The sequence below is a fragment of the Arthrobacter antioxidans genome, from assembly GCF_023100725.1.
GTDB lineage: Bacteria > Actinomycetota > Actinomycetes > Actinomycetales > Micrococcaceae > Arthrobacter_D > Arthrobacter_D antioxidans.
Map to the genome: position 1 here is coordinate 621932 of NZ_CP095501.1, position 113273 is coordinate 735204.

Annotated in this window: 103 protein-coding genes, 2 pseudogenes and 1 riboswitch (2 of these 106 running past the window's edge); of the genes and pseudogenes, 40 read left to right on the forward strand and 65 right to left on the reverse strand. The window is 67.8% G+C overall.

Translation table 11 applies throughout. From position 1 onward, the window contains the following. A protein-coding gene (locus MWM45_RS02970; protein ID WP_247828061.1) for an LLM class flavin-dependent oxidoreductase crosses the window boundary here: on the forward strand, window positions 1-46 show its 3' portion. 944 nt of this gene lie to the left of the window's left edge; 46 of the gene's 990 nt are visible here — the last part of the coding sequence; its start codon lies beyond the left edge, outside the window; its stop codon occupies window positions 44-46. Window positions 47-256: 210 nt separating this feature from the next. After that, window positions 257-460: a cold-shock protein gene (locus MWM45_RS02975; protein WP_026533290.1), complete on the forward strand. Its 204-nt coding sequence runs from the start codon at window positions 257-259 to the stop codon at window positions 458-460. A gap of 213 nt (window positions 461-673) precedes the next feature. Here the strand turns inward: MWM45_RS02975 and MWM45_RS02980 are convergent, their stop codons facing one another. Then, complete coding sequence (locus MWM45_RS02980; protein WP_247829118.1) at window positions 674-4339, reverse strand: TM0106 family RecB-like putative nuclease; 3666 nt, start codon at window positions 4337-4339, stop codon at window positions 674-676. 283 nt (window positions 4340-4622) lie between these two features. On the opposite strand from MWM45_RS02980, the gene MWM45_RS02985 reads away from it, so the two are divergent. From MWM45_RS02985 to MWM45_RS02995, 3 genes are read left to right on the forward strand one after another with little or no spacing between them, the layout of a single operon-like run. Continuing rightward, window positions 4623-5081 carry a DUF3817 domain-containing protein gene (locus tag MWM45_RS02985; RefSeq protein ID WP_247828062.1) on the forward strand — a complete coding sequence of 153 codons (459 nt, stop codon included), beginning with the start codon at window positions 4623-4625 and terminating at the stop codon, window positions 5079-5081. Window positions 5082-5088: 7 nt separating this feature from the next. Next, entirely contained in the window at window positions 5089-5457 is a 369-nt protein-coding gene (locus MWM45_RS02990; RefSeq protein ID WP_247828063.1) for a 2-polyprenylphenol hydroxylase, read from the forward strand. Then, on the forward strand, window positions 5450-5782 hold the full coding sequence (locus tag MWM45_RS02995; RefSeq protein WP_247828064.1) for a DUF3253 domain-containing protein: 333 nt from the start codon (window positions 5450-5452) through the stop codon (window positions 5780-5782). The genes MWM45_RS02990 and MWM45_RS02995 overlap by 8 nt, the downstream gene beginning before the upstream one ends. A 28-nt stretch (window positions 5783-5810) precedes the next feature. Here the strand turns inward: MWM45_RS02995 and MWM45_RS03000 are convergent, their stop codons facing one another. Genes MWM45_RS03000 through MWM45_RS03015 form a run of 4 tightly spaced genes read right to left on the reverse strand, consistent with a single transcriptional unit; the run spans window position 5811 to window position 9989 of the window. Next, a complete protein-coding gene (locus MWM45_RS03000) occupies window positions 5811-6812 on the reverse strand; it encodes a glycoside hydrolase family 43 protein (RefSeq protein WP_247828065.1) in 1002 nt (333 codons plus the stop codon). Continuing rightward, window positions 6809-7699: a carbohydrate ABC transporter permease gene (locus MWM45_RS03005; protein WP_247828066.1), complete on the reverse strand. Its 891-nt coding sequence runs from the start codon at window positions 7697-7699 to the stop codon at window positions 6809-6811. The genes MWM45_RS03000 and MWM45_RS03005 overlap by 4 nt, the downstream gene beginning before the upstream one ends. Further along, window positions 7696-8670 carry a carbohydrate ABC transporter permease gene (locus MWM45_RS03010; protein WP_247828067.1) on the reverse strand — a complete coding sequence of 325 codons (975 nt, stop codon included), beginning with the start codon at window positions 8668-8670 and terminating at the stop codon, window positions 7696-7698. Before MWM45_RS03010 ends, MWM45_RS03005 begins: the two co-directional genes overlap by 4 nt. Window positions 8671-8675: 5 nt before the next feature. Continuing rightward, complete coding sequence (locus MWM45_RS03015; protein ID WP_247828068.1) at window positions 8676-9989, reverse strand: ABC transporter substrate-binding protein; 1314 nt, start codon at window positions 9987-9989, stop codon at window positions 8676-8678. A 170-nt stretch (window positions 9990-10159) separates the two neighbouring features. Between MWM45_RS03015 and MWM45_RS03020 the strand changes: the two genes are divergently transcribed. The 3 genes from MWM45_RS03020 to MWM45_RS03030 are packed head-to-tail and all read left to right on the forward strand — an operon-like array spanning window position 10160 to window position 13929. After that, a complete protein-coding gene (locus tag MWM45_RS03020) occupies window positions 10160-11191 on the forward strand; it encodes a LacI family DNA-binding transcriptional regulator (protein WP_247828069.1) in 1032 nt (343 codons plus the stop codon). A gap of 40 nt (window positions 11192-11231) precedes the next feature. Then, the gene (locus MWM45_RS03025; protein WP_247828070.1) at window positions 11232-13070 is read left to right on the forward strand and encodes a glycoside hydrolase family 2 protein; all 1839 of its coding nucleotides are present in this window, start codon (window positions 11232-11234) and stop codon (window positions 13068-13070) included. After that, window positions 13063-13929 (forward strand): phytanoyl-CoA dioxygenase family protein, encoded by an 867-nt coding sequence (locus MWM45_RS03030; protein WP_247828071.1) that lies wholly within the window; start codon window positions 13063-13065, stop codon window positions 13927-13929. The genes MWM45_RS03025 and MWM45_RS03030 overlap by 8 nt, the downstream gene beginning before the upstream one ends. A 91-nt stretch (window positions 13930-14020) precedes the next feature. On the opposite strand, the gene MWM45_RS03035 is transcribed toward MWM45_RS03030, so the two are convergent. Then, window positions 14021-15049, reverse strand: coding sequence for an isopenicillin N synthase family dioxygenase (locus MWM45_RS03035; protein WP_247828072.1), 1029 nt, complete (start codon window positions 15047-15049; stop codon window positions 14021-14023). A gap of 44 nt (window positions 15050-15093) precedes the next feature. Next, a complete protein-coding gene (locus MWM45_RS03040; RefSeq protein WP_247828073.1) occupies window positions 15094-15582 on the reverse strand; it encodes a YkvA family protein in 489 nt (162 codons plus the stop codon). 230 nt (window positions 15583-15812) lie between these two features. On the opposite strand from MWM45_RS03040, the gene MWM45_RS03045 reads away from it, so the two are divergent. Continuing rightward, window positions 15813-16133, forward strand: a complete 321-nt coding sequence (locus MWM45_RS03045; RefSeq protein ID WP_247828074.1) for a putative quinol monooxygenase — start codon at window positions 15813-15815, stop codon at window positions 16131-16133. A 104-nt stretch (window positions 16134-16237) separates the two neighbouring features. On the opposite strand, the gene MWM45_RS03050 is transcribed toward MWM45_RS03045, so the two are convergent. Beyond that, a complete protein-coding gene (locus MWM45_RS03050) occupies window positions 16238-16915 on the reverse strand; it encodes a GNAT family N-acetyltransferase (RefSeq protein WP_247828075.1) in 678 nt (225 codons plus the stop codon). A 103-nt stretch (window positions 16916-17018) separates the two neighbouring features. Beyond that, entirely contained in the window at window positions 17019-18824 is a 1806-nt protein-coding gene (locus MWM45_RS03055) for a bifunctional metallophosphatase/5'-nucleotidase (RefSeq protein ID WP_247828076.1), read from the reverse strand. 154 nt (window positions 18825-18978) lie between these two features. Here MWM45_RS03055 and MWM45_RS03060 point away from each other — a divergent pair, with 154 nt between their 5' ends. Further along, window positions 18979-19968 (forward strand): alpha/beta hydrolase, encoded by a 990-nt coding sequence (locus MWM45_RS03060; protein WP_247828077.1) that lies wholly within the window; start codon window positions 18979-18981, stop codon window positions 19966-19968. A gap of 118 nt (window positions 19969-20086) precedes the next feature. Continuing rightward, entirely contained in the window at window positions 20087-20395 is a 309-nt protein-coding gene (locus MWM45_RS03065; protein ID WP_082046225.1) for a lipopolysaccharide assembly protein LapA domain-containing protein, read from the forward strand. 204 nt (window positions 20396-20599) lie between these two features. On the opposite strand, the gene MWM45_RS03070 is transcribed toward MWM45_RS03065, so the two are convergent. The 4 genes from MWM45_RS03070 to MWM45_RS03085 form a co-directional block, all read right to left on the reverse strand. Next, entirely contained in the window at window positions 20600-21163 is a 564-nt protein-coding gene (locus tag MWM45_RS03070; protein ID WP_247828078.1) for a dihydrofolate reductase family protein, read from the reverse strand. A gap of 158 nt (window positions 21164-21321) precedes the next feature. Next, window positions 21322-22257 carry an alpha/beta fold hydrolase gene (locus MWM45_RS03075; RefSeq protein ID WP_247828079.1) on the reverse strand — a complete coding sequence of 312 codons (936 nt, stop codon included), beginning with the start codon at window positions 22255-22257 and terminating at the stop codon, window positions 21322-21324. Beyond that, window positions 22254-23105: an SDR family NAD(P)-dependent oxidoreductase gene (locus tag MWM45_RS03080; RefSeq protein ID WP_247828080.1), complete on the reverse strand. Its 852-nt coding sequence runs from the start codon at window positions 23103-23105 to the stop codon at window positions 22254-22256. The genes MWM45_RS03075 and MWM45_RS03080 overlap by 4 nt, the downstream gene beginning before the upstream one ends. Then, window positions 23102-24616: a flavin-containing monooxygenase gene (locus MWM45_RS03085; protein ID WP_247828081.1), complete on the reverse strand. Its 1515-nt coding sequence runs from the start codon at window positions 24614-24616 to the stop codon at window positions 23102-23104. Before MWM45_RS03085 ends, MWM45_RS03080 begins: the two co-directional genes overlap by 4 nt. 70 nt (window positions 24617-24686) lie before the next feature. Here MWM45_RS03085 and MWM45_RS03090 point away from each other — a divergent pair, with 70 nt between their 5' ends. Beyond that, window positions 24687-25769: an AraC family transcriptional regulator gene (locus tag MWM45_RS03090; protein WP_247828082.1), complete on the forward strand. Its 1083-nt coding sequence runs from the start codon at window positions 24687-24689 to the stop codon at window positions 25767-25769. After that, window positions 25747-26730, forward strand: coding sequence for a LacI family DNA-binding transcriptional regulator (locus tag MWM45_RS03095; RefSeq protein WP_247828083.1), 984 nt, complete (start codon window positions 25747-25749; stop codon window positions 26728-26730). The genes MWM45_RS03090 and MWM45_RS03095 overlap by 23 nt, the downstream gene beginning before the upstream one ends. Window positions 26731-26982: 252 nt before the next feature. Here MWM45_RS03095 and MWM45_RS03100 read toward each other — a convergent pair whose 3' ends face one another. Next, entirely contained in the window at window positions 26983-28872 is a 1890-nt protein-coding gene (locus MWM45_RS03100; RefSeq protein ID WP_247828084.1) for an adenylyl cyclase, read from the reverse strand. Window positions 28873-29099: 227 nt separating this feature from the next. Here MWM45_RS03100 and MWM45_RS03105 point away from each other — a divergent pair, with 227 nt between their 5' ends. Then, window positions 29100-29414, forward strand: coding sequence for a DUF6457 domain-containing protein (locus MWM45_RS03105; RefSeq protein WP_247828085.1), 315 nt, complete (start codon window positions 29100-29102; stop codon window positions 29412-29414). A gap of 4 nt (window positions 29415-29418) precedes the next feature. Here MWM45_RS03105 and MWM45_RS03110 read toward each other — a convergent pair whose 3' ends face one another. Beyond that, complete coding sequence (locus MWM45_RS03110) at window positions 29419-30720, reverse strand: MFS transporter (protein ID WP_247828086.1); 1302 nt, start codon at window positions 30718-30720, stop codon at window positions 29419-29421. 94 nt (window positions 30721-30814) lie between these two features. On the opposite strand from MWM45_RS03110, the gene MWM45_RS03115 reads away from it, so the two are divergent. After that, window positions 30815-31441 carry a hypothetical protein gene (locus MWM45_RS03115; protein WP_247828087.1) on the forward strand — a complete coding sequence of 209 codons (627 nt, stop codon included), beginning with the start codon at window positions 30815-30817 and terminating at the stop codon, window positions 31439-31441. Window positions 31442-31580: 139 nt separating this feature from the next. Here the strand turns inward: MWM45_RS03115 and MWM45_RS03120 are convergent, their stop codons facing one another. The 4 genes from MWM45_RS03120 to MWM45_RS03135 all read right to left on the reverse strand — a co-directional run bounded on the left by MWM45_RS03120 (window position 31581) and on the right by MWM45_RS03135 (window position 35467). After that, window positions 31581-31901: an SHOCT domain-containing protein gene (locus MWM45_RS03120; protein WP_043444406.1), complete on the reverse strand. Its 321-nt coding sequence runs from the start codon at window positions 31899-31901 to the stop codon at window positions 31581-31583. Window positions 31902-31913: 12 nt separating this feature from the next. Continuing rightward, complete coding sequence (locus MWM45_RS03125) at window positions 31914-32393, reverse strand: DUF6325 family protein (RefSeq protein WP_247828088.1); 480 nt, start codon at window positions 32391-32393, stop codon at window positions 31914-31916. A 67-nt stretch (window positions 32394-32460) separates the two neighbouring features. Further along, entirely contained in the window at window positions 32461-32847 is a 387-nt protein-coding gene (locus tag MWM45_RS03130) for an SHOCT domain-containing protein (protein ID WP_247828089.1), read from the reverse strand. Window positions 32848-33049: 202 nt separating this feature from the next. Then, on the reverse strand, window positions 33050-35467 hold the full coding sequence (locus MWM45_RS03135) for an FdhF/YdeP family oxidoreductase (protein WP_247828090.1): 2418 nt from the start codon (window positions 35465-35467) through the stop codon (window positions 33050-33052). Window positions 35468-35715: 248 nt separating this feature from the next. Between MWM45_RS03135 and MWM45_RS03140 the strand changes: the two genes are divergently transcribed. After that, entirely contained in the window at window positions 35716-36279 is a 564-nt protein-coding gene (locus tag MWM45_RS03140) for a MarR family winged helix-turn-helix transcriptional regulator (RefSeq protein WP_247828091.1), read from the forward strand. Between the two features lie 86 nt (window positions 36280-36365). Further along, window positions 36366-38279: an MFS transporter gene (locus tag MWM45_RS03145; RefSeq protein WP_247828092.1), complete on the forward strand. Its 1914-nt coding sequence runs from the start codon at window positions 36366-36368 to the stop codon at window positions 38277-38279. A 55-nt stretch (window positions 38280-38334) separates the two neighbouring features. Here the strand turns inward: MWM45_RS03145 and MWM45_RS03150 are convergent, their stop codons facing one another. Beyond that, on the reverse strand, window positions 38335-40671 hold the full coding sequence (locus tag MWM45_RS03150; RefSeq protein WP_247828093.1) for a glycosyl hydrolase family 95 catalytic domain-containing protein: 2337 nt from the start codon (window positions 40669-40671) through the stop codon (window positions 38335-38337). Window positions 40672-40822: 151 nt separating this feature from the next. Beyond that, the gene (locus MWM45_RS03155; RefSeq protein WP_247828094.1) at window positions 40823-43684 is read right to left on the reverse strand and encodes a glycoside hydrolase family 3 C-terminal domain-containing protein; all 2862 of its coding nucleotides are present in this window, start codon (window positions 43682-43684) and stop codon (window positions 40823-40825) included. A gap of 231 nt (window positions 43685-43915) precedes the next feature. On the opposite strand from MWM45_RS03155, the gene MWM45_RS03160 reads away from it, so the two are divergent. The 3 genes from MWM45_RS03160 to MWM45_RS03170 all read left to right on the forward strand — a co-directional run bounded on the left by MWM45_RS03160 (window position 43916) and on the right by MWM45_RS03170 (window position 47630). Then, the gene (locus tag MWM45_RS03160; protein WP_247828095.1) at window positions 43916-45610 is read left to right on the forward strand and encodes an extracellular solute-binding protein; all 1695 of its coding nucleotides are present in this window, start codon (window positions 43916-43918) and stop codon (window positions 45608-45610) included. Between the two features lie 140 nt (window positions 45611-45750). Next, window positions 45751-46680: an ABC transporter permease gene (locus MWM45_RS03165; RefSeq protein WP_247828096.1), complete on the forward strand. Its 930-nt coding sequence runs from the start codon at window positions 45751-45753 to the stop codon at window positions 46678-46680. Beyond that, window positions 46677-47630 carry a carbohydrate ABC transporter permease gene (locus MWM45_RS03170; protein ID WP_247828097.1) on the forward strand — a complete coding sequence of 318 codons (954 nt, stop codon included), beginning with the start codon at window positions 46677-46679 and terminating at the stop codon, window positions 47628-47630. Before MWM45_RS03165 ends, MWM45_RS03170 begins: the two co-directional genes overlap by 4 nt. 23 nt (window positions 47631-47653) lie before the next feature. Here MWM45_RS03170 and MWM45_RS03175 read toward each other — a convergent pair whose 3' ends face one another. Then, window positions 47654-48688: a LacI family DNA-binding transcriptional regulator gene (locus MWM45_RS03175; RefSeq protein WP_247828098.1), complete on the reverse strand. Its 1035-nt coding sequence runs from the start codon at window positions 48686-48688 to the stop codon at window positions 47654-47656. Between the two features lie 24 nt (window positions 48689-48712). Between MWM45_RS03175 and MWM45_RS03180 the strand changes: the two genes are divergently transcribed. The 3 genes from MWM45_RS03180 (at window position 48713) to tatA (ending at window position 53365) form a co-directional block, all read left to right on the forward strand. Continuing rightward, the gene (locus MWM45_RS03180; RefSeq protein ID WP_247828099.1) at window positions 48713-50794 is read left to right on the forward strand and encodes a beta-galactosidase; all 2082 of its coding nucleotides are present in this window, start codon (window positions 48713-48715) and stop codon (window positions 50792-50794) included. Continuing rightward, entirely contained in the window at window positions 50791-52965 is a 2175-nt protein-coding gene (gene yicI, locus MWM45_RS03185) for an alpha-xylosidase (RefSeq protein WP_247828100.1), read from the forward strand. The genes MWM45_RS03180 and yicI overlap by 4 nt, the downstream gene beginning before the upstream one ends. A gap of 97 nt (window positions 52966-53062) precedes the next feature. Continuing rightward, complete coding sequence (tatA, locus tag MWM45_RS03190; RefSeq protein WP_247828101.1) at window positions 53063-53365, forward strand: Sec-independent protein translocase subunit TatA; 303 nt, start codon at window positions 53063-53065, stop codon at window positions 53363-53365. 208 nt (window positions 53366-53573) lie between these two features. Here tatA and MWM45_RS03195 read toward each other — a convergent pair whose 3' ends face one another. Then, window positions 53574-54293 (reverse strand): VIT1/CCC1 transporter family protein, encoded by a 720-nt coding sequence (locus MWM45_RS03195; protein WP_247828102.1) that lies wholly within the window; start codon window positions 54291-54293, stop codon window positions 53574-53576. A gap of 77 nt (window positions 54294-54370) precedes the next feature. Between MWM45_RS03195 and MWM45_RS03200 the strand changes: the two genes are divergently transcribed. The 3 genes from MWM45_RS03200 (at window position 54371) to MWM45_RS03210 (ending at window position 57560) form a co-directional block, all read left to right on the forward strand. Further along, window positions 54371-55105, forward strand: a complete 735-nt coding sequence (locus MWM45_RS03200) for a glutamine amidotransferase (RefSeq protein WP_247828103.1) — start codon at window positions 54371-54373, stop codon at window positions 55103-55105. Between the two features lie 209 nt (window positions 55106-55314). Further along, window positions 55315-56496 (forward strand): NAD(P)/FAD-dependent oxidoreductase, encoded by a 1182-nt coding sequence (locus MWM45_RS03205; RefSeq protein ID WP_247828104.1) that lies wholly within the window; start codon window positions 55315-55317, stop codon window positions 56494-56496. Window positions 56497-56558: 62 nt separating this feature from the next. Further along, the gene (locus tag MWM45_RS03210) at window positions 56559-57560 is read left to right on the forward strand and encodes an acetamidase/formamidase family protein (RefSeq protein WP_247828105.1); all 1002 of its coding nucleotides are present in this window, start codon (window positions 56559-56561) and stop codon (window positions 57558-57560) included. A 184-nt stretch (window positions 57561-57744) separates the two neighbouring features. Here the strand turns inward: MWM45_RS03210 and MWM45_RS03215 are convergent, their stop codons facing one another. Continuing rightward, complete coding sequence (locus MWM45_RS03215; protein ID WP_247828106.1) at window positions 57745-58038, reverse strand: GNAT family N-acetyltransferase; 294 nt, start codon at window positions 58036-58038, stop codon at window positions 57745-57747. 117 nt (window positions 58039-58155) lie between these two features. Between MWM45_RS03215 and MWM45_RS03220 the strand changes: the two genes are divergently transcribed. Continuing rightward, window positions 58156-58914, forward strand: a complete 759-nt coding sequence (locus MWM45_RS03220) for an SDR family NAD(P)-dependent oxidoreductase (protein WP_247828107.1) — start codon at window positions 58156-58158, stop codon at window positions 58912-58914. An 11-nt stretch (window positions 58915-58925) separates the two neighbouring features. Here the strand turns inward: MWM45_RS03220 and MWM45_RS03225 are convergent, their stop codons facing one another. Together MWM45_RS03225 and MWM45_RS03230 are read right to left on the reverse strand one after the other, a co-directional pair. After that, on the reverse strand, window positions 58926-59144 hold the full coding sequence (locus MWM45_RS03225; protein WP_247828108.1) for a hypothetical protein: 219 nt from the start codon (window positions 59142-59144) through the stop codon (window positions 58926-58928). Further along, window positions 59141-59758 carry an ArsR/SmtB family transcription factor gene (locus tag MWM45_RS03230; RefSeq protein ID WP_247828109.1) on the reverse strand — a complete coding sequence of 206 codons (618 nt, stop codon included), beginning with the start codon at window positions 59756-59758 and terminating at the stop codon, window positions 59141-59143. The genes MWM45_RS03225 and MWM45_RS03230 overlap by 4 nt, the downstream gene beginning before the upstream one ends. 186 nt (window positions 59759-59944) lie before the next feature. Next, a riboswitch (SAM riboswitch) is annotated at window positions 59945-60058 on the forward strand. A gap of 36 nt (window positions 60059-60094) precedes the next feature. Between MWM45_RS03230 and MWM45_RS03235 the strand changes: the two genes are divergently transcribed. Together MWM45_RS03235 and MWM45_RS03240 are read left to right on the forward strand one after the other, a co-directional pair. Then, window positions 60095-61483 carry an LLM class flavin-dependent oxidoreductase gene (locus tag MWM45_RS03235; protein WP_247828110.1) on the forward strand — a complete coding sequence of 463 codons (1389 nt, stop codon included), beginning with the start codon at window positions 60095-60097 and terminating at the stop codon, window positions 61481-61483. 229 nt (window positions 61484-61712) lie between these two features. Then, entirely contained in the window at window positions 61713-62366 is a 654-nt protein-coding gene (locus MWM45_RS03240) for an SDR family oxidoreductase (RefSeq protein WP_247828111.1), read from the forward strand. 213 nt (window positions 62367-62579) lie between these two features. Here MWM45_RS03240 and MWM45_RS03245 read toward each other — a convergent pair whose 3' ends face one another. The 10 genes from MWM45_RS03245 to MWM45_RS03290 all read right to left on the reverse strand — a co-directional run bounded on the left by MWM45_RS03245 (window position 62580) and on the right by MWM45_RS03290 (window position 71802). Beyond that, window positions 62580-64130: an HNH endonuclease signature motif containing protein gene (locus MWM45_RS03245; RefSeq protein WP_247828112.1), complete on the reverse strand. Its 1551-nt coding sequence runs from the start codon at window positions 64128-64130 to the stop codon at window positions 62580-62582. A 163-nt stretch (window positions 64131-64293) separates the two neighbouring features. Then, window positions 64294-64497, reverse strand: coding sequence for a hypothetical protein (locus MWM45_RS03250; RefSeq protein WP_247828113.1), 204 nt, complete (start codon window positions 64495-64497; stop codon window positions 64294-64296). 60 nt (window positions 64498-64557) lie between these two features. Then, window positions 64558-65103 carry a heme-degrading domain-containing protein gene (locus tag MWM45_RS03255; RefSeq protein WP_247828114.1) on the reverse strand — a complete coding sequence of 182 codons (546 nt, stop codon included), beginning with the start codon at window positions 65101-65103 and terminating at the stop codon, window positions 64558-64560. 134 nt (window positions 65104-65237) lie between these two features. Beyond that, window positions 65238-66341 (reverse strand): M10 family metallopeptidase domain-containing protein, encoded by a 1104-nt coding sequence (locus MWM45_RS03260; protein WP_247828115.1) that lies wholly within the window; start codon window positions 66339-66341, stop codon window positions 65238-65240. A gap of 257 nt (window positions 66342-66598) precedes the next feature. After that, window positions 66599-66967 (reverse strand): hypothetical protein, encoded by a 369-nt coding sequence (locus MWM45_RS03265; protein ID WP_247828116.1) that lies wholly within the window; start codon window positions 66965-66967, stop codon window positions 66599-66601. A gap of 22 nt (window positions 66968-66989) precedes the next feature. Further along, a complete protein-coding gene (locus tag MWM45_RS03270) occupies window positions 66990-67712 on the reverse strand; it encodes an SDR family NAD(P)-dependent oxidoreductase (RefSeq protein WP_247828117.1) in 723 nt (240 codons plus the stop codon). Then, the gene (locus MWM45_RS03275) at window positions 67709-68473 is read right to left on the reverse strand and encodes an SDR family NAD(P)-dependent oxidoreductase (protein WP_247828118.1); all 765 of its coding nucleotides are present in this window, start codon (window positions 68471-68473) and stop codon (window positions 67709-67711) included. Before MWM45_RS03275 ends, MWM45_RS03270 begins: the two co-directional genes overlap by 4 nt. Beyond that, a complete protein-coding gene (locus MWM45_RS03280) occupies window positions 68460-69848 on the reverse strand; it encodes an MFS transporter (protein WP_247828119.1) in 1389 nt (462 codons plus the stop codon). Before MWM45_RS03280 ends, MWM45_RS03275 begins: the two co-directional genes overlap by 14 nt. Next, entirely contained in the window at window positions 69848-70735 is an 888-nt protein-coding gene (locus MWM45_RS03285) for a polysaccharide deacetylase family protein (protein WP_247828120.1), read from the reverse strand. Before MWM45_RS03285 ends, MWM45_RS03280 begins: the two co-directional genes overlap by 1 nt. Before the next feature lie 44 nt (window positions 70736-70779). Continuing rightward, on the reverse strand, window positions 70780-71802 hold the full coding sequence (locus MWM45_RS03290) for an asparaginase (RefSeq protein WP_247828121.1): 1023 nt from the start codon (window positions 71800-71802) through the stop codon (window positions 70780-70782). Between the two features lie 221 nt (window positions 71803-72023). Between MWM45_RS03290 and MWM45_RS03295 the strand changes: the two genes are divergently transcribed. Further along, the gene (locus MWM45_RS03295) at window positions 72024-73088 is read left to right on the forward strand and encodes a LacI family DNA-binding transcriptional regulator (RefSeq protein ID WP_247828122.1); all 1065 of its coding nucleotides are present in this window, start codon (window positions 72024-72026) and stop codon (window positions 73086-73088) included. 9 nt (window positions 73089-73097) lie between these two features. Here the strand turns inward: MWM45_RS03295 and MWM45_RS03300 are convergent, their stop codons facing one another. The 5 genes from MWM45_RS03300 to pxpA are packed head-to-tail and all read right to left on the reverse strand — an operon-like array spanning window position 73098 to window position 77323. After that, window positions 73098-74060 (reverse strand): 5-oxoprolinase subunit C family protein, encoded by a 963-nt coding sequence (locus MWM45_RS03300; protein ID WP_247828123.1) that lies wholly within the window; start codon window positions 74058-74060, stop codon window positions 73098-73100. Beyond that, window positions 74050-74952: a 5-oxoprolinase subunit B family protein gene (locus tag MWM45_RS03305; protein ID WP_247828124.1), complete on the reverse strand. Its 903-nt coding sequence runs from the start codon at window positions 74950-74952 to the stop codon at window positions 74050-74052. The genes MWM45_RS03300 and MWM45_RS03305 overlap by 11 nt, the downstream gene beginning before the upstream one ends. Then, entirely contained in the window at window positions 74949-76304 is a 1356-nt protein-coding gene (locus tag MWM45_RS03310; protein ID WP_247828125.1) for an acetyl-CoA carboxylase biotin carboxylase subunit, read from the reverse strand. The genes MWM45_RS03305 and MWM45_RS03310 overlap by 4 nt, the downstream gene beginning before the upstream one ends. Window positions 76305-76307: 3 nt before the next feature. Then, window positions 76308-76547: an acetyl-CoA carboxylase gene (locus MWM45_RS03315; protein WP_104168640.1), complete on the reverse strand. Its 240-nt coding sequence runs from the start codon at window positions 76545-76547 to the stop codon at window positions 76308-76310. A gap of 32 nt (window positions 76548-76579) precedes the next feature. After that, complete coding sequence (gene pxpA / locus MWM45_RS03320) at window positions 76580-77323, reverse strand: 5-oxoprolinase subunit PxpA (RefSeq protein ID WP_247828126.1); 744 nt, start codon at window positions 77321-77323, stop codon at window positions 76580-76582. Window positions 77324-77416: 93 nt separating this feature from the next. Here pxpA and MWM45_RS03325 point away from each other — a divergent pair, with 93 nt between their 5' ends. Beyond that, a complete protein-coding gene (locus tag MWM45_RS03325) occupies window positions 77417-78943 on the forward strand; it encodes a PucR family transcriptional regulator (protein ID WP_247828127.1) in 1527 nt (508 codons plus the stop codon). Window positions 78944-79058: 115 nt separating this feature from the next. Here MWM45_RS03325 and MWM45_RS03330 read toward each other — a convergent pair whose 3' ends face one another. After that, window positions 79059-79997 (reverse strand): pullulanase X25 domain-containing protein, encoded by a 939-nt coding sequence (locus tag MWM45_RS03330; protein WP_247828128.1) that lies wholly within the window; start codon window positions 79995-79997, stop codon window positions 79059-79061. 291 nt (window positions 79998-80288) lie between these two features. Between MWM45_RS03330 and MWM45_RS03335 the strand changes: the two genes are divergently transcribed. After that, the gene (locus MWM45_RS03335; RefSeq protein ID WP_247828129.1) at window positions 80289-80735 is read left to right on the forward strand and encodes a DoxX family protein; all 447 of its coding nucleotides are present in this window, start codon (window positions 80289-80291) and stop codon (window positions 80733-80735) included. Window positions 80736-80834: 99 nt separating this feature from the next. After that, a complete protein-coding gene (locus MWM45_RS03340) occupies window positions 80835-81704 on the forward strand; it encodes a Rieske (2Fe-2S) protein (protein WP_247828130.1) in 870 nt (289 codons plus the stop codon). A 248-nt stretch (window positions 81705-81952) separates the two neighbouring features. Here the strand turns inward: MWM45_RS03340 and MWM45_RS03345 are convergent, their stop codons facing one another. The 5 genes from MWM45_RS03345 to MWM45_RS03365 all read right to left on the reverse strand — a co-directional run bounded on the left by MWM45_RS03345 (window position 81953) and on the right by MWM45_RS03365 (window position 86262). Beyond that, window positions 81953-82294, reverse strand: coding sequence for a TfoX/Sxy family protein (locus MWM45_RS03345; protein ID WP_269076572.1), 342 nt, complete (start codon window positions 82292-82294; stop codon window positions 81953-81955). 424 nt (window positions 82295-82718) lie between these two features. After that, entirely contained in the window at window positions 82719-83555 is an 837-nt protein-coding gene (locus MWM45_RS03350; RefSeq protein ID WP_247828132.1) for a class I SAM-dependent methyltransferase, read from the reverse strand. A gap of 105 nt (window positions 83556-83660) precedes the next feature. Continuing rightward, window positions 83661-85442 (reverse strand): AfsR/SARP family transcriptional regulator, encoded by a 1782-nt coding sequence (locus tag MWM45_RS03355; RefSeq protein WP_247828133.1) that lies wholly within the window; start codon window positions 85440-85442, stop codon window positions 83661-83663. A 99-nt stretch (window positions 85443-85541) separates the two neighbouring features. Continuing rightward, entirely contained in the window at window positions 85542-85865 is a 324-nt protein-coding gene (locus MWM45_RS03360; protein ID WP_247828134.1) for an NIPSNAP family protein, read from the reverse strand. A gap of 175 nt (window positions 85866-86040) precedes the next feature. Further along, window positions 86041-86262 carry a hypothetical protein gene (locus MWM45_RS03365; protein WP_247828135.1) on the reverse strand — a complete coding sequence of 74 codons (222 nt, stop codon included), beginning with the start codon at window positions 86260-86262 and terminating at the stop codon, window positions 86041-86043. A 229-nt stretch (window positions 86263-86491) separates the two neighbouring features. On the opposite strand from MWM45_RS03365, the gene MWM45_RS03370 reads away from it, so the two are divergent. After that, window positions 86492-87931, forward strand: a complete 1440-nt coding sequence (locus MWM45_RS03370; protein ID WP_247828136.1) for a glycosyltransferase — start codon at window positions 86492-86494, stop codon at window positions 87929-87931. Window positions 87932-88199: 268 nt separating this feature from the next. Here MWM45_RS03370 and MWM45_RS03375 read toward each other — a convergent pair whose 3' ends face one another. After that, on the reverse strand, window positions 88200-88997 hold the full coding sequence (locus MWM45_RS03375) for a nitrilase-related carbon-nitrogen hydrolase (protein WP_247828137.1): 798 nt from the start codon (window positions 88995-88997) through the stop codon (window positions 88200-88202). Between the two features lie 134 nt (window positions 88998-89131). On the opposite strand from MWM45_RS03375, the gene MWM45_RS03380 reads away from it, so the two are divergent. The 4 genes from MWM45_RS03380 to MWM45_RS03395 all read left to right on the forward strand — a co-directional run bounded on the left by MWM45_RS03380 (window position 89132) and on the right by MWM45_RS03395 (window position 92554). Then, window positions 89132-89305: a hypothetical protein gene (locus MWM45_RS03380; protein ID WP_156135114.1), complete on the forward strand. Its 174-nt coding sequence runs from the start codon at window positions 89132-89134 to the stop codon at window positions 89303-89305. Beyond that, window positions 89302-90756, forward strand: a complete 1455-nt coding sequence (locus MWM45_RS03385; protein WP_247828138.1) for a purine-cytosine permease family protein — start codon at window positions 89302-89304, stop codon at window positions 90754-90756. The genes MWM45_RS03380 and MWM45_RS03385 overlap by 4 nt, the downstream gene beginning before the upstream one ends. Continuing rightward, entirely contained in the window at window positions 90753-91850 is a 1098-nt protein-coding gene (locus MWM45_RS03390) for an alcohol dehydrogenase catalytic domain-containing protein (protein ID WP_247828139.1), read from the forward strand. The genes MWM45_RS03385 and MWM45_RS03390 overlap by 4 nt, the downstream gene beginning before the upstream one ends. An 80-nt stretch (window positions 91851-91930) precedes the next feature. After that, window positions 91931-92554, forward strand: coding sequence for a TetR/AcrR family transcriptional regulator C-terminal domain-containing protein (locus tag MWM45_RS03395; RefSeq protein WP_247828140.1), 624 nt, complete (start codon window positions 91931-91933; stop codon window positions 92552-92554). Window positions 92555-93235: 681 nt separating this feature from the next. Here MWM45_RS03395 and MWM45_RS03400 read toward each other — a convergent pair. Both MWM45_RS03400 and MWM45_RS03405 read right to left on the reverse strand, forming a co-directional pair. Next, window positions 93236-93883 (reverse strand): annotated as a pseudogene (locus MWM45_RS03400) (recombinase zinc beta ribbon domain-containing protein); the annotation flags it as partial. A gap of 9 nt (window positions 93884-93892) precedes the next feature. After that, window positions 93893-94354: a recombinase family protein gene (locus MWM45_RS03405; RefSeq protein ID WP_247828141.1), complete on the reverse strand. Its 462-nt coding sequence runs from the start codon at window positions 94352-94354 to the stop codon at window positions 93893-93895. A gap of 863 nt (window positions 94355-95217) precedes the next feature. On the opposite strand from MWM45_RS03405, the gene MWM45_RS03410 reads away from it, so the two are divergent. Both MWM45_RS03410 and MWM45_RS03415 read left to right on the forward strand, forming a co-directional pair. Then, the gene (locus MWM45_RS03410) at window positions 95218-95985 is read left to right on the forward strand and encodes a hypothetical protein (RefSeq protein ID WP_247828142.1); all 768 of its coding nucleotides are present in this window, start codon (window positions 95218-95220) and stop codon (window positions 95983-95985) included. A gap of 122 nt (window positions 95986-96107) precedes the next feature. Beyond that, a complete protein-coding gene (locus tag MWM45_RS03415) occupies window positions 96108-96761 on the forward strand; it encodes a hypothetical protein (protein ID WP_247828143.1) in 654 nt (217 codons plus the stop codon). Window positions 96762-96871: 110 nt separating this feature from the next. On the opposite strand, the gene MWM45_RS03420 is transcribed toward MWM45_RS03415, so the two are convergent. The 15 genes and pseudogenes from MWM45_RS03420 to MWM45_RS03480 form a co-directional block, all read right to left on the reverse strand. Continuing rightward, window positions 96872-97120 (reverse strand): hypothetical protein, encoded by a 249-nt coding sequence (locus tag MWM45_RS03420; RefSeq protein WP_247828144.1) that lies wholly within the window; start codon window positions 97118-97120, stop codon window positions 96872-96874. A gap of 134 nt (window positions 97121-97254) precedes the next feature. Then, a pseudogene (locus MWM45_RS17720) lies at window positions 97255-97803 on the reverse strand (bifunctional DNA primase/polymerase); the annotation flags it as partial. A gap of 946 nt (window positions 97804-98749) precedes the next feature. After that, window positions 98750-99508 (reverse strand): hypothetical protein, encoded by a 759-nt coding sequence (locus MWM45_RS03425; protein WP_247828145.1) that lies wholly within the window; start codon window positions 99506-99508, stop codon window positions 98750-98752. A 505-nt stretch (window positions 99509-100013) separates the two neighbouring features. Then, on the reverse strand, window positions 100014-101429 hold the full coding sequence (locus MWM45_RS03430; protein WP_418909721.1) for a DUF6414 family protein: 1416 nt from the start codon (window positions 101427-101429) through the stop codon (window positions 100014-100016). After that, the gene (locus MWM45_RS03435; protein ID WP_247828149.1) at window positions 101426-102670 is read right to left on the reverse strand and encodes an ATP-binding protein; all 1245 of its coding nucleotides are present in this window, start codon (window positions 102668-102670) and stop codon (window positions 101426-101428) included. The genes MWM45_RS03430 and MWM45_RS03435 overlap by 4 nt, the downstream gene beginning before the upstream one ends. Before the next feature lie 242 nt (window positions 102671-102912). Continuing rightward, on the reverse strand, window positions 102913-103152 hold the full coding sequence (locus tag MWM45_RS17725) for a recombinase family protein (RefSeq protein ID WP_418909722.1): 240 nt from the start codon (window positions 103150-103152) through the stop codon (window positions 102913-102915). A gap of 408 nt (window positions 103153-103560) precedes the next feature. After that, complete coding sequence (locus MWM45_RS03440) at window positions 103561-104235, reverse strand: class I SAM-dependent methyltransferase (RefSeq protein WP_247828151.1); 675 nt, start codon at window positions 104233-104235, stop codon at window positions 103561-103563. Window positions 104236-104272: 37 nt separating this feature from the next. Continuing rightward, window positions 104273-105364 carry a class I SAM-dependent methyltransferase gene (locus MWM45_RS03445; RefSeq protein ID WP_247828152.1) on the reverse strand — a complete coding sequence of 364 codons (1092 nt, stop codon included), beginning with the start codon at window positions 105362-105364 and terminating at the stop codon, window positions 104273-104275. 151 nt (window positions 105365-105515) lie between these two features. Beyond that, window positions 105516-107144, reverse strand: coding sequence for a LuxR C-terminal-related transcriptional regulator (locus MWM45_RS03450; protein ID WP_247828156.1), 1629 nt, complete (start codon window positions 107142-107144; stop codon window positions 105516-105518). A gap of 94 nt (window positions 107145-107238) precedes the next feature. After that, window positions 107239-107595, reverse strand: a complete 357-nt coding sequence (locus tag MWM45_RS03455; RefSeq protein WP_247828160.1) for a hypothetical protein — start codon at window positions 107593-107595, stop codon at window positions 107239-107241. Between the two features lie 126 nt (window positions 107596-107721). Continuing rightward, window positions 107722-109272: an alpha/beta fold hydrolase gene (locus MWM45_RS03460; protein WP_247828162.1), complete on the reverse strand. Its 1551-nt coding sequence runs from the start codon at window positions 109270-109272 to the stop codon at window positions 107722-107724. 176 nt (window positions 109273-109448) lie between these two features. Further along, complete coding sequence (locus MWM45_RS03465) at window positions 109449-110714, reverse strand: Zn-dependent hydrolase (protein ID WP_247828163.1); 1266 nt, start codon at window positions 110712-110714, stop codon at window positions 109449-109451. After that, window positions 110714-111637, reverse strand: coding sequence for a choline/ethanolamine kinase family protein (locus MWM45_RS03470; protein ID WP_247828165.1), 924 nt, complete (start codon window positions 111635-111637; stop codon window positions 110714-110716). The genes MWM45_RS03465 and MWM45_RS03470 overlap by 1 nt, the downstream gene beginning before the upstream one ends. Further along, window positions 111637-112578, reverse strand: a complete 942-nt coding sequence (locus tag MWM45_RS03475; protein ID WP_247828166.1) for a hypothetical protein — start codon at window positions 112576-112578, stop codon at window positions 111637-111639. Before MWM45_RS03475 ends, MWM45_RS03470 begins: the two co-directional genes overlap by 1 nt. 19 nt (window positions 112579-112597) lie before the next feature. Then, window positions 112598-113273 carry the 3' portion of a GntR family transcriptional regulator gene (locus MWM45_RS03480; protein ID WP_247828167.1) on the reverse strand. 179 nt of this gene lie beyond the right edge of the window, so only the last 676 of its 855 coding nucleotides appear in the window; the start codon falls outside the window, past its right edge — the gene reads right to left on this strand; its stop codon occupies window positions 112598-112600.

Below are 113273 nucleotides of genomic sequence, written 5' to 3' on the forward strand. Positions count from 1 at the left end.
CTCCTTCGAACTGCTGGCCGATGCGATGCTCCCGGTCGCCGCGTAAGGGTAGCCGATCAAAGAACTTTGGCTTCCTGCTTGCCATTACCCTCCAACGTTTGGTTAAGTGGGTGTCGGTTGTAGTGTTGCGCATTTGTATTTCACGCGGTCCGACCCTCACGGGACGGATCGTGTCTCTGAAAAAGCGGACAAGCACGCCGCGACTGGGGCGCTCCGAAAGTCGGAGTGCGTCTGAATTTCAGAAGGATAAACAAAAATGGCAACAGGTACCGTGAAGTGGTTCAACGCTGAAAAGGGCTTTGGATTCATTGCTCCCGACGACGGAAGCGCAGACGTGTTCGCACACTTCTCCGCCATCAATGCGAGCGGCTACCGCTCGCTTGACGAGAACCAGAAGGTCAGCTTCGACACCGAGCAGGGCCCCAAGGGTCCTCAGGCGTCGAACATCCAGCCCCTCTAAGGCTCGGATCTTCCACTAGATCTTTTCGCGAGTAGCAGGTCGGACTTCGGTCCGGCCTGCTTCTTCGTTAACCGGGCCCTGTCTGCGGACCGACCGCGTGCTCATGCCGCCCGCATGCCGGCGCCGCCTCGACCGCCGCGCCGCGCCGCCCGCGCCGCCCGCGTCGTGCCGCGCCGCCCCGACCGCCGTCCTGGCGGGACGCAGGGGCTTCCCTCAGCCCTCCCCGTCGCAGAGACCGATGAACGCCCCGAGTTCCTCCAGTGCGGCCGGGGTGGAGGGCATGTGCTCGGTCAGCCGCGGGGACCTGACGACGACGGCGCGCCACTGCCCCCGCGAGACCGCGACGTTCACGCGGTTGCGATCGAGCAGGAACCCGATGCCGCGGGGTGCCTCCGCGGCGGAGGACGCCGTCATGGTGACGACCACGATCACGGCCTGCTGACCCTGGAACCGGTCCACCGTTCCCACCCGGACGTCCCCCAACCCGGCCGCCCGCAGGGCCTGCAGGGTGAGCTGCACCTGGGCGTTGTACGGGGCGACCACCAGGATGTCCTCCTGCGCGAGCGGGCGCGGGACGGCGCCCGGCTCCGGGGTCCAGGCCAGACCGAGGTGGCGCCGCACCTGGGTGACGACCTCCGCTGCCTCCTGGGCCGAGGCCGTCGCGTTGCCCTCGTGGTCGACGACGACGCATTCGATGCCTGGCCGCTCTCCCTCCAGGTGCCGCCCGCGCGCCGCCGTGGCCGTGGTCAGCCTGCCGTCGTACGCGAAGACCGACACCGCGTGGCACAGGTCCGGATGCATGCGCCAGGTGTCCGCGAGGAAGTAGCCGAACTGCCCGGGCAGCGTCGCGTGTCCGACGGACAGCCAGCCGAGGGCGGATGCGTCGACCGGCTCCGGGTGGGTGCCCTGGGTGACCTGGGGGAGCTGCTGCGGGTCACCCAGGAGCAGGAGCCTGCGTGCGGCGCGGGCCACGGCCATCGTGTTCGCGAGCGAGAACTGTCCCGCCTCGTCGATGACCAGCAGGTCGAGGGACCGCGGCGGCACCCTGCTCCCGGTCATCGTCCAGGCCGTCCCCCCGACCAGGCAGCCGCCGGCTCCGCCGATCAGGCGCGCGACGTCGTCGTCGGACCGTTGCGTCCAGGGGGTGTCCGGCGTCTCGGTGCGCTTGGCCACCTGGTCGGCGGGGACGCCGGCCTCGACGGCACGGCGCAGCAGGTTCTCGACGACGGCGTGCGACTGCGCGACGACGCCCACCTTCCATCCGCTGCGCACCAGGCGCGCGATGACGTCCGCCCCGACGTGGGTCTTGCCGGTGCCGGGCGGACCCTGCACGGCGAGATACGAGTCCTGGAGGAGGTGGAGGGCGGCGGTGATGGCCTCGGCATACCCGTCACCGTGCGGCGGTGCCGTGGGCAGTTCGGCGCCGCCGGCGAGGCGTGGGGGGAGGCGCCGGAGGAGGTCGAGCGCGGGATCAGCGGGCAGGTCGGGGAGCGACCGGCCCACGCGGTCCGCGAGGTCCATCAGGGCGTCCTGGATCGACCTCGTCATGAGCGGCTGGTCGGGGGCCAGCGCCAGGGGCAGCTCGGGACGCTCCGGTGCTCCTCGCCGTAGCTTCTCCCTGAGCACCACTGTCGCGACGCCGTCCGCGTCCTCGGACAGCTCCATCACCTCGACGCCGAACCAGCCGCCGCGCCCGGTGCCTCCGGTGTCGATGCTGTCCGCATCGGACGGGACGGGCGCGTCGTAGATCGCGAAGTAGGTGGAGCCCTCACGGATGTCGGCGCCCGCCGTCAGGGTCCCGGTCGCCTTGAGCAGCCGGACGGGGTTCGAGCGGGATGTCGGTTTCGCCCAGTCCTGCACCACCTCGAGCGTGCAGAAGACCAGCACGTCACGCGCGTCGTCCCAGGTGTGGGCGGGGGAGGCGAGCCGGTCGAAATGGGACCACCAGAACTGCTTCCGCTCCCGGCGGTGATATCCGACGGCGGCCGCGACGAGCGCGATGGCCTGCTGCTCCGTGTCCTTCCCCGGAGCGGCCGGCAGGTCGGCGAGGTACGCCAGCAGCCGGGCCTCCTCGGGAGCGGGTCCGTGGGCGGGGTGCTCCGCGGCGTCGGGCGCAGCGGAGGTGGCCGCAGGTGAGGTGGGTCCCGCGGCGTCGTGCGGGGAGGTGGACGACGTCTCGGGCGCGTGGAGGTGCGCACCGTCGGGCGTGTCGGCGCGGGCCGTCTCCGGTCCACGGGGGTGCGGCCCGGCCCCGTGCCGCAGCCCGAGCGAGAGCAGCCAGTCCCGGAGCCCGAGCGTCGAGAGGCAGTCGTAACGGTTGTAGTCGGTGATGCCGGCGAGGATCTCCGCCGCAGCGGCGCTGTCCCCGGCGTCGCGCGCGGCGCAGTAGGCGGCATAGGCGACGACCGACGCCCCGGCATCGGTCACGTCCCCGGAGCGTAGGGTGCCGCCCATGTAGAGGGGCTCGAGCTTCTTGAGGCTGTAGGAGCGCTCGGAGATGCGGAGGCTGTGGCGCACGGTGTCGTAGAGGTCCACGAGGACGCCTTCGCGGAGCAGCGTGTCCACGGCGTCCTCGCCGATCACGTGGACGAGGGACAGCCGCCGCAGGGCGCTCTTCTCGTAGGCCGCGTAGTGGTAGACGTGCAGGTCCGGGTACCGCACGCGGCGCTGCCGGACGTACTCGAGGAACCGGACGAACGCCGTGCGCTCCTCAGCACGGCTGTGGGCCCAGAAGGGACGGAAGGGAGGCTCGCCGTCGTCGTCCGTGGGTTGCTCGACGACGCCGAACAGGTATTCGATGCCCCAGCTGCCGTCGCCGGGATCCTGCCAGAGGGGATCGCCCTCGAAGTCGAAGAAGATGTCGCCGGGGCTCGGCGCGGGCAGGGCCCGCAGCGTGTGCCGGGGGAGGACACGGTAGGACAGCGTGCGCTCGGCGCCTCCGGCATCGCGGTAGGTGACGCCCCCGTCCACCGCGATTTCGCCCACCTGCAGGCGCGCCTGCTCCTGCAGCCGCGTCAGGGCGGTGTCCTCCGGGCGGTCGGGCAGCGCGGCGAGGTCGTCAATCGTGGAGATGCCCTCGCCGTGGAGCCGTGCCCGGCGGTCGGTGGTCATCCCGGCCACCAGCAGCAGGTCCCGTGATGCCAGCACCTGCTCGGCGCAGTAGTCGCACCGCCCGCACGCCGCGACTCCCGACGCGCCCCAGGCCACGGGGTCCGGCTGCCCCCGGTGGCCGTGCACGAGCTCGAGGAAGCGGGTGCGGCGCTCGCGGAACACGGGCAGCAGATCGGGCAGCCGATGGGTGCTGCGGCTGCGGTCACCGAGGACCAGCGTCACCCCGTCCGCCGTCGGGATGCCCGCCGCCTGCAGCTGGTCGCCGTACGCCGCGAGCTGCAGCAGGGCGCCGACCTTGGCGTGGCGGGCGAGCTTGGTGTCCCAGACGGCGTACGCGCCGTCGTCCTGCCGGACGAGGAAGTCCGAACGCCCGTGGAACACGCCGTCGAAGAACGCCGCCTGGAACACGACGGCCGCGCCGGAGCGCAGGGCGTGGAGCGACTCCTCGTGCTTGGCCGCCAGGGTGGCGCGGTCCATGGATGCGGCCGGTTCGACGTCGTACACGCCCGACACGTTGCCCGGTGACCACAGCCCGTGCTCGGCGACCAGCTCGTCGAGGACCCGGTGCTCGTGCACGTCCCCGAGGGCGGCGGCGCGCTGCAGCATCTCGTCCACGGGGAACTGTGCCCGTGGGGTCCGTCCCAGCTTCTCGTCGAGGATGCGCAGGAGCCGGTACGCGCACTCCGACGCCGTGACGAGGTCCGTCGCCGAGAACACGAGGTCGGGGGAGGTCGCGTCCGAGCCGCCATCGGCGTCGAGCAGGAACATGGGCCGCTGATCCTTTCGTCGTGGTGCCGGGAAGAGCAGCAGTCCATCACGGGCCGCCGACGATCCTGTGACCGTGGTCATGGGGCGTCCGGCCCGGCAGGCGGTGCCGGGAGCAGCCGACCGTGCAGCCGACAGTCGAGGATACCCGGCAGGGCCGCATGACGGCCTCTTCGAGGAACCCCGGCGCGCAGGGCCGCCGCCGGGGCGGGGAGCGCCGGGCACGCGGGCCCGCCGAGGGTCTGGGAGAATTGGAGGCACCGACCACCGACCGACCAGGAGCCCCATGAACCCCCGCACGCTTTTCCGCACCGTCGCCGTCGCGGAGGCGGTGACCTGGGCCTTCCTGCTGCTGGGCATGTTCCTCAAGTACGTCTCGCGGACCACCGAGGCGGTCGTTCCTCCGGCGGGTGCCGTGCACGGTTTCGTGTTCCTCTGCTTCGTGGCGACGACCGTCTTCATCTGGGTCAACCAGCGCTGGTCGGTGGTGACGGGGCTGCTGGGTCTCGCCTCGGCGGTCGTCCCGTTCGCGACCATCCCGTACGAGCGGTGGATCGAGCGCCGCGGACAGCTCGCCGGGTCCTGGCGTCTCGCCCCGGGAGCCGAGACGCCCCGCACCCCCGTGGAGCGGCTCCAGGCGTGGGTGCTGCGCAGTCCGCTCGTCGCGCTGCTGGTCGCCGTCGTCGGGATCTCCGTGGTCTTCAGCGTGCTGCTGATCGTCGGCCCTCCCGGATCCCCGAGCTGAGGCACGCATGAGCGACCTGCGGAACACCACGGACGACGAGCGGTTCTTCCTCCACAGCGGCCGCCGCTGGCGGAAGACCGATCCCTCGCTGCCGGACGATGTGAAGGCGCGCCTGATGTCCCACCTCGGACGCGGACGCTCGGGCGTGCGCAACAGTGCCAAGGGCGACGACGGCGCTGCCCTGCCTCGCGCGCGGCGCACCGTCCAGCTCGCGAAGGAAGGACTCGGCGAGCGGGGGACGCCCTGGTGGGAGCAGTCGGCGGCCGAACGCACCGCGCGGTGGACCGCCGCCCTGCAGGAGCTGGACCGCATGCACCCGAAGAAGCCCGGCGGCACCGCCGACCGTCCGGCGGAGGATGCACCCGGCGATGACTGACGGGGTCACGGACCCCGAGCTGCGGGCCGAGATCCTGAGGATCGCCGCGCAGCGGGGCGGCGGGAAGACGCTGTGCCCGTCCGAGGCCGCGCGCGGTATCGGCGGGGACCGGTGGCGCGACCTGATGCCCGCCGCGCGGCGCATCGCGTTCGACCTGGCCGGCGAGGGGCTCGTCCATGTCACCCAGCACGGCGAGCCGGTGGCCCCGGACGCGCGCGGCCCGATCCGCATCCGCTGGATCGACGGCGGGGCTGCGACAACGGACGATACCGGGGCCGCGACGACGGACGACGGCGCCTCGGGGGAAGCGCCGTCGTCCGGGTGATGCTCGTGCCCCGCAGTCGGGGTGGTGCTCAGCTGTCCGTCAGTGTCAGTCCGGTACCCGTCCATTCGACCGGTTCCGCGTGCATCGACCGGTAGGTCACCGCGGCGTCCCAGCTGTGGAACAGGAGGTAGGCCTGACCGTCGGGAGCGGTGGCCAGGTCCTGTCCGCCCGGGCCGATGTAGCGGTCGCCGCCGAAGGAGTCCGACGTGAGGAAGGGCTCCGGCGCCTTCTCCCACGGCCCCTCGAGCGCCGGGGCCGAGGCCTGGCCCACGTTGTAGGACCGTCCGCCGTAGTCGTTGCTGGAGTAGAGCAGCACGTACCCGCCGTCACGCGGCACGACGGTCGGGGCCTCGACGAGGTTGCCCTCCCAAGGGAGGTCCTGCTTGATGAGTTTCTGCGTCGGTCCGGCGAGTGACAGACCGTCCGCCGTGAGCGGCGCCGTCTGGATCCAGGTGTCCTTGTCGCAGCAGTTGCCGTCGTTCTTCCACACCAGGTTGAGGCCCTCGTCCGTCACGAAGGTGCTGGCGTCGATGGCCCCGCCCTCGTCCTCGGGGCAGACCAGCATCGCGTCCCCCGCGACCGTGAACGGCCCCGCAGGGTCCGTGGCCGTGGCCACGCCGATGCACTGCACCGTGGGGTCGAAATTGGTGCTGGTGAAGTAGAGGACGAACTGTCCTTCCGCCACCTCGGTCACCTCGGGCGCCCAGGTCTTGCCCGGGATGATCCACGAGGGGAGCTCCGGCAGCGCGTCGGCGTCGAGCTGTTCCCACTCGAGGAGGTCCGTGGACGTCGCCACCTGGACGTTCTTGCGGTTCCCCTCCGTCGCGTAGGCGTAATAGGTGTCACCGACCTGGAGGATGTCCGGATCGGCGAACTCCTCGTCCAGCACCCTGGTGGAGTTCTGCTCCGCTGCCGGGGGCTCGGTCTCCGATGCCTCCGACGGCTCCGACGGGGCACAGCCGGCGGTCGCCGCGGCAAGCGCGGCGACAGCCAGCAGGGCGAGCAGGCGGCCCGGGAGCGGACGACTCACCCCTTCACCCCGGATCGGGAGACGCCTTCGATGATGAAGCGCTGGAGGAAGACGAACAGGGCGAGCACCGGCACGCTGGCGATCACGGCGCCAGCCATCAGGAGGTCGTAGCGGACGGCGTTGGCCGACTGCAGCGTGGACAGGCCCGGCGGCAGGGTCTGCACCTCGGGCGTGAACAGCACGTAGACCGGCCACAGGAAGTCGTTCCAGTTACCGAGGAACGCCAGCAGCGCCAGGGTGGCCATGGCCGGCTTCGCGAGCGGCAGGATGATGCGCGTGAACATCTGGAAGCGGTTCGCGCCGTCGATCCGCGCAGCCTCCTCGAGGTCGTCCGGCAGGGAGATGAAGAACTGCCGCATGAAGAACACGCCGAACGCGGAGGCCGCCGTCGGCACGATGATCGCGACGAGCGAGTTCAGCCAGCCGAGGTCGCTGACGAGCAGGTAGTTCGGGATCACGAGGATCACCGGGGGGACCAGCAGCGTCGCGACGATGACCGCGAAGACGATCTTCTTGCCACGGAAGTTCATCCGGGCCAGCGGGTACGCGGCCAGGGAGGCCGTCACGACGACGAGCGCCGAGTGGATGATCGCAGCCACCATGCTGTTGAAGAACCACCGCAGCACCGGGGTGTTGGTCCCTGGGGCGAGGAGCGTCCGGTACGCCTCGAGGGAGAACGGGTTGGGGATCCACGACGGCGGGATGGACGTCGCATCGGGCCGCGTCTTGAACGAGGTGACGATCATGAAGATCACCGGGCTGATGAAGATCAGCGCCACCACCGCGAGGAGGACGATCTTCGCGAGGGTGCCGAGCCTGAGCTTGCGCGCCGGTTTCGCCGACGGGTCGCCGGTTCGGGTGGTGCGGGTTTCGACAGTCGAGCTCATCGGCCATCCTTCCGTTCACGGAACAGCCAGAAGACCAGGAGGCTCAGGGCTATGAGGAAGAGGGTCAGCACGTAGCTCATGGCGGCCGCGCTGCCCATCTGGAAGTTGCGGAGTCCCGTGTCCGCGATCTGGTAGATCGCCGTGCGGGTCTCCCTGCCCGGTCCGCCCTGCGTCATGAGGTAGGACTGGCCGAACATGTTCACGGACGCGATCAGCGTCGTGAGGGCCACGAAGGACAGGACCGGGCGGAGCCCGGGGATGGTGATGTTGACGAACTGCTGCCAGGCGCTGGCGCCGTCCATCCGGGCCGCCTCGTAGAGCTCCGAGGGGATGTCCTGGAGGCCGGCAAGGTAGATGACGGCGTTGAAACCGAGGGTCCACCACACGGTCACACCGACGAGGGCCACCCAGGCGGCCGGGGTCGAGGTGGTCCAGGCGATGTCGCTCGGCAGGCCGACCAGTCCCATGTAGTAGTTGACCAGGCCGATGTTGTTGTCGAGCAGGTAGCGCCACAGGACGCCGATGACCGCGACGCCCAGGACGTAGGGCGCGAAGTAGACGGCCCGGAAGAAGTTGCGGCCGGGGAACTTTTTGGCCATGAGCAGTGCCACCGCGAGCGGGATGGTGAGCAGGAGCGGCACGCTGAACAGGGTGAAGATGCCGGTGGCCTGCATCGCCCCCCAGAAGTTGGCGAACTGCCTGGAATCGGGTGTGAACAGCTCGACGTAGTTCTGGAGACCCACGAACGGCTTGAGCGGCCGCGTGTAGTCCCAGGTGTGCAGGCTGATCCAGGCACCGAAGACGATGGGCACCAGGACGAACGCGATGAACAGGACGAGATACGGGGCCAGGAACAGCCACGGCGTTGCGGCGGCCTGCTTGCGGATCCCGCGGGACGACGACGTCCCCGACGGGCGGGGTGCCCCCTTCCGTGAGGGGGCACCCCCTTCTTGCTGCTTCAGCGTGGTCATGGTTCTTACTCTCCGAACGACGCTTTGTTCTCTTCCATGAGGGTCGAGGCATTGTCCGCTGCCTCGGTCATGGCGTCCTCGGGTGATTCCTCGCCGAGGACCGCCTTGTTGACGCCGACCTCGAGGGTCTCCGTCTGGACCTGACCGATACCGGGGACCGGCGGCAGGAACCGCATGGAATCGATGTCCTCGGCGATGGCCTCCTGCGGCATGCCTTCGAGGGCACCCTCCGCGCGGACCGATTCACGGGCGGGGATCATGCCGGAGCCGGCCCACTCGGCCGAGTTCTCGCTCATCCAGGCGATGAACACCTTGGCGGCGTTGGCCTTGTCCGGATCGGGCTGTGCCTGGCGGGGCAGGAAGAAGTTGTGCGAGCTGGCCCAGACGGCCTTCTCGTCGAAGATCGTGGGGATCGGCGCCGAGGCGTAGGACATGCCTGACGCCTCGAGGTCGTTGAGCTGCCAGATGCCGTCCCAGGTGATCGACGTCTCGCCGTTCTTGAATGCGACGTACTGCGAGTCGATCGCGACGTTGGAGGGGCTGTACCCGTCCTCGACGATGCCGCGCTGCCAGTCGATGGCCTCGAGGCCCTCGGGGGAGGCGAAGTTGGCCTTGGAGGCCTCGGCGTCGTACGGCTCGTTGCCGTTCTGCCACTGGAGGGAGAGGTTCATCAGGTGGCTCGGCCAGAGCGACGGCATCCAGAACGGGGTGTCGTAGCCCGCAGCCTGCAGCTTCTTGAGCGCGTCCTCGAAGGACGCCGCATCGGTGGGGGCCTCGGTGATGCCGGCCTTCTCGAAGTGCTCCGTGTTGTAGTACATGGCCAGGGAGTGGACATCCAGGGGGATGCCGAACCGCTCGTCCTGGTAGACGCCGGCGTCCCAGACTTCCTGGGTGAAGTCGTCGCCCGTCAGTTCCAGCGTGTCCGTGAGGTCGTCGACCGGCACGATGACATTGCGTGCGGCCATCGAGGACAACTGGTCCAGGTGCATGGCGCCCACGTCGGGGCCTTCGCCTGCGGTGACGGCTGCCGGGAGGCGCTGGTAGAAGTCCGCCCACTGCATGGTGTTGGAGCTGACCTTGATGTTCTCGTGCTCGGCGTTGAACTCCTCGATCATGGTCTCCATGAACGGGCCGTCACCACCGGTGAAGCCGTTCCAGAAGGAGAGCTCGACCGCGGGACCGTCGTATTCGCCGGTGAATTCACTGGCGGCCTGCTCGCTGCCGGAACCGCCGCAGGCGGTCAGGCCGAGCAGTGCGACGGCGCCCAAGGCTGTTGCTGCCCGCAGGCGTCCGCGCAGGGATCGCTTCGGATGGTTCATGGTGTCCTCCTCGTTGAAAACGTTGCGCACTTCCAGGTGAGTGGCTCAGCGTGTGACCGAGCTTACAGCGCTGTAAAATTGGTGTCCAGCGATTTGTCGCACGGAGTTCCGGCCCGGCACGGCGCCCACTGGGCTCCGATTTAGACTGGGATCGACCCGAGGAGACCCAGATGAAGAAAGTCCGACTTGCGGATGTGGCCGACGTGGCCGGCGTGTCGATGAAGACGGTGTCGAACGTCGTCCACAACTACCCGCACGTCACGCCCGAGATGCGCCGGAAGGTGCAGCAGGCGATCGACGAACTGGGGTACAAGCCCAATCTGACGGCGCGACGCCTGGCGACGGGCAAGACCGGCATGATCGCCCTCGCGATCCCGGAGATCGACCACCCGTACTTCTCCGAACTCTCGCGGTACATCGCGGAGGAGGCCAGCCGCCTGGGCTACCGCGTCATCGTGGAGCAGACGCTGAGCAATCCGGAGGCGGAGCGGGCGGTGCTGGGCGACCGCGAGGCGGGCCTCGTGGACGGCGTCATCTTCCACCCCGTGCGGATGCAGTCCATCGAGGTCGCCCGGCTGCAGCGCGACGTCCCGGTGGTGCTCCTCGGGGAGTCGACCATGCCCGTCACCGCCGACCACGTCATGATCGACAACGTGGTGGCGGCGCAGGAGGGCGTGCGGCACCTCGTGGGCGAGGGGAGGCGCCGCATCGCGTTCCTCGGTGTGGTCTCGGGGGACACCACGGGATCCACGGACCAGCGGCTCCTCGGGTACCAGCAGGGCCTCGTCGACGCGAAGATGCCCCTCGACCCGGGCCTGGTGCTGTCGGTGTCCGACTTCACGCCGGAGGAGAGTGCCCGGGCAGTGGCCCACGCCCTCGCCTCCGGCCTCGCGTTCGACGGCCTCATCTGCCGCGACGACAGGTTCGCGACCGGCGCGCTGTTCGCACTGCGGCAGGCCGGCGTCCAGGTGCCCCGCGACGTCGCCGTCGTCGGGTGGGACGACACCGAGCTCGGTCGGTGGGCCACCCCGCCGCTGACCTCCATCGCACCGGACAAGCGCGAACTCGCGGCCACGGCCCTGGAGCTGCTGCGCGAGCGGATCGACGGCTACCACGGCGTGGGGCGGCACCGCATCGTCTCCCACGCGCTGACGATCCGCGAGAGCGCGCCCCTCGGAGCCCCCGCCCTCATACCCCGATAAAAGGCTTTACAGCGCTGCAAAAATGGGACAAGATATCGGCATGCCGAATCCAGAAGCGTTGACAGCCAGTACCCAGGACGGGACCTACCCGCGGCCCCAGCTCCTCCGCCGCCGATGGATGGATCTTGGCGGCCGGTGGGACTTCAGCCACGACGACGACGACGCGGGCGAAGCGGATCGCTGGTTCTCCGCCGGTGCGCCGTTCCCCCTCACCATCACCGTCCCGTACCCGCCCGAGTCCGCGATGTCGGGTGTGCACGAGACCGGTTTCCACCCGGTGGTCTGGTACCGCCGGACGATCACGCAGGCGGACATCGACGAGAGCGGTCGCTCGGGTGAGGGTGACCGGCTGCTCCTCCACTTCGGCGCGGTGGACTACCGGGCGACGGTCTGGATCAACGGGCAGCTCGTCGGCTCCCACGAGGGCGGCCAGAGCCCCTTCTCGTTCGACGTGACCAGCCACGCCGTCACGGGCGAGGACCTCGTCCTCGTCGTCCGGGCCGAGGACGACCCGCACGACGTCGCCCAGCCCCGCGGCAAGCAGGACTGGCTCGAGGATCCGCACGTCATCTGGTACCACCGCACCACCGGCATCTGGCAGCCCGTCTGGCTGGAGTCCGTCCCGGCGTCGTTCATCGAGGCCGTGACCTGGGAGCCGGACGTCCCGAACGGCTCCGCCCGCCTCGAGCTCGCGATCTCGCCGCAGCGCGTCGACGCCCTGACCGTGCGGGTGGACCTGAGCTTCGACGGCCAGCCACTGGGTACCTATTCGACGTCGGCCGCCCAGTCCCGCGTGGTGATGGACTGCGTGATCCCGCACCAGGCCAACGGCCAGGCCTACGAATCGCTGCTGTGGTCCCCGGACCATCCCCGCCTGATCGACGCGACCGTCACCCTGCTCGACGCCGACGGTTCCCCGGTGGACGAGGTGTGGTCCTACTTCGGCCTGCGCAGCGTCGGGACCGCCGGACGCCACTTCCTCCTCAACGACCGCCCCTTCTACGTGCGGTCGGTGCTCGAGCAGGGCTACTGGCCGGAATCGCTCCTCGCCGCACCGGACGCCGCCGCGCTGCGCGAGGAGGTCCAGCTCATCAAGGACCTCGGCTTCAATGCCGCCCGCCTGCACGAGAAGGTGGAGGACCCCCGGTTCCTCTACTGGGCGGACCGCCTCGGCCTCCTGGTCTGGGGGGAGATGGGCAGCACCTTCGAGTTCTCGCCGACCGCGATGGAGCGCGTGGCCCGGGAATGGGCGAGCGTCGTCCAGCGGGACCGGTCCCACCCGTGCATCGTGACCTGGGTTCCCCTCAACGAGAGCTGGGGCGTCCAGCAGATCTCCCACAGTCCGGCACAGAAGCACTTCGCCCAGGCCATGTACCACCTGACGAAGGCCCTCGACGCGTCCCGCCCGGTCATCTCCAACGACGGCTGGGAGCACGTGGAGTCGGACATCTTCACCATCCACGACTACGCGACGACGTACGACGACCTCCACGCGAACTACCGTGACCTGCCGACCTTCCAGTCGCTCGTCGACGGCGTCGGGCCCGCCGGGCGCCGCCTGAGCGTCCTGCCGGGCCTGCCGCGGACCGAGCCGGTCATGGTGTCCGAGTTCGGGGGGATCCTCTACGCGCCGAACAGTCCCATCGAGACGTGGGGCTATTCCACCGCCGAGTCTGGCGAGGACTTCGCACGGCGCCTGGAGGCGCTGTTCACGGCCCTCCAGGACAGCCCCTTCCTGTCAGGGTTCTGCTACACCCAGCTGACCGACACCCTGCAGGAGGCGAACGGCCTCACGGACGAGAACCGGAAGCCCAAGCTGCCGGTGGCGGAGATCCGGAAGATCGTGATGGGCAAGGCCTGGAGGCCCGAGCATGTCTGATCCCACCGGCACGCACGGGTCCGTCGCGTCCCGGATCCCCGACGGAGCGTCGCCCGAGGCGGCCGCCGCCGTCGAAGGGCTGTACACCCGCGGCGTGATCGCCCAGCAGGGTGCGTTCACGCGCGAGTGGGCGGCGGAGATGCGCGAGGACATCGACGCGGCCCTCGCCGAGGCGCTCGCGCGGCCGGACGGCGCCGTGGGACGGGGACCGAAGCGGTACTACGTCGAGATCCACCCCGAGCAGCTGCGCGGCTGGGTGGACCTCGTGGACCACCCGTGGGTGCGCATGGTGTGCGAGTCCGTCCTCGGGCCGGACTACGAGATCGTGGAGCTCGGGTTCGACGTCCCGGGCCCCGGCGCCGTCAACCAGCCGTGGCACCGCGACTTCCCGATGCCGGAGGAGACGCGGGAGACCGGACGTCTGACGTCGCTGGCGTTCAACCTCACCGCCGTCGACACCGAGGAGGACATGGGCCCCTTCGAGGTCGCTCCCGGCACGCAATGGGATCTTCCCGAGGGCTTCGACCACGAGATGTTCCCGCCGAAGTCGGCGTACGCGCGGTACGAGGGTCTCGCCGAGCGCAAGTACCCGAGGATGGGCGACATCTCCGCCCGGTCCGCGCTGACGATCCACCGCGGCACGAAGAACGAGTCGCAGAAATCCCGGCCCGTCCTGGTGCTCGGGGTGGACGCTCCCGGCGCGGGCAACGCCGAACACCACGCCATGGCCGTGACGAAGCCCTTCTACGACGCCCTGCCCGAGCGGGTCCGCCGCCACGTGGTCTGCCCCGTGGTGGACACCCTGGTGCCGATCACGCAGAAGCACTCCATCGAGGGCCTCATGATGGGCGAGGCCTGAGCGTCCACCCTGCAGGTTCCATGAACGACGGCGGCGGCACCCGGGTGGGTGCCGCCGCCGTCGTGTGTGCGGGGGACAGGGCTCGGAGGAGCTACTTCCGCGCGAGCTCCGGGTGGTGGAGCTCGGTGACATCGGGATGTGCCCGCACCCTGCCCTTCAGCACGTTGGAGCCGTAGGAGGACAGCATCGGGTTCTCGGGGTCGTCCGAGATGCCCCGGGCGGTGGCCCGCAGGTCCTCGGTCAGGGGGACCGGCTCGATCACGGCGTCGAGGCGCGGGGACCAGAAGAACGGGACGGCGTAGCGGTCCACGCCCGGCGCGGGTGCGGTGACGCGGTGGATGGTGGCCGCGAGGTAGCCCTCGGTGGCGACCTCGAGCATCTCGCCGAGGTTCACCACGAGCGCCCCGGGGATCGGTGTGACCGGGACCCACTCGTCGGCACCGTGGGGGAGGACCTCGAGGCCGCCCACCTGGTCCTGCAGGAGGAGGGTCACGAACCCGTAGTCGGCGTGGGCGCCCACGCCCTGCGAGCCGGCTCCCTCGACGACGCCGCCGACGTAGTGCACGAGCTTGGCCATCCAGGCCGGGGTGCCCTCGAAGGGTTCGGCGAAGTAGTCCTCGGGGAGGTGGAGGGCGACGGCGATCGCCGAGAGGAGCTCGGCGCCGACGCGCGACATCAGCGCCGCCCACGCCATGGCCTGCTCCTCGAGCTCGGGCAGCGCGGTGCGGGGCCAGAGGTTGGGGCCCTGCAGGAGCCAGTACGGCTCGTCGGCGGGGTAGTCCGCCAGGGGCTCCCGCTCGGGGGAGAAGTCGATCTGCTCGCGGGCGTCGGGACGGCCGCGCGTGATCTCGGTGCCGAGGCCGGCGTAGCCGCGGAAGTGCGGCGAGGACCGGTTGTGGATCCGGAGGCGCTCCTCCAGGGGGAGGTCGAAGAAGCGCCGGGTGACGTCGAAGAGATCGTCCGCCTGCGTGGGGGTGGCGCCGTAGTTGATGATGTGGAAGAAGCCGACGGTGTGGGCGGCGTCGCGCAGTTCCTCGATGAAGCCGGGGGTGAAGGATCCATCGGCGGAACGGGCGGTGCTGAGGTCAAGGGTTGGGATCGATCCCGGGGACTGCTGCATGCGCAGCAGACTACGCCCGGTGGAAAACCGGCCCTGCCTTTGCGTTACGCCGTGTTGCGGCCGGCCCCGTCAGCCCCGTCGGTGCCGTCATCACTGCCTGTCCCGTCGGTCTCGTCCGCTCCGGGCTCGCTCACGCCCGCCAGCGCGCGGACGGCGCGCAGGCCGACGTCGGATCCCTTCCAGTGCCGGACCAGTGCCTCCGGGCCAGCGGTCCGCACCACCGCCCGCAGGGTGACGGCGATCACGACGACGTCGTCCGCGTAGCCGATCACGGGCAGGAAGTCCGGCACGAGGTCGATCGGCACCACGAGGTAGACCGCGAGGAGGCCGAGCAGGACGCGCGTCCGCACCGGGACCGAACGGTCCGCGGCGAGGCGGCGGATGAGACCGACGAGGTCCGGGCCCAGGCGCAGCGCGTCCCGCAGCGAGATGACGTCCGGATGCCGCCGTGCATAGACGGCGAGGCAGGCGAGGAGGAACGCATAGGCGGCCAGGAGCCCGACGGCGATCTCGAGGACCGGTGCCCAGTCCATGGCTCCCCTCCCCGTCGTCCTGCCCCGGGTGGGCAGGTTCCGACGGTAACGCCTTCCGACGGTAACGCCGCGGGGGCCGGAGCGGCCAGCCGTCAGGGGGCGCACGCACCAGCACCCGAGCCTCGCGATCTGACGACTCCTCCTGCACACGGGGCCGGCCGGCATGCAGCCTGCGGAAGGACCTTATAGGTTGGAGAGGTACCGAGCATCCACCAGGAAGGCACCATCCCATGATCTTCATCGTCGTCAAATTCACCGTGAAGCCCGAGTGGAGTGACCGCTGGATCGACCTGACGCGGGACTTCACGGAGGCCACGCGCCGGGAGCCGGGCAACCTCTGGTTCGACTGGTCCCGCAGCGTCGAGGACCCCCACCAGTTCGTGCTCGTCGAGGCGTTCCAGGACGACGCCGCGGAGGCGCACGTGAGCAGCGACCACTTCACCCAGGCGATGCAGGACATGCCGCAGGCACTCGTGAAGACCCCGGAGATCATCAGCGAACGGATCGGCGCCGAGGGCTGGGGCCAGATGGGCGAGCTCACCGTCGCCTAGCGCTTCGGCAGAGCGTTCGTCGGGCGTAAGCCCGGTACCCGTGCCGCCGGCCCTAGCGCCGACCGGGCTCCCCGGTGTGCCTGTCCGGCGTACGTCGGGGCCGATCAGGCGTTCGCCGGCGCACCTGCCCGGCGTACGTCGAGCGCCTGTTCCAGGATGAAATCGTCCTCGAAGCGGTCGCCCAGCCGGAAGCGCTTGGTTCCGACGCGCCGGAAACCATGCTTCGTGTAGAACCGGAGGGCGCGCGCATTCTCCTGGTTCACGCCGAGCCATATCCCCGGCAGTCCGGACCCTGCGGCAAGCTCGAGGGTCCGCCGCATCAGGGCCGCGGCGGCGCCGCGTCCGTGCTGGTCGGGGTGGACGTAGAACTTGCTGAGTTCCACGGTGGGGGAGATCGAGAGTGCGGCGAGCACGTCCGGATCCGTGGGCTGCTCCAGCACCACCATGCTCCAGCCACGGATGCGGTCGCCTTCGCGCAGGCAGAGGATGGTGTGGTGCGGGGCTTCGATGTACGCGGTGAAGCGTTCGGCGGAGAGTTGGGTCGCGATGTGCCGGGCGATGTCCTCGGGCAGCGAATCTGCCGGACAGGCCAGGGGGAAGGTGACGGCCGCGACGGCGGCGAGCTGTGCGGCGTCGGCGACGGTCGCCGTCGTGATCGTGACGGGCGTGCGGGTGGCGGGCTCGGTGCCCGGGCCCGTGCCGGCGTCGGCACCGCCCGTGCTGTCCATCGTCCTGTCACGCGTCATGTCCATGGGCCCGCCCGCGGTCCTGTCGATGCTCATGAAGCCAATGTAGGCCGAACGGCAGCGGGACGCTGACCAGGAGGCCCGCGTCCCGCTGCGGTGGAGGCCGGACACCCAGGGAAACCCCGGGACCCACATCGCGCTACTGGTCGAAGACCGGCTCGCCGTTGCGGGTGAGCTTCCAGTTCTCCTCGAAGAAGGCAGCCGGGTCGATGGTGCCCTCGGTGGTCAGGTAGTCGATCAGCAGCTGCCGGATCTCCGTGGTCTGGTTCACGAGCACTGGAGCCGTGGCGATGTGCGGGAAGTTGCCGCCACCGGACTGCCGGTAGTTGTTCGTGGCCACCGCGAAGCGCTGCGCCGGATCGATCGGCGCCCCGTTGTAGCTGAGGCCCACGATGCGCTGGCCGACAGGCTTGCTGATGTCGATGTCGTAGGAGACGCCGGACATCATGTCGTAGTTGTAGTCCGGGGTGCCTGCCGCGTTGGTCAGTGTCGCCGGGTCCACGGCGGCATCGGGAGCGGTCTGGTTGAAGTACGTCGCCGAGTACTCGAGGTAGTCCTTGACCTGGGCGCCCGTCATCTCGACCCCGAAGAGGGTGTTCGGGAAGACGTACAGGCCTGCCATGTCGCGGATGGTGACGGGCCCTTCGGGGATCACAGCGGCACGGTTGAAGGGTGCCACGATCGAGAGGACCGGGAGGTCGGCGTCCGGCGTGCCGTCGAGTGCCTTGTCCACCGCGTCCGCCTGGACCGTGTTCACGAAGTCCATGACGGCCGTGTCGCGGAAACGGGCATCTGCGGCGGACATGGTGTCGGTCGCACTGCCGATCGCCGTGTTCACATAGTCGATCGTGCGCCGGTGCTGGTCGGCAGCGATGGCCGAGATGGCTGGATCTGCGGGCACGGTGTTGGTGTTGAGCAGTTCGGCGTCCGCCGATGTGACGTCCCACTGGCCGCGGACCTTCGTCAGCTCGAAGTCCATCACCGAGAGCCGCATGCCCCAGTTCTTCGGCTCGGTGAGCAGTACCTGCTCGCCTGTCTGCTGGTTGGTGACGAACCGCTCCGGAATCTCCTGATGCTCGTGCCCGGCGAGGATGGCATCGATCCCGGGGACCTGCTCGGCGATCAGGGTGGAGGCGTTCTCGACCGGCAGGGCATCGCCGTAGGAGGACGTGCCGGAGGGACCGGAGTGCGAGCTGACGACGACGACGTCGGCGCCGGCGGACTTCATCTCCGGGACATACTTCCGGGCCTGCTCCACCATGCCCTCGAAGCGCAGCTCATCCTCGACGTTGTTCTTGTCCCAGATGGCGCTGCCCGGCGTGGTGAGTCCGAGGATGCCGACCCGGACGGGCTTCTGCCCCTTGAGCCTGACCGTCTTGATGACGTACGGCGTGAAGGCGTCCTCGCCGGTGGTCCAGTCCTTGACGTTCGCCCCGAGGAGGGGGAAGTCCAACTGGTCCTCGAACGTGCGCAGGAGCGGCAGGCCGTAGTTGAACTCGTGATTGCCGAGCGTGGTGGCGTCGTAGCCCATGGCGTTCATCGCGGCGGCCATGGGGTGGGTCTCGCCGGTCTCGGTCACGGGCTCCACGTTGGCGAAGTAGTCGGTCAGGGCCGTTCCCTGGAGGGTGTCCCCGTTGTCGATGAGGAGGGTCGACTCCTCACCGCGGTCCGCACGGACCTGGTTGACGAGCGTGGAGACCTTGGCGAGTCCGACGTCGTTGTGCGCGGCGTCGTCGTACTCGGCGTCGGTGAAGTAGTCCCAGTTCTCGATGTAGCCGTGGAGATCGCTGGTGCCCATGACCGTGATGGTGGTCGTGGCGTCCCTGGGGCCCTTGGCTCCGCCGGGTGCGGCGGATGCTGCGGGTGCGAGGCCGAGTGCTGCGATGCAGCCGACGGCGACGACCGCGGCGACGCGGCGATGCCCCGTGGTGAAAGGTTGTGACACGTAGAATCAGCTCCTGTTGGTGGTGCGGTGGCGACAGCGTATCGGTGACGGGTGACACACTGGTGACGGCGGTATTGCCCGAGGTGAACGGTGCCCGGCGGTCCCGCCGGAGCAGCGCCGGCGGTCGTCCGGCAGGAGCAGATCGACGAGGATCATGATGACAACCGATACAGAACAGCAGGACGCCTACCGCGAGGACATCCTGGGGGCGGACTACGAGGTGCGGACGCTGTCCCTGCGTCCCGACGAGGAGGGCGACGTCGTCGCGACGCTCGTGCGCCGCACCGTCCCCGCCGGCTCGCGCCGGGCAGTCCTCTACGTGCACGGCTTCGTGGACTACTTCTTCCAGACCCACCTCGCCGACGCCTGGCTGGCCGCCGGCTTCGACTTCTACGCGCTGGACCTCCGGAAGTACGGGCGGTCCGTCCGCGAGCACCAGACGCCGAACTACATCACGTCACTGGACGCGTACGACGAAGAGCTCGACGAGGCGGCGCGCATCATCCGCGAGGACGAGGGCCACGACGTCCTCGTGGTCATGGGTCACTCCACGGGCGGCCTGGTCACGTCCCTGTGGGCGCACCGCCGTCGCGGACAGGGGATCGTCGATGCCCTCGTCCTCAACAGTCCCTGGTTCGACCTCAACGCGAGCCTGTTCCAGCGCACCCTCGGCACCGCGGCGGTGCACCGCCTCGGGACGCGCCGGCCGCGTGCCGTCGTCGGGAAGCTCGGCACCGCGTACGGCCGGTACCTGCACCGGGCCTCGGGAGGTGAATGGGACTACGACCTGGCGTGGAAGCCCCACGGAGGCTTCCCCGTCGTCGCCGGCTGGCTGCGCGCCATCCGCCACGGGCATGCTGAACTGAACCGTGGCCTCGCGATCGACTGCCCCGTGCTGGTCGCGTGCTCGGACGCCACCTCGAATCCCGTGAAGGAGCCCGCGCGTATCTCCTCGACCGACGTCGTGCTCGACGTCGCGCACATCGCCGGACGGGCGCCGAAGCTCGGCAGGCTCGTCACCCTCGTGCGCATCGCGGGCGGCATCCACGACCTCGCGCTCTCGCCGGAGCCGGCCCGGGCGCAGTTCTTCGAAGAAGTCGAGCGCTGGCAGGAGGCCTACGTCCCGGGTGCCGACCAGGGGTGACGAGGCCGTCCGGGGCCCCTGCGCCTGGCGTCACCCGAGCCACAAGTAAGCATGCTTAGTAGTAGGCTGGACTCTTCGGGCAGGGCCTTCGTCCTGTCCCTCGACGAAGGGATCCACCATGACCACAGGCGACACGCCCCAGCCGCATCACGGCACGACGGCGCCGGCAGGCAAGGGCGAGTCCCACACGCGGGCGGGCGCCATCTGGACGGCGGTCATCGCAGCCCTCGTGCTCCTCGTGCTCCTGATCGTGTTCTTCCTGCAGAACGATGCTCCGGTCCTCGTGACGTTCTTCGGCCTCGAGGGATCCATCGCGCTCGGTCTCGCACTGCTCATCGCGGCGGTCGGCGGCGGCGCCGTGGTGGCACTCATCGGCGCGGTCCGCATCATCCAGCTCCGGACGGCGGCACGGCGCAACCGCCGCTGAGCGAAGGGGCTTGGCGCCCCCGTTGAACGAAGGCACCAGACGGCTCCTGCCGCCGAGTGAAGGGGCGTAGCCCCCGCTGCACGAAGGGATCGAACGGCTTCTGCCATTGAGCGAAGGGGCGTGGCCGCCGCTGAACAAAAGCATTTGGCGGTTCATGCCGTTGAACGAATGTACGCAACGGCTCCTGCCGCTGAACGAAGGAGCCTAGCCGTCGCCCGCCGCGACGTCGTAGGTCAGGACGGCGAACTGCCCCTGCTGCTCGACGGACCGCAGCGTCAGCCGGTCCGATTCGACGCGCAGGGGCAGCAGCGGCGCGCCCGCCGTCAGCGCCACGGGCGCGACCGCGATCCGGATCTCGTCGAGCAGGCCTGCCGCGAGGAACTGCCCCGCAAGGTCGCCGCCGCCGACGATCCAGATGTCCCGCGGCCCCGCCGCTTCGCGCAGGTGCCCGAACACCGGCCGGACGTCCCCGGAGACCAGCCGCACGTCCGCGCCCTCCGGGACAGGCAGTTCCCTGCTCGTGAAGACGAAGGTAGGACGGTCGCCGTAGAGCGCACCCCACTTGGCCGGCTCCTCCAGGAGCCGCTCGAAGGCCAGCACCCATTCGTACGTCGTCGAGCCCTCCACCAGCACGCCTACGCTGTCGAGGAACCGCTCGTACTCCTCCGGGGGAGGGGGTTCGACGGCGAAAAGCCACTCCAGCGAATTCTGTTCGTCCGCGATGAAGCCGTTGAGGGTGGTGGCGGTATAGAAGACGACGCGGGTCATGGGCCATTCCACCACGCAGTCCGCGCCCTCGTAAGGGGCCGACGTTCCACCGCCGGGCCGTTCCTCCCACCGCCCGGGTCCGCAGCATGAGGATGTTCGACCATGCCCACCGGGCGAGGGCGCCCGGTGGGCGGATCCCGCGACGGGTGCCGACCGTGCTACCCCTGCGCCTCGACCCCGCCCACGAACTGCCGGACGAGGGCGTCGAACTCGTCCTCCCGCTCGATCTGGGGCATGTGCCCGCACTTCTCGAACAGGTGGACCTCGGCGTGCGGGAACACCGTCCGGGCGTGTTCGAGGTGCGACGCCGGCAGGATGCGGTCCTCGTCGCCCCACACCAGAAGGGTGGGCTTGTGCTGCGCTGCGACCGTGCGGAGGAGCTCCGTCCGCCAGCGGCGACGCACGCCGCGGACGGTACCGAGGTGGCGGGCGACGGCGAGCAGCACGTCGTCGTACACGGGGTTCCGGCCCACCTCCTGGGCGTGGTCGAGCCGCTCCTCCGTGACGAACCGCTTGTCGTAGAACAGGGCCCGCTCCGTCCGGTAGGCGGCCTTGCGTGACTTGTCCTTCATGAGGCGCCGGCCGAGCGGGCGGACGGCGAGCAGGCGCAGCGCGATCGTCACCTCCTTGCCGAAGCCGGCACTGTTCACGAGCACGAGGCTCCGCACGCGCTGCGGCTCGAGGGTGCTGATCTTCATGGCGATGGCGCCGCCGAGCGAGTTGCCCACCACGTGCAGCGGCCGGTGTTCCCCGAGGGTGTCGAGGGCGGCGATCACGAAGCGGGCGATCGACTCCATCGAGTACCGGCCCGCCGTGCGCTCGGACAGACCGAAGCCGGGCAGGTCCATACTGATCACCCGGTGATCCGGGGCGAGGCGCCCGTAGAGCCCCTCCCAGTCCTCGAGGCTGCGGCCTATGCCGTGCAGCAGCAGGACCGGCGGACTGTCCCGGGCGCCGGCGTCGCGATAGCGGACGCGGACGCCGTCCACCAGGAGGTAGCCGTCGCCGCCCGCTGACACGGAGATCCCTGAGGTGGAGGTCACTGCTGTGGAGGTCCCGGTCGACGGCTCGACGCCGGGACGGCCGCCGCTCATCGGCGCACCTTGCCCGCGAGGCGGGCGAGGCTCGTGGCGCGGCGCTCGAGGGTGCCGAAGGACATCGGTGCCACGCGGGCGACGACGTCGGGCAGTTTCGCGCTGAGGCCGATCAGCAGGCGGGCCCTGCGGGCCTTGACCGCCTCGAGCATGAGCCCGGCGGCGCGGTCCGCGGGGAAGGTGAGGAGCCGGTTGAAGTCCTCCTTCGCGTGCTTCACGTCGCGGGCGCTGAGGTTCCCGCCGATGCGCGCGTTGAGGGCGATGTTCGTCCGGATGCCGCCGGGGTGCACGGTGGTGGTGCCGATCCCGCGGGGGAGCAGCTCGTTGCGGAGCGCTTCCGTGAAGCCGCGCAGCGCGAACTTGCTGGCGGAGTAGGCGGTCTGGCCCGTCGGTCCCACGAGGCCGAACAGGCTCGAGACGTTCAGGATGTGCCCGCCGGGCGCGATCCGCGGGAGCAGCCGGTGCGTGAGCAGCACGGGCGCGGTGAAGTTGATGGCCATGACCCAGTCGAAATCGTCCATGCTGATCTGGTCGAAGCGGCCCGCAAGGGCCACCCCCGCGTTGTTGACGAGCAGGTCCACGCGGTCGGTCGCGGCGAGCAGATCGGTCGCCAGGCGTTCGACGGCGTCGCGGTCCGCGAGGTCGGCGGTGAACGTCGTGACGCTGCTGCCCGGGTGGGTGGCACGGATGGACGCCGCGACGGCGTCGAGCCGGTCCGTGTCGCGGTCCACGAGCAGCAGGGTGCTGCCGCGCTCGGCGAGGCCGCGGGCCAGGTGCTCGCCCATGCCCCCGGCCGCGCCGGTGACGACGGCGGTGGACCCGGCGAACTGGAAGGGTTGGATGCTCACGCGTGGATCTCCTGGAGGTCGGGGGCCGGGACGGCACGCGGTGCGGGCGCGTCGAAGACCATGTTCTTCGCCAGGTTGCCGTGCAGCGCGGTGGGGGCGTCGAGCAGGTAGTTCTGCCGCATGGTCCATGGCTGCCGGTCGCCCTGCTTGGGGAACGCCGAGACGGCGCGCTGCACGTAGTTGGAGGTCAGGTCGAGGATGGGGCGGGCCTTCATCGGGCCGTCGACGGCGGGTGCCCCGGAGCGGTGGCCGTTGCGGTCCATGTACCGGATGAGGCGGCAGACGTACCGGGAGCTGAGGTCCGCCCGGAGCGTCCACGAGGCGTTCGTGTAGCCGACGCACAGCGCGAGGTTCGGGACGCCGCTGACCATCAGGCCCCGGTACACCCAGGAGTCGCCGAGGTTCACCGGAGCGCCGTCGACGGTGAACCTCGCTCCTCCCAGCGGCAGCATCGAGAGCCCCGTGGCGGTGACGACGACGTCGGCCTCGAGTTCCTGCCCGGATGCCAGGCGGATCCCGTGTGGGGTGAACGTGTCGATGGTGTCCGTGACCACGGACGCCGAACCCTGCTTCATCGCCTTGAAGAGGTCCGCGCTGGGGGCCACGCACAGGCGCTGGTCCCACGGGTTGTAGGCGGGCGTGAAGTTCTCCGCGACGGTCTTCTCGTCGCCGAGGATCCGCGCGGTCTGGGAGCGGATGAGCTTCTTGGCGATCTCCGGGCGGCGGCGGCACAGCTGGTAGAACGCCTGCGTGAACAGCACGTTCTTCGCACGGGCCACGTGGTGGGCGATCCCGGCGGGCAGGTGGCGGCGGGCGGCGTCGGAGAACTTGTCGCGGCTCGGCACGGCCGTGATGTAGGTGGGGGAGCGCTGCAGCATCGTCACGTGCGCGGCGTCCTTCGCCATGGACGGCACCAGGGTGACGGCGGTGGCTCCACTGCCGATCACGACGACGCGCTTGCCGGTGTAGTCGAGCTCCTCCGGCCAGAACTGGGGATGCACCACCTCCCCCTCGAAGGCGTCGAGGCCGGGGAAGGTCGGCTCGTGCCCGCGGTCGTAGTTGTAGTAGCCGCTGCAGAGGTAGAGGAATCCGCACGTGAGCCGGCGGCGCTCCACCGCGCCGGAACCGGAGTCCGTGACGTCCAGCTCGAGGGTCCACCGGGCGTCCTCCGAGGACCAGGCGGCGCTGACGAGTCTGGTGTGGAACCGGATGCTGTCCCGGATGCGCGGTTCCTCCGCGGTGTCACGGATGTACTTCAGGATGGACGAGCCGTCGGCGATCGCCTTGGCCTCGGTCCACGGGCGGAACGGGTAGCCGAGCGTGAACATGTCGCTGTCGGACCGCACGCCCGGGTAGCGGAAGAGGTCCCATGTGCCGCCGATGGCGCCGCGTGCCTCCAGGACGGCGAAGCTCTTGCCGCGCAGCTCCGTGGAGACCCGGTAGGCGGCGCCGATGCCGGACAGGCCTGCGCCCACGATGACGACGTCGAGGTGTTCGATGCTGGAATCCATATCTTTCATTCTTCCGGTGAACCCACCGGTGTACTTGACTTCACGCGACAGCAATTTACCCTTGGACGACATGGGCTCCGTCATCCGATCCGCCGGCATGCGCGGCTTCCGTGACGTCGTCGAGCAGTTCGGGGGCGACGCCGCGGCACTCGCGGCGCAGTACCGCGTGCAGCTCGAGGCGATCGACAGCGACGACGTCCTCGTCTCCGACATCGCCATGGCGAAGCTGCTCGAGGGTGCCGCCCGCGCGCTGCCCTGCCCGGACCTGGGCCTTCGCATCTCGGAGTACCAGGACATCGGCATCCTCGGCCCGCTCGCGGTCGCCATCCAGAACTCACCCACCGTGGGCGCCGCCCTGGAGTGCGCCTCCCAGTTCCTGTTCCTCCACAGCCCGGTCCTGCGGTTCACCATCGTCGCCGACCCCGAGGGGCGGCCCGGCGACGTGGGGCTCTGCTACGGATCCTCCGAGGGGGCTCCGCCGCGGCAGGCGACCGACGCGATCCTCGCATTCTCGCACCGCATGCTCCGCTTCCTGGTGGACGGTCCGTACGGCCTGCACTCCGTCCACCTCTCGCACCTGCCGAAGGCGCCCGCCGCCCGGTACACGGAATTCTTCGGGGCGGAGGTGCGGTTCGGCCAGGCCGCGTCCCTCCTGCGCGTGCCGAGGAGCATGCTCGACCGTCCGCTCGCCGGGGTGGACGGCACGCTGCGGGAGATCGCCCTCGACTACCTGCACAGCCACTTCCCCGAGCCGGGGCGCGTGGTGGCGCCGCAGGTCCGGAACACGATCGACCGCATGCTGGGCACCTCGCCGCCGCGCATCGACTCGGCCGCGAGGCTCCTCGGCATGCACGCGCGGACCCTGCAGCGCCGGCTCGCCGCGGAGGGCACGTCCTTCGAATCCCTGCTCGACGACGCCCGCCGCGATGCGGCGCTACGGCTGCTCACCCGGACGGACCTGCCGCTGCAGCAGGTCGCTGCCTTGGTGGGACTGTCCGAACAGTCCGCCCTTACGCGCTGTGTCCGCCGGTGGTGCGGGAGGACGCCGCGGGCGGTGCGATCCGGCAGCGGGGAGGAGCAGGGCCCCGCCTACACTGGCAGGCAGGAGTCGGGGGCTGGAAGGGGGAGCGGTGGCCGGGATCACCAGCGCTGACGTGGCCCGGGAGAGCGGGGTCTCGCGGACGACCGTCAGCTATGTCCTGACCGGCCGGGAGGGCGTCACCATCTCCGAGGAGACCCGGCGCCGCGTGCGGGAGACCGCGGCCCGGCTCGGGTATGCGCCGTCGGCCGCGGCCCGTGCCCTGCGCACCGGACGCAGCGACCTGGTGCTGTGCATCCTGCCCGACTGGCCCGTGGGACCGGTGATGGAGACCCTGCTGGACGAGCTCGCCGACGAGCTGTCCGGCCGGGGGCTGACGGTCCTCGTGCATCACGGGCGGCGGACCCGCCCGCTCGCCGACCTGTGGCGCGCCGTGACGCCGCGTGCGGTGATCGGCTTCGCCCCCTTCTCCGACGAGGACCTCCTCATGATGCGGCAGGCCGGCATCCAGGTACTGGGGACCCTCGGCGAGGAGCATCAGCCGGACCCCGCCCCTCCGTCGGAGACCCAGCTGGCCATCGGAGCCCTGCAGGCCCGGCACCTCGCCGCAGGCGGAGCGCGGCGTCTCGGGTACGCGTGGCCCACCGACCCCAGGCTCGAGGACTTCGCGAGGGACCGTCTGCTCGGGGTGCAGCGTGCCTGTGCCGAGCTCGGCCTTCCGGAGCCGGTGGTTCATTCTGTCGCGCTCGACGCCCCGGCCGCGGCGACCGCCGTCCGTGCCTGGCGGGAGCAGGAGGTCACCGGCGTGGCGGCCTACAACGACGACGTCGCGCTCGCCGTGCTCGCCGGACTGCGGGCCGAGGGCCTGTCCTGTCCGGGCGATATGAGGGTGGTGGGAGTCGACGACGTCCCTGCGGCAGCGCTCGCGGCGCCTCCGCTCACGACCGTCGCACAGTCCATCGAGGTGCAGGCCCGCTATCTCGCCGCACTCGTCCTCGCGGATCTCGACGCGTCCGCGGACAAGCCCGAGCCTCCGGGTGACGGGTTGCGGCTCGTGGAGCGGGAGTCGGGCTGACCGCATTCCTGCGTGAACCAGCTGATGCGCGACCGAACGCGGGCGCACCCACGTCGGCAACCCGACACAGGTTCGCCGCCAGACCGACCTCGGGTGCACCCACGTCGGCACACCGATGACGATGCCCCGCCGAGCGGAGCATCGGGCGTAGGCCGTGCCGATGCCGATCCCCGGACGTAGGAAGGGCCGGGGCTCTCGCCCCGACCCTTCCCGTTGCTGCTGGTCGATTGCTGGTCTACCGCTCAGCCCGCGCTACGGAGCCGGGTACCGCACCACGTAACTCGGCGTCCCGGTGTTCGCGTTGCTCACGGGTGCGCCGGTGTTGTTCACGACGTGGTCGATCGTGCCCGCACCCAGGTTCACGGTCAGGAGGTGGTTGAGCACGACGCCGGGGGTCTCCGGCACCTCGAAGCCACGGGTGGCGTGGATGCTGGGGTCCACGTTCGTGAACACGTACGAGCCGCCGCCCCATAGGGTGTGGTTCCTGACGTCGTCGGCCACCTTGTAGCCGGCCCAGCCGAGAACGCCGTCGTGCTGCCAGGCGGCCTGGTTGGGCGGGTCGTAGGGCAGCTCGTTCTGGAAGAAGACGGTACGGCCCCGTTCGCCGTTCCAGATGACGTTGTACTCCTGGTAGTGCTCCACGAAGAGGCCCGTCGCGGTGACGTCGTCACCGTTGACGATCACGCCGTTCCGCCCGGTGCTGACGTCCCAGCCGAACGCGCCCTCGTTGCCGTGGTCCGCCCGCCACACCCAGGTGTGGTCGATCAGCACGTGGTCGCTGTTGATCTCGAGGCTCACATCGGCCTTGCCCACGTGCGGGCCGCCGATCCGGAAGTAGACGTCGCTCAGCGTCGTCGGGTTCGCCGGATCGCTTCGCTTGGCGCCGTTGTTGCCGTTCTTCGTCCCCACCTGCAGCAGGACGGGCGAGTTCACGGTGCCGCCGTCGATCGTGACGCCGGCGATGACGACGCCGGGCACGTCCGCGACGCGCATCGGTGTGGACCCGTCGACGGCGGTGAGGGTCGCATGGCCGAGGCCGAGGACCACCGTGCCGGCGCGCTTCACCGCGATGGTCCGATCGACTTCGTAGACGCCCGGCGTGAGCAGGAGGTGCTTGCCGCGGGCGAGAGCGTTGTTGATGGCCTGGACGGAATCACCCGGCCGTGCGACGAAGAACTCGGACAGCGGGATGGTGCGCCCGGCCGTCAGGCCGTCGCCCCACGAGATGCCGCGGGACTCGGTCTGGGCGGCGGGTACGCGCACGCTGTAGGCCCCGGAAGCGTCCGCGAAGAGGTAGGGCTTCTCGCGGCTGACCGGGGTCCGGTCGAGTGTCGTGTACGGGGGCGTGGGGAAGGACTCGTCCGTGGGGGCACCCTCCGTCCCCGAGAAGACGGCGTTCCAGACGCCGTTGGACCAGGTGCCGATCTCCGCGTTGCGGGTGAACCACTGCTGCTGGGACCCGTTGACGATGTCGCCGGCCTTCGAGTCGGCGAGGTAGCCGCCGCTCGCGAACTGCGGGCCCGCGGTGCAGTAGTCCATCAGTGAGAGCGTGCCGCCGGTGATGTTCACGCGCCGGAGCGAGACGGCCTGGGACACGGCCCAGAAGTTCGCGGTCGCCCGGCAGCCGTCCTGGCCTGCGCCGTTGACCTCCAGCGTGAGGTTCGAGAGCGTGCGCCAGAAGTTGTTCAGCGCGATGCAGTTGCTGGTGCCGTTGTCCTCGAGGCAGCGGTTGTAGACCTCGATCTTGCCGTTGATGGTCACGTCCGAAGGGGAGGCACCGAGGCCGGCGACCTCCGTGTAGTAGCCCACCTTGAACTGCAGGGGTTCGGCATCGGTGCCGTAGGTGCCCGGCAGGAAGAGGAGGGCCTCACGCTCGGTGCCCATCTCGTTGTCGATCTGCCGGGTGTTGACGGCGTCGACCGCCGCCTGGATCTCGCTGACGGGCATGCCCGGATCGAAGATCGTCACATTGGGTCCGAAGTCGGCGGCCGATGCCGGCGGAGCCTTCTTGGTCGCCACCGGCGTCGTGCCTGCCGGCGCCGCGATCGCCGCGACTCCCGTGCTGGTGGCCAGGAGCGCGGCGGCTCCGAGGGCCGCGGCCAGGCGCGTACGCCCGGTCCTCATGGGGTGGGGGATGGTCATGCGGGGAGGTTCCTCTCCGTCGAGGTGGTCCTGGTCAGGGCGAGAGGTGAATCGTGTCACCGGTCGTTCGTGAATTACATCCCCGGACCAGGGCGAAGTCAAGGAAAGCGGGCGATCGAAGTGTCGGCGTTGAACGCGAGCGGTACCGGTGGTACAGCTTGATAGGCGCAGCAGAGCGCTGCCGATTGCGGTCGGCCGTTACACCCGCCCCGACCCGAGGAGACACCATGGCAACGCCCGACGACGCAGAGCGCACCCTGAACGACTGGAGCCGCACGCTCGGCCAGGCCCTCCAGGTCCTCGACCTCGAGCTCGATCACGCCAGGATCGTGGAACTCGCCGCACGTACCTCCCACCTGCTGACGGCGGATGCCGGCGTGATCAGCGCCTTCATGGTCGGCTATGCCGCAGGAACGGTCACCACCGATGGGCGGGCGGAGACGGACGCCGCCATCGAGAAGGCCGTGAAAACGGTGCTGACCGTCATCGAGAAGGACGAGCAGACGGACGAGCAGAAGGGCTGGACCGGCTCGGCCCAGTAGCACCTCACGCCGCTGCGGGGACCCCGCGCCGTATCGATGCGAGGCGTGCGAGCGTCCAGGCCACGACGACGGCGACGATCACCGCGGCGGCCAGGCCGAGTCCCGCGTAGCCGAGCAGCACCAGGGCGGGGCCCGCGAGGGCTCCGCCGAGGGCACCCGCGAGATTCATCACGAGGTCGGAGGACCCCTGGACGGGGGCCCGCTCCGCCGGGCCCACCGCGCCGGTGAGGAGCGCCGACGCCGACACGACACAGGCCGACCATCCCAGGCCCAGCAGCACGAGGCTCGTGGTCACCCACGCCTCGGACTCCGATCCCCGCCATGCCGTGACGAGGGCCAGGAGCAGGAGGACCTGCCCGCACAGGATGCCCTGGGTCTTCCCGAAGCGGTCCGCGATCCAGCCGAACACGGGCGACAGCGCATACATCCCGGCCACATGCAGGCTGATCGTCAGCCCGACGATGGACAGCCCTACGCCGTGGTCGTGGAGGTGCACCGGGGTCATGGACATGAGCGAGACCATGGCGGCGTGGCTCACTGCGATCGTCACGACGGCGAAGCGGGCCACGGGATTGTCGGCCAGGATCCGCAGACCCCGACGGCTCTCCGGCGGGGCGCTGCCGGCAGGTCGGGCCTCCGCCTGCCGGGCCAGCGCTGTCAGGAGCGGATCGGGACGGAGTCCCAGCGCATAGACGGCCGCGGCGCCGGCCTGCGCCGCAGCGGAGAAGACGAAGCCCCCGCTGAGTGGCGGGATCCCGAGCAGCAGCGCGACCGCCGCGCCGGGTTCGAACAGGTTCGGCCCCAGCACCGCCCCGATGGTGGTCGACCACACGACGACGGCCAGGCTCCGGCCGCGCGTCGCCTCGGTCGCGAGGTCGGTGGCCGCGAAGCGGGCCTGAAGCCCCGTCGCGGACCCCACGCCCAGGAGCACGAGCGCGAGGAGCAGCAGCGGGAACGCGGAGAGCGATGCCGCCGCGATCGCCAGCATCGCGCCGATACCGGAGACGACGGCGCCCGTCGCCAGGGACACCCGACGTCCACGGCGCTGCGCGAGCGATGCGAGGGGGACGGCTGCCGCGGCGGCGCCCAGGGTGGCCATGGTGGCGGCCATCCCGGACCACGCGCTCGACCCGGACGTCTCCGCCGCGAGCAGCGCGCCGAGGGAGAGTGTGGCCCCTGCCCCGAGCCCGCCCAGGACCTGGGCAGACACGAGGACACGGATGACGCGGCGCTGCTGGGCCTGCTGCCCGGTCGCATCCCGGATCAGGTGCTCTGTCCGCTGCGTGTCCGGCTGCTTCTCCACCACGTCCGCCCCTCCCGGTCGTCACGACCGGAGCAGTCTATCCGTGCAGATGCAGGGCGTGGGATCCAGGACCTGATGCACTGCTACCAGGCGAACGGTGGAGATCGATCCGCGTGGATCGGTGGCGACCGCAGGTGCAGAGTGTTCATCGGGACGGTTCGACGTCGAAGGTCCCCTCACCGGGCGGATCGCCGCAGCGTATCCTTTGGCCATGACTGAGGCAGAACCGATTGGACGAGACCGGGCGATGGACGCGGGATTCGTGTCCGAGGAGGCCATCTACGCACTGATCCTCGTTGCCGGGATCATCGTCACCGCCGGCGGGCATGGCGAGAGCAGTTGGGCGGCCTTCTGGATCGTGGTGGGAACGGTGGTGGTGTTCTTCGTTGCCCATATCTATGCCGGGACGCTCGCACATCTGAACGTGGGTCCCCATGAGCGCATGGAACTGGGCACGGCGTTCCGGGCATCGGTACGGCGGTCCTCGGGTCTGGTCGTCGGGGCGGCGATCCCGGCCAGCATCCTTCTGCTGGGGGCGACCCGCGTCATCGATGACCAGAACGCGATGTGGTTCGCGCTGTGGGCGGAGGTTGCGGCCCTCGCGGCGCTCGGGTATCTCGCGTTCGCGAGGCGCCGAGCTTCGGTCCCGGTCCGCATCCTCGGCGCTATGACGACGGCGTTGTTCGGTCTGGCGATGATCGGGCTCAAGGTGGTCATTCACTGAGATTCGCGGACAGGGCGCAGGGACAGGGCGCAGCCAGGATCATCCGAGGAGCAGCGCAGCGCACACGAACGTGCCAAGGCTGTTGATCGGGCAAAGCTGCGACAGTCAGTCCTGCTGGGCCGCAAGGCCCGCCGGTCATTCAGGCGAGGAGCTTGGCCTTCTGCGCCGCGAACTCGTCCTCGGTGAGGATCCCGTCCTCCTTCAGGGCGGCGAGTTCCCTGAGCTGGGTGATCATGTCCTTGGGTGGCTCCTGCGCGGCGGCAGGTGCTTCGGCAGCGTCCCTGGGCTCCGGTTCCTCCGCGGCCATGTCCTGTTCGTAGGCCCGGCTACGGTTGGCCGCAGTCTGTGCGTCGCGGTCGGCGAACTTGGCGGCCTGTCGGCGCTGCACCCTGCCGCTCACGGCGGTGGCGGTGCCGGCGACGACGGCGGTGCGGGCAACCCCGCGCAGTAGACCTGGCATGGCGTGATCTCCTCAGTTGGTCTCGTCGAGCGCGTCGAGCGCCTCGATGATGTCGGTGGCGGGAATCCGTGCGCTGGCGATCAGCTCGCCACCACTCGCGCGGACCGCTGCCACGAAGCGCGCAGCCCACGTGTTCTCGTAGACGATGAGCGCCGCCACCGTGCCAGGGGCCATGGCACTGGTCGCCTGAACGATGTCCTCGACTCCGAGGATCCCGGAGGACGCCCCGGTGAAGGAGGAGAACCCGCCGCTCTCGGAGATGGGGTCGGTGAGCTCGATGACGTCGACGCTCCCGTCCTCTCCCTTGCGGACGATCTGGAGGTCGAAGAGACGGATGACCCCTCGTTCCACGAGGTCCATGAGCGCGGGGGCGGCCTCGCCGGTCAGCCGCTCGGGTGAGAACTCGAGCAGGACGAAGTCGATCGGGGCGACGAGGGTCTCACTGTTGTCGACCTCGCCGGTGCCGACCGCCTGGGTTTCTGTCGTGGTCACTGCAGTTCCTCCTGGGAATCGGTGTGGAGCGGGGCGCCGCCCACGCGGCGCATCGGACGGGGTGCCGCTAGTGGAGGGCCTTCTCCTTCAGCGACTCGTATTCCTCCGCAGTGATCGCCCCGCTCTGGTACAACGACGCCGCTTTGCTGATCTCGTCGGCCGAGCTGGCGCCCGCGATCGACCGGATGCGCTGTGTCTCGTACTCCTGCTGGCGCTGCATCATCTTGATCTGCCGCTCGCTCATGCCCTGCCCGCGGGCGATCACGTAGACGAGTGCCGTGATGAAGGGGATGAACAGGAGGAAGAGCAGCCAGACCGCTTTCGCGAATCCGCCCAGCTCATGGTCGCGGAACAGGTCGCCGACGATCGAGAACAGGACCATCAGATACGCGATGAACGCGAAGGTCCAGAAAAAGAACCAGACGAAATCCCAGATACCTTCCAGAACATCCATGACCGATCTCCTTGCATAGCTCGATGGGTGCCGAGTGCGGGAGTGCCCGCCACACCCAGGGATCAGGCTAGGGTGCCCGGGAGGACGTCGAACAGAGTCGATGGTCCCGCTACTGTTCCCGACCACGGCCCTCAGCGGAGCCGCACCGGAAACGAAGAAGCCCCCGGTCCGTGGACCGGGGGCTTCCTTGGTGCAGCTGCTGTCAGGCGTTCGCCGCTTCTGCCTTCTTCGCGGGCGTCGTCGTCCCGTTGGTCGGGAAGCCGTCCGGTTCGACATCGGGTGCCTGCACGGTCGCGACGTGGTCGTGCGACGCCGGTGCCGTGTGGGTGCTCTTCTCGAAACGGACGATGATCTGCTTCGACCTCGGGGTGTTGCTGCCCTCCGCGACCTCGTCGAGGGGGACCAGGACGTTCGCCTCCGGGTAGTACGCGGCGGCGCAGCCGCGCGCCGTCGGGTACGAGACCACGCGGAAGGCGCGGAGCACGCGCTGCACGCCGTCGTCGTACACGCCGTGGATGTCCACGTTCTGGCCGTCCTCCAGGCCCAGGTCGGTGATGTCCTCGGGGTTGATGAACACCACGTGGCGGCCCTTCTTGATGCCACGGTACCGGTCGTTGTGACCGTAGATGGTGGTGTTCCACTGGTCGTGGGAGCGCAGCGACTGGAGGATCAGCGTGCCCTCGGGGCGCTCGAGGTATTCGAGGTCGTTGACGGTGAGGACGGCCTTGCCGGTGGGCGTGTTGAACGTTCGTGAGTCGCGCGGTCCGTTCGCCATGATGAAGCCGCCGTCCAGGCGGATCTTCCGGTTGTAGTCCTCGCAACCCTCGACCACGTTGGCGATGTGCTCGCGGATGAGGTCGTAGTCCTTCTCGAAGCCCTCCCAGTCGGCGTTGATCTTGCCGTCGATCGTGGCCCGGGCGAGCCGACTGATGATCGCGGGTTCGGAGAGCAGGTTGTCGGAGACGGGCTCGACGCTGCCCCAGGAGGGGTGGACGGCACACACCGTGTCCTCGACGGAGACGAACTGCTCGCCCGTGGCCTGGCGATCGACCTCCGTGCGGCCCTTGCAGGGGAGGATGAGCGCCTCCTTGCCGGTGATGAGGTGGGAGCGGTTGAGCTTGATGGAGATCTGCACCGTCATGTCGGTGTTCTCGAAGGCCTTCTCTGCCACCTGCGTGTCGGAGATGGCAGAGACGAGGTTCCCGCCGAGGGCCACGAGGACCTTGACCTGCCCGTCACGCATGCGCCGGATGGACTCCACGGCGTCGATGCCGTGCTCCTGGGGCGGCTCGAAGTCGAACTCCTTGCCGAGGGCGTCCATGAAGGTCTGGGGCATCTGCTCCCAGATGCCCATGGTGCGATCACCCTGGACGTTGCTGTGGCCGCGGATGGGGGAGGCGCCGGCGCCCGGCTTGCCGATGTTGCCGCGGAGCAGCAGGAGATTGATGATCTCCTTGATCGTGGCGACGCCCTTCTTCTGCTGGGTGATGCCCATGGCCCAGGTGATGATCACCTTGTCGGCGGCGAGGTAGCGGGCGGCGAGCTCGTCGATCTGCTCGATCTGCAGGCCCGTGGCTTCGAGGACCGTGGCGTCGTCGAGCTTCAGCAGGTACTCGCGCAGCTCGTCGAGGCCCTCGCAGTGCTCCTCGAGGAAGGCGTGGTCCAGCACCGTGCCGGGGTTCTTCGCCTCGGCCTCGAACACCCGCTTGGACACGGCCTGCAGGAGGGCCATGTCGCCGCCGAGCCGGATCTGGAGGTACTGGTCGGCGATCTCGGTGCCCTTGCCTGCGATGCCACTGACCTTCTGGGGGTTCTTGTAACGCTTCAGGCCCGCCTCGGGCAGCGGGTTCACGGAGACGATCTGGCCGCCGGTCTCCTTGCACGCCTCCAGCTCGGTGAGCATGCGGGGGTGGTTCGTTCCCGGGTTCTGGCCCATCACGATGATGAGGTCGGCGTTGGCGTAGTCGTCGAACGTGACGGTCGCCTTGCCGATGCCGATGGTCTGGCCCATGGCCCAGCCGGAGGACTCGTGGCACATGTTGGAGCAGTCGGGCAGGTTGTTGGTGCCGAAGCCGCGCACGAAGAGCTGGTACAGGAACGCCGCTTCGTTCGAGGTGCGGCCGCTCGTGTAGAAGGCGGCATCGTCCGGGGCGTCGAGGCTCTTGAGCTTGTTGCCGACGATCTCGAAGGCCTCGTCCCAGCTCACGGGCCGGTAGTGGTCCTCGCCCGCGGGCTTGTAGACGGGCTCCACGAGGCGTCCCTGCATGCCCAGCCAGTACTCGGAGCGCTCACGGAGGTCGCTGATCGAGTTCTCGGCCCAGAAGTCCGAGGAGATCACGACGGGCGCCGCTTCCCAGGTGACAGCCTTGGCGCCGTTCTCGCAGAACTCGAAGGTCTTGCGCTTGGCGGGATCGGGCCAGGCGCAGCTCGGGCAGTCGAAGCCGTCCTTGTGGTTCATCTTGAGGACGGTCTGAAGGGTGCGCTTCACGCCCATGTGCTCGATCGCCGGCTTCATGGAGTTGTAGACGCCGGGAATGCCCGCTGCCCACTCCTTGGGTCGGTTCGAGACCTCGATGTCCTTCTCGTCGACTTCGTTCACACGGGGTTCACTGCGCGTCATCGCGGACGTCCTCCTTCGCGGCCCAGAAATGGGCACTCCTCGACAGGTGGTCTACCCGCCCTGATACCTCAGGCCTAACAGGCTACCGGGTGCGTCCGCAAGCGTTCCACACCCCTTCGGCGTGGTTTGACTCGGGAGGGCGCCTTTGTGCGCTGAACGACGGCGAACCCCGGTTTAGTTAGTTGACCTAACGAAACGACGGGAGTACCGTTACTTAGAGCAACGAAGTATATGAGCCAGGAGCCTCCATGTCCGTAGGACAGTCCACCGCTGCAGAACTGGTGCACAACATCTTCGACCTGCAGCGTGCGCTGCGGGCGGTCACGGCGGCGAGCATGAAGTACTCGGAGCTCGGTCCGGCCCACACGGGCGTCCTCTTCTTCATCGGTGAGGGCGGGCCGCTCCGCGCGTCGGCGCTGGCGGCCCGGCTCGGTATCGGCCCGTCCGCCCTGAGCCGGCAGCTCTCCGACCTCGAGCAGTACGGCTTCGTGGTCCGCACGCCGGATCCGATGGACGGGCGGGCGTGCCTGCTCTCGCTCTCACCGCAGGGCCGGGCATGTCTCGCCGAGACCTATGAGCGCAGGGCCGAGACCCTGCGCGCGATCCTGGCCGACTGGACGGAGAGCGAGGCCGAAGCGGCATCGCTCTCCGTGCAGCAGCTCACGGTCGCGTTGCGAGCCGCGGGACCGCACCCCGACGGGCTCCCTCCTGCGCCGGGCTCCGGCGCAGCACCCACGACACTCGACAGCACGGGCAACGACGGCCGTCACCATCTGGACCGCGCGTCCGAGACCACGAAGGAAGAACGCTGATGGCCACCCATCCCACCAGGAAGAAAGCAGCCGGAATCTCTGTGCGGCAACCGGCCCCGACGCCACACCACGGGGCAGGCGAGCCCATGAGCCACAGGCAGATCCTCCAGGCCCTCACGGGCCTGCTCGCAGGCCTGTTCACGGCGATCCTCAGCAGCACGATCGTGGCGAACGCCCTGCCCACCATCATGAGCGACCTCAACGGCTCGCAGACGGACTTCGCGTGGGTCATCACGGCCGCGCTGCTGGCCAATGCGGCGACCACCCCCATCTGGGGCAAGTTCGCCGACCTGTTCGACAAGAAGGTCCTGGTGCAGCTCAGCATCGTGATCTTCGTGGCCGGCTCGGTCCTGGCGGGGTTCGCCCAGACCATCCCGCTGCTCCTCACGGCGCGTGTCATCCAGGGTGTCGCCATGGGTGGCCTGACCGCACTGGCGCAGGCGATCATCGGGACCATCATCGCGCCGCGTGAGCGCGGCAGGTACTCCGGCTACATGGGTGGCGTCATGGCCGTGGCGACCGCCGGAGGCCCGCTGCTCGGCGGCTTCATCGTGGACTCGCCCCTCGGCTGGCGGTGGACGTTCTTCGTCTGTGTGCCGCTCGCGATCATCGCCCTGGTGCTGCTCCAGGTCACCCTGAAGCTCCCCGATACGCGCCGCAAGGCCAGCATCGACTGGCTCGGGTCCGTCCTGCTGACGGCGGGCGTCAGCCTGCTCCTCATCTGGGTCTCCTTCGCCGGCAAGGAGGGCTACTACGAGTGGTTCTCCCGCGAGTCCGCGCTCATGGTCGGCGGCAGCGTCATCCTCCTGGCCCTCCTCCTCGTGGTGGAGTCGAAGGTGACCGAGCCGATCATCCCGCTGAAGATCATCTCCCAGCGCACCACGGCCCTCGCCATCATCGCCTCGATCACGGTGGGCGTCGCGATGTTCGCGAGCTCGAGCTATCTCGGCCAGTACTACCAGGTGGCCCGTGGCGCGACACCCACCGAAGCCGGACTGCTCACCATGCCGATGATCGCCGGCAACCTCATCGGTTCCATCGGCGCCGGCCTGCTGGTGACCCGGTTCGGCAAGTGGAAGCGGTTCCTGACCGCCGGTTCCCTCTTCCTCATCGCAGGGCTCGGCCTTGCGGGGACCATCGACCACCTGACCGAACTGTGGGTGGTGGGCGTCTACACCTTCGTCTTCGGCCTGGGCCTCGGCCTCCTGCTGCAGAACCTCGTCCTCGCGGTCCAGAACACCGTGGCGGTCAAGGACATCGGCACGGCCAGTGCGTCGGTCGCCTTCTTCCGTTCCATGGGCGGTGCGGCCGGCGTCGCCGTCCTGGGTGCCATCCTCGGTACGCAGGTGGAGAACAGGACCACCGAGGGGCTCGCCGCTGCAGGCATCCCCGCCGGCGGGGGAGCGGCCGGTGGTTCGCTCGACCTCGTCGACCTGCCGGCGCCGATCGCGGACATCGTGCGGGCCGCGTACGGCGACAGCACCGCCCTGATCTTCCTGATCACCGCGGTCATCGCGGTCGTCGGACTCGTCTGCGTCCTGTTCATCAGGGAGACCCCGTTGCGCCGGACGGTCGATTTCGCCCCGGCGGCGCCGGCCGGTCCTGCGGCGTCCATGTCGCCTGCGGCGACCGGCGCCACCGGCGCGACGCCGTCGGTTGCCGGTGCGCCGTCGGACTCCCGGATCGACGCGCAGTCGAGCAGTGCTGCTGCGCAGCCCGCGGCCGACGTCGCTCGGCACGGTACCGCCGTGTCGAGCCGGAACGACGACGACGGCGGGCATCGGACGTCCGGCGAGTCCGACGTCGTCGCCGTCCAGCCATCCCACGGCCGGCACAGTGCCGGACCGGTGGAGATCCGCAGGGCCGACGTGGACCGTGCGGCCAGGGAGCTGTCCGAACTCTCGGCCAGGGAACTGACCGAGCTGTCGGAGCTCGACGAGCTGACCGAGCTGTCGGAGCTGGACGCCGACCTGCAGGATCGAGCGGCAGTCGACCGCTAGTCCGCCAGGGAACAGATGCAACCGGCCGCAGGAGAGAGGCGTGGTCCTGGTCCGATCAGGATGAGGTGGCGAAGTCGGCGGCGGTGAGCCGAACGCCGGCGGCGTCGCCGACGGGGAGCGTGAGGCGTCGGCCGAGGTAGCTCACGGTCACGTCGACCGGATCACCACGCGCGACCAGTGTCACGGCGGCCAGCCTGCAGTCGTGCCATGCCAGGTCGACGATGACACCCGGCCTCGCGACGAGGCCGTGCACCCTTCCTGTGCCGAGTTCGCGCGGGAGTGCCGGCAGAAGCGAGATCGTCCCGTCGTGGCTCTGGACAAGGGTTTCAGCCAGAGCCGCGACGAAGCCGAGGTTGCCGTCGATCTGGAACGGCGGATGTGCGGCGAACAGGTTCGGGTAGAGGCCTCCTCCGAAGGGTCCGCTGACGGTGCCCGCGGGGCGGAACTGCAGGCGCAGGAGATCCGACACCTTGTCAGGGCGGCCGAGCCTGGCCCAGAGGGCGATCTTCCAGTTGAGCGACCAGCCTGTCGAGTCGTCACCGCGACCCAGGAGGCTGTGTGCGGCTGCAGCGCGATGCTCCCCGTCGAGGAGGGCCGAGCCGGGGTACAGCGAATAGAGGTGGCTGAGGTGACGGTGGTGCGGATCGAGAGCGGTGGAATCGTCCAGCCACTCCCGGATGCCGCCTCCCGCACCAAGGGGAGGAACGGGGGGAAGGCTGCCGATGCGTCGCGCGACCTCGCAGACAACCGGATCGGAGGAGCAGCCCAACCCATCGGCGGTGTCCAGCACGGTCTGGAACAGTTCGCGGAGCAGGGACAGGTCCATGGTGCTCGACGTGCTCAGGGATGCCGGCGCCCCATCGGGGGTGAGGAACTGATTCTCGGGCGATGTGGAGGGTCTGGTTCCCCACCGGGCGTCCACCTCCGCCGTCCCCGACAGTTGCACCATCCAGTCCAGGGCGAACTCGGCCGCACCGCGCATGATGGGCCAGGCCCTTTCCAGCAGTGAGCAGTCGCCGAACCGAAGGCGCTCGGCGAGGTGCTGGACCAGCCATGGTCCGGCCATCGGCCAGAAAGCCCACGACGGATCACCGTGCCCGCCCCCGACCGGTGAGGTGTAGGCCCAGGCGTCGGAATTATGGTGGACCACCCAGCCGCGCGCTCCATAGAGCCGTTCGGCCGTGGCCCGTCCCGCTTCGGAGAGAGCGTCGATGAAGTCGATGAGTGGCTCGACGGTCTCCGGCAGGTGCACGATGTCCGCAGCCCAGTAGTTCATCTGGAGGTTGATGTTCGTCGTGTAGTTCGAGCTCCACGGCGGCTGCATGCTGTCGTTCCAGATACCCTGCAGCGTGGCGGGCAGCCCGCCCGGCCGGGACGACGCGATCAGCAGGTAGCGCCCTACATCGAACAGCAGGGCCGCGATGGAGGGATCGGCGGCCAGGATCCCGCCGGGGTGCGCAGCCCGCGCCGTGATGCGGACATCGGTCGGGGTGGAGTCGTCCGGGGGTCCGAGGTCGATGCTGACCCGACCCATCAGACGACGGTGGTCGTCGACATGCGCTGCGAGGACCCGATCGGCTCCGGCCTCCACGGCAGCGTCGATACGGGAGGATGCCTCGATCGCTGCGTCTTCGGCGGTACCGGTCGGCGCGATGAGCGCAGAGACGTAGGTGGTCGCCGTTGCTACGTACACGACCAGGCGGGGATGTCCGTCCTGAGTCTCCTCCGTGACGGTCCGCGTGACGATTGCTGCCTCCAGGCTTGATCCCGGCTCGTCACTCCAGGTCACCGGAGGACGGGAGGGCTCATGGCCGGGAGCCACATCGGACGGAAGGCGGAGGAGCAGTGCGCCGGTCGGCCGTCCGATGACCTGCAGCGAACTGGAGAGAGAGATGCCGACGGCAGTGCCGGCTTCCAGCCCGTCGATGGTGTGGACGAGCACGCCGTGGGGGTGGGACACGATGGTGCGTTGCGTGACAGGTCCCGACCTCACCGTGTGGACGGCGTCGTCGAGATCCAGGATCCGCCCGTAGGGTGCCCTGCCGGTTTCGTCCTGGTGCACGGGCAGAGTCAGGTGAAGCTCGAGCGTTCCCAGCGGCAGGTATGCCTGCGTGTAGTCGGACTGCAACGCCCTGATGGCAGTCTCGGCATCGACGAAGCGACCGGCTGCTATGTGCTCCCGGGCGTCGGCAAGCAGGGCCCGTGCCAGGGCGGCGTCCGGACCGCGCTGCAACTGCTCGCTGCGCGGGCCGCCGGACCACGCGGTCTCGTCGTTGAGGTCGAACCGGGGCGTCGACGCGTCACCCCAGCACATCGCGCCGAGTTTTCCGTTGCCGAGCGGCAGCGCTTCGAGCCAGCGCGAAGCGGGCTGTTCGTACCTGAGGGCGGTCATCCGTCGGCCGGGCCGGCGGAGGGGACACCGGTGGCGCCGGGGTCCAGGGGACCGCGGCGTGCTGTCGCGTCCGGAGCCCGGGCGACCCCCCGGAGGGACACCGGACCGCGGACGGGGTGGGGCCGCCCTCCACCCGGCCGCCGCATGCCGGTCATCGGATCCGGATCCGACTGATGACGACGGAGCCCTGCACCCGGATACGGAAGGCGCGGGCCTCCTGGCTGCCGGCCGGATCAACGGGTATGCGCAGTGTGCCCGTGAACCCGTCCGGCAGGCCGCTGCGGCCGACGGTGTTCCACGTGTCACCCGCTCCCGGCACCTGGACGCTGATGGTGCAGGTGGTGCCCGGGTTGGAGGTCCTGCAGGACACCACGTCCAGCAGAACGAGGTCCTTCGGTGTTCCGGTCGGGCCGCCCCAGCCCCTGTAGATCGCCCAGGCGGGACGACCCGGGACAGCAGGGGCGATGGCGGTGCCGATGAGCGGCGTTTCGGGGACGAGGGAAAGATTGCGGCAGGAGTCGAAGTTCTCGGCACGAAACCACTGACCGGTCCGACGTTCAGCCCTGACCGATCCCTGGATGTCGAGCGGCGCCGAGAGGGGCAGGTCCTCGGCGGAGGCACCGACCATGAACTGGTATCTGCCCGGCTCCAACACCATGCGTTCCTCCACGACGCTGTAGATCGCGAGGCGGTCCAGGGCAACGAGTACTGTTGCGGTCGCTGTTCCTCCGGCCGGGACGAGGACCCGCTGGTGGCCGACCAGCAGGCGTCGTGGGAAGTCCATATCGTGCCCGGAGGCCGTTGCGTACGCCTGCACCAGCTCGAAGACGGGCCGGGGCCCTGTGTTGTGCAGCTCCACGCTCAGCTCCACCGCGTCCGGGCCGGGCGCGTCCTCTCCCTGTATGGTCCGGAGGCTCAGCGATCGGTAGTGCACCTCCCCGTAGGTCAAGCCATGACCCAGGGGGAACAGGGGCTCGATGGGGCTGTAGAGGTAGGTGGAGCGCGAGGCGATGATGTCGTAGTCCAGGATCCCCGGCAGATCCTCGTCCCGGCCGTACCAGGTCTGTGCCAGGCGTCCGACGGGTTCGACGTCGCCGCTCAGCACGTCGGCCATGCCGTTGCCGAGTTCCTGTCCGCCGTGAGAGGTCCAGACGATGGCAGGGGTATCCGCCAGCGCCCCCAGCGCATACGGATAGGAGGACACGATGACGAGGACGGTCCGCGGGTTCGCTTCCCGGGCCACGCGGACCAGTTCCTGGTCCGTGGGCGACAGGTCCAGGGTGGTGCGGTCCAGTGTCTCCCGACCGCCCAGGTGCGGGTCGTTGCCGGCGACGACCACGACGGTGTCGGCCTCCAGCGCCGCGCGCCGGGCCGATTCATGGCCGGACTTCAGGGTTCTCATCACGAAGCGCGCCGCGGTGTCGGCGTCCGGGACCAGCACGGCGCTGCCCGTGCCGGTCTCGATCCGCAACCATCTCCCGCTCGCCACGTGCTGCAGGGCGACAGTGTTGTCCGGGGCGTGGTCGAGCCGGAAGCTCTCCTGGACCACCCAGCCGCCCACTCGGTCCGCGGCGGCCCGCAGATACCCGTCGCCCGTGTCGGTAATGAACCTCCCGCCGAGGGCCGACCGGAAGGTCACCTCGCCGGCGCCCCAGTCCTTCAGCACGAAGGACTCGGCCGGTCCCGGAGTCGCAGCATCGGCAGTGAGCACACAGGAGTCGCTGCCGCCCAGGTACCCTCCGGTACTGGTGCTCCGTAATGCGACGACGTCCGCGCCTTCCTCCGTGATGACCTCGCAGCCCGGGACGCCGCCGTATCGGTCGATGAGTCCGGCCGAGATGCTGACTGCGCCCTGGAGGGTGCCGCTGTACCAATCGCTCAGCACCCGGGATCCGAGGGTGCCGATCACGGCGATGATGCCGGGCTCGGGATCGAGGGGAAGGAGCGCACTGGCCGGATCGTTGCGCAGCACCACGACCGACTTCGCCGCGGCCTCCCGGGCGAGGGCCACGTGATCGGGTGCCCCGACCGCGGCGGGGCCGATCGAGGTGTAGGGGTCCCGGTGAGGGGTGAACTCTCCCGTCCTGGCGCGGAGGATGAGGAGTCGCACGACGGCCCGGTCGACGTCGGACTCATCGATGAGGCCCCGTCCGAGGGCTTCGGTGAGGAAGGAGACCGACGGACCCGGGTCGTCGCCGTCGTCGGTGAAATTGTCCACTCCTGCACGAAGCGCAGCCGCGTATGCCGTGGGCCCGTCCGGGAAGTACTTCTCCGAACGGAAGAGCGAACCCGGAGCGCCGGCGTCGGTCACGATGGTCAGCTCATCCGCGTTCCGCCACTGCCGCAACTGCGACTGCACCAGGTCCGACACGTGGGCGGGTCTGCCGTTGACGAGGTTGTAGGAGAGCATGACCGCGCCCACCACGCCGTCCTCGATCGGGGTGCGATACGCAGGGAGTTCGTACTCGTGGAGGACCCGGGCACTGAGTTGGCTCGAGGTCACGTTCCTGTCGAACTCGTTGTTGTAGCCGAGGAAATGCTTGAGGGTGGGGACCGTCAGCCAGGTCTCCGCGTCCTGTCCCTTCAGCCCGCGACAGTATGCACTCGCGAGGTGTGAGGTCAGATGGGGATCCTCGGAGAAGCCTTCCTCGTTGCGGCCCCACAGGGGATGCCGAAGCGGATTCACCACCGGAGCCCATACGTTCAGGCTCACGCCCGGATCCGACGCCTTCTTGCCCCGGAGTTCGCGCCCTGTCGCCGCACCGATCCGCTCGATCAGGTCCGTGTCCCATGTTGCCGCCATGCCGACCGGTTGGGGGAAGACGGTGGCGGGTCCCAGCCAGGCGACGCCGTGGGCAGCCTCCGCGCCGGTATGGAAGGAGTCCAATCCCAGGTCGGGAACCGCCGGCGTGTGCTGGTGGAGCATGGCGATCTTCTGGTCCAGCGACAGGGAGTCCAGTATCTGCTGCGGCAGCGTTCCCTCGTCAGCGGCCGGGGCTGTGTCGAGGGGCACATCGGATACAGATCTCCGGGTTGATGCAGGGGACACGGGATTCCTATCGCTTGGTCTGTCGAATCGATTGCGCGAACACGATGGCTTTCACCACGGACTGCGGCCTGTGACGTACGACACATCTGGCTCTTGTGGGAGAAGTGTCATTAGCTTACGCTGAGGTCAATCGAATCGCTTCGACGATTCCTCGAAAGCTTCAGAATTGTTGACTCACACAAAGGAGTGCTGATCATGCGCAATTTCCAGACCGGTCGGGCGAAGGGCAGTTCTCGCACGTCCGCTGCGCGACTGGAGGAAGCGACCTCCGGCTTCGATCGGCGCTCATTCCTCGGAATCCTGAGCGGGGCGGTCTTCCTGGCGGCGGCTCCGGTCACCCTGACCGCGTGCTCCGGGGGTTCCGCCCCCCAGGTCGCCGATGCCGGTGGGCTGGCGGAGACACTGAACAGGATCGTGCCGACTTACAAGCCGTTGGAGCTGGTGAAGCCCGACATCACCTCCGTCAACGGGTCCACGCCTGGCTTCACGTCCATCCCGTCCTCCCTCGTCAAGTCCGTTCCCGAAGCGCCGGGAAGCGGAGGCACATACACCGCCATGACACCGGCCTGGTGGGCTGTGCCGCCGGGCCTTCCGCGGAACAGCTACTACGAGACCGTCAACAAGGAACTCGGCGCCACCATCAACTTCCAGGTCAACGACGGCAATGCGTACGCCGACAAGGTCCAGACAGTCCTGGCATCGCCGAAGGACGTACCCGACTGGATGGTCATCCCCGGGTGGAACCTGCCCCCGCGCTTCGGACAGGCTGCAGCAGGCATCTTCCAGGACCTCTCGGAATTCATCTCCGGAGACAAGGTCCTCAAGTATCCGAACCTGGCCAACATCCCGACAGCAGCGTGGAAGATGGGGTGCTTCGAGGGTGGCCTCTATGGCTTGCCCTATCCGGGCGCCCTGATCTCGGATGCCCTCTTCTACCGTGCGGACATCTTCGAGGACCTCGGCGTGAAGCCGCCGGCCTCGGCCGAGGAGTTCCGCACGGTGGCGAAGGAACTCACGGACGAGTCGAAGAACCGGTGGGGCTCCGAGGATGTGTGGAACGGTGCGCAGATCATGCACGGGGTGGTGCCCAAGTGGAAGCAGGTGGACGGTCGGCTGGTCCACAGGTTCGAGACGGACGAGTACAGGGCAGCGCTGGAGTGGACGATGCAACTGTTCGCCGATGGGTCGGTCCACCCCGACGCGGTGGCCGGCAATGCGCAGCAGGCCAAGGCGCGGTTCGAGTCCGGGGCGACACTCCTCACTGCGGATGGGACAGGTTCCTGGCACGAGGCGTTGGCGCGGACCCTCCCCTCGAACCCGCGGTTCAACATGCAGCCACTGGACTACTTCGCCCCGGATGGAGGGACGCCCACACTGTTCCGTGCCCAGCCCGCGGCCATCTTCAGCTTCATCAAGAAGGCGAGCCCGGAGAAGGTGGAGGAGATGCTCGCCCTGGCCAACTTCATGGCCGCCCCGTTCGGGACCGAGGAGAATGCCCTGATCGTCAACGGGGTGGAGGATGTGCACTACACCCGCGACGCACAGGGCGTTCCCAAGGCCACTCCCAAGGGCGCAGAGGAAGTCACCAGCACCTATGCGTTCCTTGTCAGCGGGCCGATCGTCAACTCGATGGTGCAGTATCCCGGGCTGGTGCAGGCACAGTCCGAATGGGAAGCCAGGCAGGCGCCTCACGTCGTGGAGGACGTCTTCTTCGGAATGCAGATCCAGGAGCCCGCCAAGTTCGGTTCGCTGTCCACGCCGTTCGACGATCTGGCGAAGGACATCATCCGCGGTCGCAGGAGCATGAGCGACCTCGACGCCGAAGTCGCCTCCTGGAAGAACAAGGGCGGCGACGAACTCCGGGACTTCTACGCCGGCTTCCTGGCCTAGGGGCACCTCGGATGGCCACAGGAACAGAACGCAAGCACAGTCCACAACCGGCCGGCGCCCCGGGCCTCGGGGGAGCTTCGCCGGGAGGAGGCCCTGCTTCGGATCCGACCCGGGATCGCGCCCGGCCGAGGACCGGCCCGATGGCCGGTCGCCGGCGCCCCCGGGCGAACATGAGGCTGCGGTTCAGACGTGACCGGTCCCTCGTGCTGATGGCGCTGCCCGCGATCGTCCTCCTCGGAGTCTTCGCGTATATCCCCATGCTGGGAAACGTGGTTGCCTTCCAGGACTACTCGCCGTACGTGGGCGTCCGCAGCAGCCCGTTCGTCGGATTCGATAACTTCGCGCGGGTGATGGCTGATCCCGACTTCTGGCACGCCGTCCAGAACACCCTGGTCATCACCGCCTTCCAGCTCGTGTTCTTCTTCCCCGTGCCGATCGCGTTGGCCCTGCTGCTCAACTCGCTGATCAGTCCCCGACTCAGGGCAGCCGTCCAGGCAGTGGTCTACCTGCCGCACTTCTTCTCCTGGGTTCTCGTGGTCTCTGTCTTCCAGCAGATCTTCGGCGGGGCAGGCCTGCTCAACCAGTCACTGCGCGCCCAGGGCTGGCAGGCGGTGGACATCATGACCAACCCGGATACCTTCCTGTTCCTCCTCACCTCCCAGGCTGTCTGGAAAGACGCGGGCTGGGGGATCATCGTGTTCCTCGCAGCCCTCAGCGCCATCGATCCCGCCCAGTACGAAGCAGCGGCAGTGGACGGTGCCGGGCGCTGGAAACGCATGTGGCACATCACGCTCCCGGGGCTCCGCAGCGTCATCGTGCTGCTGTTGATCCTGCGCCTGGGGGATTCGCTGACTGTCGGTTTCGAGCAGATGATCCTCCAGCGTGATGCCGTCGGGGCCGAGGCATCAGAGGTCCTGGACACCTTCGTGTACTACACGGGTGTGCAGAACGGCGACTGGAGCTACGGTGCGGCGGCGGGCCTCATCAAGGGGCTGGTGAGCCTCGCCCTGATACTGGCGGCCAACAAGCTCGCCCACATCTTCGGAGAGAGCGGTGTGTATTCCAAATGAGCACTCTGACCGGTACACCCCGGGGCTCCAAGGACGTCCCGCCACCCCTCCGACAGCGACGCCCGAAACCGGAGCGCCCTGTCTGGGACGAAGAACTCGGGCCCCTGGCGAAAGCCGGCAAGATCCTGGTTCTCGCCGTCGTCGTCCTGGCCGTCGTCGGCCCGCTCTACACCATCGTGCTCACCAGCATCTCCTCCCAGTCCACCATCACGCGGGCAGGCGGGTTGGTCCTCATTCCGGGGGAGATCACCTTCGCCGCCTATCAGCAGATCCTCAGCGGCGGCGTGGTCACACGCGCCGTGCTGGTGAGCGTCGGCGTCACCGCGACCGGAACGGCGATCAGCATGGTGGTCTCGGTGCTGTGCGCCTACGGGTTGTCCAGGCCCGGGTCCTTCGCCCATACGCCGATCCTGTTCACGCTGCTCATCACGATGTTCTTCAGCGCGGGCATCATCCCGGCCTATCTGCTGGTGTCCGGACTGGGCCTGATCAACTCCTACTGGGCCCTGATCCTGCCCACGTGCATCTCGGTGTTCAACATCATCATCCTGCGCGGCTTCTTCATGGGCATCGACAGGGGGATCCTGGACAGCGCCAGGATCGACGGCGCCAGCGAGTGGCGGACGCTGACGCACATCGTGCTGCCCATGTCCAAGGCCGTCACCGCGGTCATCGCCCTCTTCTACGGCGTGGGCTACTGGAACGCCTTCTTCAACGCCGTCCTCTACATCAACGACAGTGCGAAGAATCCGCTGCAGGTGGTTCTCCGCTCCTACGTGCTCCAGGGAGTCTCGGTCCCGGGACAGGTGGATGTCGGCACCGGTGCTGCAGCAGGCCCGGCCCTCCAGATGGCAGTCATCGTGCTGGCGACGGTACCGATCCTGATCGTGTACCCGTTCGTGCAGAAACACTTCACCAAAGGCGTGATGATCGGTGCGGTGAAGGGATGATCATCCTGTTCCCACCGCCAAGCTCAACCCTGTCCGTCGGCTGCGGAGGTGGTCACGCCGCGCGCCAACGTCGGGGCGATGAGACGCAGTTCGGCCGGTTTGGCGAGGGTCAGGCGGTCCATCACCATCTCGACCGCGGCGCGACCGATATCCATGGCGGGGATGGGCACCACGGTCCATGGCTGGACGGCGGCCTGCGCAACATCCGAGGGCGCGATGACGACGACGGAGATGTCCTCCGGCACGGCGAGGCCCCGCGCTGCGAGATTGTCACGCAGGATGGGCAGCAGCCCCTCGTTGTGGACCAGCAGCGCAGTGATGGTCTCAGCGCCGGAGAGAACGATGTCGAGGGCCCTGACGAGGTCCCTGGAATGGGCTTCACAAGCCACCGAGACGTAGCCGATTCCCAGTGTCCGGCACGCGTCCTCGAAGCCGCCGAGGGCGCGATCCGCGTAGGTCGCATGCCTCTGGAGCGATGCCGGAGGAGACCCGATGAAAGCGATTCCGCGGTGGCCGAGTCCGGACAGGTGGCGCACCGCCGTGCGGGAGGCGCCTGCGAAGTCGAAGTCCACGCAGCTGAGCCCCCGCGGGTCGTCAGGCATGCCGATCAGCACGGCAGGTTTGTCCAGTGTGGCCAGCACCGCGATGCGTGGGTCACGGGCTTCGATATCCATCATGACGAGTCCGTCCACCATGGACTGTGACGTCACCCGCTTGATGCCGCCCGGATCGTCCTGGGTGAGCAGCAGGACGTCCTTATTGAAGGTGCGGGCGGTCGTCACGACGGCCGTGACGAACTGCATCACCACGCCGACGTTCACATCGGCCCGTAGCGGCACGACGAGTCCCAGGACATCGGAGCGGCTCGATGCCAGGGCGCGTGCACTCGACCTGGGGCTGTATTTCAGACGGCGCATCGCATCTTCCACCACGTCACGGGTCTCTTTCGAGATGGGACGGTTTCCGCTCATCACGTAGGACACGGTGCTCGTGGAAACGCCGGCTTCCCGGGCCACATCGTTGATCGTGACAGCCGTTGAAGCCTTTCGATTACTCATACCCCTATTCAATCAAGGATCTCGATGCATCATCACAGCCGCGGCCTGTATTCCGTGACCGAACGGACCGGAATGCTGTTCGGTGCCGACTACAACCCCGAACAATGGCCGGAGGGGAGCTGGCCCGAGGACATCCGCCTGATGCAGCGGGCGGGCATCAACATGGTCACCCTGGGCGTCTTCAGCTGGGCGCGGCTGCAGCCCTCGGAGGATCGATGGGATTTCGGCTGGCTCGATAGGATCCTCGCGCTGCTTCACGAGGGCGGCATCAGCGTCTGCCTGGCGACGCCCACCGCGTCGCCGCCGCCATGGCTGGGACATCGCCACCCTGACACCCTGCCGACGGATGCGGCAGGGACCCGGCAGTGGTACGGCTCCCGCAACCAGTTCTCGCCGTCGTCGGCCGTCTATCGTCAGGCGGCCGAGCAGGTCACATCGGCCCTTGCAGTGCGGTACGGCCGTCATCCCGCCGTGGTCATGTGGCACGTCGGGAACGAACTGGGGCAGGTCAGCCACGACGACGAGACCGCCGGCAGTTTCCGGAACTGGCTCCTCCGGCGTTACGGGTCCCTGGAAGGCCTCAACACCGCCTGGGGTACCACGTTCTGGAGCCAGGCGTACAGCCAGTGGGAGGAGATCCTGCCGCCGCGGACGGCACCTTATCTGCACAACCCCACCCATGTCCTCGACTTCAAGCGTTTCAGTTCCGGCCTGCTGCTCGAGCTCTATACGGCCGAGCGGGACATCATCCGGCAGCACTCGCCCGAGGTCCCCGTGACGACCAACCTCATGGGCTTCTTCCGCGGAGCGGACTATTTCGGTTTCGCCGACGAAACCGACCTGATCGGCAATGACTGGTACACGGACCCGGCACGGCCCGGGACCTGGGAGATGGGCGCTCTCACGCACGATCTGTGCCGCGGACTGGCCCGGGGTGAACCCTGGCTCCTGATGGAATCTGCTCCTTCGGCCGTGAACTGGCGTCCCCACAACAGTGCGAAGGAACCCGGGGCCATGATGGTGGACTCGCTGTCGGCCGTGGCACGGGGAGCGGACGGCGTCTGCTTCTTCCAGTTCCGACAGTCCTCCTTCGGAGCCGAACGCTTCCACTCGGCGGTGGTACCCCTCGCGGGAGAGGACACCCGTGTCTTCCACGAGGCATCCGCGCTCGGCGCACGCCTGCAGGAGCTGCGTCTGCTCACGGGTGAAGCGACCCCCTCCCGGATCGCTGTGCTCTTCGACTGGGACAGCTGGTGGGCGGCCGAATCACCGGATGGTCCGAGTGACAGGCTGGGTGTCCTCGACCAGCTGCAGGCCTACTACCGGCCGCTGCTGCGGCGAGGACTCTCGGTGGAGGTGGTCCATCCGGGCGCACCTCTGGACCGGTTCGACCTGGTGCTCGTACCCAGTTTGTTCCTCCTTCGGGAGCATCATGCCGACGCGCTCGCGGACTGGGTGCACCTGGGGGGAACGGCCGTCGTCGGGCCGTTCACCGGGGTCGCCGATGACCGCGGACACCTCCGCGAAGGACGCTTCCCATCGGTTCTTGCGGCTCTGGTCGGTGTGACCGGGGAGGAGTGGCGTCCCCTTGCCGTTCCTGTCGCCCTCGACATCGTCGATCCCGACCACACAGGAGGTGCTCGTCCTGGAGCGCCATCGCCGGCACCGTTCGAGGCCTCCGTCTGGTCGGAGGATCTGCGGCTCCACAGCCCGACCGCCAGCACGATCGCGACGTTCGCAACCGGCTCCCTCGCCGGGAAGCCGGCAGCCGTGCGCAACAGCCACGGTGCCGGTGCGGCGTGGTACGTCGGCTGTGATGCTCCGGCAGCACTGTTGAGCCACATCGTCGGCACGGCAGTGGCAGAGGCCGGATTGGCCTCGCCTGTGGTGGGGGAGCTGCCCGACGACGTCGAACTCGCCACCCGGGCGGGATACCACTTCCTGCTCAATCACGGCCCTGAAACGCGGGTCGTGCACCTCACCGAGCACTCGGTGGACCTGCTCAGCGGGGAGCCCCACGGAACACGACTCGCACTGCGACCCTACGACGCCCTCGTCCTGAAGAGCGGCGCCGACCATACGAAGAACGAAAGTGGAACCCCATGAAATTCACCGACGGCTACTGGCTGTATCGCAAAGGCTTCTCAGCGCTCCGTCCCCGCGACGTGTCGGAGGTCGTGACGGACGACGGACAGATGGTCGTCTATGCACCCACGAAGCGCATCGAGTCCCGCGGTGACGCCCTCAATCTCCCCCAGCTGACGGTCACCTTCGGCGCCCCGATGCCCGACGTCATCAGCGTCACCATCGAACACTTCCAGGGCGGGCTGGACCGCGGGCCACATTTCGAGGTGAACCGGTCGGCGACCCACCCGACGTTCAGCCGGGACGAGCACACGGCCAGCATCACGTCGGGAGGCCTGACAGCACGCGTGAACACCCTGGGTGACTGGGGAGTGGACTTCCTGGGCGATGGCGCACTGCTGACCAGCTCCACGGCACGGAGTGTCGGCGTGATCACCGACGACGTCGGGCGGACCTTCGTGCATGAACAGCTGAGCCTCGGTGTGGGTACCAATGTTTACGGTCTGGGCGAACGGTTCGGTTCGTTCGTCAAGAACGGGCAGTCCGTGGACATCTGGAACGAGGACGGGGGTACCTCCAGCGACCTCGCGTACAAGAATGTCCCGTTCTTCATCACGAACGACGGCTACGGGGTGTTCGTGAATCACCCGGAGAAAGTCTCCTTCGAGGTGGGGTCCGAGGTGGTCTCCCGTACCCAGTTCAGCGTGGAAGGACAGAAGCTGCAGTACTTCGTCATCCATGGCCCGTCGCCCAAGGACATCATCCGCCGCTACACGGAACTCACGGGCAGGCCGTCCCGGATCCCTGCGTGGTCCTTCGGCCTCTGGCTTTCCACGTCCTTCACGACGGACTACGACGAGAAGACCGTGAACTCCTTCATCGACGGAATGGAGGAGCGGAATCTCCCGCTGTCCGTCTTCCACTTCGACTGCCATTGGATGAGGTCCTTTCACTGGAGCGACTTCATCTGGGACCCCGCGACATTCCCTGACCCTGAGGGCATGCTCGCGCGGCTCCATGATCGCGGGCTCAAGATCTGCGTATGGATCAACCCGTACATCGCGCAGCGCTCGCACCTGTTCAGGGAAGGACTCGAGCGGGGCTTCCTGGTCAAGCGCCCGGATGGTTCGGTCTGGCAATGGGACATGTGGCAGGCCGGGATGGGGCTTGTCGACTTCACCAACCCGGACGCCGTTCTCTGGTACCAGGACAAGCTCCGTGGTCTGCTGGGCCAGGGGGTCGACTCCTTCAAGACGGACTTCGGCGAGAGGATCCCGACGGATGTCGTCTGGCATGACGGCTCGGATCCCGACAGGATGCACAACTACTACGCGCAGATCTACAACAGGACGGTTTTCGACCTGCTGTCCAAGGAACTGGGAGAGGGCGAGGCCGTGGTGTTCGCTCGTTCGGCCACAGCGGGCGGACAGACGATGCCGGTGCACTGGGGTGGCGACTGTGAGTCCACCTTCTCGGCGATGGCCGAATCGCTGCGCGGAGGGCTGTCACTGGCGGCATCGGGATTCTCCTTCTGGAGCCACGACATCGGCGGTTTCGAAGGCACCCCGGAACCGGAGATCTTCAAGCGCTGGATCGCGTTCGGGTTGTTGTCCTCACATTCGCGGCTGCACGGCTCCAATTCCTATCGTGTTCCCTGGCTCGTGGATGAAGAGTCGGTCGACGTCCTCAGGCATTTCACGGAGCAGAAGATGCGGCTCATGCCTTATCTGCAGATGGCGGCCGAGGAAGCCTACGCGGAGGGCATCCCGCTGATGCGTCCGCTCTTCATGGAGTTCCCCGAGGACCCGGGGTGCACCCACCTCGACCGCCAGTACATGCTCGGCGCCGACCTCCTGGTGGCTCCCGTCATGGACGCCTCGGGATCGGTCTCCTTCTATCTCCCGGACGGTATGTGGACCCACCTGGAGACCGGGGAACGGCTGGCCGGCCCGCGCTGGCACCGACAGGAGTACTCGGTCATGCAGGCGGCGACGTGGGTCAGGGAGGGCTCGGTGCTGCCGATCGGGACCGTGGCCGACCGCCCGTCCTACGACTGGGCCCGGGACATGCAGTTCCAGGCCTTCGAGGCCGCTGATGGCACCCGCCGTGTCGCGGTACCGTCACCGGACGGCTCCACGACGGTCTTCGACGTGACCGTTCTCGACGGTGAGGTCACCGCCGTCGTGGTCTGACCAGGATCGCCCCGCCCCCGACGTCACGGCCGGCGGGGCGGGATGAGCAGTACCCGGCTGAGATCTCCTTGCCGGTAACCGATGAGAGGAATTGGGCATGAAGCTCGAAGGCTGGCATATCGTCATCATCATCGTTCTTGCGATCGTCCTGTTCGGTGCGCCGAAGCTGCCCGGGCTGGCCCGGAGTGTGGGTCAGTCGCTGCGGATCTTCAGGTCCGAGGTGAGGCAGATGAAGGACGAGAACACCACGGGCGAGGCCGGGACGGATCCCGTGGAGGGCCGGGTGGTGAACACCCCGGCACCGCAGGTGTACACGCCCACCTATCAGGCGCCTGCCCAGCACCCCGTCCCGCCGCAGGGTCCGGCGCAGCCCCACGCCGGCGCCCCGTCCGCTACCTGAAGGAGCACCTGCGCGAGGCCCGTAACCGGTTGTTCAAGTCCGCGATCGCGGTGATCGCCGCGACGGTACCGGGTTTCTTCGCCGCGATCCGGCTGTGGCTGCTCAACGACAAGCGCCGGGCCCGCCGGCCCGCGAGGCGAGGTGGCGAACCGATGGTCCTTCGCAGGAGTCATTGCGCAGCCCACGGGAGGTGAGTACGGGCAGGCGCCTACGCGATGCCGGTGGTGCCCAGCAGCGATCCGACCAGATAGGTGAAGGCCATGGCCAGGGCACCGCCGATCACGAGGCGGATCGTCGCGCGTCGTCGTGAGCTCCCGCCCACGTGGGCGCTGATCGCCCCGGTGATCGCCAGAGCCACGAGGACCGCCACGAAGGTGATGGGGACCCGGAGTTCGGCCGGCGGGAGGAGGATCGCGAGGAGGGGGAGGATCGCGCCGGCCGCGAACGATGCCGCGGAGGCGAAGGCCGCATGCCAGGGATTGACGACCTCGAGCTCGTTGATGTTCAGTTCCGCGGACAGGTGGGCCGCGAGGGCGTCGTGCTCCGTCAGCTCGGCAGCGACCTGGCGGGCCGTCTCGGGAGTCAGCCCCTTCTGCTCGTACAGACCCGCGAGCTCGTCGAGTTCGCCGTCGGGATCCTCCGCGAGCTCCTGGCGTTCCTTCTCGATCAGGGCTTCCTGGCTGTCCTTCTGGCTGCTGACGGACACGTACTCGCCCAGCGCCATGGACACGGATCCGCCCACCACGGCGGCTGTTCCCGCCACCAGGATGGGCGCAACCGCGTTCGTCACGCCGGCGACGCCGACGACGGTCGCTGCCGTGGACACGATGCCGTCATTGGCTCCGAGGACCGCGGCGCGCAGCCAGTTCAGGCGCCCGGCGACGCCGCTGTCGTGAGGTTCGCTGCGCTGTACCGGGATGTCCGTCATGAAAGCAGTAAAACACCGGACCCCCTGCTCGGCTACAGAGGATCGGCTTGCCTTGCCACCCCCAGTAGCATCGAGGGGTGAAACCGTTCCTGCTCCTGGCCACCCGCGTCGACGACTACGCTGCCGACGCCGAATACCGGAGCTTCCTGAGCTTCGGTGGCCTCGCCGAAGGCCGGCTGCGGCGCGTCCGGCTCGAGGCAGGGCCCCTGCCCGAGCTCGATCTCGCGGACTACTCCGGGATCTTCCTCGGGGGCAGCCCCTTCAATTCCTCGGACCCCGAGGAGTCGAAGGGGCCCGTGCAGGTGCGTGTGGAGAGCGAGCTCGCCCGGCTGCTCGACACGGTGGTCGCCGAGGACTTCCCGTTCTTCGGCGCCTGTTACGGCGTCGGCACCCTCGGCCGGCACCAGGGCGCCGTCATCGACGGCACCTATGCGGAGCCGATCGGCGCCATCGAGATCACCCTCACCGACGACGGCCGGGCCGACCCGCTGCTCACCGGGCTGCCGGCGTCGTTCTCCGCCTATGTGGGACACAAGGAGGCGTGCGCCACGCTGCCGTCATCGGCGGTGCTGCTGGCGTCCTCGGCGACCTGCCCGGTGCAGATGTTCCGCGTGCGTGAGAACGTGTACGCCACCCAGTTCCACCCCGAGCTCGACGTCGAGGCACTGGTCGGTCGGATCAGGACCTACCGGCACGCGGGGTACTTCCCGCCCGAAGAGGCCGAGGACTACATCGAGCGGGCCCGTGCCTCCGCCGTGGACCATCCTGCGGCAATCCTCGGCGCGTTCGTGCGGCGCTACGCGCGGGACTGAGTGTCGTCGTCGAGCGTGATCGCGGCGGAAATGCGTCCTGACGTGCGTCGGTACCGGGAGGTACTGTCGGAAGACACGCCGCGCAGGGCGACACAGAAGAGGTAGCTGCCATCCGTTTCCGCACGAGAACGAGACCAAGCACGAGTACCGCACGGGCCGGAGGCACGGTCCCCGTCCAGCCGGCCCCCGGCGAGAAGCGCCATCATCAGGTGCTGATCATCGGCGGCGGCAACGCCGGTGTCTCCCTTGCCGGACGGCTGCGCAGGTACCGGTTCAAGGACGTCGCCGTGATCGAGCCGCGGAGCAGGCACCTCTACCAGCCGCTCTTCTCGCACATCGCCGGCGGCACGGCGGATGCCTTCGAAGCCGTGCGCCTGCAGTCCCGGGTCATGCCACCGGGGGTCACCTGGATCCAGGACAAGGCCACGGACGTCAGCACCGGGTCCGGCACGGTGCTGCTCGAGTCCGGCAGTGCCATCACCTACGACCACCTCGTCGTCTGTCCCGGGATTCAGAACGACTGGACCGCCGTCCCCGGTCTCAAGGAGGCGATGGAAGGGCCGTACGGCGCGTCGAACTACGAATACGAGCTGGCACCCAAGGCCTGGAAGCTGTTCCGGGACCTGACCCGCGGCACCGTCGTCTTCACCCAGCCGCCCGGACCGGCCTCGTGCGACGGTGCGGCGCAGAAGCCCATGTACCTCGCGTGCGACCACTGGCAGCGCCAGGGGGTGCTCGAGGACATCCGCGTGGTCCTCGCCGTGTCCACGCCCACCATCTTCGGCATGGACATCATCGACGAGGAACTCAACCGCAAGATCGAGGAGTACGGCATCGAGGTCCGGTACAGCACCGAACTCGCCTCGGTGGACCCGGAGGGCCGCACCGTCGACCTGATGAACAGCATCACCGGCACCCCGGAGACCCTGGCCTACGACGTCCTCCACGCCGTACCGCCCCAGTCCGCCCCCGAATGGCTGAAGTCCACGGACCTGCCGACGCATGGAAGCCGGGCGGGCTTCGTCGAAGTGGATCCCGTGATCCTCCGGCATCCACGCTTCCCGAACATCTGGTCCCTGGGCGATGCCGCGTCCACGCTGAATTCGAAGTCCGGGGCGGCACTGCGCATGCAGACGACGGTCCTCGCGAAGAACCTCCGGGCCGTGCTCAAGGGGAAGAAACCTACCGCGGAGTACAACCATTATTCGGCCTGCCCGTTCGTGGTCAGCCACAACACCGTGGTGTTCTCGGAGTTCGACGACAAGTACGCTCCGATGCCCACCGTGCCGGGGTGGGACAACCTCGCCCGGGAACGGCGGCTCACCTACGTGATGGAGCGGTTCGTGCTGCCGAAGGTCTACTGGAACCTCATCCTGAAGGGCCGCGCCTGAGGGTCGGGCAGCCCGGTCCTCCCTCCCTTGTCCGTGCCGGAGCCTCCCCGTAGCATCCGGTCATGGAGATCATCGAGTACCGCCCCCGGCGTGATCAGCTCGTCTACACCTTCGGTGGCAGTGCTCCCGTCCTGACGGTCCGGCCTGGAACCGCGCTACGGCTCTGGTCGGAGGATGCGTTCAACAATGCGCTCACGTCCGTGGACGACGTGTCGGGCGAGAAGGTGGACCTGAACTTCGTCAATCCGCAGACCGGGCCGTTTTCCGTGGAGGGTGCGGAGCCGGGTGACACGCTCGCCCTGCACATCGTCGATCTCACGCCGGCGCGCTCCTACGGGGCGTCCGCCACGATCCCGTTCTTCGGGGGACTCACCAGCACCGACCGCACCGCATCCCTGCAGGACCCCCTGCCCGACATCACGTGGATCTACCACGTCGACACCGAGCGCCGGACGGTCGGATTCCAGTCGAGGTACGGCGACTTCGAGGTTGCCCTGCCGCTCGAGCCGATGCTCGGGACAGTCGGCGTCGCGCCGCCCGGCGGGGAGGTCCGGTCGGCGCTGGTGCCCGAGCGGTTCGGCGGCAACATGGACGCCCCGGACGTCAAGGCGGGCACCACGGTCTACCTCGGGGTCAATGTCGAGGGTGCGCTGTTCTCCCTCGGCGACGGCCACTACCGCCAGGGGGAGGGGGAGGCCTGCGGCACCGCCGTTGAGGGAGCGATGCACTCGACCATCATTGTGGAGCTCATCAAGGGCGGGGCTCCGGCGTGGCCCCGGTTCGAGACGGACTACCACTGGATGGCCGTGGGGTCCTCGCGCCCCATGGAGGATTCATGGCGCATCGGCCAGCTGGAGATGATCCGCTGGTTCCAGGACCTCTTCGGGCTGCACCAGCTCGATGCCTACCAGCTCCTGACCCAGACCGCGCTGGCCCCGATCGCGAACGCCGTCGACGCGAACTACAGCGTGGTGGCGAAGGTGCCCAAGGCACTCTTCCCCTCAGCCGATGCGTACGGCGGGCTCCACGCGCACCTGCGGCGGCAGGCCGCCGACCTCCGCTGATCCGCGACCGGGCGGTCTGTCCGCCGTAGAGGTGGCCGACGCCGTCGTGCTCCTTGTCCCGCGCAGTGGTTCGGCGAGGATTCCTTGCGCGGCTGCGGCGATCCTCGGAAGCTGAGGGTCAGGCGCGCTGTGCCGCCGAAGTACTCATCGACGCGGCCCTGCGCGAGGGGATCAGTGGAGCGGCCTAAGCCGTCAGGTCCTGGTAGTCGGGGTTCTCCTCGATGAAGGCCGCCACGAATTCGCACTGGGGAACGACCGTGAGGTGCTGCCGGCGGGCGTCGTCGAGCGCATACCCGATGAGGGTGCTTCCGATACCGCGACCCTCGACATCCGGGTCGACGACCGTGTGCGTGAAGGTGATCGAATCGCCGGACCGCTCATAGGCGGCGGTGCCGACAGGGCTGCCGTCGAGGGTGGCCACGTAGCGGCTCTCGCCTTCGTGGTGGCTGACCTGGACGTCCGTGGTGTCGGTGCTCATCCAGCCACCCTCGCATCCGTGCCGACCGGGGTCAATGCGCCATTTCCGGTGGTCACTTCTCCTGTCGGGGCCCGGGCCGCTCCGCTGAGACGCCGCACGCGATGTACGGTCTGAATTATGACATCGAACATTCTGGTGACCGGTGCAAGCAGGGGCATCGGTGCAGCCATCGCCCATGATCTCGCAGGGCGTGGGCATCGTGTCGCCGTCCATGCCGGCCGTGATGGGCGCGCCGCCACGGCGGTGCGTGATGCGCTTCCGGGCGACGGACACGTGGTGGTCGTCGGCGACGTCGGTGACTCCGAGGCCTGCAGGCGCATCGTCGACGAGGCCGTGGGTGGGCTGGGTGCGCTCGACGTGCTGGTCAACAACGCCGGCATGTTCGAGGCGCATCCGATCGACACCGTGTCCTTCGCGGACTGGCAGGAAGCGTGGCGCCGCACGCTGGATGTGAATCTGCTGGGGCCCGCGAACCTGGCCTGGCTGGTCGCGCGGCATCTCCTCGACCGGCCGGCGGGGCCGGAGGGCGGACGGCTGATCAGCGTCGGATCACGCGGAGCCTACCGGGGCGAGCCCGTCACACCGGCCTACGGTGCGAGCAAGGCGGCGTTGCACTCCATGACACAGTCCCTCGCGGTGGCGCTCGCACCGCGCGGGATCCTTGCGGCCGCCGTCGCGCCGGGGTTCGTCGAGACCGACATGGGCAGGACCGTGCTCGACGGCCCGGGTGGCGACGCGGTGCGCGCACAGAGTGCGTTCAACCGCGTCGCGACGCCGGAGGAGGTGGCTCAGACGGTTACGTGGCTCGCCACCGATGCCCCACTCTGGGTCAGCGGCACCGTGGTGGACGTCAATGGGGCGTCCTACCTGCGGTAGCTACAGGGCGGCTAGAGGAGATGGATGCCGCTGTGGGCGGCGGCGCGCAGATCCGTCCTGCGCTCGAGGTGGCGGTGGAAGAGCTCCCCGTCGGCGCCTTTTGCTGAGGCGAGAGAGGATCCTGCTGCGATGAACGCGGTGCCCAGGCGGATGAGCGCCCGGGACGTGAGTCCTCCGTGGGACGATCCGGCGAGCGCCGGGTAGCCGGCGTGAAGGGTTGTGCTGGTCATGTCGTCTCCTGGGGATCGATGAGGGGGAAGGCATTGAAGTGGATCTGGACGGGCCGGGTTCCCGGGGTGCCCGGTTCGGAGCGGTAGGCGTCGAGCTTCTCGCGGAAGATCTCGCTCATGTCCCGGGCGAGGGCTGCGAGTTGGTCCACCGTCAGGTGGGCGTTCATCGTCGCGATCACGGCTGCGTCCGCCCACTCGGGCGGGATGGACTCGGAACCACTGGCCATGAAGGTGGCGAGAGCCTCGGAGCGGCCCCGTTCGAACTGGCGGTTCACCTGCCGCGTGGCTTCCCTCGTGGTGGGGTCCTGCTCGAGTTCGGGGGTGCTGAGCGTCAGGGATCCGCGGGGGCGTTCCCACCACCGCTCCCGTGCGGAGCCCCGTTCAACCTCCCGGACGAGGCCGTGGCGCGCGAGCTGCCGCAGGTGGTAGCTCGTCGCCCCACTCGATTCGCCGACCCTCTTGCCGATGCTGCTCGCGGTCTGCGGACCGTAGCTGGACAGGACCTCGAGCAACTGGACCCTGAGGGGATGGGCGAGGGCCTTGAGTGCCGCTCCGTCCAGGATGCGGTTGCCGTCGTCCGACGGGTGTCCTGTGCTGCCTGTGGTCTCCTTCATGCCTCCAGTGTGCGCTTGCAAAGATATGTTTGCAATGCTTTCTTTGCGCTTTTTCGGTCCTTTTCGCGTTACCGCCGACCGCCGTCGTCGAACTTTCTCAGGACGGCAGGGGAGGCTCGAGGCGTGACGCCCCGTGACGACGGCGGGTGGACGACGGCGTGCCGGCCCACCTACGCTCGAGACCAGAATCAAGAGCTCCAACGCAAAACCCTGGTTTGTTGGACGGCAACCCCCTCGCTGTAGCGGGGTGCCCCAGGTGAGGATTCGGCCCGGCACAGGCAGTGCGGGCAAGTATGGCGCTTCCGCCACGGCAGTGCCCCGACGTGAGGACTCTTCATGCCCGCATCACCGCGCCGTATCCGGTTCAACGCCTTCGACATGAACTGTGTGGGCCATCAGTCGCCGGGTCTGTGGCGTCATCCCGAGGATCAGTCCTGGCGCTACAAGGAACTGAGCTACTGGGCCGAACTGGCGAAGACCCTGGAGAAGGGATTGTTCGACGGCGTCTTCATCGCCGACGTCCTCGGCACGTACGACGTCTTCGGTGGCTCCAACGAGGCCACACTGAGGCAGGGGACGCAGACCCCGGTCAACGATCCGTTCCTGCTCGTCTCCGCCATGGCGCTCGTCACCGAGCACCTCGGGTTCGGCGTCACCGCCGGCACCGCCTACGAGCACCCCTACCCCTTCGCGCGCAGGCTCTCCACGCTGGACCACCTCACCAAGGGGAGGGTCGGCTGGAACGTGGTGACCGGCTACCTGCCTTCCGCTGCACGCAACATGGGCCAGGAGGACCAGCTCGAACACGACGCGCGCTACGACCACGCGGACGAGTACCTCGAGGTCCTCTACAAGCTGCTCGAGGGCTCATGGGAGGACGACGCCGTGGTCCGCGACCGCGAGACGGGCGTCTTCACCGATCCGGCCAAGGTTCACGAGATCGACCACGACGGCACGTACTTCAAGGTCCCGGGCATCCACCTCAGTGAGCCCTCACCACAACGGACGCCGGTCATCTTCCAGGCCGGAGCGTCCTCCCGGGGCATCGCCTTCGCTGCCGGTAACGCCGAGGCGGTGTTCGTCGCTGCGCCCACGAAGGAGAAGCTGAAGGACGTGGTCAGGAAGATCAGGGATGCGGTCGAGGCCGAGGGCCGTGACCGCTACTCGGTGCGGATCTACACCCTGCTCACCGTGATCACGGACGAGACCGAGGAGAAGGCCCAGGCCAAGCACGCCGACTACCAGCAGTACGTCAGCTACGAGGGAGCCCTCGTGCTCGTCTCGGGCTGGCTCGGTGTGGACCTTTCCGTCTACGATCCGGACGAGCCGCTCGGCAACGTGAAGTCCAACGCCATCCAGTCCGCCGTCGCGAATTTCCAGAAGGTGAACGACGACGGGTCGCCGTGGACCGTGCGGGACATCGCCGAGTCGGCGGGGATCGGTGGGCTCGGGCCGCGCATCGTCGGTTCGGGTGTGCAGGTCGCCGACGAGCTCCAGGCGTGGGTCGAGGAGACCGACGTCGACGGATTCAACCTCGCCTATGCGATCACCCCGGGGACCTTCGAGGACATCATCGAGTTCGTCGTGCCGGAACTGCAGAAGCGTGGGGCCTATCCGACCGAATACACGGAGGGAACGCTGCGCCAGAAGCTGTTCGGGAAGGGCGACCGTCTGCCCGAGGAGCACCGCGGTGCGCAGTATCGGCTCCAGCCGGTCCGCCCCTGACGCGTCGGCGCCTCGGTCATCGCCGACCCGGCGACCGTGGTCAGGGAGTCGTGGTTCGACTGCCCCGGAGATGTCGGCCGGTTCGGCGCTCTGAGCATTGATGACGGCACCTGGGAATAGACCTCCGCTGGCGGCGGAACACTCGCAGGAAGGTGGCCAGCCCGAGGTGCGGGGACTAGCGTCGAAGACAAGGTATCCGACGACCAGTCATTCGACAGAAGGAGTTCCCATGTCACGCGTAGCCATCATCGGTGGGCACGGAAAAGTAGCCCTGCATCTCACGAAGATCCTCACGAGCCAGGGCCACCAGGTCAGCTCGGTGTTCCGTAACCAGGACCACGCAGGCGACGTCGAGCAGGCCGGGGCAAGCCCCGTTGTCGCGGACGTCTCCGAGCTGTCGGTGGAGCAGATGGCCGATGTCTTCCGTGGCCATGACGCCGTCGTCTGGTCTGCCGGCGCAGGTGGCGCGAGCCCCGAGGCGACCTATGCCGTCGATCGGGATGCTGCGATCCGCTCGATGGACGCCGCCCAGGAGGCATCCGTGGGGCGCTATGTCATGGTGTCCTACCTCGGGGCACGTAAGGACCACGGCGTCCCCGAGGACAACGGCTTCTTCCATTACGCCGAGGCAAAGGCCGCGGCTGATGAGCACCTGCGTCAGTCGGAACTCGCCTGGACCATCCTCCAGCCGGGAGCTCTCACCACCGACCCCGGAACCGGGATGATCGAGGTGTCCGCCGAGCCGCAGCAGGACTCCGTAGCACGCGAGGATGTCGCCCTCGTAGCCGCCGTCGTCCTCGGCAACCTCGGCACGGTCGACAAGACCATCCAGTTCAACACCGGTGACACGCCGGTTGCGGAGGCCATCGAGGCCGCACTGTAGTCCGACCCGCACTATGAAGGCGGCGTTCACTGTGTGGGCGCCGCCTTCTGTGTGCCGGGCGGTCCTTGTCTTCAGTGTGGTGCGGGCTGTCCTGTTTCGCGAGGTGCGCGCGGGAAACGCCAGGCGCTTCGTCGCTCCCGGGATCTACGCACCGCTCCTTACTCCGAAGGCGCCCGACGGACCATGCTTTACCTGACGCTCCGGGCGCGCCGATCATCCGGTGCTGTGCTCCAGAACGTTCGCGCTGGGCCTTGAGAGGCCCGCGCTCAGCCCCGAAACGTCGTCGATCAGTGCTTCATGGACGGCTCGTCCTGCCTGCCAGTACCTGTTCCGACGAGCCATTCCCGGAGGACCCAGGATTCGAGGCGCAGTGAACCACGGAATGCCGTTCCGGGATGCCACGGTCCACGCACCCTGATGAATGACATGGTGGTGGCGCGAACACAACAGGACCCCATTGTCGATGCTCGTCGCGCCGCCTGCTGACCACGGATCGATGTGGTGGGCTTCGCACCAACTGGCCGGGATGGAGCAGTCAGGGAAGGCGCAGCCCTTGTCCCTGGCCACGAGCGCTCGCCGAAGATGCGGCGGAAAAAGCCGCTGTGCCCGTCCCACATCGAGGATCTGACCGCTGCTTCCGAGGACCAGAGGGATCATGTCGGCATCGCACGCCAGCTTCCTGATGCTCCCCGCACTCATCTGCCCGGAGAAGACCGAATACCCCGCCTGATGCGTGGCGCCGATGAGGTCCTTGTAGTCGATGGTCACCATGACCTGTGGTCGATGGCCGCCCGTCGAGGGAAGCGCAGCCGTGCTCAATGCGAGCTTGCAGGCGGCGACAAGGCCGTAGAGGAGGGTCTGGGCCCTCGTTGCCGCCGGCTGATCGACGAAAGCGGGTCGATTCTCGGTTGCGGCGGCATCCGCCCGCCCCGCTGCGCCGCGCGGGTTCGCCGTCGAGTTCATGACGGTTGCGAGTAACTCGAATTGCTCATCCGTCGCCCCGATCTCGAGGAAATGCAGTCCATGGCGTCGGCCACGGATGAAGACGCCCTGCCTCGCGCGCAGCACCTTCTCTGTCGGCTCCTGCCCGTCCTGATCGAGGACGCCCTCCCAGCGACGCGCCAGCACCCGAAGGATGTCCTCGTCGGACTCCATCGCCTGTCGTGTCAGGTGGTGCTCCATCGACTCGAGTTGCTGCGGCGTCGCGAACGAGTCCACCCGCTGCAATGCGTGCGCGACCACCGTGGCAGCCCGTCCGCTGATGCGGCCAGTGGTCATCGCGCCGCCCAGTGCTGCACACCGGGGAGGTACAGGCGCGCCGGTCGGCGAGATGCGGGGGAGTACTACCTCCGCCAGACTCAGCCGGCGCTTCGCCTCTGTCCGACTGATGCCCAGCGTGGCACGGAGAAAGTCTGCGCAGTTCCTGTATCCGTTGCCGGTCGACTCGGATGAGAGGTGCGCGGCAGGGCCGGGGCGGACATCCCCGCCGACTGATTGCTCTGCACTCGCCAGAAGCGAACCGCCCGCAGTTCGCTCGTCGTCATCGGCGAGATGATGTTCCTGCGCGACGCGGGCGGCAATGATTTGCAGATGGTCGATGGTCCTTGAGGCGTGTTCGACCTCCAGCAGGAACCGCATGGCATCCTGTCGGGATTGGATGCCCTGGCCCTGACCGATATCCCTGGCGCATTCGGCAAGCGCTGTGCAGGCCGAGTCCATGGAACTCGGAGGTGCGGTCACGCGCTCGACCGGTGCGGTAGTCATGCCTGAATTTTATCGAACATGCGTACTAATCGCGCGGTGGGGAAGCGAATGTGGAGGAAGAGTCGTCCTCGGGTATCCACATAGGCAGCGCCTGTGGACCTGCACCGGCATTCCGAGTGGAACCGCCTGTTTTCAGGACATCCGGCCCTCAAAGACTCCTGGTCTACAGCGGCCTGCGGCGGCGTGCACAGGCGGATGCCTGCCGCCCGCCGCCCGCTGCCGGCCGCCCGCTGCTGGCGGCCCGCCGCTCCGCCGTCGTCCGCTCCGCCGTCGTCCGCTCCGCCGTCGTCCGCTCCGCCGTCGTCCGCTCCGCCGTCGTCCGCTCCGCCGTCGTCCGCTTCTGTCGAGCGCCGCCAGTCCTGTTCATGACCCCTTCGGATCAGCCCGGCCACGTGAGACGAGGACACACGGTGCCTCGCCCCGGTTCCTAGAGGCCGGCAGCGGCGTGAAAGGTCCGTAGCGCCTCGACGACGAGCCTGTGGTCCTCGAGTTGCGGAAGCCCGGAGACCGTCACCGTGGCGACCGGGCCGACGCCCTGGATGTACAGCGGGAAGGAGCCGCCGTGCGCTGCGAACATCGTCGTGTCGAACAGTGGATCGTCCTCCACCCGCCCACCGTTGCGGCGCCCCCGGAGGCCGACGAGCAGGGAGGGGACGAGGTAGCGTTCCGCGGTGCGGCTCTTCGCGTCGAGCCAGTAGTCGTTGTCAGGCGTGGTCCCGTCGAGTGCGGCCCGGAACAGGATGTGGTCGGGCCTTCGGATGCAGACCGCGATCGGCAGGTTGCGTCCCGCGCCCAGCTGGACGATCAACTGCCCCAGGGCGACGGCGTCGTCGTTCGTGAAGCGGGTGAACTGGAGTTCGGCGACCTCCCTCTCGACCGTGCTGATCAGCGCCTCGAGCGCCTCGGTAGGCTGTTCGCTGCCGCCGTCCGGATCGAACGGGAGGACGGCTGTAGGGAGGGCGTCATTGCTCATCTCCTTAATTTACGTCGTCGACGGGACGTGGCGGGCTTTTGCTCAGTTGTTTAGTAATTTCCTCGGGACGGCAGTGTGTGCGTCGCCTGCGATTGTCGCCGACGCGATCCCGAAGCGGAGGGCCCCGGCGGACGTCAGAGTCCGGGCGCGCAGGGCCCGGCACCGAGGAGCGCGAGGCCTGCGAGGTCACCCTCTCCGAACGAGACCCGGCCGACGTTCTCCGAGAACATCAGTTCGCCAGCGTCATCCACATGGTCGAGTCCGACGACGTGCGCGAGCTCGTGCATGATCGTCGCCTTCAGATACGCGCGCCCGTCCGGGTAGCCGAGGGCTGTGGCGGCGTCGGATGCATCGAGCTGTACCTGCCCGCCCACGTAGACCAGCGGCTGCCCGGACGCCTGGGCGTAGTCGCTGCCGCCGAGTCCTGCGATGTCTCCTGCGAGTCCGGGGATCTCCTCAGGGGTGGTCCAGGTGATCAACACCGGCACCCAGGTCTTCCCGTACAACTCCGGCTGGTACAGGTCGCGCTCCTCACTGGGCGCCTCGGTGGTCGCGCCGTCGTCGATGAACTGCAGGCCCGTGGCGGCGGACACTTCAGCGACGGCTTCCTGCACCAGTCCCTCCGAACCGGCCGGGGCGTTGTCCGGCCTGACGACGTAGTGCACAGGGCGGCAGGGGTCGTAGGCCACCCACTCCTGCTCCTCGACGGGCGAGTCCATCAGCTTGAACGCCGTCGACGACGGTGCGGGCGGCGGCGTCCCGAGCGGCACGTCGTTTGCCTCGACCCCGCGGGGCGGCACGTCGGCACCGGGCAGGGGTGGCAGGGGGGGCGGCAGATCGGGCAGCGCGACCGGTAGGTCGGGCAAGGGGACTTCCAGATTGGGCAGCGCGACCGGCAGGTCGGGCAGTGGGGCGGGCAGGACGAAGCGGTCGAACACCGACGGCGTCGCGTACAGGGCGGCGACCAGGACCAGGCCCGCTATCGTGCCGAATCGTCGTCGTCGCATGCGGCTTGGCGCTGCGCGCCTCCGGGCCGGTGTTCGCTCATCGGCCGGTGTCTGCTCGTTGGACGGCGCTTCCTCGTAGGCCGCTGCGGTTTGCCAGGGCGGGGGAGTGGGCGGCGAACCGGGGGCGTCGTCGAGCGCCCACTGCGGAACCCTGCCCGACGGCGACCGCTGGACGGCCTTCATCCGAGCGTCGCGGCCCTCGTGGTGCCACTCGCGATCCATTGCCCCCATGAGCTCCGCACTTCCCCAGCCGACTGATCCCCGCACCATCCTGCTGCACGGCCGACTCCGGATCGGGGCATTGGCCGAGTCCTTGGAGAAACTTGAGCGAAGGTTGCCCCTCCGCGGCTCATCGGCTGCGCCGTCGTTCCTGGCATCGCGCCACGACGGCGACCAACGGCCGCTCCGGAACCCGTGAACGACGGCGGTCACACGACCGCGCCCCGCCGCCCACCCGGACGGGTAGCGGGCGGGACCGCGGATGGCGCCTAGGAGGATGCGGCGCCGCCCCGGGAGTCGTTCACTGCCGCCATTCCCTCGCGCAGCACCCGGTCCGCGAGCGGCGACGCGCCGGGCAGACTCCGCGCGATACGTTCCGCGATGCAGGAGGTTGCGCCCGCTCCTCGTCCGTGGTCCAGCATCGCGAGCCAGAGTTCCCGCACGGTGTCACAGGGGGTCGTCCGTCCCGTGCGCCCTGCGACGATCCACCCTTCTCCGATTACCCGGACGACTGGCCCGCCCGCCAGGCCGTCGGCGAGTACATTGACCAGCTGGGCCACGAGCAGCAGGTCCCGCATCCGCCGGACCGGTCCGAGCACCGGATCCGCGATGACGGCGCGGCCGCACGCGCCGCACATCAGAGGTCCAGGACGCGAGCCGTCACGGCATCACGTCGCCCGAGTTGGGGCCGAGGGTCTGGCCGACGAAGAGGTTTCCTCCGGGATCGCTCGCAAGGAGCAGGGCCGTCGGTGCCACCTCGGCCGGCAGGCCGAACCTCCGCAGCGGCAACTCCTTGCGCTTTGCGGCCTTCCAGTCCTCGGAGATCGCGTCGACGAGTGGCGTGTCGATGGGCCCCGGGGCGATGCAGTTGGCGAGCACGTTGTCAGCCGAGACCTCGAGGGCGAGCGCCTTGGTCATGCCGATCACGCCGGCCTTCGCTGCACTGTAGTGACCCAGCCCCATGCCACCCTTGATGCCGAGCTGCGAGGAGATGTTGATGATCCTTCCCCACCGCTGGTGCCGCATGGGGCCGACGACCTCCCGGCAGCACAGGAACACGCCGGTGAGGTCCACCGAGATGGTCTCCGTCCACAGCGCGAGCGTCATGTCCTCGAGGGGGGACTCGGTGAGCAGTCCGGCGCTGTTGACCAGGACGTCGATGGTCCCGACCCCGTCGCGTGCCTCCGCGAACGCCTCCCTCACGCTCTCTTCCCGCGCGACGTCGACCTCGATGATCCCCGGACCGGGGACACGGTCCATCACCACCACCCTGTCCCCCTGGGCGGCGAACGCCTCGGCGATCGCCGCCCCGATGCCGCTGCCACCGCCGGTCACGACGACGGCCCGGGACCCCGTGCGGCGACCGTCAGGGCCCGCCGTCATGCGCGCATCTTGATGGTGAGGCCGCCGTCGACGACCAGCGACTGTCCGGTGACGTACCGGGAGGCGTCGGACGTCAGGAAGCCGATCACGTCCGCGACCTCCTCCGGCCTGCCGACACGACCCCACGGGATGTCCTTGCCGGCCCGTTCGAGGCCCTCGGGTCCGAGGGAGTTGACCGGATCGAGGGATTGCGGTGTCTCGATGAGCCCCGGGATCACCGCATTGGCACGGATCTCCCGCGGCCCCAGCTCCGAGGCGACGCTGCGGATGAGTCCGAGCACGCCCGACTTCGCCGCGGCGTAGTGGGCGTGTTCCTCCCATCCGTAGATGCCGCCGGCGATCGACGACACCGCGACGAGCGAGCCGGGTCCCGTCATCCGCTGGGACGCCGACCGGAGCGTCCGGAGCACGCCGGTCAGGTCGACGTCGAGCATCGCGTTCCAGAGGTCGTCCGTCAGGTCGTCGAGCGGGGCGTTCCGCAGGATGCCCGCATTCGCGACGGCGTAGTCGAGGCGCCCGTACTCGTCCAGGGCGCGCTGGGCGAAGGCATCCACCGATTGCGTGGAGCGCACGTCGACCTCGTGGATGACGGCGTCGCCGCCCGCGGCCCGCACGCCGGAGAGGGTCTCCTCCGGATCGTGCGGGTCGCCGGGGAAGGTGCCGATGACGGTTCGGACGTTCCTGCCCGCGTAGTGGACGGCCAGTGCGCGGCCGATACCGCTGGCGGCGCCCGTGACGATAGCTACCTCAGACTGCTGCATGCGGTTCCTCGAGGGCGACGGCGGCGACGGGTCGCGCGGCGACCATCAGGACGCCGGAGAGCAGGGTGCCGACGGCTCCCACCCAGAGGGCGGCCGCACCGGTGCCTGCCTGCGCGGCGACGATCGTGAAGAGCGCGCCGCCGATGATCGTCCCGGGCTGGCTCATGGCGCCGATGAACGCGAGGCCCGTGGCACGGCAGCTCACCGGGTAGCACTCGGCCATGAAGTACTGGATCGCGGCGTAGGGCCCCACCAGGAAGAACAGGCCGGTGCCGTACGTGAGGATGATCAGGAACGGGCTGGACACGAGCGGGCTGAGCATCACGGCGAAGGACAGGCCGGAGATGATCCAGCCCACGATGATCGTCCTCTTCCGGCCCACCTTGTCACCGATCCAGCCGTGGAACACGTAGCCGAAGTAGGCGAGCAGGTTGATGACGATGAGCATCCAGAACGCGTCCGACAGTTCCACGCCCTTGGCGTTGGCGAGCACCGAGGTGCCGAGGACGCTGAAGATCGCGATGCCGAAGAAGTTGAGGATCCAGGCGAGCGAGAAGACGATCGTGTTGCGGCGGAACTCCGGCTCCCAAATGCGCTTCAGGGGTGACGTGGAGGAGTGCTCGACGCCGTAGGCCCGTGCCAGCGCATGCGCCTCGTCGGTCCTGCCGCCCTTCTCGAGTTCGGTCAGCTTGTGGTGGAGTTCGAACTGCGGGGTCTCCTTCAGCTTCTTGCTGATGAGCAGCACGATGATGATCGCGGGGATCGTGGCCATGAGGTACAGCGCGCGCCAGCCGAGGAGGGGCAGGAACACGAGGGCGAGGGCGCTCGCGAGGAGGAAGCCCAGCGGCCAGCCGCCCTGGATGAAGGAGTAGTGGAAGCCCGGACGCTTGCGCTTCCGCTCGTCCTCGGTGACCTGGTAGACCTCGTTCATGTAGGTCGCATTGACGGCCTGCTCCGAGAAGCCCAGCCCGCCGAAGGACCGGACGAAGACGAGGAGCGAGTTGCTGATGACGCCGAGGCCCGCAGGGATGAAGGCGGTCACGCCCGAGACGATGGCGGTTCCGCCGACCGTCAGCATCATGCCCTTCCGGCGGCCCAGACGATCGATCACGGGGCCGATGCCGAAGCAGACGATCGCCGTTCCGACGGCGATCCAGGTGTTGATGGCGTAGGCCTCGGGGGCGGTCCAGCCGAACTCTTCCTGCATGGCCGGCAGCAGCGTGCCGAACAGCCCGTAGTCGAAGACGGCGACGGTCCAGGCGCACAGGGCGAGGACGGTCGCCGTGCTGGTCTTCTTCTTGGAGAATACGGGGAACTGCCGTTGCTCGTTCCCGGTCGGCGTCGAGAGATCGACGCCTGCTTCCTTGGTGGACATCAGTTGCTTTCCTTTCGGGGGTTGCGTGCCAGGAACGAGTCGGCGATCTGGTCGAAGGTGTGCCAGGTGACGCCCTCGTGGGAGTTGAAGTGCTGGATGAGGCGCTCGAGCATGAGGAGGACCTGCGGGCGGCCCGAGACGTCCGGGTGGATCGTCATGGTGAAGACGGCGGAGTCCATCTCGGCGTAGACCCAGTCGAACTGGTCCCGCCACATCTGCTCGATGTCGCGCGGGTTGACGAACCCGTGCGAATTGGGCGACGCCTTGATGAACATCATCGGAGGCAGGTCGTCGAGGTACCAGTTCGCAGGGATCTCCACGAGGTCGGTCTCCTGGCCTCGGACGAGCGGCTTCATCCAGGCCTCCGCGGGCTTGCTGTAGTCGATCTTCGTCCAGCTGTCCCCGACCCTCACGTAGTAGGGCTCGAAATCGTTGTGCATGAGGGAGTGGTCGTACTTGATGCCGCGCTCGAGCAGGATCTCGTTGGTGATGGGTGAGAACTCCCACCACGGTGCCACGTAGCCCGTGGGGCGACGTCCCGAGACCTTCTCGATGAGTTCGATGGACCGGTCGAGGATCGCCGTCTCCTGTTCGCGGGTCATGGCGATCGGGTTCTCGTGGGAATAGCCGTGGACGCCGATCTCGTGTCCTGCGTCGACGATCATCCGGGTGAGATCGGGGAAGGTCTCGAGCGAGTGGCCCGGGACGAACCAGGTGGAGGGGAGGGAATACTTCTCGAAGAGCCGGAGGATCCGGGGGCCACCGACGTCTCCACTGAAGAGTCCGCGCGAGATGTCGCAGGGGGAGTCCTCGCCGCCGTAGGAGCCGAGCATTCCGGCAACTGCATCGACGTCGACGCCGAAGGCGATCTGGATGTCTTTCGTCATGGGTGGGCCTTTCCTGGTGCGGGTGGGTCGAATCTGGGAAACGGTCAGTGGGGCGGAACGGGAGCAAGGAGCGCCGGGTCCCCGCGCCGGCGGATCTGCTGGATTACCTGCTCGGTGGGTAGACCGAGCGTGAGCAGGGCCTGCAGGAGGGTGCGGGCCTGGGACGGTCGGAGCAACCCGGACGGGACGGCGCCGACGTCCTCGAGCGTCCTTCCGCCCCCGGCTCCGTACACGCCCCGGACCGGTCCCGCGTGGACTCGTGTGCTGGTGACGACGACGACGCCGTCCTGCACGGCATGGCGTACGGCGTCGCTGAGCTCCGCATTGGCGTTCCCCAGCCCGGTGGCTTCGAGGACGATCCCGCGGGTGCCGGCGGCGAGTGCCGCGGTGAACAGGGCCGCGTCGGCTCCCGGGTAGCAGGCGATGATGTCCACGCGGGTGCCCGCGCCGGTCGGGGGGATGTCGAGCGCGGCCGGCCGCCGGGGAGCAGCACCCAACATCACCTCGCCGGTGGTCGCGACCGACCCCGCCGACCCCAGATCGGGATTGCCGAACGCGCGGAGCTTCGTCGTCTCGATCTTCCGCGTCCCGGGAAGGGCGAAGATCTCGCCGTCGAACACGATCAGTGCGCCCCTGCCCCTGGCCTCGGAGGACGCTGCGAGGGTGATCGCGGTGCGCAGGTTCTCCGGGCCGTCCGGCGCCGGGCTGTCGGCCGCGCGCTGCGATCCCGTGAAGACCACCGGTCGCGGGTCGTCGTGGAGGAGGTCCGCGAGGTACGCGGTCTCCTCCATCGTGTCGGTGCCATGCGTGACGACGACCCCGAGCGTCTCCGGTGCTTCGAGCGCGGCGTGGACCGCCTCGCACACCGCGAGCATGTCGTCGAAGGTGAGGAGGTACGAGCCCTTCTGCATGAGGTCCACGACCTGGACGGCGGCGCTCGTGCCCGCCGCGGCGAGGACCGTGCCACCTGCATCGGCGGCCACGGTCGCGCCGTCCGCGGCGTCGACCCGGGAGGCGATCGTGCCGCCCGTCGCCAGGAGTACGACGTGCCCGGTGAGTAATTCCATCGGTGCTGCCTCCTTACCCAATCGTTTGGGTGAGAGTTGCGGAAAGCAGAGCGCCCAAGCGGTGCCGACGGTTCTGCGGGTGTGCGACCTCAGTGGAACTGGACGAAACCCAAACGTTTGGGTTGAATGAGGAAAACCATAGGATGTGACCTTGATCTCGTCAATGGATCGGCTGAGATTTCACGTAGCCGAAACAATCTCGCAGCGCGAAGGGGGAAAGCATGGATTCACCAGGCAGGGGGCGCGCAGCAGTCACCCTGAAGGACCTCGCCGCAGAACTCGGTATCCATGTCTCGACGGTCTCCCGCGTGCTGCACTCCGATTCAGCGGTGGCGCGCGGGGCGGCGTCGAAGGAGACCGCACGGAAGGTGCGTGACCTGGCGAAGCTGAGGGGCTACTCACCCGACCCGCAGGCAACCGGCCTGCGCACCCGGCGCACACGGGCCATCGGCGTCATCGTGCCCCGCCTCTCGGACATCGTCCTGGCGACCATGTACGAGGGCGTCGAGGAGGCCGCGGCCGAGAGCAACCACTCGACCTTCGTGATGAACTCCCACGACGACCTCGACGAGCAGCGCCGTAAGGCCGAGATCATGCTGGCGCGGCGCGTGGACGGACTGATCCTCGGCGACGTGCATGCGGGCAGCAGCCTGGTGGACGACCTCGTGAAGCGTCATGTGCCCTTCGTCCTCATGAACCGCCGCTATCCGGGGTTCCCCTCCTCCACGTGCGACGACACGGGCGGAGGGAGGCTCGTCGCGGACCACCTGTGGACCACGGGACACCGCTCCGTCGCGATCATCGCGGGCGAGCCCTACGCGAGCACGGGCGTGGACCGCACGGACGGCTTCGTCGAACGCTGGAACGAACTGGGAGGGGACGTGCCCGGGGACCGGATCCTGCCCTCGCGCTTCGACACCGAGGGCGGCCGCCAGGCGGGCGATGAGTTGCTGAGCCGGCCCGGTGAGGCCCCGACCGCGGTCTTCGCCGTCAACGACTTCGCCGCCATCGGCGCCATGGGCGCGTTCCGCGCCGCGGGGCTCGTCGTGGGCCAGGACATCGCCGTCGTCGGGTTCAACGACACCTCCCTGGCCGCGCAGCTGCCCATCCCGCTCTCGTCCGTGCGCTCGCCGATGCTCAAGATCGGCAGGGAAGCCGTCGGGATGCTCCGGCGTGTCATGGCAGGGGAGGACGTCGCATCGGTACGCCACCCGCCGGAACTCTTCGTGCGGGAGAGCAGCGCATCGGGCGCCGTCGGGGCCAGGCGGGGTCTACGGGTCGGCTGACCCCGAACCTCACCCCCAGACGGCGCGCCGCACTTTCGCAGCGTCAGCTCGCGCCGCGAGGGCCTGCTCCATCGTGACGGGGTCGAAGTGGGTCAGCGTCCCTGGCGCACTCCGGGCGACGACGTCCATGTCGGCGCTGATGACCGTCGCAACCATCGCGTACCCGCCGCCTGAGACGGCGTCGCGGTGCAGCACGATCGGCTCCTTGCCGCCCGGCACCTGGATCGATCCGATGGCGTAGCCCGCGTCCACGATGTTCGAAGGATCCGATCCCGCGCCGAACGGCTGGACGCGCGGCTTCCATTCAAGGTCCGGCCCCGAGTACCGCAGGCCCATGCGGTCCGCCACGGGAGTCAGTTTCCACGCCGCACTGACGAGCGTTTCCATGCCCTCTGCGGTCAGACGATGGTCATAGAGGCCGGGCAGGATGCGGACGGTCACCTCCTTCGCATGGACGGGGCGCAGGTTCTCGGGAATCGCGTCCATCACGGGTCGGGATCCGGAGGGGGCGCCGACCGGAACGGTGTCGCCGGCTTTGAGGGCGCGGCCCTGCAGGCCACCGAGGGCACCCAACGTGTAGGTGCTGCGACTCCCGAGGACCACGGGTACATCGATCCCGCCCTGCACGGCGATGTAGTAGCGCGTTCCACCGGAGAGCATCCCGAAGGACACCTCGTCACCCGCGGCCAGCAACAGGCGGCTCCACTCTTCCACCGGCGTCCCGTTCACCCGCACCTCGACGGGCGCACCCGTGACGGCGATGACGGTATCGGAGTCCGTGGTGAAGCGCGGCCCGAGGTAGGCGCATTCGAGGACAGCATCATCAGCTGTGTTGCCTACCAGCGCATTCGCCATCGATGCGGACAACTGGTCCATGGCCCCGCCCTGCGGGATGCCCACGTTGTAGTAGCCGAACCGGCCCCGGTCCTGGACCGAGGTAGCGAGGCCGGGTTCGAGGATGTCAAATGCCATTGAGCTTCTCCAGAATGTCCCGGTTGTGCGCGGAGGGGTCGGTCAGGGCCTTCTGCAGGTCGAAGGTCACCGGCGTCTGGCGATAGGTGAAGGTTCCCGCTTCCACCTCCGCCTGGATCGCCGTGTATTCGTCCTCGTCGATCGGTTTGAACTTCACGATGTCACCCGGTCGGAAGAAGATCATGAAGTCCGAGAAGTCGGCGAGCTTCTGGGCAGGATCGAAGATCGGTGCTGCGGCGATACCGAACATCTGATAACCACCGGCGCCCCTCACCGAGTAGATGCAGGCGAAGCACCCTCCGTGCCCCACCGTCAGTGGCGGGGTGTCGGTGCGTGGGCTGAGGTACTTGGGGACCTCGAGCTGATCCTCCTGCGGGACGATCTGGAACATGAACGGCAGGCCTGCAACGAACCCCACCATCGACACCAGCCACGGCGACTCATGGTGCTTCCGGATGAACTCCTGCGGCGAGGACAGGCCGTTCTCCTCCGCCGCGAAATCGAGGTCCGTGCCCTCGGGCCGCTGGTGGCCCTTGCGGAAGCGTGCGCCGGTCTCCCGGGTGTAGGGGTCGTCGTACCAGACGGGGATCTCGATGATCCGGGTCTCGAGGGTCTGTTCGCTCAGGTGCGCGACCTCCTCCTCGACCTCCCTCACGAGTGATTCCAGGTCGCCCGGCGGCACCGTGTCGGGATCGAAACGCACCAGCAGGGAGGCATTGGCGGGGCAGATGTCCACCACGCCGTCGATCGCCCGCGCGGCGAGCCGGGCCGCCATCGCGTTCGCCTTGAAGTTGGCGGCGAGGCTCATGCTCTCGGAGATCTCGACGAAGAGGAACTCGTCGCCGCCCCACGTGTAGCGGGCGGCGTCGAGGTGCTGGGGTGCGTGGCTCATGCGTCAGCTCCGAGGAGATCGGGGGTCGATTCGATGAACTTCGAGTGGTGGGTCACGTCCCGGACTTCGGGCCGGTGGAGGACCGTCGACAGGAGCGAGAGGGTGGTCTTGACGCCGTCGATCCTCACCTCCGCCAGTGCTCGCGCCGACCGCTGGATGGCCTCGGTGCGGGTCTCGTCCCACACCACGAGCTTGGCGAGCAGGGAATCGTAGAACGGTGCGACGGCGGATCCTGCGACGACGCCGGAATCGATCCTCACCCCTGGGCCGCCCGGCCAGTCGAGACGGGACAGGGTGCCGGGGCTGGGCATGAAGCCCTGCGACGGGTCCTCGGCATTGATGCGGAACTCGAAGGCGTGGCCCCGGAAGGTGATGTCCTCCTGGCTGAGGCGGAGGCGGCCCGTGGCTGCGACCAGCAGCTGCTCCCGGATGAGGTCGATGCCGGTCACCATCTCCGTGACCGGATGCTCCACCTGGAGCCGGGTGTTCATCTCGATGAACGCCGCCTGCTCCCGGTCGGGGTCGTAGAGGAACTCGACGGTTCCGAGGCCGGCATAGCCGCACTGGCGGCCGAGCTCGATGGAGGAGGCGCGGATGGTGTCGCGGACGGCGTCGGGTAGCAGGGGAGCGGGGGCCTCCTCGATGATCTTCTGCTGGCGGCGCTGCAGCGAGCAGTCCCGGTCGCCGAGGTGGATCACGCGTTCGCCGTCGCCGAGGATCTGCACCTCGACGTGGCGGGCACGGGAGACGAACTGCTCGAGGTACACCGCCGGATCGCCGAACGCCGCCTGGGCCTCGGCGCGGGCCACGTCGAGGGTCTGGACGAGGTCCTCCTCCTGGGTCACCAACCGGATGCCGCGCCCTCCGCCGCCGGCGGAGGCCTTGACCACCAGGGGGTAGCCGACCTCTCGCGCGATGGGGAGGGGGTCGACGTCGGGGTCCAGCGCGCCGTCGCTGCCGGGCAGGGTCGGCACCCCTGCGCCCTGGGCGGCCTGCCGCGCACGGGATTTGTTGCCCATGAGTTCGATGGCGTCGGGGGAGGGGCCCACCCAGGTGATGCCGGCGTCGAGGACCGAGCGGGCGAAGCGCGCGTTCTCCGACAGGAAACCGTACCCGGGATGGAGCGCGTCGCACCCCGAGGCCTCGGCGGCAGCGAGCACCGCGGCGCCGTCGAGGTAGCTCTTCGCGGCCGGCGCCGGGCCGATCACCTGGACGGAGTCGGCGAGCGACGCCGCGTAGGAATCGGCGTCCGGCTCGCTCGCGGCGAGGACGGTCTCCAGTCCCACTTCCCGGGCGGCACGGATGACGCGGACGGCGATCTCCCCGCGGTTCGCGATCAGGACGCGTTCCATCCGCTAGCCCTCGGACACGGTGGCGATGACGTCGCCGGGGTTGACGGTCCCGCCGTCGTCGACGGCGAAGCTCTCCAGCGTGCCGGACGCATCGCTGCGGATCTCGGAGAACTGCTTCATGATCTCCACCACCCCGATGGTCTGGCCCGCTTCGATGGCATCGCCCTCGTTCGCGTAGGGGTCCTTGTCCGGCCCGGGCTTGCGGTAGAAGATGCCTGGCAGTGGGGAGACGATGTCGGCCACGGGGGTCCTTTCGGGTCGGGTGTCGGGGGAGGTCAGAGGGCGTCGAGGGCGGAGCGGACTGCTGTTGCCACGGCGGGGGAGTTGGGTGCATCCGAGTGGACGCAGATGCTGTCGAACGGGATGGTGAGCAGCGTGCCGTCGGAGGCTTCGACGACGCCGTCCGTCAGGGCGCGCGTGACGCGACGTGCGGCGGCGTCGGGGTCTGTCGGCTCCGGGCGGCGCTGGATGAGGAGCTCGCCGGCCGGCCCGTAGTTGAGGTCCACGTAGAGCTCGGCCACGAAGGGCACCCCGAGTTCCTCGCAGACGGCCTGATGGGCGGTGCCCGCAATGCCGTAGACGGGGACATCGAAGAGCCGGGCCACCCGCGCGGCACCCCTCATGAGGTCTGCGTCCCTGGCCAGCATGCCGTAGAGGGACCCGTGGGGCTTGATGTGGTTGAGGCTCGCGCCTTCCCGCCGTAGGAAGGCGCTGAGCGCGCCCACCTGGTAGAGCATCATGTGCTCCACCTCCTGTGGAGACAGCTTCATCTCCCGCCGCCCGAAGCCCACGAGATCCGGCAGTCCGGGGTGCGCGCCGATCAGCACGCCCTTTTCCTTGGCTGCGGCCACGGTTTCCGCCATCGTGTCCGGATCACCCGAGTGGAATCCGCAGGCCACATTGATGGCATCGACGGTGTCCAGGAGGGCTGGATCGTTACCGAAGGAGTGAAGGCCGAGGGACTCGCCCATGTCCGAATTGATCATCGGCGTCCCACGCCGGTCTGCAACGTCCGTCATGCGACAACCATAGAGACGGATCGGGTGCCGATATAGTGGGCGTTTGCCCTCTGTTATCCCCTGTTGGAGGGCCGATGCACACAGGAGGTCTTCATGATCGTTGCCGATCTGCTGGCGGCGGATGCGCTTCAGCTGCGCCTCCACACGCCGTCGTCCGTAGAGCGGCTGGGCTGGGACATCAGCTGGTGCGCCCCGGCGGAGACCATCGATCCGACGCCGTTCCTCAGTGACAACGTCGTCCTGCTGACCAACGGGATCGGATTGAACATCGAGGACCAGCGCACCTGGACCGCCTACGTGGAGCGGCTCGTCCGGGTGCGGGTGGCGGCCATCGCCTTCGGGACAGGGACGGCGCACCGGCTCATCCCGCCGGGGCTCGTGCGGGCGGCCACGGCGCTCGACGTGCCGCTGCTGGAGATCCCGCAGTCCGTTCCTTTCCTGCAGGTCCACCGCCACGTGACGAACGTCCTCGAGGTGGAACGCTTCACGGCCGTCAATCGGTCCTGGGAGCTGGCGCAGGAATGTGCGCAGCTCGCCGCGTCCGGCTCCCACCTGCAGGCTGTGCTCGACGCCGCGGCACTGGCAGCCGTGGGCCGGCTCGCCATCGTCGACGCAGCAGGCGTGGTCATCGCGCGCTCGCCGTCGACCTCGGTCTGGACCCCGGCCGACCTCGCGGAAGCGCCGGGCGCCGGGCAGGGCAGTATCCCGCTGCCCATGGGCAGCGGTGACTCGTTCCAGCTGATCGTGCGGGAGGCGACGTCGGACCACCCCATGGCGACGCTGCTCGCACCGGCGGCCTCGATCATCGCCGTGCAACTGCAGACCGCGCTCCACACCACCACGCACAAGGAACGCGAACTCGAGATCCTCCTCGACCAGGTGCCCGACTGGGCCGGGGTCGCCCTGGAGGAGTTCACCGGGACGGTCCGCTCCACCGGCCTGGACGTCCACGAGCCCACGCTCGTGCTGGCGGCGACCGCGGGACGCCGCAACCTCTCCAACGCCTGGCGTATCCGCCTCCTGCTGCAGTCCCGGTTCGACGACGTGCGGGTGCAGGTCAGGTCGGGCATCCTCTACGCCTTCGCCCAGAGGCCGCTGGACGGTGCGGACGCGGAGGATGCCGCCACCGGGCTGCTCGCGGCGTGTGTGCGGGAGCTGCCCGGCCAGCCCCTCGTGCTCAAGGGTGCCTGCCACACGATCGACGAGCTGCGCCTGGGTATCCATCAGGCAGGGACGATGGTCGGGGAGGTCCGCGCGCCCGTGCGCGCCCCGGATCTCGGCATCCGCGCGCTGATCGCCTCCGCGGCGTCGTCCGGTGCCCGCGCCGGTGCACACAAGCTCCTGGCGCCGGTCATCGAATACGATGCCGCGCACTCGGTGGATCTGCTCGGCACGCTGGAGGCGTTCCTCGAGCACGACGCGCAACCGGGACGCACCGCGGGCAAGCTGTTCATCCACCGCAACACGCTGGCCCAGCGCCTCGGGAAGCTCGAGGGTCTGCTCCGCCTGTCGCTGACATCGCTCGAGGGCCAGGCCACCTGCCTCCTGGCGCTGCAGATCCTGCGTTCGGGGACCTTGCCCGGGTCCAGTGCAGCGGAGTCCTTGATCGATCGCCGCTAGCAGCGGCCGAACGCCGCTGACAACCCGGAACGTCGACGGCCGTCGCCACCCCGGAACGACGACGGCCCCGTCCGCCACCCGGAGGCAGCGGACGGGGCCGTGGAGAACTCCGGGCCTAGGAGGTCTGGATGTCCTTCGTGTCGTAGTCGAACCGGAATGTCACCGTGGTGTCGGAGATCAGGTGCAGCTCGTGGTTGGCGCCGTCGCGCGTGCCGAACCGTCCGTAGTTCTCCTCCCACGATCCGTTGACGAGGATCTTGAACTGGTAGGTCCCGGCGGGCAGCTGCAGGGTGTGCAGCCAGAGCTTCTCCGTCGGCTCCCAGGCGAACTGCAGCTCGCGGAGCTCCGTGCTCCAGTGGCCGGCGTCGCCGAAGAGCGGGGCGAAGTCGCCGGACAGGGCCACGGACTGGGGCTGGTCCTGCCACGCGAGGTCGGCGGTCGAACCCGAGGGCGCATCGGTGGGCGACGCGGCGAGCGCCTCGGCGGCGGCAGCGACGAGCTCGGGCGGAGCCTCCTCCGTCACGGCGTCGGACGAGACCTCGGGGGTCGGGGCGATGTCCGGCGTCGTCGGTTCCCCGGTCGAGGATGCCTGCGCCTCCTCGTCCAGCTGCTCGGGGGCCTGGGGGGCGTGGACGACGGTCTCGGCCTGCTCCGGCACGGGAGCACCGCTGATCATGGCGTTGACGAACTGCTCCGGGTCGGCGAAAGCCGCGACGGCGCGGACGCCCTCGTCGGTGGCGGTCCAGCCGCTGCGGCCCTTGACGAGCCAGCCTGCCTTCACGAGCTTCGACGTCGCCGTCGTCAGTGCCTTGAACCCGCGGGGGACGCCGCCGGCGAGGAGCTCCGCTTCCTTGTCATCGAACGGTACTTCCGCGACGGCCTTGGCCATCAGCTCGCTGGGCGCGACGACGGAGCCGGATGCCTGGTGGTCGGCTAGCAGGGCGAGAGTGGTGCGCAGACGGGCATTGGTGCTGTTGCGGGGGGCGATGACGATCTCCTTCGTGGTGTTCCTGCGGCTGACTGCCGGCCATCGTGACCGGTCGCCCGCGCTCATGGCGGATGGGATCCGGGCGGGATTCTTACAAGAGGCAGGGTACGTGGTTCGAGGTCCGATGACGACAGCACCCTGATTTTATCGTCAGGACGGCGCTTCTTCCTGCAGGCAGGCGCCGTCATCTTCCCCCATCTGACCGACCGGTGCGCTCGAGACCGGCGATGCCGGTCCGGTCCCCAGAGTAGGAGGAGCGGTCCGCGGAGAAGAACCGTGCAACTACCCGTTTCTCTCCGCCGACTACTCGCCGCAGGCAGGAGGGGCGACGGAAACGCAGCTGCTATCGTGCGCAGCATGGCGTCCCTCGCAGCTTCGAAGCGCACGTCCGCCGCGAGGACGACGGCGCGCATGGTCCTCGGCGCATTCCTCCTGTTCGCCGGCACGGCCCACCTGACGATCGCCCGGACCGAGTTCGCCGCGCAGGTCCCGGCCTGGCTGCCCCTCGATACGGACGTGGTGGTCGTGGCGTCGGGCGTCGTCGAACTGGTGCTCGGCGCCGCGCTCGTGGGCCTCGGCCGTTACCGGGTGATCGTCGGCTGGGTGGTCGCCGCCTTCTTCGTCGCGATCTTCCCCGGCAACATAGCCCAGTACGTCGACGGCGTCAGTGCGTTCGGGCTCGATACCGACGGCGCCCGCCTCACCCGCCTGTTCTTCCAGCCCGTGCTCGTGGTGTGGGCCCTGTGGTCCACCGGCGCGTGGCGTGACCGGCGGACGTTCCGGAGCGAGAGGCGACCCCGGTAGGCCGCACCGGATTCGACTGCGCAGACCGGCATTCCTCAGTATGCTTCGAAAATCAGGCGATAGCTCCGCTGCTGCCCACCCGCACCTCGAGGAGACACCATGAAGACCCTCCGCCCCCTGCAATCCGTCGAGAAGCTCGAGAACGCCACCGGACTCGACCCGATCGTCACCACGATGCGCGACCTCGTGCAGGCCGTGATCAAGCCCGGCGCGCTCCGTGACATCCTCCACGGTGTGCCGATCGGCCACCCGCTGCATCCGCTGATGATCCTCGTGCCGACGGGCACCTGGTTCTCGGCGGCCATCCTCGATGCGATCCCCGGCTCGACGAAGGCGTCGGCGATCCTGATCGGCACCGGAGTGGTCACCGCCGGCCCCACGGCCCTGGCTGGCTGGACCGACTGGTCGGAAGGCCACGAACAGCAGCAGCGCGTCGGCATCGTGCACGCTGCGGCGAACATCGCCGCCGTCGGGCTGTACACGCTCTCCCTCGTCCAGCGACTCCGCGGCAGGTCCGGCAAGGTGCTCTCCTACACCGGCCTCGCCGTCGTCTCCGCCGGTGGATTCCTCGGCGGGCATATGTCCTACCGGCAGTCGCTGGGCGCCAATCACGCCGAGGACGTCCCGCACCGCGTGGAACCCGGCTGGCATGCGATCGGTGCGCTCGCCGACCTCCCCGAGGGGAAGCTCGAGCGGAAGATGCTCGGCGAGGTCCCGCTCGTCGTCCTCCGCCAGGGCAACGACGTCTCCGTCCTGTCCGACACCTGCAGCCACCTTTCCGGCCCGCTCAACGAAGGCAAGCTGACGTACGACGGTGGCAACGCCTGCGTGGTCTGCCCCTGGCACAACAGCACGTTCTCGCTGAGGACCGGCGAGGTCACTCAGGGCCCTGCGACGTCGCCTCAGCCGTCGTTCAGGACCCGCGTGGTGGCGGGCCGGGTCGAGGTGTCGCTGCCGCACGCGGGCTGACGCCCCGGGCCTGGCGGCTTCGGTGCAGCGACCGGGCTGGTACTGCTCAGGGCCTGTACCAGCCTGTGCCTGTACCGGTTCCGGGGGCTTCGAGGACTGCAATAGCGTGTCGTGCCAGGACACGCCGTCAGTTGGACGCATCCGGCTCCGAAGTCCCCGGGAAGGGACTTCGGCGACGCGGACGCTGCGGTCCAGCGGGTGTTGGCGCGACCGGCGGATGGACGGAACTGACCTGCTCCTCGTGCAGGTCAGCCCTGCCCGCTGCGGGAGTCGATGCCAACCTGGACCCAGAATGCGAGGTCGGCCTCGTCGCTGATCCTCACGCTCGGCACAGTGAGCCACCCACGACCCATGGGCCGGTCGCCTCCCATCTGCGCCGGTAGCGCGCCACGCCGCAGCAGATCGTCGTGGTCGGCAGGATCGGTGCGGACCAGCAGGCCCCCGTCACGATCGGCAGCGACGGCGAGGCGGCCATCCACCATGAAGGACTGGACGCCGAACATGCGTACCTCACGTACGTTCGGGTGTGACGCGAGGATGTCCCGGAGCCGTTGCGACAGGGTGTCACGCGGGTCCGCGGGGCCGATCACCGACCGCCCCCGGCGTTGAAGCCCTGCCGATCGTCATCCGGGTGAAGCCCATGGACGGTGTCCTGTCGAAGGGGGTGCAGGGTGCCCACAGTCGCTCCTTTGCTCGGCGTACACGCAGACTACGAAGTCGACGCCGGCCGCTGTCAAGGGAGCGCACGGCGGCGGGACGGGTTGACGGGTCGCTGCCGCACGCGGGCTGACGCCATGCCTCGGGCCCGGCAGATGGGTCCACCCCCGGACCCGTACCGCTTCCGGGGGCTTCGGGGGAGGTAGCCGTGTGTCGTCGCGCGACACGCCGTCAGATCGACGAATCCGGCGTCGAAGCCCCCGGGATGGGGACTACGACGCACCGAAGTCCGGAACCGGAGTCCCGGACCGACGCCGGGATCGGCCCCGACGATCCGCCCGCTACAGGCCCGGGCGCTCAGCTCCGCCTGGCCGTGACCAGCAGGTACTCCCAGTCCATCGACCGGCCGCCCGCCCCGGAACCGAACCGCTCCGCGAGCGCAATCAGCTCTGCGTCGAGGGCGGCAGCGCGGTCGGGCGATGCGGCCAGCGACTTGTACACGCCGATCGTCGGCCCGTAGTTCGTCTTGAAGTAGTCCAGGAAATCACGCGACGACTCGAAGTGGTCCACCTGGAGCCGCCGTCGTTCGGCCTGCAGATCCGTCACCCGGTCACCGAACAGCGACGTCACATGCTGTTCCCGCCCCCACAGGGGAGGAGGCTGGGCGCCGGGAGGCGGCGGCGGGGCGTACGGCTTCATGGTCGCGAACATCTGGCCGATGAAGCCCTCGGGCGTCCAGTTGATCAGTCCGACGGTCCCGCCCGGCGCACACACCCGGAGCAACTCGTCGGCGGTCTCCCGGTGGTGGGGTGCGAACATCACCCCGACGCAGGACACGACGACGTCGAACGCGCCAGTGTCGTAGGGGAGGTGCTCGGCGTCGGCGACGTCCCAATCGAGGGATACGCCGCGGTCCCGCGCGAGCTGCCGACCGATGTCGAGGAGCTCGGGTGTGAGATCCGACGCCGTGACGGTGGCGCCCCGCTCCGCTGCCGGGATGGCGGCATTGCCGGTGCCGGCGGCGACGTCGAGGACCTTTTGCCCGGCGGTGATGTCCGTGGCATCGACCAGGACGCGCCCGAGGGCGGGGATGATCTGGGCCGCGACGGCGGCGTAGTTGCCCTGTGCCCACAGTGCACGGTGGCGCGCCTTCAGTTCCCTGTCGGCGTCGGGGTTGGTTCGTACTTCGGTCATGATGATGACCTTCCTCTGTCGTGGCGGCGTTTCCGCCGCGTGCTGTTCCTGACCGCATCAGTGTCACGGCGCAGCGTGTGACGAACCGTGTGACGGGCCCCGGTCTCAGAGCTGGTGGCGGCGGGCCAGATGCTCGGTCAGCGCCGGGTTCTCGATGCCCTGCGCCAGGACCCGGATCGTGGCGGCAGCGCCGTCGTCGCCCAGGAGGGCCCGGCTGGAGTAGGAGCGGACCGTCAGTTCCCGGTGCCCGTAGCGGCTGGAGCGCTCACCGAGCTCCTGCGCGAACCGCAGAGCCTGGGGCGGGTTGTCGGACATTGCGGCGGTCGTCGCGAGGTCGAGGTTCCGGCCGCGGAACCACCGGTACCAGGGATGGGGCTGCACCCCGCGGTCGATCCACGTGGCTGCCCCCGCGACGTCGCCGCGGGCCAGCAGCACGGAGGCCTTGGCGTGCGCGGCAGCATCCATGAAGCAGCGGTCACCGAAGGACCCGGCGAGCGCCGTCGCGTGGTCGGCCAGGCCCTCCGCCGCCCGGTCCTCGCCCCGCGCGAGGTACGCCTCGCTGCGCAGCGCCTCGACGAAGGGGGAGAAGGCCGTCCAGTGCTCCTGTGTGACGAGGGCCAGGGCAGCATCCAGTTCGACGGCGGCCCGGCGCGCCCGGCCGGTCAGGAGATGCACCCGTCCGAGCATCGTCGTCGCGAAGGCTTCCTGCCGGACGGCTGCCAGGCCGACGCTGAGGCGGACCGATTCGGTGAGGACGACGACGGCGCCGGGGTAGTCGGCCGTGTCCGTCGCGAGCATCCCCATCACGCCGAGCGCCTTGGCCCGTTGATCGGGGAGGGCCCGCGCGGCCGCGACGGCCTTCGCCAGCCATCGGGCTCCGCTGGCAGGAAACCCCCGCTGCACGGCGAGGAAGCCCAGTTCCCGGTACGCGGCTGATCGGACCGCGGGGTCGCCGTTCCGGGAGAGGGACAGCACGCGGTGGAGGAGGTCCGCGACCTCCGCGCCGCGCCCGCCCGCGCCGTGGGTGAGCGCTTCCGCGAGGGCGAGGAGCGTTTCCGCCTGGAGGGCGCGGTCGCCCATGCGTTGTGCGAGGCCCGTGGCGACGCGCAGGTGCGAGAGTGCCGTCCCCGGGGCTCCCGCGGACAGGCACGCCTTCGCCGCCTCGAGGTAGGAGGTGACGGTGAGGGTGGTCGCGGGCAGGGTGCTCGAGGGCACGACCGGCGCGGCGAGGGCACGCTGCACCTCCGCGGGCAGGCCCTCGCCCAGTTCCTCGGCGAAGACGCCCCGGCAGCGGTCGGCGCACCGGCGGGCCTCGGGTTCATCGCGCGCCTCCATGAGCGAACGGACGAGCAGGGCATGGAAGTCGGCGTTGAGGGGGTCGAGCTGGACGGCGCGTGTGGCAAGTGCGATGGCGCCCTCGGTGTCGCCGTTCGCCAGCGCGGACAGACCGCCGTCGTAGACCGCGGTCTCGACGGCGTGCCGGAAGCGGTGCCGCTCCATGGTCAGCCAGCCGTCGAAGGCGGGACAGTCTGTGAAGTCGTATCCCTCGAGCAGTTCGGCGCTGAGGATCGATCCGGGGGTCGGCACCAGCCTCCTCAGGACGTCGACCCGCGACGACGCGATCCGCAGCATGAGCGGGTCGCCGCCGAGTGAAGCCCTGGTGCCCAGGACCCTCCGCAGGTCGGACAGCTGCCAGCGGAGGGCTCCGAGGGGATCGTAGGCGTCGGGGAACAGCAGCGCCGCCAGCTGGTTCCGCGGGGTGGGCATATCGTGCAGCAGGAGGTAGGCGAGCAGGCCCCACGCCTTCCGGCCGCGGGGCTGCGGACCCTCGCCGTCGGGTCGGGTGATGGTGGGGAGTCCGAGGAGCTGGATGTCGATCCCGGGCATGGCCCCACTGTAGATCCGGAGGCCGATCGACGGAACGGCCAAAGGTGCAGGAACGGCAGGAACAGCGGGAGCGGCCGGAACGGCAGGAGGAGCTGCGGCCTATCGCGCCTGCGCCACCGGGTACAGGTCCGTCGCCTCGAGCATGACCGAGTCGATCCTCGCCGTCAACGCGCCGTCCGTCGCCGACGCCGCCTTCGCCTCGGTCCACCGCGGGTCGGCGCCGAACGCCGCCCAGTTGGCCTTCGGGTCGCCGTCGTGCTCGAGCAGATAGACGAGGACGTCGTCGGTCCCCACCGGCGTCCAGTAGCCGAGGCTCTTCATGTTGTGCTCGGTGAAGAGGCCGATGGTCAAGGAGCGGAAACGCTCCACGAGGGCGTCCATCTTGCCGGGGTTGGCGGTGTAGGTGCGGAGTTCGTAGGTCATGGTTCTCCCGGTGGTTGTTGGGCTGGTGGTCAGATCCACACTAAGCCCACGGTGGAGCGCTTTCAGGGCGGACTACTTCCGTGGACCGTGCAATTCATAGGGCCGGCCGTTCCGATCGTCGGAGACGATATCGGTCCTTGCTGCGACAGATGAGGAATGTCGGTGGTACGGGAAATCATGGGGTGATGCTCACCGTCCGAAAGGAGCCCGGATGCCCGGAACCCTCGGTGCGGGGGATGCAATCATCACCGTGGACGCCGACGGTAGCAAGGGTGATCTTGCCGTCGTTGCCACGCCAGAAGTGCAGCCGGCGGGCGGAGGCGCTCTTGACCTGCAGGGAGTAAGACGTGGGGATGCGGGCCGGCGCTCCCATGTGAAATTGGTGTTCCCAGTCCACGCGCGGCCTCCCTGCTCCCGAGCACAACAGGCCTTCTCAGAGGGTGCGGGGAACAGGGGACTCGCCTGAACCAGCTTCCTGATCGGCGTTCCCTTCGGCGACGGCACAGGGACTTCACCTGTCCGGGACGTCGACGACCGGGGCTCTGGAAATGCGGCAGGCTCGGGAGGACAATGATGGCAGGCAGGCCTGCAACCCTGATGGACCATCTCGGGTATGAGGAGTGGCAATGTCGACATATCTCATCTGCAGTTCACCCATCTACGGGCATGTCATGCCGCAGGTCGAGATCGGGCGATACCTCGTTGACCATGGACATACGGTGCGGATGCTTACCGGGTCTCGATTCAGTGACGTCGTTCGGGGTGCCGGACTGGAATTCATCGCCCTGCCGAAGGCGTGCGACTTCGACGACCGGGATCTTGACTCTTCCTTCCCCGGACGCGTGGAAAAGAAGGGACTCGCCCGGCTCCGCTTCGACATGAAGGCGGTCTTCATCGACACCCTGTCGGACCAGTTCCGGGCCCTGCAGGACGAACTCCACCGAACTCCTATCGATGCAGTCCTTGCCGAGTCGGGTTTCGTCGGCGCGATTGGTCCACTCCTCACCGAGAACCCGCGGCCGCCGATCCTGTTCAGCGGAATCCTTCCACTCACATTTTCCAGTAGGGACACCGCGCCTTTCGGGCCTGGGCTGCGGCCGCTGCCTACGAGGGTCGGCGTGCTGCGGAACATGCTACTGAATGCCCTGATCCAGAAGGTCGTCTTCCGGTCCGTGCACGGTGAGGCGAATCGGCAGATGAAGACCGTGACCGGAAGGCCCCTGCCGACCTATTTCCTTGACGCGCCGTCCCTGGCAGACAGGTTTCTCCAGTTCACCTGCCCAGGCTTCGAGTACCCCCGGAGCGACCTGCCGCGCAGTGTGCGGTTCGTAGGGCCTGTGATTCCCCGGGCCACCGGAGCGTTTGATCCGCCGTCATGGTGGGGGAACCTGCAGCAGGGGCGCCCCGTCATCCACGTCACCCAAGGGACCATCGACAATCGGGACCCCGGGCGGCTGATCCTACCCACCCTGCACGCCCTGGCGGATCTGGACGTGCTGGTTGTGGCCACCACTGGCGGCACACAGGTGCCTTCGGGAGAGATTCCCGCCAATGCCCGCGTCGCCGATTTCCTTCCCCACGACCACCTGCTGCCCCTCGTGGATGTGCTGATCACCAACGGCGGATACGGCGGGACCCAACGGGCCTTGGGGCAGGGACTACCGGTGATCGTCGCCGGCGACCGCGAGGACAAACCCGAGGTGGCAGCGCGCGTGGCCTGGAGTGGCGCGGGAATTGACCTCCGCACGGGGACGCCGACGCCGGACGCCATCAGGAAGGCTGTCCGTAATGTGCTTGAGGAGCCGTCGTACCGGGAGGCCGCCCGGCGCCTGGCCGGCGAATTCTCACGGTTCGATGCCCTGCCGATGATCGCTCGTGAGTTGGAAACCGCTCAGGCCGGACCTCCCCCGGATCTACTGCACGGACCGAGGGATGCCGCTCGACTCTCCGGAACGCAGGCTCGTCGAATCGATCATCACCCACGCGCGCATCAAGGCCGGTCCTATCCGTTCCGGCCTGGCCGGGGCCAGTCGACAGGGGCTCACCCTCACCCGGGTCGTCCGTGAAGTGCTCCAGCCCTCGGGACGAGCTAACCGGCGCCACGAACGGGGCGCCGTGGTCCTGATCAATGATGTTGCCGTCATCCAGAAAATGGATCGCTCTTTCCACAGGATGAACTCGTCGCAGGTGCCGACGCGCCTCCGGACGACCAAGAGTCGGAGGGGCTCTAACGCCGGGCGACTGAACCGATAGGACACGCAACAGGGTCGGACGTTAGCCAGGCAGGCTGAGGTGACCATCTTCGCCGTCGCCTGCCGCCCGCAGGACGGGACGTCAGGCGAAGAGCTCCGGACGCCGGCACGTCAGGTAGGTGTTGAGCTCCCGGGCGCGGCGCACCTCCGCCTGGTCCACGCCGGCGAAGAGCAGCTCCTCGCCGTCCCCGGCGAGGCCGAGGAACGTCCCGTACGGGCTCGCGATGCAGCTCAGCCCCGTGAAGCCGGGCGCCGTGTGGTTCGCGTACGCGATGTACACGCCGTTCTCGAGGGCCCGCGCGGGCACCAGCAGCCTCGAGATGCGCTCCGCGTTGTAGGTGTGCGCCGGGGGCCGGTTCCCGACATCGCCCGTGGCCGGCACCGCCGTGGGGACGAGGAGCAGATCGGCGCCGCACTGGGCGGCACTGCGCACGTATTCCGGGAACTCGACGTCGTAGCAGATGCCGAGTGCCACACCCATGCCCAGCAGCGGGACCACCTCGGGACGGTCGTCGCCGGGGGTGAAGGCGGCGCGTTCCTCCGCGCCGAACAAGTGCGCCTTCCGGTAGCGGGTCAGCTCCGCGCCCTGGTGGTCGAACAGGGAGGCGGTGATGTGCCGCGCGTCGGGCGTGGCCTCGACGGAGGATCCGACCAGCGCGATCCTGTACCGCCGCGCCATGCACGCGAGCGCGTCCCGGACGGCCTGCCCGTCGGACTCCGCGACGAGCGCAGGGGCATAGCCCGTGGCGAAGAGTTCCGGGGTCACGAGGATCTCCGCGCCCTGGGCGGCCGCGCGGGCGGCATACCCGTCGAGGCGGCGGAGGTTCTCCTCCACGGCGTCGACCGTCCCAGCGGCCTGGAGCACAGCGAGAGCGGGCACCGCTACTCCTTCCGGGAGGGCGGCCGGGCGAAGGAATTTTCGCGCAGATCATGACGGCCGATCCATTGACAGCCCTCATGATAGGCACAACGATGTACCCAAACCGAATGATATTCGATTATTGGAGAACCACCATGGATTCAGCCGACGCAACGACGCCGAGCGATCTGCAGTCCAGGCTCGGCGAGATCGCCGCCCACGAGCACGACGACGCCTCCCGCGCCGCCCTCTCGGGACGGCACCTCGGCCTGTACACCCTCATGACCCTCGGGCTCACCCTGCTGGGCTTCCTGGTGCTGGCGCTGTGAGCACGGCAAGCACCACGAGCGACACGAACGACGGCGGCTCGCTCGGCTCGCTGCCCCTGCTCCGCAGCGAGCGGATCTGGAACGGCGCGGACTTCACCGGCGTCAACATCAGCCTCGCCATCGCCACGTGGGCGTTCCTCGTCGGTGGCTCGACGGCGCTGCTCGTCGGCTTCCAGCAGGGCGTCGCCGCCATGGTCATCGGCAACGCGATCGGCCTCGGGTTCATGATCCTGGCCAGCGTCGTCGCCAGCCAGCGCTACGGCGTGGAGCAGTACACCCTCCTCCGGCCCGTCTTCGGGCTCGTGGGCGTGGGCATCCTCGTCTTCACCGTCATCCTCATCACCGAGATGGGCTGGTCCTCGCTGCTGGCCATCATGGTGGGCCGCGCCGTCACCCAGGTCTCCAACTCCACGTTCGGCACCGACTTCGGGCCCGAGAGCCTCATGGTCACGGTCTTCGCCCTCGTCGCGATCGCCGTCTCCTGGTGGATCCTCTCCCGCGGACCCGTGACCATCGGCCGGTTCAACAAGTTCATCGCGCCGGGCCTGATCGTCGTGACCGTCTTCCTCATGGTTTTCCTCGTCCTCAACACCTCGTGGGACACGCTGACCAGCGCCGCACCGCTCGCCCCGTTCGAGGACGAGCGCCTCAACTTCGCCCTCGCCGTCGAGTTCAACGTGGGCGTCGGTGTGTCCTGGTACCCGGTCATGGGATCCCTCGCCCGGCTGACCAAGACCCCGAAGGCCGCCCTCTGGCCGTCCTACCTCGGGCTGTTCGGCGCCACCCTGATCGCGCAGGTCGTCGGCATGGCCGCGGCCCTGACGCTCGGCGATTCCGACCCGACGGTCTGGATGCTGCCCTTCGGCGGCCCGGTGCTCGGCGCATTCATCCTGCTGTTCATCGCGTTCGCGAACATCACCAGCACGTCCTCGATCGTCTACTCCACGGTGCTCGCCATCCGGCAGGCGAGCGGCACCCTGCTCTCCGGGGTCCGGTGGGCGTGGCTGTGTGCGGCGTTCTTCGTCCTGCCGGCCGTCCTCGCGTTCTTCCCGGGGTTCATGTACCAGCGGTTCATCGTGTTCGTGACCCTCAGCGGCGCGTTCCTGGCGCCCATGTGCGGGGCGATCATCGCCGACTACTTCCTGCTGCGCCGCCAGCGCGTCGTCCTCGAGGACCTCTACCGCCACCGCCGGGAGAGCGCGTACCACTTCCACGGAGGCGTCAACTGGGCCGGCATGGCCGCCGTCGTCGTCGGAGCAGCCTTCTACCTCGTGATCTACAACCCGGTCACACTGACCGCCCTGCCCGTCTTCGGCTACATCACGGCGTCCTTCCCGGCCGCGATCGTCGGCGGCATCGTCTACTACGTCCTCGCCCGCGTCCTCTACGTCCGCCGCGGCGTCGGCGGCTATGCGGTCACTCCCGAGCAGGACGTCGAGGGTCGCGCATGAGCCGCACCTCCCGTGCCGCCGTCCACCGCATCGGGTCGCAGGACCTCGATCTGACCACCGTCACCGTCGCCGACCCCGCCCCGGGCACCGTCCTTGTCCGCATGGGCGCGTCGGGCGTCTGCGGCTCGGACCGCCACGTGCTCGACGGCGACTGGACGCTGCCCTCGCCCACGGTGATGGGCCACGAGGGTGCCGGGACCGTCGAGGCGATCGGCGACGGCGTCACGGACGTCGCGGTGGGCGACCACGTGATCCTCTCCTGGTTCTACCCCTGCCGGCGCTGCACCGCGTGCCTGTCGGGGAAGTCCTACGTGTGCACGGGCAGCCGGTCCGAGGAGTGCCTCCTGCCCGACGGCAGCAGTCCGCTCACCCTCGACGGCGAGCGCGTGTTCCCGTACCTGACCGTCGGGTCCATGAGCGAGTACGCCGTCGTGCCCGAAGCCGGCGCCATCCGCATCCCCGACGAGGTGCCGTTCGACGTCGCCAGCCTCATCGGCTGCTCCGTCGCCACCGGTTTCGGGGCCGTGGTGAACGACGCCGGCGTCGAGGCCGGGACGTCGGCCGTCGTCGTCGGGACCGGCGGCGTGGGGCTCTCGATCATCATGGCGCTGCGGCTCGTCGGTGCGAACCCGATCATCGCCGTCGACCTCAGCGAGGAGAAGCTCACGGCGGCGCGGGAGTTCGGCGCCACCCACACGCTGGTGCCGTCGGACGGGCTCGCGGAGGAGATCGCCGCGATCACCGGGGGAGGTGCCGCGTATGCGTTCGAGGCGATCGGGCGGGTCCAGACCATCGAGTCCCTTCCCTCGCTCATCGCCCCGGGCGGCAAGGCCGTGATCGTGGGCCTGCCGCCGGAGGACAGCCCGGTGTCCATCGACGCGCTGCTGCTCGCGGAGAGCGGGAAGTCGCTCATCGGCTCCAACTACGGCTCGACCGTGCCGGGGCGGGACTTCCCGCGGCTGGCCGCGCTGTACCTCGCGGGGCGGTTACCCGTGGACCGGCTCATCTCGCACCGGATCAGCCTGGACGAGGTCAACGAGGCGTTCGACGCGATGCGCCGGGGCGAACGGGCGCGCAGCGTGATCGTGTTCTGAGAACGACGACGACGACGACGCGCGCGGCGCGGGACCGGACCAGCAGAGGGCGGCACAGTCGCCGGTACAGAGGGGGAAACATGGGGCGGCCACGCCAGGCGATTCTGTCGCCGGAGAAGATCTATCGGGCAGCGCTGGAGCTGGTGGACGAGTTCGGGGACTTCACGCTGCCGGGGCTGGCAAAGAAACTGTCGGTCAGCCCGTCCTCCATCTACCACCACGTGCACGGACGCCCGGAGATCATCAACGGGATCCGGTCCGTCATCGGCTCCGACGCCCTGGCGTCGGGGGACTTCTTCACAGCCGGTCCTGATTGGCGGGACCGGGCGGCGGCGTGGGCGAGGAGCTACCGCAGCGCCCTGGGCCTGCATGCGAAGGCCATCCCGCTGCTCGTGGGGGAGGCCGTGACGGACACCGCGACGCTCGACATCTACGAGCACCTCGCCGCGGTGTTCGTGGAGCAGGGCTTCGCGGCGAACGACGTCGTGGTGGCCGTGACCGTCCTCGACAGCTTCATGCTGGGGTCCGCGCTGGACATGGCGTCACCGGAGCTGTCCTGGCTCGCCGACGCGGAGGGCCAGCCCGCACTGCACGGTGCCTTCGCCGGTGCGTCCCTGGACGGTAAGCGCTCGGAGCTCGGGTTCGAGGCGGGCGTGGCGGCGATCATCGCGTATCTGGAGACGATGTTGCCGGTGCGCTCCTGACTCGCCCTCGGGTCCGCGTCGCAGCCCTCCGCCTGAGTGCGCGGACCCGCCGCCCAGAGTCAGCGGGTCGCGATGCCCCACACCGAGGTGTTGATCGGCAGGAACACCGAATGGCGCAACTTCCGCTGCTCGACCGCGAGGGCCGAGGACCCCGCCGCCTCCAGGGGCCCCGTACTTAGGGTTACTCGGCGTCTCGGACTCACTGACAAACATTTTGGGATCAATCTGACACTGGACGGTCAGCACCTGTGGCTCCGACTCGATCAGGTCACCCATCACCACGCTGACTCCCAGCAGGTCGAGGACTTCCCGACGCACCGCAACCTCCATCGACGCCAGCCGGACCTTGGCGCGCTCCACCAACCGTGACAGATCCATCAACCGGTCAGCTTTCGCTTGCGCGTCCACCCTCAGCGCCTCGACCGCGTCCAGCGTCGCCCGCGCCTTGGCAAGTTGCGCCTTGAACCGCTCCGCCCGCAGGCGTGCGTCCTCCGGGTCGTCGTCCAGGAGTACCGTATTCTTCGCCCGGTCGAGCGCACGCTCCAGCTTGCGCACTTGGTCAGACAGCGAACGGGAAACGGTCTCACTGGTCGTGTCCTCCGCGTCGTCCAACTCCAGCCACTGCCGCGCCATAGCCTGCAGACGCGCCGGGTCCGACAGCAGTCCCTGGACCTCGGTCCAGACCCTCGCGTCCAACTTCTGCGCGTTGACCTGCTTGCACTGGCAGCGTTCCGCCGCTGTGCCCGTTCCTCTGTGCCGTCGCCCTGAGCACCGGTACACGTCGTAGTCCTTGCCCTTGATCTGCACGCCAATGTAGTGCTTCCCGCACTCGCCGTAGAGCCTGGTCGAAAGCATCTGCCTGACCTGCGGCGCGGCAATCGAGTCCGTTCGAGGGTGGCGGGCCAAAGCGCGATTGAGAAACCGGAACTCTGACGCCGTGAATACCGGGTTCCCCAGTTCAATCTTCCTCGGCTCACCGTGCAGTGGCTTGCCGTTCCGGTCCACCTTCGTCTTGTGTGATCGCGAGTCGGTTGAGCCTCCCCCCGGTTCCCCCCAGATGAAGCAGGCCGGGTGAAGGGTCGGGTTCGACAGCACGCGCCGGACCACCACGTGACTCCACCGGCCACCATGCTTCGACTGGTGAGCATTACGCGACTTGATCCCGGCCTCGTTGAGCCTGTCGGTCACCTGGCCCACGGTTAGCCCGTCATTGACCAGCCACTTAAACATCAGATGGAGGTTTCCGCGCTCGTCCTCCTTCGGGACCGGTGGGCGGTCTTCTTTACCCCTGCCAGCTTCCACCCGTAGGACGGCCGACCACCCGGCCACAGCCCCGCTTCAAGCTTGGCCCGCTGACCTCGGATCGTCCGCTCGCGGATCTTCCGCCGTTCCTCCTGCGATCAGCAGACGGGAACCCGTCATGAGTTGCTGGTCGGCGCTTGCAGTGTCGGTGGTCGGGTCTTCGGCGTCAAAGAGCTTGACCCCGAGTTCCCGAAGGTCGCGGGTGGCCTGGAGGCCGTGCAGTATGTCCCGGGTGAACCGGTCCAGGTCGAAGACGTAAACCACGTCGATCAGCCCCGCTCGGGCGTCCGTGAGCAAGCGCATCCACTCGGGCCGCTTGTCGCTGGCACCGCTTACGCCGGCGTCGATGTAGCCTCCGACGTCCTGCCAGCCGTTCGATTCGATATGGGCGAGACACCAAGCCTGTTGCGTGTCCAGGCTTGTCCCGTCCACCTGTTTTACTGTGGAGACCCGCAGGTAGTAGGCGGCTCGTGCTGCTCCTGGCTTCAACTCGGTCACTTGAACACTCCGTCTGGGTGGTTGGTGGTGGTAAAGGGGCGGCTCGTGCGCCGTTCGTGCTCAGCCGGTGACATATGCGGGCCAGTCGCTGCGTACGGTCTCCAAGTAGCTGGCGGCTTCGAGCGCGGACACCTCGTGTCGGCGGTCGCCGAGCCTTACGGTGACCTTGCGGCACTCACGGTGACTGAGCTGTAACGCAGCTCTGAGTTTGAGGTCGTGACCCGGGCGGAACCGGCGCTGGGTGCTTGCACCGCAGCCACACGTGCAGTGCTCGGGCCGGAATCGACAGTGGTCGTCACAAGTCCCTCCAGGTCAGGTTGGGCGCTGTTATCCAGTCGTTCCGCAGGTCTCTCAGCCTTGCAACCTCAGCGTTCGCGCGATCCAGAGTCGGCTGTATCTCGTGGCGGCTGCCAGGACTGTCGTTCATCATTTTGATGACATAGTCACGTGTGGACTCAGCGGCGAGAATGTCTCGCCAAAGATCCTCCAAAAGCATTAGTACGGCGGTCACTGTGGTTCCCCGCTGGTCGTACGGGTGGTGGTGCCGAAAATCCCAGAAAAACATGCGAATTTGCACCTCAACAAGCGGCTATTCGCACACCTGCGTATCGGGCCATCAACCCAGATGTCTTGATTGGCGGGATCCCCTGCCAGCCGTAGTCCCTCGCGGGGGAGGCTCCAGAAGGGTGCCCTCGAACTGGCGTGTTCCTGCGGCAGTTCCGGACCTCCCAGGCTCGGGAAGCTCCTCCGTGGGCCTCCGGAGCGCGCACATGACACGGGGATGTGCGTCGCCGGATGCACACACGAGCCCGAGACCGTCCACTGGTTTCGCTAATGTCATCGGTATGAACCTCAGGAGTCTCATGCTGCAGACACAGATCGAAGAACCGGCACCCAACGTCGTCGAAGCGTTTGCCCGGGATAATGCGGGCACCATTGCCCTGATCGGTGTCGTTCTCGCTGCACTGGCCGTGGTGATCAGTGTTCGCGTCAACCGCCACAATCGACTTGTCGCGCTGCAACAGAACCGGACTCCGCCAAGAAAGGTCTGGATTGGACGAGCGTGGGGCTGGCTGGTGGATAAGTGGGTGCGCCTTCGGACGCCAATGGAGGATCACTCTCGCATCACGAAGGCGAAGGAGGACACTGACGCGAAGATGAGCGTGATCGGGGACAATCTCACGCGTCTACAAGAAGAAAACAAAAGCCTGAAGGCAGAAAATGAGAAATTGAACGCCGACCTCAAAGAACTTGATTCGACGTTATTGAAGAACACCAAGGAACTCCTGCTCGCCCGGTCCGGTTCGCCCCTGTCCAAACCGACGCAGCCAAGAGCGCTTCCCGCACGTTGGCACGTGCAAGAAGATGAGAAAGACGTCGGCGTCGTCTGGCTGGAAAATGTCGGGCCAGGAGATGCGCAGGAAGTGATTGTGAGCAGTAACATGAACAACGTTACGATCCGCAACGGGTACGCACCATCGCTGTCAAAGGATGAAAAGCTGAGGCTTATGGTCGATCCCAATCTGATGGTGTATGACGAAGAGTTCAATTTGCTCGTGCAGTGGGACGACACCAACGGCAAGGCGGGCAACGAGTGGAAAGCGATTACGCGTAACGATGTGCCATTCTGAGCCCGCGCACCCTTCCGCTGTCTGGCAATACGGAAGTCGTAACGCGCGCCGATCCGTCCTTCTACAGCGGCGTCCTCAGCGGGTGGCTTCCCGAACGTGCGCCCCTTGTTAGTCTTTCGCTTATGGGACTTGGGGACTTCGCTAATACGCCACTTGGCAGCACCGTCATCGGCGGGCTGGCAGTCGCCATCATTGGGGGACTGTGGGGCCTGCTGACGAAGCGCGGGCGGGATTGGCTCAAGGCTGCCACGCAGTGGGTTGTAGCCAGATGGGGACGCCTTCTCGCGATCGTTGAGGATGGGCGAAAACGGCAGCAGCGGACCTTTGTGCCTGAAGCTCCTCAGCATTCGGACCCGCCCGCCGAACGCGGATCGAAGCCAAAGCCCATAACGGACCCAGCACCACGCCGAGCACTCCACATCAATATGTTGAGTGAGCGGGAGATGAAATTGCTGACCGCACAACACCGGAATGCATCCCGAGTGCGATTAGAGATCGTCCGTGAACACGACTTCCCGATGTCGTCTTGGGCGCTAAAGAATTGGGGGCCGGGGGATGCATACGCCCTGTACGTGACACCGAAGACATCAGATTTCAAGCTCGACCAAGAGTTGTGGGACGAACTGCGCGCCAAAGAGCAGGTGCCACTATTCCGAGGCTGGCCCTCCATGTTGCTGTATAGAACCGGTGACCCACAAATCCGGGTGGAGTACACCGACAACCAAGGCAAAGAGCATGTCGAGTTCATCGACGTGCCAGCGGAGTCGTTGTACTGATCTCTCGCGTGCGCGCGCGGTTCAACCTTATCGCTGGTCAAGTTCCGTCCTCCTCATCTAGTCGGTCGAGTTCATCCAACCCGTCGGCAGCAGGCAAGCCGTTCAATCTGCTAAATTCCTTCACTAGCGCTCTGAGGTTGGGCCATCCCCTGCGCCAGTCCGGATTCGATTGTCGGCCCGACCTCCTCGCTGTCGAGACCCGCTTGCGTCGCAGCCTCGGTCAAGGCGTCGCGCACCAGCGATTCCGGGAGTTCGCTTCCGACCAGTTGGCCGCGGTTGAATGCTGCCCGGTTGAGGACGTCGTTCCGGGTTCCCTTGGCAACGCCGGTGACCTTCGTGAGTTCGCGGGCCAGAGCCACGTGTACACCTGCTGGACCGAGCGCGGCAGACTGGTTTCGTCGGGGACCTCGGTCCCTGTGCTGTGTTCCCACTTCTCGGGCTTCCCCTCGGCCTTTCGTGACCTCACGAGGGACAGGAGCGCTTCCGGTGCCTCCCGTAGCTCCGAGACCGCAGGAGGCACCTTCCCGCCCTCCGTCTGGTACTTCTTGCCACCCACGGTCGATCCTGGGCCGACGACGAACCCGCCCTCACCCCGAACGGCCACGCCTTCCGCGATTGTCCCGGCGCTGTTGCGGACGCCGTCGCCCCGGTAGTACCTGTGTTGGCCTCCGGACGCAGTATGGACCGTCAGCCCTTCCGGAAGGGCGAGAGGGCCTGTCAGCGCGTCCCAGCCCGTCCTTGCCGTCCTTGTTGTCGAGGTCAACCACGACCAGCCCTGTCTTGCCGGTGTCGATGCCGTAACCCGCGTCGGGCCATTGCTTAAATCAACCACAAATGGTTTGGCTGTCCAGGTCGATTTGTCGCGCCGCTTCACGAGCGGCCGCTTACCGCGTACCGGCAGTACGTAGTAGCCCTTGCTCGCCGCTTCGAGTGCCGCCGTCAGCCCGCTCGGGGTGCCATATGGGTTCCGTAGACCTACCACTTCTGCACCGCCGCTCCAGGAGTCGGTGTCCCGTGAGTGTTTCCAGCCCGCGTCGTTCATTCGGTGTCGCTCCCCGTTCTCTGTGTTTCGCACCACGGGCAGCCGGTTTTCACGATCTGCCGGTTGCAGTGGTTGGTGTTGTGCACGCCAAGGTTTGGCTTCCCCTTGTGTAGGGCTGAGAGCCTGGCTCGCGCTTTTGGGTCGGACATCTGCCGCCGTGCGGCTTCGCTTATTCGGCGTCGCCCTTTGTCTGTGACCATCAGTCCGGCCGCTCGTCAGACGTGGTGCGGTCGCCGAAGAGGATCCGCAACAGGCGCTCGTAGCAGCCCTGCGGGAGTTCCTTCGATTCGAAATGTTGCTCAGTGGACATGGTCGTTCCTTTGGTGAAGAAACGAGCTGAGGAGAGTGCGCTCGTACAGGCCGGACGTTCTCCGGCACCTCTTCTCACTGGCGTTATGCCAGTACTCCTCTGGTTCCATCTACTGATGTATCAGCGACTGCCATGCTAGAAATTGATTACGGGCATTCTCACGTCCCAACCTCGCTGTAAGCGCACGATCTATTCCGCGAAACATCCCACCACACTCTGTCTGCGAGTGACGCGTGACCCACCCCGGACACAGTTCCCCCACCGAACCAGTTGACGCGGGCTGAGGTCAAAGGTCCGGTGGCGGAAGAGTTATTCAAATAAGGAGAGCACCCAACACCGGCTGGTTACGCCGGGGCCAGTACAGCACCGAGCGGAAGGGGTCCACAAGCCCGGGATGACGGGGCAGAAAGGGTCATGGCCTCGCCCACTCAGGTCCGCGTACCGGTCAACGGCCATGATGCTCGGGCCAAGCTCGATCATTGGGGAGTACGCAGTCGCGGCGCTTTGGTAGCTGTCACGGCCGAAGCGGGACACGCCGTTCAGGCCCCCCTGCAACACGCCCTCTCTGCTCACCAGCTCGTCGATGGCAGCCGCCCAGGCGTTGTCGAGTCCTTAGGTTTCGGGCACGGCCCATCGTTAGTCGAACTCCTCCGGGACGGGCGGCAACTGGTAATCAGGGTGTCCTGGTGTATTTCGTGCTCCTTGAAATTCGACAATCAAATTGTTGAACTCGTCAATCTCGTGTCCGTGAAGTTCCGTGAAGCGCTCATACAACCATCTGTAGATACCCTCCAAATCAGCCGAATAAGCAGTTATCTCGTCCCGGAAGTTAATCTTCTCTGGCCGTTGCTTCAAGTACTTCTTCGCGTTCGCTGGCCAGTCCTTATATTCCAACGCTGCGTCTCGTTCAAGTGCCACAACGAACGTCACTGGAGCATCGTTAGCGAAGGAGATGGTCAGCGCGAACGGAGGAATTTGGTAGTGGACTAGGTAGTCACGGAGCTTTTGAAGGAAGGGGGCGCGGCCAGTTTCTACAACTTCTCGGATTCGGCGGGCATACTCGACCGCAACCGGCTCGTTCTCGTAGTGACGCATCAGGTTTCTCGTATGATCCACGAGCATCTTCAAGGCCGACAGGTAGTTGTGCGACCGCCGAATCAATTCATCGAAGTAGACTTCCGCCGAACCGGCTCGGCCCACATTCCTCATCACTTCAATGGCTGCTTCTTCGTCATTTTGCACAGCATCGATGAGTTGGAGTATCTCCGACTCATTCGCCTGTAAGACCTTATGAATGCGCTGCAAGGAATCCCACCGACTGGTCGCCGTTCTGCCGGGGTGATTCTGGATGCGCTGGTAACGGTCCGCCTGCTGGGCGGGATCGAAGTGGTCCATGTAGTCAGCTTGCACCGGAGGGGTGCCCGGTACTAGGCGCCACGCCTTGGTTAGCCTGCTGCACGCGCTTCTTAAGGGTGGCGGTCACGCCCTAGGTGTTCCCGGATATGTGCGAAAGGGCTACTGAGTTACCTACGCTACCTTTGCGGTAGATCTACAAGATGGGATCACCGCGGCACGGAGGCGAGGGTGGCAATCGCGTAGGCAAAAAGCGTGTCGAGATAGCGGAAATATCGAGTAGTCGAGGTGGGTGGCCACTCGAGCGTGAGCGGTGCGTCCTGGTTCAGGATCGGGGCGTGTCATTTATACCGACGAGCGGGATTGCCTGACCACCGGTCTACCCGCTGAGCTTCGAGGTATGCCCCGGGACAGTCTTAGATCAGGAAGTGGTTCGCGACCGTTGAATGTGACATCCCAACTCATAATGATCAGGTTGTATACCTCCATGAGGTATTGATCTCTACCAAAACAGGCAAACCGCTACAACGTAGTTGCTACCTCACGGTCACCAGTAAATCGCTACCACCTCGGCTTCGAGGAAAGCGGCAGGCTCGTGTTCTTCCTCAGTTTTCGGTTGTTCGGTGGCAGCGGACTCCTTGTGGAACGTGAGTCGAGCAACTTCCTGGTGCCTCGAACGCAGCGTGCGCACTAGATGCCGGTCGATTTCGAGCGGTTCGGTGAGCGGTGGGCAGGATTCGACTGCCTTGACCACCTGTTCGAACGCATTTCGTACGATTCCCATATCGTCGAGCTTCTCGGCCGTGTCTACAGAGCGTGCAGCTTCTCTAGCGACCTCTAACAATGACTCTCTTGAGATGTTTCGGGACGTCAGCTGCGCGAGATCGTGTCCGAACGGTATGAGCCCGTTGTCGCAAAGCACCTCGGAAACTACTGGGACCTTGTCACGGTCCGTGACACCATGGGCGCTGTCAAATAGGTAGGGAAGCCTGCGAAGTTGGTCGCCGAGGTCAGGGAGGAATTGGTCGAACACATCGGCGAGCTTCACCGGTGACCACGATGTCTGGATCCCAGGCCTGGAGAGCCGAGCGTAGACCGAGTAAGTCGAGCCGGCGAAGAGAACGCGGCGGACGTCTTTCCAGTAGAGGGGTAACTCCGTCACTCCGACAAGCTGGACCTCGGTCGTGGCGCGATCCAGCGCGCTGTCGGGCGTGATCATCGAGACGTCGACAAGCCAGGAAATGTTATCGACGATGACGAGGCGGTGGCTGGTCACCCGGGATTGAAGAGGTACCAGATCAACGAGAAGACCAGAGAGTAATCCGACCATTTGCTGCACCTCTGCCATGGCGCTCTCTTCGATCCCGAATATTTCGGCGCGTCCCTGGATGAGATCGATTGTTGAAGACACTGCTGTCATGAACTGGTAGCTCCGCTCGGGGCTGAGCTCGACCTGCACCTCGAGGACATCCCCACGGAGGAGATTTTGGATGCGCGATGCGCGGTGTTGTTTCTCGAGTTTAGGGAGGTGATGCGACAGTGCATTTATAGTGGAAACCGCAGCCGGCTTGGGGTTGCCCAGTTGGTCTTCGACCGAGAGTTTTAGGTCCATATCGCCAATTCGTAGGCTACGGAAGGTTCCTTGAGCCACGGCACGGCGCACAACTTCCTGTGATGTCGTCCGAGCCGATGTTGATCGTGTCGACACGCCTGCCCCGGGCGCGGCGGGCGTCGAAGGGATCGTTAGGGAGGAGCCAGCCTCGGACGAGGAGGTAAGAGTGAGGGTGTCTTTAAATGACTCGGGAACCGAACCGTGTCGAGCGGCCACCAGGCTAGTGACGCTGGTTTCGTCGAGGTAAACAAACTCGCGTCGTTTGTGTTTCCATTCCTGTGCTTGGCGCCGCCGCCGCCAGGCACGCCTAGCTGCAATGAAGGGCGTCCTGACGATGGTGGGAACTCTCATGCCTGTCTCTCCTGACGGCGGGAGACGTCGCGGTTGCGAGCAGCGCGGACTAGCCCGGCAGTAATGTCTTCCGTGCAGAGCTCATCTCGTTTGTCGACCACTGCCAAGATACCGGCCTCGGTCCAAATCATGGCTAGCTCTGCGGCGCTCCACCCCTCGGTGGCTTTAACTAGGACGTCCCAGTCGGCGTGCTCGGAACCGCGCACCTTACGAGCTGATGCCCGCAGAATCTTCAACCGGTCTTCGGGGCTCGGGGAACCATCAAATTCGAGTTTGAAGGTGAGTCGCCCTGGTCGGAGCAACGCGGTGTCCAGCGCACCGGGCAGGTTGGTCGAGGCAATTACCAAGACACCCTGGCTGGCCTTGAATCCATCGAGGGCTGTCAGGAATTGCCCAACTAGGCGCCCCGAATGCTCCGAGGCGTCATCTCCCCGACTGGTCACGATGCTGTCGATCTCATCGAAGAAGATGATGGCGGGCGCGTGCTCCTCGGCGTGCTGGAAGAGCGCACGCAGCCGCTGCTCGCTTTCACCCACCCATTTATTGACGATCTCAGGCCCGTCAATTAGGTAGAAGCGGGTGCCGAGCTCCTTACTCAGAACGCGGGCGAGGTGGGTCTTGCCTGTGCCTGATGGCCCACTGAAAAGGATTCCCTTGACAGGGTTCACGCCAATCTCTCTAAGCCGCTGCCCAGGATCAAGCGCGACGCGCGCGAGCTCGAGCGCTCTTTCGACCAGCACCGACGAACCACCAAAATCGTCTAAGGTCACATCGCCTGGGGTGTGGATGAAACTCGCGGGGTCGAGATCGTCCTCTGCGCGGCCGAATCGGTCGATGGGTTTGCTGCTCAGCACGAGTCCTGGTCGCCCGTCCGAATCGACGGCAATCGTCTGGCCCTTGACGAAAGGCTCCGGCTCTCGCTGGGCGAACGTCTGGTGCCTGCCGTTCAGTTCGAGTACGGCCGTCGATCCATCCTCGCTAATCAAACTTACGGTCGCAACATCTCCACCGCGGATTAGCCAGTCTTCTTCGGACAACACCCTGACCGGATCGTCATCATTGACCTGGTCCGGAATGTAGAGGATCTGGCCCGCCTCCACAGTGTCGACTAGCGGCCCGCCAAGCCAACCCGAAGCGCCATCGCGACGGTCAAACCAGACTCGGCCTGCCTCCTCGTCAATACGCCGCACACGCAGAATCGAGCCATAACTAAGATCTAATCCATTGCCCGTGACGCTCACGCCCAAAGTCTATCTACGAATTCTGACAGCTCCGTCCAGCCGACGCGTGCTCATGGGCCATCCTGTTCCTTCTAAACCGCGAATAGGTCGTTAATGGCCATCCCGAGCGCCAGGGCCACCGACAGTTTGGGCTCAGCCCGATACTGCCGGCTCGCTTTCTGCCTTGCTTCGGTTCCGTTGGCCGTGTGGACTGCGGTCGCCGACAGACCGGTGAATAGTGGAGGTGGGAACCCAATCTGGTTCTAGGCCGGAACTGGAGTGATCCGAAGCGATCCGTTCCGAGTGTCTCCGCTGAGTGCTCTCCCTCCATTCCGGGAGTCGAGGATCTGCTTGATGGTTGAGGCATACCACCTGCCTCCTGCCGCGGTGGCCACGCCGTTCTGGTTGAGGGTGTCCGCGATCTTGGCCATGCTCAGTGCGTCAACTCGGGCCTCCTTGATGCGGTTGACAGTTGACTGCGGCAGCGCGCTACGGCGTCCCATGTGCTTCCCCGGTCTGAGCCGTAATCTTGACCATGCTCTCGTGAGTCAAGCGCCGCAGGAGATTCGAGCCGGGTGGTCCTTGACCCGAGCGACCGTCCTGTTTCTGATCGACTCCTCTGGGCAGGTGATCAGCCAGCCCGACGGCGTGTGAAAGGCCGTCCTGACGACCGTTGTCTGGCCGTCTGGGCGGTCTTCCTCGTTGGCTACGCCCTCGGCCTGTACCCGGCGGAAAATCTTCGGCGCTGGTTCCTTCGCAACGCCAATTAGATTTCAATCGTTGCGTTGCCAATGCTCCGCCCAACGGCGGCTATTGCGGCTAGTTAGCCTGCTACGAGCCCTTCACAAGCTTAGCGGTCACGGCCTGGGTGGTTCCCGCATACGTCCGAAGGCGCTACTGAGCGGCCTACGCTACCTTCGCGGTGAATCTAAAAGCTGGGAACACCAGGACACGGGAACCAGCCGCGCGACGGTGTCCCGTGCCGGATCGCAGCCCTCGAACAGCCATCCCCACGGCTTGCGGAGCGCCTGCTGCATCCACTGCCGCGGACTCCGTGCCGGCGCCACCACGTGCTCCACGAACCGGAACCGGCCCCCGGGGCGCAGGACCCGCCGGACCTCGTTCAGCGTCTGCTCCAGGTCCGGCACCGTACACAGCACCAAGGTGCACACCACGTCGTCGACGGACCCGTCGGGCAGCGGCAGTGCCTCCGCGACACCAGAGACCAGGGTCATGCGCACGCCCCGCTCTGACGCGCGCTGCCGCAGGCCTGCGTGCATCCGCTCATTGGGCTCCACCGCGATCAGGTGGGTCCCGGTCGGGAGGCGGTCCAGGTTCGCCCCAGCACCCGCCCCCAGTTCCACGACCGTGCCGGGTGCCAGGCCGGCGAACGCGCCGTTCTTGTGCCGGGTGAGGGTGTAGTTGAAATACGGATCGAGGGCACGGAAGACCCATGCGTTGAACGCGCTGCGCGGCCCATGATCGAAGGTCTGCGGGCGCATTCCGGTGACAAGCCCGTCGGGGCACACCTCCGGTGCCGGCCGCCCGGCCACGTTGGTGTCCGGCGTGTCGGACTGATCGGACATGGTGTTCCTTCCGTAGCTGGATCCCCGGAGGACCGGCTCACCCCTTCGACGCCGTGAAGTAGGCGTTGAACGGGTCGGAGTCGATCGCCTTCTCCTCGACGTCCGAGAACCCTGCCTCGCCGAGCATCGCCTGCGCGAGCTGCGTCCCCCACACGGTGCCGAGGCCGGCGCCGTCGAGTCCGAGCGAGACACTCATGCAGTGGACGGTCGAGAGCGCGTACAGGAACGACGCCCACGGCAGCTCGACGTTGTCCTCCACGTTGCTCGAGGCCTTGATATCCGCCATGAGCAGGTTGCCGCCGCTGCGCAGCGCGGTGAACATGGCGCGCAGCACACCCGCAGGGTCGGCCTGGTCGTGGATCGCATCGAAGACCGTGATGGCGTCGAAGGCGTCGGTCTCGTCCAGCCGGGCGACGTCCTGGAGGACGAAGCGGGCGTTGTCCAGGCCCAGCTTCGCGGCTTCCGCCCGGGCTGCGGTGATGGCCTCCTCGGAGAAGTCGTAGCCGGTGAACGTGCTCGCCGGGTACGCCTTCGCCATCAGGTTGACGGCGTGGCCGCTGCCGCAGCCGATGTCCGCCACCCGGATGCCCGCCTGCAGTCGCGCAGGAAGATCGGGGATCAGCGGGAGGATCGTGTCGATGAGCGCGGCGTCGTTCACCCCGGCGCTCTCCTCGGCCATGATCGCGTGGAAGCTCGGGTAGTCGGTGTAGGAGAGGCCGCCGCCGTTCCGGAAGCAGTCCACGATCCGCTGCTCCATCTCGCCCATCATGCTGACGTACTGCATGATGCGGGCCAGGTTGTCAGGCCCTGCGGCTGTGGTGAGCAGGGCGGAGTGCGTCGCGGGCAGGGCGAAGGTCCTGTCGGCCGGCTCGTAGGCGAGGACTCCGGCCGACGCCATGCCGCCGAGCCACTCCCGCACATACCGCTCATTGAGGCCGGCGGTCCGGGCGATCTCCGCGCTCGTGGCGGCGGGTAGCGTGGCGAGGGTGTCGAACAGGCCCGTCTGGTGTCCGATGCTCATGAGGACGGCGATGCTGCCGCCATTGAGCAGGCCGATGCACCGCTCACCGAACGCCTCGACGGCCGCGAGGTCGGCGTCGGCCGTTCCGAGTTCCGTACTGACTGTCATGGTGTACTCCCTGGGTTCGTGCGGGCTTGTCCCGCTGCATCGAGCCTAGGAATCAGGGCCCCGGCGCTGCTTCGGGGAAACACTGCATTTCGGCGAGCCGGACTGGTGCGAATCATGCACGACGGCGCCGCGGGAGTCGGGAGGAGAGCGATCAGCCGCTAGGAGCGACGCCGTTCTCCCGCGCCCAGGCCGCCGCGGCGGTGCGGGAGGAGACGTCGATCTTCCCGAAGATGTTCGCGAGGTGCCGTCCCACGGTCTTCTCGCTGATGAACAGCTGCCGTGCCGCCTCCCGGTTCGACGCGCCGGAGGTGATCGCGGCGAGCACCTCGAGTTCCCGCGCGGTCAGTCCGCCCGGTGCGCTGCGCGCCACCATGGGCCGCAGCTCGGTGACGGCGCCGAGCTCCTCGAAGATGGTCCGCGCGGCCGCGGTGTTCCAGGCCGCGGCCTGCGGCTGGCCCAGCGCCTCGTACGCCAGGGCCTCCCAGCGGTGGATGACGGCGCTCGGGTAGCGGGCCCGGGCGTCCTCGAAGAACCGCCGGGCACCCTGCAGGGACGCGAGGGCGTCGGCCGGGTGGGAGTCGGCGAGCAGCAGGATGCCCCGCGCCTTCTGCGCCCACGCGCGGAACCCGGCGCTCCCGTAATGTTCGGCCGTGTGCTCGAGCTCGCTGCACAGCTCCTCGGCTTCCTGTCCCAGCCCGAGCCGTAGCGCCGCCTCGACGGCCGTGCCGAGCAGCCGCGCCCGCGCGAGCCGGTCCCGCCCCTGCAGTGCGGCGAGGAGCCCGGCGTAGGCGGCTTCGTCGTCGCCGTCCGCCGCCTCCAGCAGCGCGAGCCCCGGCTGCGGCTCGATGCCGCAGCTCTTGGCCAGCGCGTAGGCGGCCCGCGCGCCCTCCGGATCCCCGCGCATCCGCCGGATCTCCCCGAGCTGGTAGTAGCCTTCGCCGGCGGCCCAGATGTTCTTGTCCACGAGGTCGGCGCTGGCGCGCTCGATCTGCGGTTCGACGTCGTGCCAGGCGCCCTCGATGCTCAGCAGTTCCAGGCGGTGCACCCGGCAGACCCCGGTGTACATGACCTCGCTGCCGAAGCGGGCGCACCACCGCTCGGTGGCCGCGGTCCAGGACCGCATGCGCCGGTAGTCGGCGAGCTCGTGGCACATGTGGATCACCGTGCAGTAGATGTCGCCCACCCACTCCAGGGCTATCCGGTTGGCGAGCACCGGCAGCATCGCCTCGTCCAGCTCGGCGAAACCCCGCGCCGTCTCGCCGCTGCGCACATCCGCGAGTCCGGACAGGACGAGCCCGAAGGACATCAGGGCGGGGTCGGCGAAGTGCTCGCTCATCTTGCGGAGCCGCGAGGCGTACGACGACGGCGGGGCGGTGCCCGAGAAGTCCAGCTCCAGGACGGCCTCCAGATAGAGGAGATACCCGTGGGCGGGGCTTTCGGGCAGGTCCCCGAGGATGCGCCGGGCGCGGCTGATCCACCCGGAGCCGACGGCGAGGTCTCCCCGGTTCACCCAGAGGAGTCCGAGCTCGAGCGCCTTCATCGCGGCTCGCGGCAGGGCCTGATTCTCGCAGTGGTGCTGGAAGACCCGCTCCGAGACCTCGCAGTTCTCCTTCACGTTGCCGCTCCACCACGCGGCGCTGCCGAGCAGTTCGAGGTCGTCGACGTCCAGGGGAGTGGTGGCATCGGCTGCGCTCAGGGCGTCGAATGCGGCACGCCAGTCGCCCCGGGCGTGGGCCGCCCGCCCGGTGCTCAGGAGTTCGGTCAGCTCCTCGGTGTCCATCAGGACATTAAGGGTAGTCCCGCCGGCACCGCCGCACCACGGCCGGAGGGCCGGGGTTCTCGCCCGGCCGCCCGGCCGCCCGCGCGTCCGCGCGTCAGGTGGCGCGTCGACCGGCGGCCGTCGCGGCGTCGGCGCCGGTGGGGGTTCCGGGTGCGCTTGCGACGTCGACGCCGGTGCCGCCGGCCTCCTGCGGTGCCTTCGAGAAGCGCAGGTACCAGACGAGCATGAGCGCCGACGCCACACCGTAGAACGCGTGGAGCATCCAGATGGGCCCCGGCGGCAGGCTGAACACGTACACCGAGTGGACGATGTTGGCGACATTGCTGAGCGCCATGTGCCCCAGGCTGTAGGACTCCATGTTGCGGGTCCGCACGGCCTTGAGGAGCATCGGCAGCGTCGACAGGGCGAACAGCACGGTCGAGATGGTTCCGGCGATCACGGGAAGGTTCATGCGGACGAGGCTATGGAGCCGTATGCCCTCCCCGCGTCGGGTGAATCGTGTATTTGTGGCGGGGCCCGTCCTGCACACTGCTGCAGCATCCTCCGCTGATCCGAGGACTTCCGGCCGCGGGTCCGGTCAGGACGGCGGCGTCCGGACGAGCACCGTGTCGCGCAGATAGGCCACGAACTCGTCGGGCTGCTCGAACAGCGGACGGTGGCCGGACGTCGCGAGCTCGGTGGTCTCCTTGACCGGGGCCTCGAGGAGCTCGAACCATTCGGCGAACGGCTCGGCGCGGCCGCGGGCTTCGTGGGCTCCCTGCACGAAGTAGACGGGGACGTCGAGGCTGGTGACGTCGGTGCGGAAGTCGGTGTCCTGGAGCTGGGGGTAGATGACCGAGAAGGTATCCATGAACGCGCCGAGCAGGTGGATCTGGTCGGTGAGCGTGTACTCGGGGACGATGAAATTCTCCGAGAACCCACCCTCGCCCTCCGCATTGCCGGTGTGGTCGTAGGGGTACACCTGGTGTTCGTAGGACAGCGCGGTCTCGTAGTCCAGCATGTCCGCATAGGGTGGCGGGCCGATCCGTTCCAGCTCCTCCACCAGCTCGGTATCGCCGTTCTGCTCCGCCCAGTCGAGGGTGTCCTCGTAGAAGATGGTGTCCGTCTCGAGCGGGCTCACCATCTGCCCGGTGCCGATGAACGCGTGGTAGAGCTCCGGCTCCTGCGCGACGGCGAGGATGCCGTAGATCGTTCCGCCGGACTGGCCCATCAGGTAGATCCGGTCCTCGCCGAAGCGCTCCCGCAGGACGTTCGTCACGGTGATCGCGTCGTCGACAGAGCTCTCGAGGGTGAGGGTGGACGCCGGATCCAGCTCCGGGTACGACGTGCCGGTGCCCCGCTGGTCCAGAGTGGCGACGACGAAGTGGTCCTCCAGTTCCTGCAGGTGGTTGCGCATGGCGCCCAGCTCGGATCCGCCCGGGCCGCCCGCGAGGAACAGCAGGACGGGCTTCTCGACGTCGACACCGCGCAGCATAATGCCGAGGTCCTTGCCTCCGGTCTCCACCGTCGTGAGTTCGGCGATGCTGCCGGCTACGGGTTCTCCGTCCGCGGCCTGGATCGGATCGGTGCCGGCCGGTCGGGCGATGACCACTGCAAGCGCGATGAGCGCCACTGCCGTGAGGGCCGCAACAGCACGGCGGACGACGACGCCGGCACCCGCCCGGCGGGTCTGGTCGGGGGAGCGCGTGAGTCGTCGCGCCGCTCCGGCGCCGATCGCTGCGCCCAGGATCATCGGGGGCAGGGCGAGGAGGGCGTGGAAGCCGCGCCCGACGACGAACGCGAGGATGCCGTAGGGGCTGGTGGAGATCTCGTCCACGGTGGGCCCGTCCGTGCCGATGCGCGTGAGTTCGAAGACGACGACGACCACCACGGGGGCGGCCAGCATCGTCCACCGCGACCGGAGGATGAAGCCGGCGGCGGCGCCGACCATCAGGCAGAGGAGCATCGTGCCGAGCGCCTCCGCGGTGGTGAGGGGACCGCGGGGAGTCCACCAGCCCAGCAGGAGTCCGCAGCCGGCGGTGACCGCCAAGGCGACCGCAGCGCCGATCCGCCGGTCGGCCCAGACGGGTTCCATCATCGTCAGCACGCGCGTTGAGGGAGTGGGGTCCGTGTCGAGGTCGGTGGCCATCGGGTGTCGTCTGCCTTCCGGAGGTGGCGGCCAGGGTCCTCCTTCAGCGTCCCGTGATGCTCCCGGCCCTGATAGAGCCGAAGGTCCGCGGGTCGGCTCTCCTTCAGTTCCAGCAGGGCCTCGGCCCTCATGAGGCCGTTGAGCGACCGGTCGATCCCGTCAGATGCATCGCTGTCCTAGGAGGCTGGATTTCCATCGTCGTCGGGGCTACTCGCGAAAGCTTCCCCCAGGGTCTCCACCGCCTTCACCATCACGCTGAGCCCATTCACCAGGTCCCTGTCCTCGGTCATTTCACGGCAGTTGTGAGTTTGTCCGCCCACGCTGGGAAGAAAGAAGAGCATGCTCGGTACTGCGGTGTTCATGACGAGGGCATCGTGTCCGGCGACGGTCTTCATGCGTCGGCTCGACAACTGACAGCCGGTCGCTGCCCGTTCCAGGATTTCGGGGCCTTCTGGCCACATGCGCGTCGTCTCGCGCAGCGACTCGGCAGAGACTTCCAGGCTCGCCCCTGTCACCCGGCCGATCTCCGCGAGGACCATGTCGAACTCGGTCCTCGAAGCGGTCAGGATCGTGGGGTCGTCGGATCGCAGCTCGACCTTGGTGCGGACTTCGGACGGGGTGCAGTTCGGGGACTCGGGAGTGATCCGGAGAGAACCGACCGTCGTGTGGAGTCGACCATCGGGCTGACCAAGGCCCATGTCGCGCACCGCGGTGATCAGGAGTGCGGTCGCGTACAGCGCATCAACGCGCTCCGCCATAGGGGGTGGGCCAGTATGTGTCTGCAAGCCGGTGACCTGGACGTCCAGCTTCAGGGCGCCCCACGCGCCCTCCACGATGCCGATGTCCACACCTTCGCGTTCGAGTACGCCCCCTTGCTCCACATGGACCTCGAGGTAGGCCGAGGGGAGGGGGACCTCGTCGGTTCCCAGGGCGTCGATCCCGGTCAGGCTTTCTCCGAGCGTGGCCCCGCGAGAATCTGTCGCGCCAAGAGCAGCCTGGACCGGGATGCGGCCGGTGAAGACGCTGCTACCGAGCACGCTCGGCTGGAACCGGGCGCCTTCCTCGTTGGTCCAGTTCACCACGCCAAGGTTGAACGGCAGCTCACCTGACCGGATCTTCGGCTCGAGAACGCGTGCTGCCCATAGTGCAATCACCACACCGGTCTGTCCGTCGAATCGTCCGCCGTCCGGCTGCGAGTCCAGGTGCGAGCCGAGAAGGATCGTGGGCTGTTCGCCCGGTGGGAGCACGAACCCGAAAAGGTTCCCGACCGCGTCACGTGCCACCGTGTAGCCGCGTTCCTGGAAGCTGGACGTCAGAAGGCTCCGGGCTGCACCATCGGCCGGTGTGCCGGTCAGGCGATGGAGGCCACCGTTCTTCGCTCCGATCTCGGAGAATGCACTGAAGGTACGCAGGAGCCCGTCCCGGTCGTCAGCGCTGACCATCAGATCAGATCCAGCCACTCTTCGAACTGTGGGTGCTTCGAGACGAGGAAGCTGCGGTAGAGCTTCCAGGTGCCGTATTTGTAGTAGTCGAATTCCTCATCCCGGACCGCATTGTTGATCAGGCCCCACAGCCCCCACTTGGTATCACAGATCATGCGGCACACCATGACACGAGCGAAGAACGGCTCGTCGTCCTTGCCCCGGTAGCGACGGACGAGTACCCGGGTATCGTCCACGCTGGTGAACATCTCGGTGAAGAGAAGAGCAAGCTCGTAGGTCACTTCGTTGTTGGCTGCGTAGTCGAAATCAACCAGCTTCACCGATCCGTCGTCTCCCAGCAGGAAGTTGCCCGGCATCGGATCGTTGTGCGCGGGGACAAGGGTCAGCCCGGAGGCGCGAAAGCGCTCGGCCGCGCGACCATACGCCTCGACGACGTCGTCAGCCCAGGAGGGCAGGGCGATCGCAGAACCGCGGACCTGATCCAGGTGCTCGTCCACCATGTCCAGCATCGTCTTGGTCTGGGGTAGTGGCGGCGTCTTGTGCCACGCCTGGTAGATGTCGATGATCTTCTCCAGAAGTTCCATGCTCTGGAAGTCGAGAGTCGTCGCGGTCCGGTAACCCTCCCCGAGGAACTCGGAATACTCGATCCCGGTCTCGGCGTCGAAGAACAGGACGCGCGGGCTGATGCCGACCTCTGCTGCCTGACGGGCGGCTGCGTTGGCCACCGAGCGGTCGATGAACGCCTCCGTGCCCGGGCCGGGGATCTTGGCGAAGATCTCGTGCTCGATCCCGGTCATGGAGAGCCGGAAGTTGTGGTTCGTCAGGCCCCCGGGGACCGGATTGACGACCGGTGTGGACCCTGCCCATTCCGGGTTGCGGCCGGAGCTGTCCGAGAGTGTGTCGATGTCGGTCTGGGTAGTCATCAGGACAGTTCCTTCTCTAGTTCGGTCATGAAGTGACGGTCGGCAAGGGCGATTTCGGCGAGGGTCATGTGCCAGAGTCCGTACTTGATGGAGTCGAGGTCCTCGTCCGGGTCGGTGGCCGCGCGCAGGGAGGTGAGCAGGGACCAGCGCAGGTGCTCGATGAGCGAGATGACCTGCACCACGGCGATGTCCTTGGACGTGGCCTCCGGCATCACCTCCCGGATCAGTGCCTCCGCGCTGAGCACCGTGGGGCATGCCTCGGAGACCAGGAGGGCCGTGTCATGGACCTGGGACAGCTGTGCGGCTGAGCCCCAGCCGACGATCCTCACCTGGCCGTCCCGATGGACCATCAGATTGGACGAGGTCGCTTCGCCCTGCGAGGGTCGGAGCTCGACGCCTCTGCGGTACTCGAGCAGTACCTCCCTGAAGCGCAGCAGGTGCTCGACGCCGGTGGTGACCCGTGGATCGAGGGTTACTCCTCGATCGCGGCACTCCTCTTCGAGCTGGATGAGGTCGGCGATGGGACTGCGTGGGGCCAGGTTCAGATCGAGTGCAGCGAAGGCTCTACGCGTGCTGAGAAGGTTCGAGCGGAACTGAGGGTCCGCGTAGTAGTCCAGGCGCACCACGCGCCAGTCGTCCGCCAATTCCTCCACGAGGAGGATGCCGATTTCCTGGTCGTAGGCGTGGACCCTCGGGCCGATTCCGTTCTCGCCGGCCGCCACCGCTGCCTGGATCATGCTGTGGCGGTTGCGCCAGGACCACGCATGGCGACTCATCACCTTGGCGATGACCCGGCCGTGTTCCTCGCTCCGGCCACGGATAAGCGTGTTGTCGGAGGCCCACCAGCTGGGGGAGGGCAGCTGGGGAATGGGGCCGGACCATTGGATCTCCTTGAGATCGCGCATCCGTGTGAACTCCGAAAGCCGTTCCTGAACAGGCATGAAACTTCTCCTTCGATGGTTAGGCGTGGCTCCGCAGCCGTCGTTCCCCGGTGGAATCTGGCTCCATCACGAGGGGACGCTGGTGGTCCAGGCCGACGTCATCCGCGCAATTGTTCGCGGTGTGGGTAAGGGTGGTGAGGGTGGCGTTGAAGAGGTCGTGCGACAGCTCGACGGGTACACCTGCCTCGTCCCGCGAGATCCGGTCGATGTCGAACAGTGGCGTCCCGATGGTGACCTTCAGCAGCTGGGCGACGCTCGCGCTGGCCAGGGAGATGTTGATGGTTTCGTCCACGGACGCCAGGGTGACGCCGTAGTCCCGCTCGAACATCTCGTACAACGAGTTCAACGAGCGATCAAGCAGGTCTGGGAAACGCGCGGCCGGCAACGTCATCTGCTCCAACGAGAGCGGCTCGGAATTCGCCAGGCGAAGGCGCAGGATGACCAGGACCCGCGCTCCACGATCAAGGCCAAGGGCGGCGGTCTCCGTGGTGTTCGCGCCGCGTTCCTCGGTCCTGAGTACGCGAGTGGTCGACAGGATCCCCTGCTCGCTCAGTAGCGCCGGGATGCCTTGAATCCGGTGCAGCTGGCGGTCCACCTTGAGTGAACCATGCGGGTCCAGTCCTCCCAACTGCAGTGCGGGATGCTCCTGCCGGACGAGAGTTCCGCCGTTGCGGCCCACCCGACGTTCCACGATT

Coding starts and splice junctions, on each gene's coding strand:
- MWM45_RS03010 (WP_247828067.1), bottom strand. CDS start 8,670: ATGACCACGCTGAAGCAGCAAGAAGGGGGTGCCCCCTCACGGAAGGGG.
- MWM45_RS03235 (WP_247828110.1), top strand. CDS start 60,095: ATGCCCGCATCACCGCGCCGTATCCGGTTCAACGCCTTCGACATGAAC.
- MWM45_RS03335 (WP_247828129.1), top strand. CDS start 80,289: ATGGCGTCCCTCGCAGCTTCGAAGCGCACGTCCGCCGCGAGGACGACG.
- MWM45_RS03165 (WP_247828096.1), top strand. CDS start 45,751: ATGGCCGGTCGCCGGCGCCCCCGGGCGAACATGAGGCTGCGGTTCAGA.
- MWM45_RS03445 (WP_247828152.1), bottom strand. CDS start 105,364: ATGACAGTCAGTACGGAACTCGGAACGGCCGACGCCGACCTCGCGGCC.
- MWM45_RS02980 (WP_247829118.1), bottom strand. CDS start 4,339: ATGTTCCTGCTCGACGCCGATGGCGGCTCGGACGCGACCTCCCCCGAC.
- MWM45_RS03330 (WP_247828128.1), bottom strand. CDS start 79,997: ATGAGCGCGGGCGACCGGTCACGATGGCCGGCAGTCAGCCGCAGGAAC.
- MWM45_RS03470 (WP_247828165.1), bottom strand. CDS start 111,637: ATGACTACCCAGACCGACATCGACACACTCTCGGACAGCTCCGGCCGC.
- MWM45_RS02990 (WP_247828063.1), top strand. CDS start 5,089: ATGAGCGACCTGCGGAACACCACGGACGACGAGCGGTTCTTCCTCCAC.
- pxpA (WP_247828126.1), bottom strand. CDS start 77,323: ATGACGGACGTTGCAGACCGGCGTGGGACGCCGATGATCAATTCGGAC.
- MWM45_RS03130 (WP_247828089.1), bottom strand. CDS start 32,847: ATGGATGTTCTGGAAGGTATCTGGGATTTCGTCTGGTTCTTTTTCTGG.
- MWM45_RS03150 (WP_247828093.1), bottom strand. CDS start 40,671: ATGACCGCCCTCAGGTACGAACAGCCCGCTTCGCGCTGGCTCGAAGCG.
- MWM45_RS03145 (WP_247828092.1), top strand. CDS start 36,366: ATGAGCCACAGGCAGATCCTCCAGGCCCTCACGGGCCTGCTCGCAGGC.
- MWM45_RS03430 (WP_418909721.1), bottom strand. CDS start 101,429: ATGAGAGTTCCCACCATCGTCAGGACGCCCTTCATTGCAGCTAGGCGT.
- MWM45_RS02985 (WP_247828062.1), top strand. CDS start 4,623: ATGAACCCCCGCACGCTTTTCCGCACCGTCGCCGTCGCGGAGGCGGTG.
- MWM45_RS03450 (WP_247828156.1), bottom strand. CDS start 107,144: ATGGACACCGAGGAGCTGACCGAACTCCTGAGCACCGGGCGGGCGGCC.
- MWM45_RS03360 (WP_247828134.1), bottom strand. CDS start 85,865: ATGACCTACGAACTCCGCACCTACACCGCCAACCCCGGCAAGATGGAC.
- MWM45_RS03475 (WP_247828166.1), bottom strand. CDS start 112,578: ATGCCTGTTCAGGAACGGCTTTCGGAGTTCACACGGATGCGCGATCTC.
- MWM45_RS02975 (WP_026533290.1), top strand. CDS start 257: ATGGCAACAGGTACCGTGAAGTGGTTCAACGCTGAAAAGGGCTTTGGA.
- MWM45_RS03060 (WP_247828077.1), top strand. CDS start 18,979: ATGATGACAACCGATACAGAACAGCAGGACGCCTACCGCGAGGACATC.
- MWM45_RS03280 (WP_247828119.1), bottom strand. CDS start 69,848: ATGTCCACCAAGGAAGCAGGCGTCGATCTCTCGACGCCGACCGGGAAC.
- MWM45_RS03270 (WP_247828117.1), bottom strand. CDS start 67,712: ATGACGGCGGGCCCTGACGGTCGCCGCACGGGGTCCCGGGCCGTCGTC.
- MWM45_RS03380 (WP_156135114.1), top strand. CDS start 89,132: ATGGATTCAGCCGACGCAACGACGCCGAGCGATCTGCAGTCCAGGCTC.
- MWM45_RS03015 (WP_247828068.1), bottom strand. CDS start 9,989: ATGAACCATCCGAAGCGATCCCTGCGCGGACGCCTGCGGGCAGCAACA.
- MWM45_RS03250 (WP_247828113.1), bottom strand. CDS start 64,497: ATGAACAGGACTGGCGGCGCTCGACAGAAGCGGACGACGGCGGAGCGG.
- MWM45_RS03180 (WP_247828099.1), top strand. CDS start 48,713: ATGCATCATCACAGCCGCGGCCTGTATTCCGTGACCGAACGGACCGGA.
- MWM45_RS03030 (WP_247828071.1), top strand. CDS start 13,063: ATGTCTGATCCCACCGGCACGCACGGGTCCGTCGCGTCCCGGATCCCC.
- MWM45_RS03230 (WP_247828109.1), bottom strand. CDS start 59,758: ATGAAGGAGACCACAGGCAGCACAGGACACCCGTCGGACGACGGCAAC.
- MWM45_RS03210 (WP_247828105.1), top strand. CDS start 56,559: ATGGAGATCATCGAGTACCGCCCCCGGCGTGATCAGCTCGTCTACACC.
- MWM45_RS03175 (WP_247828098.1), bottom strand. CDS start 48,688: ATGAGTAATCGAAAGGCTTCAACGGCTGTCACGATCAACGATGTGGCC.
- MWM45_RS03005 (WP_247828066.1), bottom strand. CDS start 7,699: ATGAGCTCGACTGTCGAAACCCGCACCACCCGAACCGGCGACCCGTCG.
- MWM45_RS03415 (WP_247828143.1), top strand. CDS start 96,108: ATGGGACTTGGGGACTTCGCTAATACGCCACTTGGCAGCACCGTCATC.
- MWM45_RS17725 (WP_418909722.1), bottom strand. CDS start 103,152: ATGGGACGCCGTAGCGCGCTGCCGCAGTCAACTGTCAACCGCATCAAG.
- tatA (WP_247828101.1), top strand. CDS start 53,063: ATGAAGCTCGAAGGCTGGCATATCGTCATCATCATCGTTCTTGCGATC.
- MWM45_RS03050 (WP_247828075.1), bottom strand. CDS start 16,915: ATGAGCATCGACAGGACCGCGGGCGGGCCCATGGACATGACGCGTGAC.
- MWM45_RS03025 (WP_247828070.1), top strand. CDS start 11,232: ATGCCGAATCCAGAAGCGTTGACAGCCAGTACCCAGGACGGGACCTAC.
- MWM45_RS03140 (WP_247828091.1), top strand. CDS start 35,716: ATGTCCGTAGGACAGTCCACCGCTGCAGAACTGGTGCACAACATCTTC.
- MWM45_RS03160 (WP_247828095.1), top strand. CDS start 43,916: ATGCGCAATTTCCAGACCGGTCGGGCGAAGGGCAGTTCTCGCACGTCC.
- MWM45_RS03370 (WP_247828136.1), top strand. CDS start 86,492: ATGTCGACATATCTCATCTGCAGTTCACCCATCTACGGGCATGTCATG.
- MWM45_RS03410 (WP_247828142.1), top strand. CDS start 95,218: ATGCTGCAGACACAGATCGAAGAACCGGCACCCAACGTCGTCGAAGCG.
- MWM45_RS03075 (WP_247828079.1), bottom strand. CDS start 22,257: ATGAGCGGCGGCCGTCCCGGCGTCGAGCCGTCGACCGGGACCTCCACA.
- MWM45_RS03275 (WP_247828118.1), bottom strand. CDS start 68,473: ATGCAGCAGTCTGAGGTAGCTATCGTCACGGGCGCCGCCAGCGGTATC.
- MWM45_RS03285 (WP_247828120.1), bottom strand. CDS start 70,735: ATGACGAAAGACATCCAGATCGCCTTCGGCGTCGACGTCGATGCAGTT.
- MWM45_RS03240 (WP_247828111.1), top strand. CDS start 61,713: ATGTCACGCGTAGCCATCATCGGTGGGCACGGAAAAGTAGCCCTGCAT.
- MWM45_RS03290 (WP_247828121.1), bottom strand. CDS start 71,802: ATGGAATTACTCACCGGGCACGTCGTACTCCTGGCGACGGGCGGCACG.
- MWM45_RS03065 (WP_082046225.1), top strand. CDS start 20,087: ATGACCACAGGCGACACGCCCCAGCCGCATCACGGCACGACGGCGCCG.
- MWM45_RS03265 (WP_247828116.1), bottom strand. CDS start 66,967: ATGTGCGGCGCGTGCGGCCGCGCCGTCATCGCGGATCCGGTGCTCGGA.
- MWM45_RS03120 (WP_043444406.1), bottom strand. CDS start 31,901: ATGCCAGGTCTACTGCGCGGGGTTGCCCGCACCGCCGTCGTCGCCGGC.
- MWM45_RS03395 (WP_247828140.1), top strand. CDS start 91,931: ATGGGGCGGCCACGCCAGGCGATTCTGTCGCCGGAGAAGATCTATCGG.
- MWM45_RS03305 (WP_247828124.1), bottom strand. CDS start 74,952: ATGAGCCACGCACCCCAGCACCTCGACGCCGCCCGCTACACGTGGGGC.
- MWM45_RS03295 (WP_247828122.1), top strand. CDS start 72,024: ATGGATTCACCAGGCAGGGGGCGCGCAGCAGTCACCCTGAAGGACCTC.
- MWM45_RS03070 (WP_247828078.1), bottom strand. CDS start 21,163: ATGACCCGCGTCGTCTTCTATACCGCCACCACCCTCAACGGCTTCATC.
- MWM45_RS03220 (WP_247828107.1), top strand. CDS start 58,156: ATGACATCGAACATTCTGGTGACCGGTGCAAGCAGGGGCATCGGTGCA.
- MWM45_RS03195 (WP_247828102.1), bottom strand. CDS start 54,293: ATGACGGACATCCCGGTACAGCGCAGCGAACCTCACGACAGCGGCGTC.
- MWM45_RS03105 (WP_247828085.1), top strand. CDS start 29,100: ATGGCAACGCCCGACGACGCAGAGCGCACCCTGAACGACTGGAGCCGC.
- MWM45_RS03090 (WP_247828082.1), top strand. CDS start 24,687: ATGGGCTCCGTCATCCGATCCGCCGGCATGCGCGGCTTCCGTGACGTC.
- MWM45_RS03325 (WP_247828127.1), top strand. CDS start 77,417: ATGATCGTTGCCGATCTGCTGGCGGCGGATGCGCTTCAGCTGCGCCTC.
- MWM45_RS03310 (WP_247828125.1), bottom strand. CDS start 76,304: ATGGAACGCGTCCTGATCGCGAACCGCGGGGAGATCGCCGTCCGCGTC.
- MWM45_RS03260 (WP_247828115.1), bottom strand. CDS start 66,341: ATGGGGGCAATGGATCGCGAGTGGCACCACGAGGGCCGCGACGCTCGG.
- MWM45_RS03225 (WP_247828108.1), bottom strand. CDS start 59,144: ATGACCAGCACAACCCTTCACGCCGGCTACCCGGCGCTCGCCGGATCG.
- MWM45_RS03350 (WP_247828132.1), bottom strand. CDS start 83,555: ATGACCGAAGTACGAACCAACCCCGACGCCGACAGGGAACTGAAGGCG.
- MWM45_RS03170 (WP_247828097.1), top strand. CDS start 46,677: ATGAGCACTCTGACCGGTACACCCCGGGGCTCCAAGGACGTCCCGCCA.
- MWM45_RS03135 (WP_247828090.1), bottom strand. CDS start 35,467: ATGACGCGCAGTGAACCCCGTGTGAACGAAGTCGACGAGAAGGACATC.
- MWM45_RS03390 (WP_247828139.1), top strand. CDS start 90,753: ATGAGCCGCACCTCCCGTGCCGCCGTCCACCGCATCGGGTCGCAGGAC.
- MWM45_RS03465 (WP_247828163.1), bottom strand. CDS start 110,714: ATGGTCAGCGCTGACGACCGGGACGGGCTCCTGCGTACCTTCAGTGCA.
- MWM45_RS03035 (WP_247828072.1), bottom strand. CDS start 15,049: ATGCAGCAGTCCCCGGGATCGATCCCAACCCTTGACCTCAGCACCGCC.
- MWM45_RS02995 (WP_247828064.1), top strand. CDS start 5,450: ATGACTGACGGGGTCACGGACCCCGAGCTGCGGGCCGAGATCCTGAGG.
- MWM45_RS03300 (WP_247828123.1), bottom strand. CDS start 74,060: ATGGCATTTGACATCCTCGAACCCGGCCTCGCTACCTCGGTCCAGGAC.
- MWM45_RS03355 (WP_247828133.1), bottom strand. CDS start 85,442: ATGCCCGGGATCGACATCCAGCTCCTCGGACTCCCCACCATCACCCGA.
- MWM45_RS03460 (WP_247828162.1), bottom strand. CDS start 109,272: ATGGCCACCGACCTCGACACGGACCCCACTCCCTCAACGCGCGTGCTG.
- MWM45_RS03020 (WP_247828069.1), top strand. CDS start 10,160: ATGAAGAAAGTCCGACTTGCGGATGTGGCCGACGTGGCCGGCGTGTCG.
- MWM45_RS03040 (WP_247828073.1), bottom strand. CDS start 15,582: ATGGACTGGGCACCGGTCCTCGAGATCGCCGTCGGGCTCCTGGCCGCC.
- MWM45_RS03045 (WP_247828074.1), top strand. CDS start 15,813: ATGATCTTCATCGTCGTCAAATTCACCGTGAAGCCCGAGTGGAGTGAC.
- MWM45_RS03215 (WP_247828106.1), bottom strand. CDS start 58,038: ATGAGCACCGACACCACGGACGTCCAGGTCAGCCACCACGAAGGCGAG.
- MWM45_RS03455 (WP_247828160.1), bottom strand. CDS start 107,595: ATGAACCTTCCCGTGATCGCCGGAACCATCTCGACCGTGCTGTTCGCC.
- MWM45_RS03425 (WP_247828145.1), bottom strand. CDS start 99,508: ATGGACCACTTCGATCCCGCCCAGCAGGCGGACCGTTACCAGCGCATC.
- MWM45_RS03340 (WP_247828130.1), top strand. CDS start 80,835: ATGAAGACCCTCCGCCCCCTGCAATCCGTCGAGAAGCTCGAGAACGCC.
- MWM45_RS03085 (WP_247828081.1), bottom strand. CDS start 24,616: ATGGATTCCAGCATCGAACACCTCGACGTCGTCATCGTGGGCGCAGGC.
- MWM45_RS03255 (WP_247828114.1), bottom strand. CDS start 65,103: ATGAGCAATGACGCCCTCCCTACAGCCGTCCTCCCGTTCGATCCGGAC.
- MWM45_RS03245 (WP_247828112.1), bottom strand. CDS start 64,130: ATGACTACCGCACCGGTCGAGCGCGTGACCGCACCTCCGAGTTCCATG.
- MWM45_RS03100 (WP_247828084.1), bottom strand. CDS start 28,872: ATGACCATCCCCCACCCCATGAGGACCGGGCGTACGCGCCTGGCCGCG.
- yicI (WP_247828100.1), top strand. CDS start 50,791: ATGAAATTCACCGACGGCTACTGGCTGTATCGCAAAGGCTTCTCAGCG.
- MWM45_RS03440 (WP_247828151.1), bottom strand. CDS start 104,235: ATGTCCGATCAGTCCGACACGCCGGACACCAACGTGGCCGGGCGGCCG.